We start from the raw sequence: 85,173 nt of genomic DNA, 5'->3' as shown, positions 1-85,173 counted from the left end.
GCGGCGGTGCGGGGGGGGGGGGGGGGGGGGGGGGGGGGGGGGGGGGGGGGGGGGGGGCCCCCCCCCCCCCCCCCCCAGCCCGCATGCCTCTGCGTTATTTGGGCTGTTTGGCCTTCGCGTATGCCTCACGGATCTCAGCCGGGATGCGGCCGCGCTCGTTGACCTGGTAGCCGTTCTCCTTCGCCCAGCTTCTGATTTCCGCGGTGTTCCCGCCACTGGCGGCGCTCTGGCGAACAGCCTTTCGTGTTTTCCCCGTCTTGCGTCCGACCTTCGTGAACGGCGCTACGGCCTCCAGGAGCCGGTCATAGCTATCCGGTCCCAAGTCCAGTTCATACGTCACACCGTCGAGAGACAGGACGTGAGTGGCGGCCTCGGAGGTCTCTTCGCCGGTGAGGTCATCGGTATAGATGGTGACAATTTTCTGAGCCATGGACGGATTGTAGGGCCATCCGAGTGCCACCGGGTACGAGGCGACATCTCTGGGTCCGCTGCCGGTCATGACTGCCGAATTCCCGCACCACTTTCCCCTGGCCGCCAGCCGACGTCAATTCCTTGCTGGTCCCCCCAAAAGGAGCCCTGCCATCTGTGGGCCAAGCGTAGAAACCGTGGCGATACGACACCGTTGCGCTCCGACACTAACCATCCGAGTCATTTCGAGGCGAGCCGAACGCCCCGGGGCCCGCCCCTCCGGCCTGCCGCCGCCCGGCGCCGGCCGACTTCCCGCTGGCCGCCGGCCTCCGCCGAGTGAATTGGTGGCCTTTCTCTGATATTGCCGCAGGCAACAGATGCCGCATTCCGATTGCGGTCGGCCCCCAGGGATTGGCCGGGCGGTCGTAACTCGTCGACTCCCCACCGTCAACCCCTACGATCAACCGTCAGCCGTGGAGAATCCAGTGGCCGCCGAGTGCCAACGGGCCGAGCACGAGACCGGCCCACGACATGACGCCGAAGATTTTCTTCTTGTTCTGCTCGACGGCGATGAGGTCCTGCTCGGACTTGGCGGTCATGAGGAACGGGCTGCCATCCGAGGGGGCCCCTATGCTCAGTTCGCCGCGCTCGTCGTCACGGGCCTCGCCGCGTACGTAGAACTGGTCGCCCGCCCGCAGGACCCACTCTTCCTGCTGGAAGCCGAGGGTCCGTTGGCTGCGCGTCAAACCGGGGAGGTCGAGGAATCCGAACGATTCGTTCTGACCGGGCTGGTAGACATCGAAGTGGTCGAGGGTTTTCGGCGCGTGGTCGACGATGCCCTTCCCGGGAACCACAACGGTCGACCCGGACCCGTCCTCGACGAGGAAGGGGGAGGGACTGATGAAATCGGAGACCACCTGGCTCTTGCGGGTGATCTTCATGTCGATCCCGGAGCCGCTCCGCGTCTCGTACCTGCGCGTGATCCGCGTACGGAACCAGACGCATTCCGTCCGGCCGAGCTGGGACGTCAGCGGACCGCTGGGGTGCGGACGGGCGGTCCCCGCCGCCTCGACGAGCTGGCGGAACGCGCCGGTGCCGACCGCGCCGAGCGCCGCCTGGTGCAGTTCACGCAGTTCGTGGGACGACACCGTTTCGGTGGTCACCATGGCGTGGACGCGCTTCCTCGCGCGCAGCACCTGGAAGACGCTCAGCACGCCCAGCCCCAGGAGGAAGAGCCCCAGGAATGCAAGCACGTGACGTGCACCTCTCTGTCGATGTCGGTCGATGACGTAGGTCAGCGGAACGTTTCGCGGATCCTGCGGAAGGTCTCGTAGAAGCTACTGAAGATCTGGCTGCCCGCCCTGACGAGACCGGCCACGGCGAACCAGGCGACCAGCAGCAGGCCCAGCACGAGGGCGATCCATTCCCACCAACTCATGACCGGCTCCTTACCTCGGGACGGGGGAGGGCCCGGGAGCCCGGCGCGAAGTCTATGTGCCGGTCCGGCGAGGGGAGGAGGGCGCCAGGGAGCGCGGCCGATCACGCCCGAGAGGCCGGCGCTCAGAAGCGCGCCCGCGCCGGCTTCCCGGCCGGTGCGTCGGGTGACGCCGCGGCCGACACGTTGGCCGCTCCGATCAGGCCGTTTCCGCGGAACCGCCCGGTTCGTCGTCCGGTGCCGTCTCGAAAGACTTCAGACCGCCCGCCAGCACACCGAGCGTCTCGTCCGCGAGGTCGCGCAGGAAGGCGGGGCACACCCACGCGTCCAGGGGCTCGTCCTCCTGGTCCGCCTCGTCTTCCTCGTACCACCCGTAGTACTCGGCGATCTCGGCCCGGCCGCCCGGGCTGCGCAGCGAGTAGCCGACCCGGTTCGTGTAGTCCGGATCGTCGGTATCAGGATGCTCGCCGGAGCCGTGGGTGCACGGGGCGTCGCCCAGCAGAGGGACGGCGGCTTCGATCCCCTTGATCATCGCGTCCGGTACCGAGCGGTCCGTGATCCTCTCCGACGCCGCGTACCAACAGGTCGCGTTCATGGTCACGAGGTAGCCGGCCAGCACTCCGCGCGTCGGCCGGGCGGGAAGGCGGGTGGCCTCGTCGATCAGTTCCTCGTGCGGATCGCCGTAGGGGTAGTCGTTCACGATGGCCGAGAGGTCGCTGATGCGGCTGTGGTGGTCCTCCGGCGCTCCCACGGGGATGCGACGGACGGTGAACGGGGCGATCACATCCGCGGTGAGACGAGCCCATCCCGCGACATTGCCCGGGCACAGCACCCGCTCGGTCTCGGTCTCACCGTCCCGTGTCAGGAGTTCGCCGGTGAGCAGCCCGGTGTCACCCGTCCAGATCTCGTCCGGACACCCACACACGGGCCTGCTCCCCGCCCGGGTCGGCGGCGAGCCTGCGCGCGCAGTCCAGGACGAGGGGGTCCGCTTCGTCCGCCGGGGAGGTGTCGTGGATGTGCTGCCAGGCATCGGCAAGTTGGTCAACGGTGAGGTCAGTGCTATCGATCACGACATACACGACGGAGTCGGTGCCTGTGCGGTTCCCGGCCGATCTTGCGTGAGGGCGGGGCCGGCCGGTCCCGTTCGCGATGGACCGTCAAGTGGCCGCTTCGGGGGCCGGATCGGTATCGGGCAGCGGGTGCGCGGTGTTCGGTGGCGGGTCCGTCGGTCCGGTCGCGTCCGTGTTCGCGTCCACAGTCGTTTCCGTGTTCGCGTCCGCAGTCGTGTCCGAGGCAGGTGTCCGCTCGTCCGCAGACGTGGCGTGCCGCTGAGCAGGTGGGGGGAAGCTGGGCTCGTTGCGGTAGGCGAGCCGGATCATCTCCGCCATGAAGGCCCGTACGCGCGGCGTCTCCGCGTCGGCGGCGGTCGCCACGATCACACTGCGGGTCACGGTCGGCCGGCAGGGGATGAAGCGCACGCCGGAGGAAGCGGAGCTACGGACCATGCGCGGTACCAACGTCACCGCGAGACCGGCCGCCACCAGATGGAGTTGGGTGGCGTAGTCGGATACGCAGTAGCGCACCTCTGCCTCCACCTCGTGCGCGCGCAGCAGTTGCAGTAGGGCTTCGTGGGCGTCGCTCCCCGCCGGACAGCTCGTCCAGAACTCGCCGTGGAGTTCCCTCAGTTCCACGAACTCCCGGTCGGCGAGCGGGTGTCCCTCGGGAACCGCCAACTGGGCGTCCTCGTGCATCAGACGGGTGGTCCGGATGCCCGGCGGCATGTGCGCCGGCCGATGAGCCCAGCTCTCCGTGACGACCGCGTCCAGTTGCCGCGCCTGCAGCATCGGGATCATGTCGACCGCCTCACCGTCGCGCAGGGAGGGTTCGAGACGCGGGTGGCGTTCGATCAGGCTGCTCAGCACGGGCGGGACCAACGCCCGTATGGCGCTCGCGACGCCACCGATGCGCAGCGGACCGGCGACGAGGCCGTGCAGATTGGCGAGGTCGCGCTCGGCGTCCGCGAGCGTGGACACCATGGACTGGGCGGGCCCCGCCAGGATGTGACCGGCGCTGGTCAGCCGGATGCCGCGTCCGTCGCGCTCGATGAGTTGGCACTGCACCTCCTTCTCGAGTTTGCGCAGGTGCTGGGACACCGCCGGGCCGGTGATATGCAGCGCGGCGGCCGCCTCCCCCACGGAACCGAACCGGGCGACGGCGGCGAAGACACGTAACCTCTCCCAAGTGATCATGTAAGGCAGGCTAACGCTTTTAGCTAATGAATCTTGAATAGTGTTACAGGGCTCACGCTGCGATCGTGGACGTTGTGGATGCGACCTCAACGCCCTCCGTAACGACCACTGATGACCCCGACCGGGCTCCGCGGCCCGCCATAACGGCTCCCGCGCTGCTCGTCATCAGCGGTGCCGCCTGCTTGTCGGCTTCGGCGATGTTTGTCAAGCTTGCCGACATCACCGCCGGGACCGCGGCTTTCCTTCGCTGCGCCCTTGCCCTGGCCGTACTTGTGCCACTGCTTGTTCATGAGGTACGGCGCAAAGGGCGCCTCGCGCGGCCACTTCAGGGTTATGCGGTGGTCGCGGGCGTATTTCTCGGCGTGGATTACGTCATGTGGACCATGAGCATCCTGGACATTGGTGCCGCGGTCGCCACGGTGCTCATCAACGTGCAAGTCATCGCATTCCCCCTGCTTGCCCGGATCATCGGCGGAACGGCGATTTCTCGTCGTTTCCTGTTCACCGCCCCCGTGATGTTGGCTGGAATCGCGCTGTCCAGCGGCGCACTGGAACATGGTGCGGCAGAGGGGAACACGGTGCGCGGTGCGTTCCTGGGGGTGGCCGCCGGTGTCGCCTATGCCGCGTATCTGTACCTCAACCGGGTGTCGGGCGAACGCAGTCCCACTCACGTGGTGACGCCGATCTGCATTTCCACCGGCGCCGCCGCGGTGACCGCCGGAGTGATCAGCCTGTTCGCCACCGGCATCACCCTGTCGATGTCGCCGGCGTCGTGGGGCTGGGTGATCGCCCTCGCCCTCCTCGGGCAGGTGGTGGCCTGGCTGCTGATCAGCACCGGGACACCCAGGCTCGCGCCGAACACCTCCGCCGCCCTGCTGCTGCTCCAGCCGGTCATGGCCATCGGCTTCGGGCTGCTCATCCTCAGGGAGACGCCCACCGCAGGCCAACTCATCGGCTGCGTGGTCGTGATCGCCGCGGTGTGGTTCTCCAACCGCAGGCCCGCCCGGGCAGCACCAGCGGCTCCGGAGGAAAGCACGCGATAAGCGCGAAAGCGGCTCTGACAGAAATATCCGCCGAAGTTCCGCCAACAGACGGGAAGCATGATGAGTGAAGTGACACTCGCGGTAGACGACTATCGCCTGATCGCCCCGATCACCCTCCCCGGTGACGGCCGGGCACCCGGCGAGGTCAAACCCCTCAGCGATTCGGAGGAGTACGACGCCTATTTCCGCATAGAGCATCAGGACGACATGCCGCCGGACACGTGGGTGAACACCGTGCTCTCCGTCGCGGAACAGGTCAGCGCCGACCTTCCGGCCACCAGCCTCGAAGAAGGCGACCAGGCGCAGATTCTCGACGGTATCGCCATCATCCTGCAGCACACGCTGTGGCAGATGGCGAGCTGAGAAGGTCTCAGATCTCCGACCCCACTGGCGAAAGGAGAGCACCACAGCAATGCCTATCTCGTCGGAACAGCAGACGGCGGTGCGCCGTTGGAAGCTCGGGCATCACGTCTTCCATCTGCACCTCACGGTGATGAACACCTATCTCCTGGCCCTGGAGAAAGCGATCGACGAAAGGGACTGGCGGTCCGCCCGCCCGCTGCTGGGCACATTGAGCAGACTGTACGGCGCCGCGACCTCCTGCATGCGCTACGCATCGGATTTCCCGGAGACGGCCTACGAAAGCCTTATCAGGCCGTCGATGGAGCCGCCGTGGCTCAATCCCGGATTCTCCGGCAAATTCAACAGCGACCACGAGCGGATGCTGGACCTCATGCGCTCGATACGCACGAGCCTGAAGCGGGCGATCCGCTCCGGGGGCGTACCGGAGGAGGTCGAGCGAGCGGCCACACAACTCTGGCGCGCCCAGTCCCACAACCGCGCCAGTCACAAGCTGATCTGCGAGAAGTTCGTCCCGGGCGGCCAGTCGCTGCTCCAGGACTACTTCAACGCCAATGCCTGACGGACACACACGGACACACACGAAGAGGAGATTGTCATGGCCATCACCGTAATCGAGACCTGGTGCCTGAACGACGAGGCCGCCGGCCAGGCGACCAAGGTCATGCAGCGCATGGACGACGCGCTCGGTGACAACGCCCACGCGCACGCCGGCTGGAACGGCCACGCCACCTTCCTCCAGGACGACGCCGACCCGCACCTCGTGACGTGGCAGTACTCCTGGCGCAGCAAGCAGGACCACCAGGACCTGCTCGCCACCGAAGAGAGCCTGGCGGAGCCGCTGTACCGCGAGTTCTGCACGCGTCCGCGGCACATCCGCTACGCCACCGAGCTGGAGGTCGAGGTCGAGCACGACCACTGATCCCTCACGTCGGCTCGCGTGCCACCTAAGGACACCTATGAGTGAGAACGTCGGGGACTGGAGCCCCGAAGAGCTGGAGAAGAACGGCCAACTCCTGCTGTCGCAACTGCGCGAACACTTCACGACGTTGCGTCAACAGCCCGTCACCACCCAGCGCTCCGCACAGGAGATCCGTGCGGTGCTCGACGAACCGCTGCCGGACGCCCCGCAGCCGTTCCCCGAGATCCTGAGCCAGACCTGGGACGATGTGCGTCCCCACCTCACCCTGTGGAACCACCCGCGGTTCCACGCCTACTTCAGCAACAGCTCCAGCGGACCGGCCATCCTGGCCGAGATGTTCACCGCCGCGCTGAACGTCAACGTGATGCTGTGGGATGCCGCACCGGCCGCCGCCGCCGTGGAACTGACCGTGCTGGACTGGCTCGCCGAGATGGTCGGCTACACCGCGGCGGAGGACTCGGTCCTGGTCGACGGCGCGTCCCTGGGCACGCTGTACGCCCTCGCCGCGGCCCGGGAACACCTCGCCGGCCTGGACATCCGGCAGCAGGGGCTCGCCGGCCGGGACGTCCCCCGGTTGCGGATCTACACCTCCGACCAGACCCACAGCTCCATCGACAAGGCGGCCATCACCCTCGGTATCGGTCTGGACAACGTGGTCCGCATCCCGGCCGACCCCGAGGGCCGGCTCGACCCGGGCGCTCTGAGGGAATGCCTGGAACGGGACGAACAGCTCGGCTACCGGCCGATGGCCGTGGTCGCGAACGTCGGCACGACCTCCGTGGGAGCGATCGACCCGGTCGAGGACCTCGCGGACGTATGCGCCGCGCACGGCACCTGGCTGCATGTCGACGCGGCCTACGGCGGCTTCTGGAGGCTGGCCCCCCAGGTCCGCCCGCACCTTCCCGATCTGTCCCGGGCGGACTCGCTGGTGGCCAACCCGCACAAGGTCCTGATGTGCCCGATGGAGGCCGGCGCACTGTTCTGCCGGCACCGCGATGCCCTCACCAACACCTTCCGCGTCGTACCGGAATACCTGCGCACCCGTCATGAGGACGGCAGCGTCGACTTCATGAACTACTCCCTGCAACTGGGCCGGCAGTTCCGCGCGCTCAAACTGTGGTGGCTGATCAAGTCCTTCGGAGTTTCGGGCCTCACCGACCGGCTCAGCGCCACCGTGGCCCTCGCCGAGGGCCTGCGGGAGCGGGCCCGCTCCGACCCGGACTGGGTGGTGGAGAACGACACCCCGCTGCCGTTGGTGTGCCTGCGCTACCAACCGCACGACCAGCGACTGGACCCCCGGGACGCCGATGACCTCAACCGGCGCATCCACCGGGCCGTCAACGACGCCGGGGGGTCCTTCGTCTCCCACACCGTGGTGCGCTCCGGGTACGCGCTCCGCATCTCCATCGGCAACATCCACACCACCGAAGCCGACATCCAAGCCCTGTGGGGAGAACTCACCTCGGCCGCCCAGCGCTGCACCGCCCCGCGTCCCAGCGAAAGGAGCCCCTTATGACCCCGTCCCTCACCGGAGCGGCCGCCCAAGTCCGGCAACAGGTCCCGGCCGAGCCCGAGACGTTCGCCGACCGGCTGGCGCGGCACCACGCCGTCGGGCGGTGGGGCGCCGCCAACGAGAACCAGTCCTGGACCCCCAACCCCCGCTCGGTGCCGGCCCTGTGGCGCTATGCCGACCTCCGCCCCCTCGCTGTCGAGGCCGCCGATTTCGTCAAGGGCGAGGACGCCGCGCTCCGGGTGATCACCCATCTCAACCCCGGCCACCCCGACTACGAGTCGGCCGTCGGTCACCTGTACTCGGGGCTCCAGACACTCAAACCGCACGAGACGATGACGGCCCACCGGCACGCGGCCTCCGCCATCCGTTTCGTGATCGAGGGCGCGGGCGGTTGGACGGCCGTCGACGGTGACCGCATGGCCGTCGGCCCCGGGGACGTGGTGATCACCCCCAGTCGGCTGTGGCACGAACACGGCAACGACGCCGACGACGGCCTCGTCATCTGGCAGGACTGCACCAACGACCCGCTGGTCAACACGCTCGGCGCGAACTTCTTCGAGCTGCATCCGCAGCGCAGTCATCTCGCGGCACAGCCCCGCACCGACACCCTCGCGCACTACGGCGGGCTGCTGCTGCCCGACACCCGCCGGCACAGCGCGGCCTCCCCGCTGTTCTCCTACCCTTGGGACAAGTGCTACGAAGCGCTGATCGCGGCGGCACGGGCCGGTCACCGCTCGGAATTCGACGGCACGATCATGGAATACACCAACCCCGTCACGGGCGGCCCGGTGACGCAGACCATCGGCGCGAAACTGCAACTGCTGGCGCCCGGTGAACACACCCGCAGCCACCGGCACACGGGATCGGTCGTCTACGTGGCCGCGCGCGGCAGCGGTTCGGTGACGATCGACGGCGTGGTCCACCCGTGGAGCGCCGGCGACACCTTCTGTGTGCCCTCCTGGTCATGGCACAGCCACGCCAATCCCGGCGCCGACGAGGCCGTGCTGTTCTCGTACAACGAGTTCCCCCTGCTGGACAAGCTCGGCCTCTACGCCGAAGAACCGGCCGGGCGATGAACAGCGGTCGCCGGTGGCGCACCCCGTGGCCGGTGGGCCCGCCGGCGACCGCACCCCACCCACCACGACAGGAAGGAGGCGGCCATGCCATCGGTCCTGCTGCTGTTGTCAGCCGCCACCGAGCTACCCCTCACCGACGGAAGTAGTTACACCACGGGATTCTGGCCCGAAGAGGTCGTCGAACCCGAAGCGGTCTTCACCGCCGCCGGCGTCACCACCGTCATCGCCACTCCCGAGGGCGCGCCGGCCGGCCCCGACCCCGCGGGGCTCACCCCGCAGGGAACCGGGTATTCGGCAGAGCGCTGCGCCGAACTGCACCAGGCCGTCGAGGCGCTCCGCCCGCGCTTCACCACTCCGGTCCCGCTGCGGACCATCGACGTGGAGACGTTCGACGCGGTGTTCATCCCCGGCGGCTACGGGCCGTTGGCGGACCTGTGGGCCGACCCCGACTGCGGCCGCGTACTGAGCGCTTTCCATCGCGCCGGAAAACCCATCGCCGCGGTCTGCCACGGCCCCGCGGCATTGCTCTCCTCATTGGACGCCACCGGCGACTGGCCTTTCAGCGGTTACGAGATGACGGCTTTCACCGATGAGGAAGAGACCGACCTCGGACTTGTGGACCTGATCCCCTGGACGACTCAGGGCCGGCTGGTCAAACGCGGCGCCCGCTTTTCGGCGGGCCCGCCATGGGGCGAACACCTCATCCGCGACCGCGCCCTGCTCACCGGCCAGAATCCCGCTTCCGCCATGCCGCTCGCCCGTGCACTGTGCGAAATACTCTGAGATGAAAGCCGCCTGACGCCCTGGGGCAGCGGCGGCCATGAACGCCGCTGCCCCACGGCAGGCGCCCTGCACGGCCGTACGGGGCGCACCGCCGCCCTGCGGTGAAGCATCGCGGATCAAACGCCCGGAATATTAATGAACAGGCTCCTTGCGCGGCGCATCTCCAGTCATTTACCGTGAGATGCGAGAAGGAAAATTCAAGCCGGGTCGGAAATTTCGATCCGCCCGCGCCGCCGATATTCTCCCAAAAAACCCGAGTTGAGGAATCTCCTCGGTTTTATGGCGGCAGCCCGTAACTCCCCCCCCGGAATCCCAAAGCCTACCGAGCCCCGCCCTGGCCAAGTGCGGGATTCCCAGGCAGTAAAGACGGAGGAAAGAATGACGACCGTATCTGTCGAAACGTCGACACGCCTCATGACCAAAGGATTTGAACGCTACGACTGCGAGGACTTCCTGGCGAGGGTGGGTGAACGGGACGCCGACGCGCTCTTCGGCCAGCTCCGGGACACCTTCACGGAACTGCCCCCCGACCCCTACGCCGAGAACGCCCACCGGTACCGCAGGTACGGACGCGCGGTCTACGTGCCGTGGGAGCAGTCGCTCACCTGGCTGCCCACCACCCACGACCCCGTACTCGGACCGGTCACGGAGTACTACCAGGGCGACCACAACCCCGAACACCCCGGGCGGCGCCGCCGCTTCCCGGCACTCACGCCCGAGACCCAGGCCAACGCCCTGCTCCGCCAGATCATCCTCTTCGACGCCCAGGAAGCCACCCAGCTCGACACCCTCCGCCAGGGACTCGTCCACGTCGGCGTGCACCTCCTCAAGCTCGCTGTGGACGGCTCCGACGAGGAGGCCGTGCCCTCGCCGAACGTCCTGCACCAGGACGGCGAACCGTTCACCTTCGCCCACCTGATCAGCCGCTACAACGTCACAGGCGGCGTCAACGTGATCGCACCGCCGCGCTGCGCCGGCCTGCGCCCCGACGAAGTCAGCCAAGAGCTGATCCAGGCGGAGTTCACCCTGGACGCGCCGCTGGACTCCTACGCGGTCTACGACCCCGAGGTCAGCCACTACGTCAGCCCGGTGCGCCGTGGCACCGAGGAACGCCGGGGCGAGCGCTCCGTCCTGCTCGTCGATTTCACCCCCTACGCGCCGCGCATCTAGCCGACAACCGCCCCCTTCCTCACCAAGGAGTGACATGACCAGCGAAAACCAGGCGCCACAGCGCTATCTGCTCGTGCCCATGCATCCGACACCCAACGGCCGCCTGCACATCGGGCACGCGGCCGGCGCCTACCTCCGGGCCGACGTGCTCGCGCGCCATCTGCGGCGCGAAGGCCACCAGGTGACGGTGATGAGCGGCAGCGACGCCTACGAGAACTGGATCCTCCTCGACGCGCTCGACGCCAACCGCACACCCCAGGAGACCTGCTGGCGCTTCCACACGCTCATCGGGGACGACCTGCGCAGCCTCGGGGTGGAACTGGACGCGTGGATCAGCCCGCTGGACGACGACCACACCCAGCCCTACCAGCAGATACACGAAGAGCTGCTGAAGCGGCTCGCCGACGCCGGCACCGCCAGGAAGGTGCCCGACCGCACCCCCCGGTCACGTGACAGCGGCCGCCACGTCATCGGCGTATGGCTGAAGGGCACCTGCCCCCAGTGCGAGACCCCCGGCGGGGGGAACGCCTGCGAGGCATGCGGCTACCACTACCAGCCGTCCGAGATCCTCGAACCGCACTCGCGGCTGGACGAAGGCCCTCTGGAGTGGGAGGACTTCGACAGTTGGTACCTCAGCCCACCCTCCGTCGAAGACGTCGTCGACGCCGTCCGAGCGGCAGACGTGGCCCCCGACTTCGCCGACATCGCGGTCACCTATCTGCGCCAGACCAAGGGCGCGGTGCGGCTCTCGCAGCCGGGCGACTGGGGAATCCCGAGCGAACTCGCGGGCCCCGAAGGGGTGTTGAGCAACCCGTACTTCGGCTTCAGCCTCTACTGCGGCGAGGTCTACCGCCGGCGGAACGGCACCGAGCACAACGCCTTCCACAAGGACTCCGGCGTGATCACCGTCGGACTGTTCGGCATCGACAACGCCGTCGGCGGAGTCGCCGCCAGCCACGCGATCGCCCACTCCCACGGCGAACTCAAGGCGTTCGACCACATGGTGACGAACTATTTCCTCGACTTCGAGGGCGAGAAGTGCTCGACCAGCCGCAAACACGGCATCTGGCTGCACGAACTCCTCTCCCGCACCTCGGCGACCGCTGACGAGCTGCGCTACCACCTCAGCCACGTGGATCTGACGTCCGGCAGCGACAACTTCGCCGTCACCGCGTTCGTCGACAGCGTCAACCGGGTGCGCGCCCAGTTCGCCACCGCCGAGGCCCAGGCACACGCCACGGACAGCGCCCTCTCGGGACAGGACGTCGAACAGATCGTGCGCGCCGTGAACGAGCAGGGAGAGAGCCTGCGGCCCGGGGCGGCGGTGTCCCTGCCCGCCGCCGTACGGGTCCTCGACGACTGGCTGGCGCAACCGGTCACCGGCGGCGCGGCCTGGCCGACCGGTCTCGCCCTCCTCGCCGAGCCGTTCATGCCGGCCCTCGCGCAACGTCTGTGGACGGCGCTCGGCAGGCCGGGCCGACCCCGCCTGGCAGACCTCGCCCGACAGCCCGGCCGCACCACCGTCCCCGCGCCCCCGGCGCCTGAGAAGACCTTCACCGCCGACGAGATAGCGCCCGTCTGCCACCTGAGGAGCGACCGTGTCTGAGCACCCCACCCGCCAAGCCGACCGCACCGGCCCCACCGACGACCTCGACGTCCTCGGCATCGGAATCGGCCCCTTCAACCTCAGTACCGCCGCACTGCTGCCCAAGGACGCACTCAAGGCGCGGTTCATCGACCGCAAGGAAGGCTTCGACTGGCATCCCGGCCTCCTCTTCCGGCACGCCACACTCCAATCGCCCTTCCTCAAGGACTGCGTGACCCTGGTCGACCCGACCAGCCCGTACTCGTTCCTGAACTACCTCTCCCGCAGCCGCAGGCTGAACCGCTTCGTCGTCGCCGACCACCCCAACGTCAAACGCCGCGAATTCAACGACTACTTCAAGTGGATCTGCGCCAACCTCGACACGCTCCGCTTCGGCACCGACGTGCGGTCCCTGACGTTCGACGGCGAGAGCTTCGTCGCCGGCACCAACCAGGGGACCTACCGCGCCAAGGACGTGATCCTCGGTGTCGGGCGCGCCCCCTTCGTACCCGAAAGCGCCCGCCCCCACCTGGGCAAAACCGTCTTCCACGGTAGCGAGTACCTGCTGCGCGACATCGACCCCACCGGCAAACGCGTCGCGGTGATCGGCGGCGGACAGACCGGCGCCGAGATCTTCGACGACCTCATCGGCGACAACTCCCGGCTGCCCTCCGAGGTCACCTGGGTCACGCGGCGCGGCAACTTCGCACCGTTCGACGAGTCCCCCTTCGCCAACGAGCTGTACGTACCCGGCTACACGCGCTACTTCCACTCCCGGTCCCGAGCCGAGCGGCAGCGCCTGCTCCCCCTGCAAAAACTCTCCAGCGACGCCATCCTGCAACCCCTGCTGGAGTCCATCTACCGGCGGCTGTACGAAACCGACTTCCTTCAGGACCGGCGGCTGGACTACCGGATGCTGGTGGACCGGCACTTCACCGGCATCTCCCCAGCCCCCTCCGGATGGGTGCTCACGATGGAGGGCCCCAACGGCATCGAGGCGGTCGAGGCCGACATCGTGATCCTGGCGACCGGCTTCTCCCACGGAACCCCTGCCGTCCTCGACCAGCTCGCCGACCGGCTCCTCCTCGACGAGGACGGAAAGGTCGTCGTCAACGAGGACTTCTCCCTGCGCTGGGACGGACCGCCGGACCACCGGATCTTCGCCCACAACCTCTCCGTGCACACCCACGGCTGGATCGACCCCAACTTCGCGGGAATGGCGTGGCGCAGCGGCGTCATCGTCAACAGCCTGACCGGCCGCTACCTCTACGACGTGGACGTCGACGGCACCACCGTGGACTGGGGAGGCAAGACGACCACCGCCTGGGAACTGCCCCAACCGCGACACACCGGGGCCGGTGTATGACCGCCGCCCTCCGGGCGTGCCCGCCGGCGGTGGCCGGCTGGCACGCCCACCCCGCCGGGCTCTGCGCCCTGACCTGGTCACACGATGGACAACGCCTCGCCACCGGAGGCAACGACGGCCTCATCAAGGTGTGGCGGCCGCACGCCGGCACCGCGGACCTGCTGCTGACCCTCCGCGGCCATGACGGAGCGGTGCGGTCCCTGTCCTGGACCCCCGACGACACCCTCCTGGCCTCCGGCGCGGAGGACGGGACCGTCCGGGTATGGGACACCGCCACCGGCGACCTGCGGGCCTCCCCGCAGCGCGACCGGCGGTGGGTCAACGCCGTCGCCTGGGCCCCGGACGGCAGACGGCTGGCAGCCGCCGGCGGGGACCGGCGCATCCTCGTCACCGACCGGTACGGACGTCAGACCGCCCCGCCTCTCCACAGCCCCTACGGAGTGTTCCTCAGCCTGGCCTGGTCGCCCGACGGCACCGCACTGGCCGGTACGTGCCGCGGCTCGGACCTGACCGTCTGGGAGACCACCGACTGGACCGCACGCGCGGTACCGGCGGGCCCGGGAAGCGTCTGGACGGTGTGCTGGTGGCGCGGTGGCCTGGCCACGGGCAACGCCGGCGGCCGGGTACGGCTGTGGGACGCGCGCACACTGCGCCCCCGCGGGCTGATCGACGGGCACGGCGGGGCCGTCGCACGGGTCACGGCGAGCAGCGACGGCGCGGTCATCGCCACGCTCTCCCACGACCAGAGCATCGCCGTATGGGATGCCCGCACCGGCCGACTGCTGTGGCGCCGGGAGGATGCCTACCCGGGATGGACCGGCTGCCTCGAAGTCTCCCCGGCGGCCGCCCTTCTGGCGGGCACCGACGACGACGGGCAGGAAGTCCGCATCTGGCCGCTCGCCCCCACAGCGGCCGCCCCGCGCGAGACACCGGCGGCCGACCACCTCCGTGACGCGCTACGCGACGCCCGGCGCGCCGGCGTCGGCCATCTGACCCTGACCGAAGCGACCCGGTATCTCCGCGCCGCCGCCCCCACCCGGCGAAAGCCGGAGGGCTGGGCCGAGGCGGCCCTCGTGCGAAGCGCCGACGCCGGTGAACTGACGCTCTTCGGGGAACGGGTGGCCGCCCTGGACATCACCTGGCTCCAGCAACTGGCCGACCGGTACATCGCCGACTCGGCCGCCGCGGGACACGGCCTGCCCCTGAGGCCCACCGTCGAGCGGCTCCTGCGCGACATGCCCGCCCGCACCGGGCATGGCCACCCACCGGCCGGGACCACCGCGAGCCTCGTCGGCTGCCTGCTGCTGCGAACCGGCCGGGCCCGGGTCGGCGACACCACACAACCCGGACGACTCTGCGTGCCGGAAGCCATGCCCCAGACACCGCGGGCCGCGCCGTCCGGACACCCTGCCGGACTCGCCGACGAACTGCGCTACGCCGGGTCGGCCGAGGAACTGCGCTACGCACAGGACGTGACCCACACTCCGGCGCAGGTACTGACCGACGTCCTGAACACCACACTCCTCCGGCAGTGGGCCGCCGCCCCCAACGGGCTCATAGCCCTGACCGACGACCAGCGGCCCGTCGCCGTCACGGCGACGCGCGGTCCGGATGAGGGCCTGACGGTGCGGGTGGCCGCCGAACACCAGGAGGACCGGGACCTGCTGGTCGCCCTGCTGATGCGCCGCATCGCGCGTGCCCGCCCCGGAACGGCCGCACCCGAACGCCGCACGTTCACCATGGCGCTGCCCGTCCCCGAGGGCGGCGGTCTGCGGGCATGGGACCCGGCTGCCGTCGACACCTGGGCGCTCACCCGGCAGGACCTACCGACGTGTTTCGAGGACCGGGTCGCCGTCGTCGACGAGCACATCGACGACGAACTGCTCCGGCAGGAACGCCTGCTGCTGAACGAGGGCTTCGCCGCACACGAACCGCCCGACGTCCACATCTGGCACGCACCGCAGGACGGGACCACGGCTGCGGAAGTGGCCACCGAACTGGCGACGCTGGGGCTGCGCGCCACCTACGGCGAGCAGGACACCGCCTCCCTGGTGGAGGCCACGCTGCGCGCCAGGACCGCCCTGCTGCTGATCACTCCCTCGCTGTCCGACTGGTCCGACTCTCCCCTCGCCGACGCCTACCCGCGGCTCACCGAGGGGACCAGGAAGGTGGGCCGCCGGATCCGCTGGCTTCCGGTCACCGTGGACGGCGCCCGGCTGCCGGCGGGCCTCCCCGACCATCTGCTCAGCTTCGACCGGTACCGGCACGGAGGGAAAGACCGCGCCACGCGCCGGAGGCACACACGCGCCCTCCTCGGCGGAATACTCGTAGACAGGACTCGCTCATGACCCTAGAGCAGACCCCGCAGGCCCCAGACAACCCGGAGAACCCGCAGGCCCCCACAGACGCCAAAAGCAAGGCCCCCACGGTCTGGTTCGCCCTCGCCGGAGCGCTGACCCTGTGGGCGTCCGCGTTCGTCGGCATCCGCTCCGCCCTGCACGACTTCACACCCGGCCCCATGGCCCTTCTCCGCTTCCTCATCGCCTCGTTGGGGCTGCTGGTCGTGTGGGGCGTGACCACCCGGGTACGCCGCGAACGGCTGCGGCTGCCCGCGGCACGGGACGTACCGCTGCTGCTGCTGTGCGCCCTGCTGCTGATCGTGGTCTACAACCTGGGCGTGAACTTCGGCGAACAGACCGTCAGCCCGGGCACGGCCAGCTTCCTGGTGGGCCAGGTCCCGGTGTTCAGCATCATGCTGGCCGCCGCGATCCTTCGGGAGCGGGTGGCGGTGGTCGGCTGGATCGGAGTCGGCGTGGGCGTCGCCGGCACCGTCGTCATGCTCTTCGCCGATCAGGCGGGCCTCCAGATCAACGTCGGCACCCTCTACGTCCTCGCCGCCGCCCTCGCCGAGAGCCTGTACTTCGTCCTGTCCAAGCCCCTGCTGAAGCGCTACGGGGCCATGGAACTCAACGTGTACGTCACCCTCCCCGGCACCCTGATGATGCTCCCGTTCGCCGCAGACCTCACCCACCAACTGGCCTCCGCCGCGCCCAGCAGCGTGCTGATGATGGTCTACCTGGGCATCTTCCCCGCCGCCGTGGCCTATCTCCTGTGGAACTACGCCCTGGCCAGGCTCGATGTCTCCGCCGCGACATCCGGGCTGTACGCCCTGCCTCTCATCACCATCGTCCTGTCGTTCGTCTTCCTCCGGGAACTCCCCAGCCTCATCGGCCTCATCGGTGGCGTCATCTCGCTCGCGGGAGCCGCCCTGGTCAACAGCCGCCGCGCCAGGGCGACTCGCTGACGAGTGACGCCACCGTCACCGGCTCTCCCTTCCCACAGCCGACGTCCGACCGGCCTTTCCTAGGTGCGCACGGCATCGAGGTTCACGCCGCCCCACTCCGGCCAGTCGCACCCACCCCAGCCAGTAGCACAACGTGCCGTTGTGCCTGCCAGTCGACCGGTTGTTTGACCCGCTGGTGTGCCACTCGCTTAGCTCTCACCCGTCAACGTGAGGTTGTTCGGCGAGAGCGCGAGAGCGCGAGAGCGAGAGGTGCCCTGAGCATGATGGCTAGGCGGTCTCTGGGGCGGCAGTTCGGGTGGCTCTGGGCGGCGTACGCGGTCAGCACGTTCGGCACGTCGCTCGCGTTCGACGCGTTCCCCTTGATCGCGATCCTCGTGCTGCACGCCGGGACGACCGAGGTGTCGGTCCTGGCGGCCGCGGGTCTGGCGGTCGGCGCGACGGTCGCCGTGCCGCTCGGGCCCTGGGTGGAGGCCCGCCGCAAGCAGTCGGTGATGGTCGCGATGGACCTGATCCGGTGCGCCGCGCTGCTGAGCGTCCCCGCCGCGTTCGCGCTCGGCTTGCTCGGCTTCGCCCAGCTCCTGGTCGTCTCGGTCATCGTCGGCGCGGCCGGTATCGCCTTCACGGCGGCCGGCGGCGCCTGTGTGAAGGCGCTCGTGCGGCCGGCGGACCTGCTCGTCGCGAACGGGCGGTTCGAGGCCACGACCTGGACCGCCACCGTGCTCGGCCCGCCGCTCGGCGGGGCCGCGATCGGGCTGTTCGGCCCGGTGATGACCCTGGTGGCCGACGCGGTCAGCTATCTGCTCTCGGCAGCGGGGATCCGCGCGATCGGAGGCGGGCAGCCGCGCCCCGTACGAACCCCGGCACCGCGGCTGCGAGCCGGCGACCTGCTCGACGGGTGGCGGTACATCCTGGCCCACCCGGCGCTGCGCCCGCTGTTCTTCAACACGGTCCTGGTCAGCGGCCTGATCATGGCGACCTCCCCGCTGCTCGCCGTCCTCATGCTCAGCCGCCTCGGATTCGCCCCCTGGCAATACGGCCTGGCCTTCGCCGTGCCCTGCGTCGGCGGCCTGATCGGTTCACGGCTGGCCCGCCGACTCGTCGCGCGGGTCGGGCAGCACAAGGTCATGCTCGTCGCGGGGACGTTACGCGCCTGCTGGCTGCTCGGATTGGCCTTCGTGGGCCCCGGTGCTTCCGGGCTCCTGCTCGTCATGGTCGTCGAGCTCGGGCTGATCACCTGCATGGGCGTGTTCAACCCGGTGTTCGCCACCTACCGGCTCGACCACACCCCGACGGACCGAGTCGCCCGCACCCTGACCGCGTGGTCGGTCACCAGCAAAGCCACCATCGCGGCCCTGACCGCCCTGTGGGGCCTGCTGGCCGGCATCACCAGCCCCCGCACCGCGGTCGCGACAGCCGGTCTCGTCCTCCTGACCACCCCACTCCTGCTCCCCAGACATGACCACACACCACGGCCCGACCGGGAACTGTCCCGTCCCAGCCCCAGATGACCTGGCGATTCCCGATGACGTCCCGTGGAGCTGACTGCGGCTGCTCCCCTCGCGGCGGCCCGATCCTGTTCGGAGCCAGACGAGAAGCGGGCGTCTCAGGCGCGCCCGGTGGCGAACGGTCCGTCGCTGCCGAAGGCCAGGGCGGCGAAGCGTTCGCCGATGCGGCGGTGTGTGGCGGCGTTCGGGTGGAGCTGGTCGGGCAGCGGCAGTTCGGCGAAGTCCGCCTCACCGTAGAGATCCCGGCCGTCGAGGTAGTGCAGGTGCGGGTCGTCGGCCGCCCGCTGCTTCACGAGGCGGGCCAGTTCGTCCCGGATGACGTTGAGGGTCAGCTTCCCGCCGGCCCGTTCCGCGGGATCGCCCGCGGCCCGGAACTGGAGCCTGCCTTCGCTGAGGCTGGTGAAATCCGGGGCGCTGGGGCCGGGCGTGTCCTCGTGGATGGGGCACAGGATGGACGAGACGACCAGGAGCGGAGTGGCGGGGTGGCCCTCCCGGAGGGTGTCGAGGAAGCCGTGCACCGCCGGAGCGAAGGCACGCAGGCGCATCAGATCGGTGTTGACGAGATTGATGCCGATCTTGACGCTGATCAGGTCCGCGGGGGTGTCGCGCAGGGCGCGGGCGGTGAACGGGTCGAGCAGGGCGCTGCCGCTCAGGCCCAGGTTGATCAGTTCCACACCGCCGAGGGAGGCGGCCAGCGCCGGCCAGGTCGTGCTGGGGCTCGCCGCGTCGGAGCCGTGGCTGATCGAACTGCCGTGGTGCAGCCACACCTTGCGGCCCGTGTCCGGTACGGGCTCTACGGGGGCGTCGGTGCGCAGGGCGACCAACTGCGTGATCTCGTTGTGGGGCAGCCAGATCTCGACGTCCTTGACGCGGTCGGGCAGACCGGCGAACCGGACGGTGCCGGTTGGGCCGGGCAGCGTCTCGGCGGTGCCGGTGGCCATGTCCACGCTCAGGACGTTGCCGCCGGTCACACCGGCCTGGCCGGCCAGGCGGCCGTCGACGAGCAGGTCATACACCCCGTCCGGACGGGGCGGAGCGCCCTGGTACGCCATCTTGGTGCGCAGTGCGTCCAGCTCGACGGCGGTGGCCCGGGTGCGGAACGCCAGCCGTACGCCCGAGGGCTGGGCCTCCGCCATCGCCAACTGCCCGTCGGCACACTGTGCGCGGGCCCGGGCGGGCAGCCGGTGCGGCAGCACCCCATGCTCGGTGTGCTCCAGTTCGAGGGCGCCGCGCAGGATGTCCGCGGTGAGGGGCGTAGTGGTCCAGTCCGTTGCCCCAGGCGTGGTGGAGGAGCCGGGGACGGGGTCGTGCTGCGAAGTCATGACCTCAGCGTGCCAACCCGATGCCCGATCCGCACGCGCTTTCCGGCCCGCCGCCGTCACTGTTGAGATCGTCGGCGTCCCAGCGGTTTCAGGTCCGGGGCCGGTCCCGGCAAGAGAGGGCGTCGATCGTCTCGGCGCGTGGTCGGTAGGCGGTCTCCCAGGTGGCGTCGGCGTTCTTGACGGCCGGCAGGGACGTCGCGAAGTCGTGGGTCCAGTTGTTGCTGGTCACGTAGTCCCGCAGGGCGTCGCGCAGCCGTAGGCAGTCCTTCCGGTGGCCCTTGGTCATCGCGATCCCGTACTGGTTGGCGGAGCCGAAGGTGAGGCGGGGGACGACCTTGAGATCCGGGTGCTCCTGGGTGAACCCGTAGAGGATCATCTGGTCGGTCGACACCGCGTCCGCCACCCCGTCCTCCAGATCCTTGATGCAACTGGAGGCGTCGGGCTGCTCGTACACGTCCATCCGGTCGTATGCCGGTCCTTGCAGCGCCGTGGCGGAGGTCGTACCGGGCCAGGTGCAGACGTGCTTGGCGGTGAGATCGCGGGTGGTGCGGATCCGGTTGTCGCGCCTGCGGACCATGATGCCCTGGTAGGTGGAGGCGTACGGCCCGGCGAAGTCCAGGAGTTTCATCCGCTCGCCGGTGATGGAGAAGGTCGCGGCGACCAGGTCCTTCTTCTTGTCGGTCAGCACCGCGGTGCGGTCCTCGGACCGGACGATCCCGAAGTCAGGTTCGGCGCCGACGGTTTTGAGGACCTGCTGGGTGACGGCGATGTCGAATCCGGAGAACTTGTACGTCCGGACGACGCCGGTGCCCGGCTGGTCGTTCTTCGCCCCGACCGAGACCTTGCCGTCGGCGAAGAGCGAGGGCGGCTCGGGGGTGCCGCACGCGGCCGCGGTGAGGGTGGTGAGGGCGAGCAGCGCGGCGGTCGGAAATGTGCGAGGGTGGTGCCGGCGGCGACCGCGCAACGAGCGGTGTGGGCCTCTCACCTGGCCTGATGTGGATGTCTCCGGTGTGAGCATGAGCGTCCCCGTTCGTGTAATTCGTCTCGTCCGTGTCGACCGTCTCGTCTTCTCTTCGGTCTTGTCCGTGCCGTCCATGTCGAGGTGTCGTGTCGACCGTCTCGTCTGTCGTGGACGCGTGCTACCGGCCGTGCCCCGCCGCGTCACTCGTCGTGCAGGATCGCGCTCGTCGCCCGGACGTTCATCCGGCAGCCCCGGGCGGTGTGCAGCTTGACGTGGATCTGTACGGTGCTCACCCGCGCGCCGAGTGCGAAGTCGACGGTGCCACCGGGAGGGATCTCGGTCGGCTGCGCCGCGACGCCCGCCGTGAGCAGGGAGAGCGTGGCACGGGTGTCGTGCAGGCAGGTCGGCGCGGCCGGGTCGTGGTCTTCGATGGCCAGCGTCAGGCGCAGGGTGTCGCGCGGTTCCCTCAGGGCGGAGGCGTCGAGGCCGAGGATGAGAACGCTGTGTGCTCCGTTGTCGAGCGGCTGTGTGCCCGACGGCCGGATCTGCCCGGTCACGTCGATCTCGCCGTGCGCGGTGACGTCCTGGAACGCCAGCCAGCCGCCGACGGTTGCCAGCACGGAGGCGAGCGAGAGAGCGCCGACGACCCGGACGTCGCGCGGGCTGCGGAGGAGGACGCGGGCGGCCGCGGTGGCGAGGGACAGCGCGGCCAGTGTGATCCACAGGGTGTACTGGCCGACCGGCCCCTCCGGCTGCCAACTGCCCGCTATCACCAGGGCGGTGCAGGCCAGCAACAGGGGGAGCCAGCGCGCGCTCGGGTGCATGACCCACTTGATGATCACGTTCTTGATGTCGTTGGCCGCGATCGAGTGATCGCCGTGTGTCGTCGGGCTGTTGTGGATGTCGCCGCCTTCGCCGGGGCGGCTCATGAGCCGTCCCGGGCGCGTCCGGCGCCGCCCATGTGGATGTCGCCATGGATCTCCACGGCGGCGATCGAGCCCTGCCCGGTCGCGGTGGGGGTGTTGTAGACGGTGTGTGTGCCCGCGGCCGAGGCGAGGCGGGTGACGTGATCGACCAGGTGGGGCGCGTCGCGCCGGTCTGTGGGGCCTTGGAGCCAGGAGGTCACCGCGGCGGAGAGCAACTGCCGTTCGTGGTCGTCGAGGCGGGCGAGGAGCCCGTCCAGGGCGTCGGCGCGGTGGGCGTCGAGGAGCGGCTCGGCGGAGCCGCCGCGGAGCTCCGCCCCCGTCCCGTCGCCCTCGGTGGCGTCCTGGCGCAGGAGGCGGCGGAAGAAACCCTCGCCGGCCGTCACGGTGTGCTCGGCGATGCGCTGCTGGGCGGCGGTGATCACGGATGTGCCGAGGCTGTTCGCCGCCAGGGCGAGATAGGGGGCTATTTCCGCGGACACGGTCGCCAGGTCGGACATCCGGCTCTCCCAGGGCTCGTCGGTCAGGGGTAAGTCCGCCGCAACAGCCTTACCGGAAAGGCGTGTTACCCATGTGAGCGGTGAACCACACCCACCTCATTGAGGGGTTTCGCGCCGGGTGCGGCGGGATGCGGGCGCTGGGGCGGCAGCGGCGAGGCGGCTCAGGGGAAGGGGCGTACTCGGGAAGAACGGGCGTGAGCCGGGGCCCTGTTCGTCGAGGTACACATTCAGGACCGACGGCCACCGCCGCTTGGCGCCCGCGAGCAGGACCGACGGCCACCGCCGCCTGGCGCCCGCGAGCAGGACCGACCGCCACCGGCGCTTGGCGCCCGCGAGCCGCCTCATCTGCGGAATCCAGCCAGGGAATCGCTTTTTGCCAAGCACCGGAAACTCGGCCACAGCGCCACCGGGCTCGGGCTATACAAGAGGGCTGGAGCGGACCTCGGCTGCCCTCGGGCACTGACGGTCATGGTCGGACGGGGGGTCTGGGCAATTGCTGACGATCAACGTGGCGGTACTGCTCGCGGTCATCGTCTTCCTGCGGCTGCGCCGCCGTACGCAGTCCAGAAGCCGGTTCGACGAGAAGCTGACCGTGGTCATCGTGCTGGCACTCGGGGTGCTGATCGCCCCGACGGCAGTAGGGCACGGGATCCTGGATTTCCTGACCCAGCTCGTGCACGGCTTCTCGCGAGCCGGCCAGTGAGCGCCGTCGCCGCGGAGGCCGCCTCGCACCCGGCGCATGGACTGCCGACAATTGGCCGCCGCGCGGCGCAAACGAGCTTCCACTGAGTGGCAACCGGCCGACAACCGCTCAACGTCCCGGGCTCACTCACGTCGGGCCCACGCCGCACCACACCACACTGCACATACCAAGCACCTCACCCGGGGGACGCATGGCCGCACCGGCACGACGACGCCGACCCACCCGTACCCGCCGCCCCACCACGAGCCCCCGACGCCGCCCCGCCACAAGGCCCCGGCGCCGCACTGCCCAGCGCCGCCGCACCCGTGAGGCCGCCACCAACCGCCTCGTCGCTGCGGCCATCGTCCTGGCAACCGTCGTCGCCGCGGTCCACGAATACCCCGTCTCCGCCGGCATCCTGGCCGCCCTCGCCCTGGTCGCGGCCGTTCTCCATCTCCTCGTCCGCACCGGTCGCATCCAACTGCCAACGCTACCCAGCACGGCCCGGGCGGACTTCACCCACAGCATCGCCGCCTACCAGCACATGACCGGCACCCAGTTCGAGCACGCCGTCGCCGACCTCGCCCGCCGCGACCCCTCCGTCCGCACCGCCACCGTCTCCGGCGGTGCCAACGATCGTGCCCTCGACGTCCTTCTCCAACTGACCGACGGCCGCCGCATCGCCATCCAGTGCAAGCGGTACGCGCCATCGAACCGCGTCGGAGCACCCGTCATCTACGCCGTCAACGGCACCTACCGCGCCTTCCACCGCTGCGACCAGGCCCTCATCGTCACGACCAGCACCTTCACCCCGGACGCACAACGCGCCAACGCCGATCTCGACCCCCCTCTGCGCCTCGTCGACGGCCGCGCTCTCGGCCGCTGGGTCACCGGAGGCCGCCCGCCCTGGCTTGCCTGACCCAAGCTTCGGCTGCGCGCCAGCCCCGCCCGGTCACTTGGCTGACGGCCCTCACCGCGCGAAGCGCGGGAGGGGCGCCCGGTGGACGCCACCTCCCACGCCGGTGCGCTGGCCAGTACCGGTGTCCGCCCGCTAGTACCGGTGCGCCCGCCGGTACTTGCAGACCTCTACTCGCAGGCCCTGCTGGCGTCGCCGTCCTTGCAGATCCGGACCCAGGGACCGTCCCAGTAGTTGTGCGGACCGATAGTGGCGGTTACGTCGATCGTGCCGGGGCCGCACTGCTTCTGCGCGGACTTCTTCCACACCTGGGGTCCCTTCGGCTTGCCGATGAACCCAACGCCGACCGAAATGGTGTAACAGCCCTTGCGGTCGGTGACCTTCAGCTTCCCCGTCGCGGTCACCTTGGTCCCGTCGTCGCTGGACACCTTCACCAGCGTGCCGGAGCCGCTCGCCCCGCTGACACTCTCGCTCCAGGTGTCACCGGCGGCGTTCGCCGGGCCGGTGCTCAGCAGAAGCACGGCGCCGGTGGTCGCGGCGGCGGTCATGAGCTTGCGCATTGACGTGACGTCCCTTCGTTGTGGGGGTTTGTACCGGGGGCAGGACGTTACGGAAGGGGCATATCGCGGCGATATCGATCGTTCAGGGCGGGCGGCCGGCCTTTCTCGGGGCCCGGATCTTCTCTCGACAGGCTTGGACTGGGAGCGGTCAGGTGGAGCCACCGAGTCCTTGGTTGCGGGCGGCGGCAGCGTGCTGTCGCGCGTGCTCGCCGTTGAGTGGGGACGTCAGTCGCACGCGATGAGTAGCTCGTTGATGGCTGTGCGGAGGGATTCATCCTGGGTGAAGCCTCGCCAACCGCCGTTGCTGCGAAGGCGCTGATCGCGGGTCGGTACGCCGCGCAGGAGAGAGGCGGCGGGCCGGGCGTCTCGGCCGATCTGGAGCAGGTAGCGCACGGCGGGGAGTGTGACCGGTAGGTAGGTGTCGTTGGCCAGTACCTGTACGGCACTCGTCAGGGCCGGGACCGTGCTCTGGGTGTCGCCGGTCGCAGCCCAGAAGGCGTGCGCTGCCTCGATACGGGTCCAGGGGTCGGTGTCGGCGGTCATCGTCCGGAGCCGGTCCGCGTAGTGGGCGGCGTGCGGACCGAGGTCGGCGAGCTTGCGCAGGAGAGGGCGCGGGATATGACCCTCGGTGGTGGCGCGTGCGAGTGCCTCCAGGGCTGGTCCCGGTTCGCCACCGAGTTTCCAGTAGGCCCAGGCTGCGAGTTCCGCGTGTGCCCCGCCGACGCTCGATCGGGCCAACAGCAGGTCTCGTGCCCCGTTCGCCGCCATTCCCATTCCTGCCAGGGCGGTTGCCGCAGCCGTCCAGTTCCGGTCGTCCTCCAGCAGGCCGAGCAACTGCGGCACCGCTGCCTTCGCGACGGGACCCCAGTCCGCGAGCACCTGGCAGAGCCGATTGAGCACGTTGCCGTCCATGGCGGTATCGAGCTGCTCGCGGATCGTCGGCAGGAGCACCTCGGCGTGGTCGGGAAGGTGTTCCAGGACCTCATGGAGCGCGGGGAGGACGGCATGGTGCCAGGTGGTGGCGGGGTAGCCGGCAGGATTCGACGCGAAGCCGGACCGCGTGGCGGCCATCGCCTCGATGAGCCTCGGCAGGCAGCGCGGATCGTTCATCCGGGCCAGCGCCCACAAGGCGGCCTCGGCGACGGTCTCCCCTTTACGTGTGCTCCGGGCGGCGGTGTCGTCGAGCAGCGCGGCGACCTCGTCGGCGTGAGCCGCGGCCGTCGGACCGAGGCACGCCAGCAGCTCGGCCGCCCGGAACCGGATCTCGGTGGTGGGATCATCCAGCCGTGCGACGAGGCGCGGAAGAAGAGCGTCGGTCGGTGAGCGCCACTCGGCCAGCAGCCCGCCCGCCTGGGCCAAGGCGCCGATCCGCTGTTCGGCGTGGATGGTCGTCCAGCAGGCCGAGCGTGAAGGAGGGAGACGGCCCGCTGAACAGCGCCGCCGTCCAGTGGTGGACACCCGGAACGCCGGTTTCCACCGAGCTGGTGTGGCGCCACAACTCGACGCTCGGGTCTCGGACCGCTTCCAGCAAGAGGCCCAGCCGTCGTGCCGGAAGGTCCGGGTCGGTCGGGGCGAGGGCGTGCACCGCCGCCAGGCGTATTTGCGCCTCCGGAGCGTCGAGGAGCCCGCGGAGGAGGTCGAGGACCTCGGCGGCATGTGCGCCGGCCGGCTCTCGTAGAGCCGCTTGGCCGAGTGCGAGGATCAGGTCAAGGCGGGTCGCCGGATCGTCCTCGGTCTGCCAGCAGCGCAACAGCGCAGGCAGAGTGAGGTCACCGGGACTGTCGCAGTCACGGAGCACGTCGGCCGCGGCCCGTCGGATCTCCGGCTCCGGATCGGTGAGCAGGACGAGCATCTCCGGTAGCGCCCGTTCCCATGCCGACTGCCAGCCGGGGTCCAAGAACTTCTCGGCTACCCGCCCGGCCTCGGCTGCCAGTCTCGATACAAGCTCCAGCAGCATGCGACGGCTCGACACGTTCGACACGTTCGGAACGTTCGGCGCCGCGACCAGACGCAGCAGAAAAGGCAGCGCAGCCGGGGCGGCGGAGCAGATCCAGCCACCCTGGTGAAAGAGATGGTTGAGGAGCTCGTACGCCGCGTTGTCCGCGTCTTCAGGATGCGGTCCCGCACATCGGCGCAGCAGACCGGGCACATCCTCGGCGGACCCGTAGTTGTGCTCCAGCGCCGCCCAGTCAATCGCTTCCAGCCCCACCCACATGGGCGCGACCTTACCGCTGCGGTCGACACGCGGGGGAAGAGAACGCCCGGCGCGACGAGCAGAGCAGTGGCACGTCGATCCTGTGGTTGGTTTCCAAGTGGAGACGAGTGCCGGCCCACCTCCAGTACCGGTCACCGGATACCGGAGCCGACGTCCCGAGAGGACGCCGGCCTCTGGCACCCGGTTCGCCGGTGCGCTGCTATTCCGCCTCGGCCAGCTTCGCGAACACCACCAGGTTGTCCGGGTAGTAGTGCTGCGACGTGTCGTACTGACCACCGCAGGTGATCAGACGCAGCCCCGCGTGGTCGATGTTCTTGTAGACCTCGATGGTGGGGAACTTGTTCTTCGCGTACTGCGCGACGCGGCTTACCGTGAACTTCGAGGACTTGCCGTCCGTCCGCGTGATCTCGATCGCGTCCCCGGCCTTCAGAGAGGACAGCCGGTGGAACACCGACGGCTTGCCGTTCCAAGTGACATGACCCGCGATGACGGCCGGGCCCTTTTCGCCGGGAGCCGGCCCCGGCGTGTACCAGCCCGCCTTGTCGGGGTCCACGGGCGTTTCCATCGTCCCGTCCTTCTTCTTCCCCAGGGCTTCAAGGGTTGAGGAGATGTTGAGCGACGGGACGGAGATCCGCTGCGGAGCCGCCTTTCGCGCACCCCCCGTCTCCTCCTCACCGCCCTTACCGCTCTCAGCCCCTGCTCCTGATCCTGGTCCTGCTTCCGTTCCCGTTCCCGTTCTTGTTCCGGAGCTGGCCTGGCCGCCCTGCGCGGGCTGCTGCCCGACGGGAGGTGACTGCGCTTCCGGTTTCTCGCCCCCGCACCCGCCGAGCAGCATCATCGCCGCAATCGCGGCGAACGATACGGCTCCGGCTTTCCCCCAGGCCCTCACGCGGCGCTCCGTCCGGTCGGCCCAGTGGAGGCGGAGGTCCTCCTCCGTCCCAGGACGAGCGCTCCGGCCACCGCCACGAGGGCGAGCCCGCCGGTGCCTACGAGCGCCCTGGGGATCTCGTTGCTCTCGGCCGTTCCGCCACCCGTCTCCACGCCGCCCACCGGAATGGATCCGACTGCCGCGCCCTCGACAAGACCGCAGACCGCAGGTGCGGTGGCTTCCTGGGGGAGTTTGGGATCGAGGTCGCTCTTGCCCACGCCGAAGTCGTACTTGTCGTTGCCGTTCGGGTCGATGCCGTGTTGGACGACGTGGAGATCCTGGACGTGGTCGGCCACCTCTTGCGACACGGTGATCGTGCGCTCGTAGGAGAGCTTGCCCTGCGCATTCGCCTTGGGCATACGGTCGATGGCCAGGCCGCTGTCGGCGGAGGTGTCGCCTTGGGTGGTGAGCGAAATATTGATCTCACCGTAGATGGGCACACCCTCGCTCGTGGACACGATTCCGTCTCCGTCCTTGTCAGCGCTGGCGTCCGGGCAGTGGAAGTCATGGCCGTCGGTGGAGCCGTGGATGTGCTGTGCGTGGGGCTGCCCCGGCACGAGTCCCTCCGACTCGATCTTCACGGTCAGTCGCGTGCCGTTGAGACTGAGCATCGCCGTACCCTTGCCCCCCGAGTCGTTGAGCTGGGCCAGGTTGATCTGGAATGCCTTCTCCCCGGCGACAGCCGGGGCGGCGAACGCACCCGAGAGAGCCAGGGCGACAGGCAGAGCGAGGAGGACGGCGAGGCGAGCGGTGCGCTGGGTGGTCACGGTCGTTCGTTCCCTTCCGGCGTCCCAGATCGGGAGCGCCGTGGTCTCGTCCGAAGGCCCGTACAACGAATTCTTCAACGGCCATGAGCTGGCGGCCTGTTGTTGCCCGGGCGCAAGTAGCCCGTAGTACGAAGCGCGCTGAGGTCGTGTTCAGCGCACCGGCCGATGACGCACCATGTCTAAAATTCGCGGATTCTCTTGACGGATGGGCTTCTCGTGTGCAGCGTGGAAAATCGCTTCCCCGGCGGCGCCGCAGCGTGGGGCAGTCCAGCCGTTTAGCGACGTGGGAACTGAGCCCCGGAGGCACAGTTGGCGCTTGAGGAGGCATACGGCCCGGCGTCGTACGGCGGTTGGCTCCTGCTTACCGTTGGCTCCCGCTTACTGTGGAGCCATGATCGACGCCGAGACCACCGAACTCGCCTGGGAGCTCATCGGCTGGGATGCCGACGAGAACGCCGCCCACGTCACCAGCCTCACCAGGGAAGAAATCCTGAGCGTGCGTGATCTGTTCCCTCGCGGCGATGATGAACTACTTGTGGCTGCCGTGTACGAGGTACCGGCCGAGCTCTACGACGCCATGCGGGCCGCCGTCGCACGTCTGGACTTCCGAGCTGGGCTGGACTACCAGGTCGGTGGATTGCGTATGTCTGACTGACGTGCCGAACAGGTCGGCGCCGCTCAATTAAGCGCCCCTCAATTCGGCGCCGATCAGCAGGCCGCCGATGAGTCGGCCGCTGAGGGTGGCGAGCCCGCTCACGACTCCGAGCACGCCGAACGCGCGGTACCGGTCCTTCTCTCCGACCAGCATGGTGGTAACTCCGAAGCTGGCATTCGGATCCGGTGGTGAACCCGGACTGGCGCTCCGTCGCGCGATGGGCCGCAACGGTACGGCCGTCTGACCCGCGTCGATGAAGGGAACGCCGGTGATGATCAACCCGCCCCCCGCAGGACGGAACGGCTCATCGCCGGGTCGCGTCAGCCCGACCCGTAGGGCAGACCCTCGGAATCGACCTGGAGTTGGACGCGCTGGATCTGGTAGGCGAGGGTGCGTCGCGCGGAGGCTGAGGCGGTGGTGGTGGCCTTGGACTGGGTGTCGAGACCACGACTGATCTTGTCGTACGCGTCCCGGTAACTGCCGGGCAGGTTCGCCTGGTGCAGTCTCAGGTCCTCTTCGACGAGGCGTCGCAGCTCGTCGACGTTCTGGGGTGTGAAGCGCTTCTTCCCTCGGCCGAAGGCGCTGACGTGGCGGGCGCAGCGGGCGGTGCCGTAGCGGGTCTCGGAGATCTCCTCGGCCAGGCCCCACAGACGCCCTTCGAGCCAGGGAGTGTCGTGCTGGTCAAGGGAGAGATCCATCGGAGGCGGCGGATCGTCTCTCTTGTACTTCGCCACCTGCTTGGACACGGCAGGCTGACTCATCTCGGTGAGCTGGGCGATTTTTTCCTGGGTCCAGCCGAGATGGGCGAACACTTTGATCATTTCGGCGCGCAGCTTCCGCATCTCCTCGCCTGCGCGGATGACCTCGTTCATGCCGGCGAGCAGCCGCTCGACCTGTTCCTCGGTCAGCGTTTCCGGATTCTGATGCTTGCGCTCTTCGCCTGCCACAACCCGGTTATACATCAGCGGGCTCGGCGGGCATAACCTAGTTGTATAACCCGGTTATGGATGGCAGGATCCGGCCATGCCCACCTTCTGCGCACCTGACGGAACCCAGCTCGCCTACCGCGTGATCGGAGACGGCCCACCGCTCGTCTGCATCCCTGGCGGGCCCACGGACTCCCGCTACCTCGGCGACCTCGGCGGCCTGTCAACGCACCGCCAATTGGTCGTCCTGGACCTTCGCGGCACCGGACGGTCCGCGATTCCCGAGGACGCCTCCTCCTACCGCTGCGACCGCCTGGTCGACGACGTCGAGGCGCTACGCGCACACCTCGGACTGCCTCAGATCGACTTGCTCGGCCACTCCGCCGGCGCGAACCTCGTGACCCAGTACGCGGCGCGATATCCGAAGAACGTCGGCAAGCTCGCCCTGATCGCCCCGGGTACCCGAGCCGTCGACGTCGCGATCACGGGGGAGACGCGACGTGAGGTCGCGCAGCTTCGGAAAGGCGAGTCGTGGTTTCCGGAGGCGTTCGCCGCCCTGGAGGCGATCACCCGGGGCACGGGCAGCGACTGGGAGGCCATCGCCCCTTTCTTCTACGGCCGGTGGGATGCTGCGGCGCAGAAGCATCATGCGGCCGGACGACCGAGCAACGAGGAGGCTGTTGCTCTCTTCGGGGCCGAGGGCTCCTTCACCCCGGAGGCCACTCGTGCGGCGCTCGCGGCTTTCCAGGCCCCTGTCCTGCTGCTCGCCGGAGAGTTCGACCTGAACAGCCCTCCTCAGGCGGCGGCGGAATTCGCGGGGCTGTTCCCCGACGCCGTACTCGTCATGCAGCGGGGAGCGGGCCACTACCCGTGGATCGACGATGCCGACCGGTTTGTGGCGACTACTGCGGCCTTCCTGGGATGAGGGCCTGTGCACCGCTCCCCACGTGGCTTGTTCTGGCCGGCGCGGCTTCCGTTGCCGCCGACCCGCCGACCCGCCGACCCTTCACCTTCGACTTCCTTGGTGACGGCCGTGATCTGGCCGCTTTGGGGCATGCCATGCCGAGGCTGATCGGTCGGTTCGCTGCGGTGCTATAGCTCTGGGCGATCTTGTTCCGGGCGTGGGTGTGGGAGTGGGTTTGGGAGTGGGAGTGGGAGTGGGAGTGGGCGAGCGTGGCTGACCTGAGGGACTTCTGGTTCACCGGGCCGGCCTTCGCGTTCGGCTGCGGTGATACGGGCCGGGCGACTCGCCGGCAACGGTGTGCCGGGGCATCCAACAGTTCACCTGATTCCGCTGCCCGCCGGTACGCTCTGTTTCCCAAGTAAAGGAACGCGGCGGGGAGTTGCCGGTGGTGGATGAGGAGGAGCGGGCCTCCGGGGAACCGTCCGGTTCGGCAGGCCCCGACCGTACGGCCATCCGTACGGCGTGGATGGGCGCCGGGGATTCCCCCGGCGGGCAGACGCCTCCACCGCGCGCGGAGCGGACCGCCGCGCCGACGCCGACGGACACGTCGTCGTCCCCCACCGCGCGGGCCGGGCGGTCGTCCGGAACGTTGGTACTGGGAACGCTCGGAGCCGGTGACAAGGACCTCGACGCACACTCACCGACCCACGCCACGACCGATGTGGACAACGACGCACCATCGAATCGGCGAACGCGGACGGAGTGCCACTGACCAGGGGCACCGTCGTCTGCGCCCGCACCGGCGAAGGTCGCATCGCACGGCTCACGGTCACCGCGACGCCCGGCAACGGCATCGCGACCGCCACGTTCGACGCGGCCATCTGGCAGCAGACGTGACTCCTCCGCACGGCGTACGGCAATGCTCCGCTCCGCGCGGCGTACGGCGATGCTCCGCCGCGATCGACGACGCCGACGCCCGCGACCCAGACACTTACGGTGATCCAGGGCCGGCCGGCCCGCGAGCCCCAGGTGGGCCCTCACCTGGCCCCGGCTCGGCTCGGCACCCGACGTGGGATCAATCGCGAACCAGTGAAGGAAATGTTCTTGCGGGGCTTCACCGAGCCAATGAGGGGTTCGCTTGACCAGGCGCCCGCTCGGTGGCTGAAGTCATGGGTTCGATGGTGTCTCAAGAGTGACTGCCTCGTTGGTCGAAGCATGACGAAAACGCGCACTCTGCTCACCTCCGCGGCGCTTGTCATCGGCGTCCTCGCCTTGACCGCTGCACCCGCCAACGCGGACGCCCCCGCCACCAACGACAAGCTCAACCAGCGCGGTCGGCTGACCAAAGTCACTGAGGCCCTCGATCCTGTGTTTGGTCTGATCGCTCCAGTGGGCAGCGTCCTGCCTTTGTAGGGCTCTGTGTAGGACTCCTGGCCCGGAGGGTCTGAAAACTGAGCGCCGTAGTTGGCTGGTTGGCCGACTACGGCGCTCAGTGCCTTAACCGCCGGGCCGGTTCCACCTGAGCTGAACCGTCGCGTGACCGCCTTACCGCCTGGTCGCGTGAGCTCGTACCTGCGACGTCAGTGGCCGTTGCGGAGATCGGCGTGCGACCGGATCGACCGGACTTCCGGCTCGGTATGCCGGGACCGCCGCCACCTGCTGCGCTCCAGGTGCATATTGTCTGTCAGCGTTCGGCCTGTCCGGTGGGTCGAGCGTTGTGCGCGTGGGGGAGTATTGCCTGTCGCCGGGGGTCTGCAGCCCCCCGGCAGCGTGGGCCGTTGGTCAGCTCAGCCGGGCGTCGGCGTAGAGGACCATCGCATCGCGCTGGTATACGGCCAGCCCGTCGGCGATCTTGTCGTAGTTCGCACGGATCTGCGGATCGTCGACGTAGGTCTGGCCCAGCCCCTTGTACGCGACCGCGTTCGGGGTCCAGAAGCGGCAGATGCCTTGGTAATGGGCGTCCATTTCGGCCTGCACCGCGGGATCGGCAACCGGTGTGCCGGCCACCATGAACTCCGCGATGCGGATCATCTGCGCCGTCACTTCGCGCTGCCACCGCTCCATGTCCTCGGAGCTCATCGTCTCAAGGGCCTGCTGGGACTGCTCCCATGCCTGAGGCCACCGCTCGCGCACCTCGGCCTCAGCGGGGGAGGGGTCGAATCCCTCGAACAGGTTCTCCGGCCTGTTGATCTTTGTCATGCCGTTGTTCTCCTTGTCTTCCTCCAGTTCGGCGATGGTGCGGCCGACCGTGCGGGCGAGAGTCTCCAGCCGGTCCCGTTCCGCCAGCAGCCGTTGGTGGTGCTCGCGGAGCACGGCCACCTGATCGGCCTGACTGTCCAGGACCGCACGGATCTCGCGGAGTCCCAGGTCCAGCTCCCGCATCAGCAGGATCTGCTGCAGCCGTAGCAGATCTGCCTCTTCGTAGTAGCGGTGCCCGTTGCTCCCGATCCAGGCCGGCGGCAGCAGGCCGATCTCGTCGTAATGCCGCAGTGTCCGGGACGTCACCCCGGACATCCGGGCCACCTCCGCGATCGACCAGGCCATTGCCCTGCCTCCCATCGCCGGGCCGGTCTCTCCGGCCACAGAGAAGACGGTAGGAGTTGACGCAACGGAAACCGCAAGCCGGATCGGTGTCCGGATCGACGTCCGGATCGGCGGGACCACTACTGCGGCGTTGTCCGATGGACCGAGCCGCAGGACCCACGGAACCCTCGCATTGCTTACGAGGAGAGATCACGGTGCCGTGGAAGCTGTGGGCTCGGCGGTCGGAGAGGGTGGGCACGGCTGGGAAGTCTTTGAGCGCGTTGATTGTTCGAAGCAGGACCGCGCCCCTGCACCTGGCCGGACTGCACGACGCCGACATTCGTATGGTCAGCGCGTTGATCCGAAGGGAACGGCTCAGGAGCAGGCCCGGACGGCGTTGTCCCAGGCGTGAGGACTGCGGTAGTGGTTGTTGTGTCCTGCGGCGAGCACGAAGCGGAGTTCAGCTAGGTGCGTCGTGTTCGTCGGGAGACTCAGTTGGTCAAGGAGGGGCAGCGCGGCAGCCGGTTCCAGGTCGCCGTAGACGTCGTGATAGCTGGCCAGCAGGCCCTTGAAGAGCGCTGAGTGCAGTGCGGGGAGCCGTACCGCGGTGCCGTACGTCGCTTCCTTCGCCGGCCAGGGCACCGGGCCCGAACACTCCAGAACGCGGCGGGCCCGGCGGATCAGGGCTTGTGATCCTTCGTTCAGCACTCGGTCGATGTCATGACCGAGGACCTCGGCGAAGGCCGTTGCGGCGGTACGCCGGTCCTCGAACCAGTCAACCCACAGCGAGTAGGTGAGAGCCTCGGCGTCCGCCTCCGCTTCCAGCCTCTGGCGATAGTCGTCCCAGAGCATGTCAGCCGGCAGGTGCCCCTCCGGGCTCTGTGCCGCACTCCGGATCTCGAACGTCACCCAGTAATCGTTGAGGAGGTCCAACAGTCCGAAGGCGAGCCGCACTTGGTTCACTGCGGCCAGGCACTCGTCAGCGAACACCTCACCAGCCCACGAATGCGCGACTTCGTTGGCCGTGAGCAGCTTGTGCGGCGCCTTGGCCTCGACCCATCCGTCGCCGACCTGCCTCACGCCGCGATCGGCCAGCCACCGCCGCGCCTCCTGCATGGGTTGCGTCTCCATCTGGGAAGTATGACGAGCCCGGCAAGGTACGAAAACAGGTCGTGGACGGGCGCGCTCCGGCTGAGGAGCGTGCTCGCCGGTCAGATCTGCTTGGGGGGAAGGGGAGTCGGGTAGGGGGTGATGGGAGTGGTGGTAGTGATGGAGGCGTCGATCTCCGTGAGTTGGGGGTGATCACTACACTCCAAGCGCATGACCTACATCTTCGACGTGTTCACCGGGGCGCGTGACGGCGCCACCCTCACCGGCAGCGTGCAGTACCGCGACCCCGATAACTACGGGTTTTCCCAGGGTCCCGAGTTCGGGCTGCAGCTCATCATGGATGCGTGGAAGCAAGGCGGTGACTTCGGCGCGGGCCCCGTATCGGCCGCGACGGAAGCCGAGTTCGAGGAGCTTTTCGAGCTCTATCTCGGCCGGAAGGTACGCGTCGACGAGGAGGGCTACCTGCTCGAAGACGACTCCAGGAGCGTGCGCATACCTCGCGTCAAGGCGGAGGAGTTCTACAAGGACACGCTGGGCGGCGGGCGCGGCTTCTCGGATGGCACGCACTACATCGATCTCGCACCTCAGTCTGCCGAGTTCGCACGCCGTACCGCGGAGATAATCGTGTCATTTGAGCTCAGCGAGGATGACTCTGATGAGCTCGACGAAGACGAGGGAGGGTCCGCCTACTTCACCCTCGAAGTGAGCGATCCCCGCTATCTCGAGCACTTCGCCAAAAACGTGTACTTCCAGACGGCCTTCACAGGCCACCTCCCCTGAAACAGAGCACGGTCTTCAGTGGGAGAGGTGTGGCAGCAGCGCCCTTCCGCCTCAAGCGTGGTGCCGCGGAACGGGATCGGGCCGTCGCCGCCCTGCGACGACCGACCGTGCGGCGGACCGGTTCAACTTCCTGCCGCGACAGCACAGTTCATCGCCGGCATCCGCATGCCCGACAGCAAGAACACCGCAGGCGGGTTGGCTCGGCCAGGGGCCTTTCGGCTCTCGGGTGGGCTGATGGCCGGCCCGCTGGGTGGTCGATGCCCCAGCGGGCCGGTCACCCAGCGGGCGGGTCACCCAGCGGGCGGGTCACCCAGCGGGCCGGTCACCCAGCGGGCCGGTCACCCATGGGGCCGGTCGCCAGCCGGGTTGGGCTTCGCACGGCTGGTCAGTCCGTGCCGAACTCCATCGCGGCGCGGTCCAGCATCTCGTCGTCACCGGAGACCTCGCCGCGCGAGGCGATGGCCTCGGCGCCGCCCTCCGGCATGGCGCCGATCAGCCCGGTCGCGGCCGCCTGGGCCGCACCGATGGCGGGAGTGGCGGAGGCGCCGATCAGGCCGAGGCCGGCGTACTGCTCCAGCTTGGCGCGTGAGTCGGCGATGTCGAGATTGCGCATGGTGAGCTGGCCGATGCGGTCCACCGGGCCGAACGCCGAGTCCTCGGTGCGCTCCATGGACAGCTTGTCCGGGTGGTAGCTGAACGCCGGGCCGGTGGTGTTGAGGATCGAGTAGTCCTCACCGCGCCGCAGCCGCAGCGTCGCCTCGCCGGTGACGGCCGCGCCGACCCAGCGCTGCAGGGACTCGCGCACCATCAGCGCCTGCGGGTCCAGCCAGCGGCCCTCGTACATCAGCCGGCCGAGGCGCCGTCCCTCGTTGTGGTACTGGGCGAGGGTGTCCTCGTTGTGGATCGCGTTGACCAGGCGCTCGTACGCCGCGTGCAGCAGGGCCATGCCGGGCGCCTCGTAGATGCCGCGGCTCTTGGCCTCGATGATCCGGTTCTCGATCTGGTCCGACATGCCCATGCCGTGGCGGCCGCCGATGGCGTTCGCCTCCATCACCAGGTCGACGGGGGAGGTGAACTCCTTGCCGTTGATCGTGACCGGGCGGCCCTGGTCGAAGCCGATCGTCACGTCTTCGGTGGCGATCTCGACCGCGGGGTGCCAGAACCGCACGCCCATGATCGGTTCGACGGTTTCGACGCCGGTGTCGAGGTGCTCCAGGGTCTTGGCCTCGTGGGTGGCGCCCCAGATGTTGGCGTCGGTGGAGTACGCCTTCTCCGTGCTGTCGCGGTAGGGCAGGTCGTGGGCGAGAAGCCACTCCGACATTTCCTTGCGGCCCCCGAGCTCGGTCACGAAGTCCGCGTCCAGCCAGGGCTTGTAGATCCGCAGGTGCGGGTTGGCGAGCAGGCCGTAGCGGTAGAACCGCTCGATGTCGTTGCCCTTGAAGGTCGAGCCGTCGCCCCAGATCTGTACGTTGTCCTCGAGCATCGCCCGGACCAAAAGGGTGCCCGTGACGGCGCGGCCGAGCGGCGTGGTGTTGAAGTAGGCACGCCCGCCCGAGCGGATGTGGAACGCCCCGCAGGTCAGCGCAGCCAGGCCCTCCTCGACCAGTGCCGCACGGCAGTCGATCAGGCGCGCGATCTCGGCACCGTAGGTCTTCGCACGGCCGGGCACCGAGGCGATGTCGGGCTCGTCGTACTGGCCGATGTCGGCGGTGTAGGTGCACGGGATGGCGCCCTTGTCGCGCATCCACGCGACCGCGACCGAGGTGTCGAGGCCGCCTGAGAAGGCGATGCCGACGCGCTCGCCGGCGGGAAGGGAGGTGAGGACCTTAGACATAGTAAGAGTATGCATAATCGCGCATGATCATGCAATGTTTCGTCCGTCTGCCGCACGGCATTCCGCTGATTCCCGCGACGGTGTGCACGGCCCGCGTCGTCTCCGTTTGGCCGGCCGTGGAGCGAGTGGGGCGGTAGGTCAGTACGCGGCCGTGAATCTGGCGCGGTGGTGCCTGGGCTGCTCGGCCTCGTCCAGTAGTGCCACCGCGAGGTCCTCCATGGAGATCGCCGAGTTGCCCTCGGCGTCAATCAGCAGTTCGTCGGTGCCCAGTCGGTACGTGCCGGTCCGTTCTCCTGGTTCCAGCATTGCGGCGGGGCTGAGGTACGCCCAGTCCACCCCGGTCTCGGCGCGGCAGGCTTCGAGCTGGTCGGAGCATGCCTGTGCGATGTCGCGCCAGGCAGCGGGGAAGTCCGGGTCGTCCATCACGGTGCCACCGCCGGTGCCTGGCACGGTCAAGGTGGCAGCGCCGCCGACGATCAACAACCGAACGCCGGTCCCGTTGAGTCCGTCCAACAGCGCCTTGGTGGTTCCGACCAATTCCCCCTCCCGGCCGGGTGCCGGACGGGTCGCGCTGATCACGACGTCTTGGTCGATGCTCAACTCGGCAACGTTCTCAACGTTCCCCGCGTCGCCGGTACGGGCGTCGGCGGCAGCGGGCAGCGCGGGGAAGCGGGCCGGATCGCGCACGACCGCGGTGACTTGGTGTCCGCGGGACAGGGCTTCGGTCACCACTCGGCTTCCCACGTTTCCGGCTGCTCCGAACACGGTTATGCGCATGGTTTCTGCTCCATTTCGTTGAGTTGCTTGAGTGGGTGCGTGGTTCAGTTGGTTGATGAGGCGCGCGAGGGCGCGCCAGGGTGACTGTGGGGTGCTTGGCCTGCGGAGGGCTCCGGTTTCCGAGGCTCCGATGGGCGTGCTGGCCGGCGTGCTCCGCCTCCGGTCTGGGCTGCGACGAGGGCGGCGAGGACGATCAGCCCGCCCAGAACCTGCGTCGTGGTGAGTTCCTGGCCGAGGGCGACCCAGCCCAGGGTTGTGGCGACCACGGGGCTCAGCAGGCCGAGGAAGGTGACGCTGGTGGGGGGCAGGGCCCGGATCCCCCGGAACCACAGGGCGTAGGCGAAGGCGGCGCCGATGACTGTGAGGTAGCCGTAGCCGGCCAGGTTCGCTCCGCTCAGCGTCGCGGGCGGCGGTCCTTCGACAAGGAGGGCGACCGGGAGCAGCAGTGCGCCGCCGGCGACGAGTTGCCAGCCGGTTGTCGCGAGCAGGGGTGCGGGCGAACGCCACCGTTTGCTGAGGACGACTCCGGTGGCCATGACGGCCGCGCTGCCGACTGCCGCCGCGACACCGAGACCGTCCAGTCTCGCGTCGGCCTGGAGGACGAGCAGACTGACGCCGGCCACCCCCGCGACGCCGGTGATCGTGGTGCGCAGGGACAGGCGCTCGCCGAGCAGGCCGGAGGCGAGGACGGCGACCAGGAGTGGTTGCAGTGCGCCGATGGTCGCGGCGACCCCGCCCGGCAGCCGGTAGGCGGCGACGAACAGCAGCGCGAAGAAGGCCCCGATGTTGAGGGCGCCGAGCACGAGTGCGCGCCACCACCAACTCCCTTGGGGGAGACGCCTGGTGAGCGCAACGAGCAGGAGGCCCGCCGGCAGCGCGCGTATCACCGCGGCGAGGAGCGGGCGGCCCGGTGGCAGTAATTCGGTGGTTACGAGGTAGGTGGTTCCCCAGATCATGGGCGCGAGCGCGGTGACGAGGATGACCCCGAGTCGATTGCTTAGCACTAAGGTAAAGTACCTTAACGCTAAGGGAATGGCTAGGCTGGGATCATGGCAGATCACGTTGACCGTGTGTTGGAGCAGTGGGCCGCGCGGCGCCCTGACCTGGATGCGTCCCCGATGGCGGTGATCGGGCGCCTGAAGAGGCTCTCCCGACTGGTCGAGGCCGAGCTGCGCCGTACGTTCGCCTCGCACGGGCTCGATGCGGCCTCGTTCGATGTTCTCGCCACCCTGCGTCGCAGTGATCCCCCGCACCGCCTCACCCCTACCGAGCTGATGCGGGCGGCGATGGTCACCTCGGGGGCCATCACCCAGCGCCTCGACCGTCTGGAGGCTCGCGGCCTGGTCACGCGTATCCCCAGTGAGTCGGACGGCCGCGGCGTCCAGGTCGCTCTCACCGACGACGGTCGCGCCCTCATCGACCAGGCACTGCCCGACCACGTCGACACCGAGAATCGACTGCTCGCCGCGCTCACCACAACCGAACGCGACACCTTGGCCGATGCGCTGCGGGCTCTGCTGGAGTCGCTCGGCGACAGCGTGGACCGACCCCGCTGATCGTTGTCGCCAAGCGTGGGTGAGGCAGATGGGGCCGGCCGCCCCGCTCGGGGCGAATCCGTGTGGGGGGTCGAGGCGACCGGGCCCGGTGCTCCGCAGGGTGGGGACTACGCGACCTTGACGGGGAGGGCGTCGTCCTCGTCGGACTCTTGTGGATTGTTCCAGTGGCCGACGAGGTCGGCGTAGAGGGGGGGAGGTGGCAAGCAGCTCGGGGTGTGTGCCCGCCAGGGGGCCGTTGTCGGCGAACAGCAGGACGCGGCGGGCGCGGCGGGCGGAGGTGATGCGGTGGGCTATCACGATCAGGGTTCCCTCGCGGGCGGCGAACGCCTGCTCGGCCCGGGCCTCGGCGGCGGGGTCCAGATGGCAGGTGGCCTCGTCCAGGACGACGATGCTCGCCGCGGACAGGTTGACCCTGGTCAGCGCGATCAACTGACGTTCGCCGCTGGCGAGTTGGGATGCACCTGGTCCGAGGGTGGTGTCGTACCCGCCGAGCCAGCCTCAGGTCCAGTTGCAGTCGTCGAGGGCGACGGGGTCGTCGCCGGTGAGCATCTGCAGGGCTTCGATGTCGAGTTCCCTCACGGATCACCTCCTCTCGGGTGCGGGTGTCGGGTCGCGGCGACTGGCGCAGGCCGGACTGGAGGCCGCGCGGCAGTGGGGCACCAACCGGGGCGTGGGCGTGGCGCTGCACGCGCTGGGGGTGGCCACCGGCGGCGCGGAAGGGCTGTCGTTGCTCGCCGACGCGGTCTCCCGGCTGGAGGAGTCGCCGGCCAGACTGGCACTGGCCCACGCGGTCCTCTCCCTCGGACTGCTGAGCCGGAACCAGAACGGGCCGGACGCCGCCGCGGAGCACTTGAGCCGGGCCGTGGACCTGGCACGCGACTGCTCCTCGCCCCCCTTGGCGGAATACGCGGGCCACGCCCTGGCCACCGGCCCGGAGCGGCACGGCACCAGCCACGGTCTGACCCGCCAGGAGCACAAGGTCGCCGTGCTGGCGGCCAGCGGCTCGACAAACCGCCAGATCGCGCAGGAGCTGTACGTGTCGGTCCGCTGCGTGGAGCTCCACCTCTCCGCCGTCTACCGGAAGATCGGCATCTCGGGACGCCGTGAACTCCCCCAGGCGATGACCGGCGCCGCCGCGGCCGCCGCACGGTGAACCGCCCGCGCGTGCCGGACTTCGGCAGCGCGGCAGGCGCCCGCACCACCTCCCGGGTGTCTCGGGGGCGGCCCCGCAGAACAGTGAAGGTGGGCAGCGGATCAGCGGCCCCGGCGGAGCGCCTGGAAGGCAGACGCTCGGCTGGGGTTTCCCAGCCGAGCGTTTTGCGTGGGCGGCCGTTGAGTTTTGTTGCCCCGATCCAAACCGCAGCGCCCAGGAAGCGTCTATGACCAGCGGAAACACCTCACAGGCAGCACGCCGCGCCACGTGAGATTCACTCGGCGACGCCGGGAGCCTTCCGGGCCGACGCCGTCCGGCCCGGCGTTGCCCAGTGGCTCAACGCGGCAATCCGGGTACGAAGAGTCACGATCGCTCCCTTCTCCCGCTGCGAGGAACTCATGACGACTGCCGAAGACCTGGACGAGCTGGACCGGCACCGCGAGCGCAACACCGGCAAGGCCGCCGACGAGGTGCGGTCCCGGATCGACGAGGCCGGGGTGGAGTACGTGTACTACCAGACGGTGACGCTCACGGGCCGGGTCATCGGCAAGGTGGTTCCCGCGCGGCATCTGACGCGCGCTGTCGAAGGCGGTGTGCAACTGCACCGCACCGGGCTGACGGACCTCCACACCGACCGGCACGGCACCCTGCTGGGGGGTGGGTGCGGGGCGGCCGAGTTCACGGCGATGCCCGACCTGGACACCTTCGCCGTACTGCCCTGGGACAACCGGACGGCCCGCTTCTTCTGCCGGCTGTACGAACCCGCGCACGCCGCCGAGGGCACCGCCGGCCGGCCCCTGGCCACCGATCCGCGTGGCAACCTCGCACGCGTGCACGCCGGTTTCACCGCCCGGACCGGCCTGGAGGTGCGCAGCGGCTGCGAACCCGAGCTGTCCTGGGAAGGGCCGGGTCTGGAGCCCCGCTTCCGGCCGCACACCAGCACCGCCTACCACGTCGATCACCTGGAGCGGTACCGGCCCGTCCACCAGAAGGTGATCGCCTACGGACAGGCCCTCGGCCTCGACATGATCGAGGGCGATTACGAGGACCCCGGCCAGCTCGAACTGAACTGGATGTTCGGCCCCGCGGACCGCACCGCCGACCGGCTCATCGTCCACCGGCAGATCTGCCGGCAGGTCGCCCGCGAACTCGGAGTCACCGTCAGCTTCATGCCCAAGCCCGCCGACAACAGGAAGGGCAACGGCTGCCACCACAACCTCAGCCTGTGGCGCGGCGAGGAGAACGTCCTTGCCGATCCCGGCACACGGCGGTTGCACCTCACCGACATCGGTCGGCACGCCCTCGGCGGCATCCTCGCCCACACGCCCGCCATGACGGCCGTCATGGGACCGACCGTCAACTCCTACAAGCGGTACTGGCACGCCGGACAGTTCGCGCCGACCCACGCCAACTGGGGCATGGACAACAAGTCCTGCGGCGTCCGGCTCCCGGCCAACGGACGCCTGGAGTACAAACTGCCGGACGCCATGGTCAACCCCTACCTCTCGCACGCAGTCCTCATCGCCGCCATCGAGGACGGCATCAAGAACCGGACGGACCCCGGACCGGCCCAGGTGGGAGCGGGCACCACCGCGACCGGCGGCACGGGCGCCGCACTGCCGCTGACCCTGGGCGAGGCGGTGGAGCGGTTCGCCGCCGACCCGGTCGTCACCGGCGCGCTCGGCCCGGAACTCACCGAGCTGTACCAGTCCCTCAAAGCCGACGAATGGGCCCGCTTCTGCGGTGCCGTCACCGACTGGGAACGCACCATGTACGGCCAGGAGGGCTGCTAGGCACGGTCTCCGCACAAGGCCGGTGCGGACTGGTCTCCGAACAAGGCCCGTGCGGGCGAGTACGAAGCCTTGGCCCTCTCGGCCTCCGGGCTACCGCTGGTCGGGGAAGTGGCTCAGCAGGAACAGGGCGAGCCCCGTGACCAACTGCATGCGGATCCGCGCCTCCCTGGCGTTGGAGGGGCCGGGGTGGGAACCGCCGGGGTGGAGGATGTCCCAGACTCCCGCCATCAGGCGACCGCCGTCCCGTGCGGGCAGGGGCCTGCCGGGTTCGAGGGGCGGTTGCGGTGCGTTCTTCGCCTCCACCACCCAGAGTTTCCTCATCGCTCCGCCGGCCTGGCTGGCTCGTCCCGTGTCCTCGTAGTCCGTGTGCTCGACGGCCAGGCTGACGAGCAGGCTCTCCAGCGCACTGCGCAACTCCGCGTTCGCCGACGTGTGAACCTGGTCGGCCAGGTGCTGGACGGCCTTCGCGTAGTGGTCGGAAGCCACTGTGTAGCCCCGACCGAGAAGCTCCTCCTGGAGAACGGTGATCTCTTCGTGGAGAGGCGCCGGGCTGGGGTCGTAGGGCAAGATCTTGCCGAAACAGCCGGACCCGTCGCCTTCCAGCACCAGAAGTTCATAGCCGTCACTGCGAAGACTCTCCTTGAGGCCGCGCCAGAGCTCCTGTTCCCACTCCTCGGATTCGGAGCGAGCATCGACGGTGTACCGCACGAGCCCTTCCGTGAAGGCGAGAAGCGCTCCGTGAGCTTCTGCCCGGCCTCGCTTCGACTGCCTCCGCGCTGCGAACAGAGCCTTCGTCAGCACGTCATGCCGGGCCAGAGAAGGGGCGGGCGGCTCCACGCAGACTTCGGAGTCCAGCAGCAGGTCCTGGAGATTCCGCTTGGGTACTTCGCGAGCGATCTGGATCAGCCGACTGATGGTCTTCCCCGACAGGGTGTTCATGCCCTCCAGTTTCGGGGTTGGCGGAGCGCCTCGCATGGGATTCTTCCGTCGTCCTCGGGGAGGTTGGGCCGCGTCATTCCGAAATCACCGCTGCACGCGCAGCGACGCGGCGAACACGCAGAAGTGGCGACGGTCGTTCGGACATCAACGGGCCGATGTGTCGGACGAGTTGGTGGTCGGAGAGGCCGTCGCCCCGCCGGGGGCGGTGTGGCCCTGGGGGGTTCGGCTGGCCGAGGGGGACGGTGAGGGGGTTGTGGTGGGGAGGTGCGTCGGGTGGCCTGTCCGCTCGGTTGGTCCTGGTGTGGGGGTGGCCGGCGTGGTGCGCCGCGGGGGTCGGATCGGGTCGGTGCCCGGTGGCCGGGTGTTGGAGGGGGTGCCGCGGCGGGTGGGGTCCGGGGAGGAGGGGCGGGGGGAGGGGCCGGTGGGGCGGAGCGGCGGCGAGGGGCGCACGGGGTCCGGGGAGGAGGCGGGGGAGGGCTGTTGCGGCGGGGTCGCGGGGGTGAGCGCCACGTAGCCGACCGCGGCGGCGGTGGCCGCGGCGGCGGCTGCGAGAGGCATGCCGAAGCGGCGCAGCCAGGGCTTGGGAGACGGCCGGTGACGGCGGCCCGGATGCGGGCCGGGGGGCCGTGCGGGCCGTAGGTCCCGGATGTCGATCAGTTCGGCGCGCGCCGCGAAGGCCCGGCGCAGCCGCTCCTCCACAGGACGCGCGGGGAGGTCGTCACCGGGCGTTCCGTCGCCGCTGTCGCTGCCGTTCATGAGCGCGCCTCCAAGATCTTTTCCAGTGCGTCCAGCGCGCGGCTGGCCAGCGACTTCACCGCGCCGCGGCTGATGCCGAGGGTCGACGCGATCTGGGCCTCGGTGAGGCTGCCCCAGTAGCGCAGTACGAGCACCTCGCGGCGGCGGGCGGTCAGCCCGTTCAGTGCGGCGAAGACCTCGCGGTGCTCCTCGTCCAGCACGATCCGCTCCTCGGCGGACGGCGCGTCCGCCTCGTGCGGCGGCGTGTAGGCGCGGGCGGTGCGCCGGCGCCGCAGTACCGAGCGGGCGGCGTTGACGACGGCGGTGCGCAGGTAGGCCAGCGCGTTGTCGACCTCGTCGAGCCGCTCGCCGTGACGCTTGTAGAGGGCGGCGAACGCGTCCTGGACGACGTCCTCGGCGGTGGCGCGGTCGTCGACGAGCAGGACGGCCAGGCGCACCATGTTCAACCGGTGCGCGTGGTAGAGCTCGCTGATCGTCGGCGGCGGGTCGGCGGGCCCGTCGGGTCCGGGCAACCGCGCTCCGAGGGCCGCCGGTTGGTCGTCGGCGAGGGGGTGCGCGTACGCCGAGTGCGGGGTTTCCCGGCGCGTCGTGGCCGGGCGGACGCCGCGCCGCAGCCACTGCCACAGGCCGTGCCGCGGCCCCGGTACGGCGAACCGTACCGGGGCGCTGTGCTGGAGGGTGGAGAGCTCCATCGGTTCCTCGGGGCGGGCGGGCCGGGCGCCTCAGGCGCGCCGGCGGCGGGCCGCGTGGACGGCGCCGCCACCCGCGGCGACGAGCAGGGCCGCGCCGCCGCTCAGCGCGAGGGTGGTCGTGGCGGAGGCGCCGGTGCGGGCGAGTTCGTCGCGGCCCTCGGCGGGGGAGGCGCTCGGCCGCGGGCGCTCGGCGCGCTTGTCGGCCGGCCGGGGGCTGTCGCCGCGCTCGGCGCCGGGGGTCGGCACGGGGCCGGTGGGGGAGGCGCTCGGTGTCGGGTGGGTGCCGGGAGCGGTGGGGGAGGTGGGCCGGGGCGAGGGCGCCGCGGTCGGGCCGCCGTCGGACGGCCGCGGGGGCTCGCTCGGCCGGGGGGCCGCGGTGGTCGGGGACGGAGTGGCGGCACCGGCCACGGGGCGCTCCGGCTTCGGTGACGGCGTGTCGGCCTGTGCGGCGGAGGCCGAGGACAGGGCGGTGAGGGCGAGCGCCGCCAGCAGGCCGGTGGTGGCCGCGCCACGCAGCAGGGTGCGGGCTAGGGGGCGGGTGGCGTCGGAGGCGGCGGACGGCTCGTGGGGTGGGGGGTGTGCGAGAGGTTCACGGTGGGCTGCTCCACGGTCGACGGGCGGCGCCTGTTGGCGCCCTCACCCGTCACGACGTGCGGCGGGGGGCGAGGTTGCCGACCGGTGGAGAAAACTTTCGACGCGCCGGGGGACGCCCGTCCATCGTCCAACGCCCGCGCTCCGCGCCGTTGCGCTGCCCGTGCTCCGCGCCGTTGCGCTGCCCGTGCTCCGCACCGTCGCGCTGCCCGTGCTCCGCGCCGTCGCGCTGCTCGCGCTCCGCACCGTCCGGGGGCGGGCCGCCCACCCCCGCATCATCCGGGGCCCCTGGCGACGCCGACGGTCTCAGCCGACGCTCTGGAGCAGCTTCTCGACGGCCTTGACCCGGTCGTTGAGCTCCGTCAGCCGCGCGCTCATCGCTTCCTGGCCGGCGTTGACCTGCTCGGCGAGCTTGCGGTACTCCGCTAGCGCCGCGGCGTCCGCGCGGTGACGCTGGAGCTTGAAGTACGAGGCCACGATCGTGGTGACCGAGGCGCAGAACATCAAGAGGATGGCTATCGGAATGATCGTGCTGCCGCTCATGTACGCGTCCCCTTAAGGTCGTTCGGTCCCTCCGCGGCCGGCGGCTCCACCGCGCCGTTCGCGTCCTGGCTGTCCGCCGGCTGTTGCGCCCGCGCCGCCCCGGACCGGTCCTCCTGGAGGGCGGCGAGGACGGTGGCCACGTTCAGCGTCAGCTCGAACGGGGCCAGTTCGAAGTACTTCAGTGCCTTGCCGTCCTCGGACAGCTCCAGCCGGCCCACGACGAGCCCGGCCTTCTCCAGACGGTCCAGGTGCATGTAGAGCAGCGGCCGGGACATCTCCAGCCGACGGGCCAACTCGCTGACGTACAGCCGCCCGTCGGCGAGCTCGGCGATCACCCGCAGGCGCTGCGCGTGACCCACGGCGGCGAGCAGGGCCAGCAGCTCCTCGCTGTTCATGCCCACCTTCTCGCCGTTCCGCACGCCTGTCAGCCTCACCGTCCTGCACGCCTGTCAGCGGAGACTTTCGCATGGCGGGACGGGCTGTCAAGCCAGGTCGGCGGCCCTTGGAGCCCCTCACACCCAAGGCGGCTGCCGGCGATGTCAGTTGACGACTCGTTACGACACCTGTAATTCTCCACTGACACGTGCACCAGTGGGGGGCGCGGCGTGCTGTCGAAGGAGAGCTGGGTCCGTGACGTACGACGGGGAAAAGCGGCCGGTCACCGTGAAGGTGGCGGCCTGGAGCGCGCTGCATCCGTGGCGCGCGCTGGCCGGATGGCTGGCGTTCGTGGTGCTGTGCCTGGGGGTGGGCCTCGCGATGGGAACCCACCAGGCCACCGGGGAGGATCACCGCGTAGGGGAGGCGGGCCGCGCCGAAACCCTGGCGGCCCAGGGGGATGTGGACCAGGAACCGGTCGAACAGGTACTGATCTCCGCCCGGTCAGGTCCGCTGAACCGCGCCGCCGCCGACGCGGCCGCCCGGGACATCACCGCACGGATGCGGCGGCTGCCCCAGGTGGCGCGGGTCGCGCCGCCGGTCCGCTCGGACGACGGCGGCACACTGCGCGTCGAGGTGACCATGAGGGGCACGGAGGCCGACGCCGACGACCGCGTCGCGCCGCTCGTCGCCCAGACGGAAGCGGTGCGGCGCGAGCACCGCGCCCTGCGGGTGGAGGAGACCGGCAGCCCGTCGATCAGCGCCGGCGTCGATACCCAGCGCGACGAGGACCTGGCGCTCTCCGAAGCGATCACCGTGCCGATGACGCTGCTCACCTTGCTGGCCGTCTTCGGTTCGGCCTTGATGGTGGCCGTCCCGCTGCTGCTGGCGCTCAGCTCGATCGCCGCCGCCGTGGGACTGTCGATGATCGTCTCGCACGTGCTGCCGGACGCCGGGGTCGGTAGCAGCATCATCATGCTCATCGGCATGGCGGTCGGCGTGGACTACACGCTCTTCTACCTCAAACGCGAGCGCGAGGAACGCGCCCGCTCGGACGGCAGGTTGAGCCCCCAGGCCCTGGTGGAGCTGGCGGCGGCGACGTCCGGCCGGGCCATCGTGGTCTCCGGTTTCGCTGTCGTCGTCTCCACCGCCACCCTCTACCTGGCCACCGACGTCGTCTTCTCGTCGCTGGCGACCAGCACCATCATCGTCGTCGTGGCCGCCGTCCTCAGCTCGATGACGGCGCTGCCCGCCCTGCTGGTCAAGATCGGCCAACGCGCCGAGCGGCGGGCGGCCCGCCGCGACGCCCGGACCGGCGGACGCGAGGGCCGCCGGCCCCTGCTCCGCGCGCGGCACGGGGCGGAGGGCCGGGCGGCCGGCGGTGGGCGCGTCTGGGGCCTGCTGCTGCGGCCCGCGAGCGAGCGGCCGGTGCTCACCCTGTGCGTGTCGGTGCTCGCGATGCTGGCGCTCGCCGCGCCCGCGCTCGGCATGGAGCTGCGGGTCCTCAACAAGGACAGCCACTCCCGGCAGATCCCCGCGCTGCGGAGTTACGACCGGCTCACCGCCGCCTTCCCGGAACTGCGCACCCGCCACCGGGTCGTGGTCCGCTCCGACGCCGGACGGTCCGGTCAGGTGAGCCGGGCGCTCGTGCGGTTGCGGGAGCGGGCGCAGGCCGATCCGCTGTTCGCCAAGGAGTCGGAGCCGGTGCGTACGTCGAAGGACCGGCGGACCAGCGTCATGGAGCTGTCGGTGCCCTACCGGCTCAGCTCGCCCGAGGCCGTCGCCTCACTCGACCACCTGCGCACGGATCATCTCCCGGCCACGGTCGGCAAGATCACCGGAGTGGAGTACGCGGTCACCGGCGACGTCCCGCATGACACGGACTACCTCGCGCACCAGGACGAGAAGCTGCCGCTGGTCGTCGGAATGCTGTTGCTGCTGACGTTCCTGCTGACGGCCCTGGCCTTCCGTTCCGTGGTCCTCGGTCTGCTCGGGGTCGTGCTCAACCTGCTGTCCGCGGCGGCCGCGTTCGGTCTGGTCGTCGTCTTCTTCCAACACGGCCTGGCCTCCGCCGTGTTCGGCTTCGACGCCTCGGCGACCAGCGCGATCGGCTCCCGGGTCCCGCTCTTCCTCTTCGTCATCCTCTTCGGCCTGTCGATGGACTACCAGGTGTTCGTCGTCAGCCGCATCAGAGAGGCGGCGCTGGGCGGCGCAGCGACCCGGCAGGCCGTCCTGCACGGCATCGGGTCCTCGGCCAAGGTCGTGACCAGCGCGGCGGTGGTGATGGTGACGGTGTTCGCCGCCTTCATGTTCCTGCACCTCGCCGAGATGAAGCAGATCGGCTTCAGCCTCGCGGTGGCCGTCCTCCTGGACGCCTTCGTCATCCGCGTCATGATCCTGCCCTCGGCGCTGGTCCTTCTGGGGAAGGCGAGTTGGTGGCCTTCGTCGGCGATGCGCCGGGCCCAGGAGCGCGGCGGCCGGAGTGAGCGGGGCGGATCGGAGGACGCTCGCGCCACCCGCGAGGAGCTGCGCGCGGGTCTCCGTGGAGGCGGTCGGTAACCGTCTCGGTGGGCTCGACAACCACGAATCGCGCGCGCTCACCGGCAGGCGGCCGGGGCCCGCAACTCATCGAGCCGATCCTCGAAGACCTGGGTACCGTCCCGCGACCGATGACGTATCCGCCGGCACCCGCGCGGACCTGGCACTGGTCCGGGGCGGTTGCCGGGGAAACGCCACCGAGATCACCGACGAAGTGCTCGGTCAGAAGGCGGAGTTGGCGAACCAGTGCGACAACAGCTCCTGGTCGCCCGCGTACTCGACGGTCCCGGTGTCGAGGTGCGGGCGGCCGTAGACGAGCAACAGGAGGTCGGCTGCGGTCGCCTGGACGGTCGCGTTCGCGGTGACGTCTGCCGCGGCGCCGGTTTGGTCGATCCCGAAGCCGTCGGGGCGCAGGCCGACGAGCCAGTCGGCGTTCCCATCGGTGGTGCGGAAGCGGATCGTCTCGCCGGTCCCGCGCAGGTTGGCCACCTTGGGTGCGAAAAAGGTGGCGAAGGGCAGGTTGACAAGGAACTCGTCGATCCCGTCGACGGCGAGCGCGCGGTCGATCGCGGGCGTGCGTCCGAGGGCCAGTTCGGCGTCGGCCCGGTGCACCAAGGTCTCGAAGAGCATCCTGCGCGCCCAGAAGCGGGCGTGCTGGTCGGCGCCCCACGCCCACATCGACAGGTCCGGGTCGGTGGCCGCGAACGCGTCGGCGGCCACGGCCGCGCTCTCGTCCAGCCAGTTGGGATAGGCGTCCGTGGTCGTCGGGAGTCGAAGGTCCACCTCGCGGCTGCGCGGGGGGCTTTGGACGCGTGCGTGCAGCAGGGTCGAGAACCAGCGCTGCACGCTGCCGGTGTGCTTGACCAGGTCGGCCAGCGTCCAGTTGGGGCAGGTGGGTACGGGGGTGGCCAGGTCGGCCCCTTGGAGCGCGGCGGTGAACTTGGTGGTCTCGTCCGCCACGGCCGCGCGGTGGTCGAGGGGGTGCTGCCGTGTGGTCATGGTGTCGTTCCTTCGGGCGGGTCGGCCGGTGGGCGGTCTGACCTCGGCGCGCACAGCCTCGGCCGCGCGGGGCAGCTCACCATCCAGGGAGATTTACGTCATACATCATTGAGACCCTCAAGTAATCAGGATGAGGTGAAGGTAATCCTCAATGGTTGAGGGAGTCAAGTAATCGTGCCTAGGGTGGAGCCATGACTCGCCCGAAGCCGCCCGCATCGCTCTCGGCCTCTCCGTCGTCGGTTTCCCCCTCCTCGGCTCCGTCGCCGACGGCTCCCGCGCCCACGCCCGTGCAACTGATGGACCAGCTCGCGCAGGCCGCGGCCCTCTACTACCGGAACTTCGCGGCCGTGGCGGCGGAACGTGATCTCACGCTGATGCAGGGCAAGATGCTCGGCCTGCTCCGGAGGCCGATGCCGATGCGGACCCTTGCCGACCTGCTGGCCTGTGACGCCTCGAACGTCACCGGCATCGTCGACCGCTTGGGGGCGCGTGGTCTGGTGCGCCGCGAGGCCGACCCTTCTGACCGGCGGGTCAAGATGGTGGTCCTGACCGAGGAGGGCGAGGAGACCGTTCGACGGATCCGCGCCGAGCTGATGTCCAACCTCACGGGGCTGGAAAGTCTGGGGGAGGAGGACCGGCGGGCCTTCCAGCGCCTGCTGAGTCACGTCCTTCCCGCCACCGGCTCCTCCGCCTGACGGCCGCCCTCTCCGCCTGGCAGTCACCGTGTCCACCTGATCCGCCCTCTCCGCCTGAGGGCCGCCAAGGCCGAGCCGACAACCGCCCGCTCGTGATCGGGATCACAGGGTCGCCGACCGGCCGGGCGGAATGCCGTGACCACCGGGGCGGTTGACCCCACACGCATTCCATGCACGTTGCACATACCGTCTGGTACCTACGAGGAGCACCCCCGTGACCGTCACCGCGTCCGCCGCCTCCCGCGCGGCCGAGATCCTTTCCCGGCCCGTCACGCTGAACGGCCTGACCGTCCCGAACCGCATCGTGATGGCGCCGATGACGCGCATGTTCTCCCCGGGCGGCGTCCCCGGTGAGGACGTGCGGTCGTACTACGCCCGGCGCGCCGCCGCGGGTGTGGGCCTGATCGTCACCGAGGGGACCTACGTCGGCCACGAGTCGGCCGGGCAGAGTGACCGGGTGCCGCAGTTCCACGGTGAGGAGCAGTTGGCGGGGTGGGCGAAGGTCGCCGAGGACGTGCACGCGGCGGGCGGCACGATCGTGCCGCAGCTCTGGCACATCGGCATGGTGCGCAAGCAGGGCGACCCGCCCTACGCCGACGCCCCCGCCGTCGGCCCCTCCGGCATACGCGTCGACGGCACCGAGGGCGCCGGCAAGGCGATGACCCGGCAGGACCTGGACGATGTCATCGGCGCCTTCGCCGAGGCCGCCGAGGCCGCCGAGCGCATCGGCTTCGACGGCGTCGAGCTGCACGGCGCCCACGGCTACCTCCTCGACCAGTTCCTGTGGGCGGGGACGAACCGCCGTGCCGACGCCTACGGTGGCGACCCCGTGGCCCGTACGAAGTTCGCGGCCGAGATCGTGGCCGCGGTCCGTGAGACCGTTTCGTCCGAATTCCCGGTCATCTTCCGCTACTCGCAGTGGAAGCAGGAGGCTTACGACGCGAGGCTGGCCGAGACCCCGGAGGAGCTGGAGGCGATCCTCACGCCGCTCGCCGCGGCCGGCGTCGACGCCTTCCACGCCTCCACCCGCCGCTACTGGCTCCCGGAGTTCGAGGGCTCGGACCTGAACCTGGCGGGCTGGACCAAGAAGCTCACCGGCAGGCCCACCATCACCGTCGGCTCGGTCGGCCTCGACGGAGACTTCATCCGGGCGTTCGCGGGCGAGGGCGCCCCGGTCCAGGGCATCGACAACCTCCTCGACCGCCTGGAGCGCGACGAGTTCGACCTCGTCGCCGTCGGCCGCGCCCTGCTCCAGGACCCGGAGTGGGCGGCGAAGGTCCTGGGGGACCGGTTGGCGGAGCTGAAGCCGTACGACGCGGCGGCGCTGAAGACGCTGAGCTGAGCGGTAACGACCTCCGTACGTGGTGGGGGCGGCGTGTCGCAGCCGTGGAGGCGCCGCCCGGGACCACCTCGCGCGTCACGGTAATCACGTTGTCGATCTGGCGTGGCTCCGTCAGGATCTAGCCATGGAACAGCCCGCTGAAATCCTCCGCTCGGACCTGGTCGAGCTGCGCCGTTGGCGTGGGCGCGACATCGAGGTCCTGGACCGGTTGATCACCGAGTCACGTGAGCACCTGCTGCCCTGGATGCCCTTCGCGTCCAGCCATGACCGGAAGCAGGGCGAAGGGTTTCTGGCGCTGTGCGAGGAGGAGTGGGCCTCGGGGCAGGCGTACTACTACGCGATCACCTCGGGTGGTGTGGTGATCGGGAGCTGCAGCCTGATGCGGCGGATCGGTCCGGGCGGGCTGGACATCGGGTATTGGCTCCACCACGCGTGGACGGGGAAGGGGTTGGCCACCATGGCTGCCGCTGCCCTGGTGGACGCGGGGCGCCGGATGCCTGACATCGATCGCATCGAGATCCATCACGACGAGGCGAACCCCGCGAGCGGCGCCGTGGCCCGGCGCCTGGGTTTCACCGAAGTCGAGCGCGTGCGGGTGCCGGAAGGGCCCGAGGCGCCGCGCGAGACGGGGATTCGCGTGATCTGGCGCCTGCGGACCCGTCCCACCGAGGGGCGCCGCGGTGAGCGGTCTTCGTGAGCGGTCTCTGCGGCGTCCCCCCGGGTGGCAGTTCGGATCGGTGCCATAGCGGAGAAACTCACTGCTTCGGTCAATAAGCGGACATCGATGACTGTTTTCGGTCGGAGTCCGTCACATGACGCTCTGTGCGCGATCGTCCGGTCTTGAGCGCGGTCATCGCGGGATCGCCCTCTTGGCGGGCGGCGCGACAGGAGTCGGTCATCCGGTTGTTGCCGGAATCTGGTGGAGAATTTCCTGTCTTGGTGTGTAAACGGTGAAGAAAAGCGACCGAAAGTGCGCATCTGGTTTTGACCGTTGATCGTCGGTTCGGTCATGGTCGGCCGTATGCCCGCCACCCTTCCTTCCGCGGCCGGCGGTCCGCTGCGCATGCGCGACTTCCGTCTCCTCCTCGCCGGTGCCGCCGCCGGCCAGCTCGGATCCCAGGTCACCCTGGTCGCCCTGCCGCTCGTCGCGGTACTCGAACTGCGCGCCCCCGCCTTCCAGGTGGGGCTGCTCACCGCCGCCGAAACGGCCGCGTTCCTGCTGGTCGGATTGCCCGCCGGGGCGTGGGTCGACCGCATGCGCAAACTGCCGCTGATGATCCGGGCCGATGTGGTGCGGGCCGTCGCCATGGCGAGCGTCCCGTCGGCCGCCCTGGCCGGTGTGCTGACGATGCTGCAGCTATACGTCGTCGCCCTGGTCACCGGTGTGGCGACCGTCTTCTTCGACGTCGCCCACCAGAGCTTCCTACCGCGACTGCTGCCCACGGAGCAACTGGTGTCCGGCAACGGGGCGTTGGAGACGATCCGCTCCTCGGCCCAGGTGGCGGGCCCCGGACTCGGCGGTGGACTCGTCCAACTGCTGGGCGCCTCCCTGGCCGTCGTCGCCGACGCGGCCGGCTATGTCCTGTCCGCGTTGTTCCTCTGGGGCATCAAGCAGCCCGAGAGCCGTCCACCCCGGGTCGCGGGTTCCTCCCTCCGCCAGGACATCGGCGAGGGCCTGCGGTTCGTGTTCGGGCACCGCCTGCTGCGCGTGATCGCGCTGACGACCGGCCTGGCGAACTTCTTCACCGCGACACTGATGGCCACTCAGGCCGTCTTCCTCGTCCGGGTGCTCGGGCTGGCCCCGGGAGTGGTCGGCCTCGTCCTGGCCGCCTCAGCCCTGGGCGGGCTCGCCGGCGCACTGTGCGCGGGCCGGCTCGCCGCCCGCCTCGGCCAGGCCCGCGTCATCTGGCTGTCCGCGCTGACCACCGGCCCGTTCGCGCTGCTGTGGCCGCTGTCCGGGCGCGGCGCCGGCGCGGCACTGTTCGCCCTCGGCTCCGCAGTCGTCTTCTTCGGCGCCGTCGTCTACAACGTCGCCCAGGTGAGCTTCCGCCAGGCCCTGTGCCCGCACCGGCTGCTCGGCCGGATGAACGCCACACTGCGGTTCCTGATGTGGGGCACCCTGCCGCTCGGCGCCCTCGCCGGCGGCGCGCTGGCCGACGCCTTCGGGGCCCGGGCCGCCCTGGCGTGGTGCGCGGCCGGATTCCTCGCCGTGCCGCTGCCGTTGCTGCTCTCCCCGCTGCGCCGGATGCGGGACCTGCCCGCCACCGGACCCGACGAGGACGCCGCCGCGGCCGACGCCGCGACCCCGCCCGCCGCCGCGTCCGTCGGCTGACGACCGCCGCGCTCCCGGCCGTCCCGCCCGGCCTCCCGCCCAAGCCGCCTTCCGTACGGCCTGTCCCACCCACGCCGCCTTCCGCACGGCCCGTCCCGCCCATGCCACCCTCCGCGGTGCGCGTCAGCCACGACAAAGAGGATCACGTGCTCAGCATCACGAGCCAGTACCTGGCCCGCTACCGGCGACTCGACACCGGCGACCCGCTCCTGTTACCCGTCACCGGCGCCCAGCGTCGCTTCGCGCTGGTCCGCGCCATGGACCCCGCGGGGCGGCCGGATCTCGTGCCGATGTTCTACGCCTTCCCGCGCGGCACGGTGGATCCCGTACGCCTCGCCGCCGCCGCGAACCGGATGGCCGCACTGCACCCCGTGCTCCGGGCCCGCCCCACCGTGGTGCGCGGCACGCCCGCGCTGCGCCTGGAGCAACCGCGGGTGCCCGTGCGGCGGCTGGACCGCGGGCCCGGCGAGGACGCGGCCACCGTGCTGCGCCGCGCCCTGTCCCGCTGGGCGCCGCAGGGGCCGCCGCTGCGGCTGTTCCTGGTGCCGGACGGTCCGGAGGACACGGAGGAGATCCTCGCCGTCGTACTGGACCACACCGCGTGCGACGGACAGTCACTGGCCCGGATCGTCGGGGAACTCGGCTCCGGCTACGCCGACGGACCCCGGACGGACGGCCCCTCTCCCGCCGACATCGCAGCCGAGCTGGCCGCCTACCGCGACGCCGTGCTGCGCCAGCTCGACGCCGAGGAACGCGCCGGCTCACCCGAGGCGATGGCCTACTGGGGCGAACGCCTGCGCGCGGTGCGCGAACGGGCCCCCGTGCCACGGCCGGAGATGCTGCGCGCCGACATGCCGCCCAGCGGCTCGGCCGTGCTGCGGATACCCGCGCCCCGCGACGGCGTGCCCTTCCCCGAGCTGCTGGGCGCCTGCCGTGCGGCGGCAGCGGCACTGTACGGAGCGGGCCCCGTCGTGCCGCTCGGCTACCCGTGGGGTGGCCGGCCGCCCGGCGCCGCGCCGGTGCTCGGCTGCTTCCTCAACACCGTGGTCTTCCCGACCGCGACAGGCGACGAGCCGACCGCGTCCGCGACGGCCGACGCCTGGTGGGACGACCTGGACCATGCCGCCACCCCCTTCGACACCGTGGTGCACGCCGCACGGGCGGCCGGCTCCGGCTGGACCGGCCGGCTCGACGGCATGCTGACCGTCGACGACACCCGGCGGCACCCCCCGCTCCAACTGGGCGGAGTGCCCGGCCGGGAGATCCACATCGACGGCAGAGCCGTGCGCGGCCCGTTCGCGGTCTCCGTCACCCAGGGCCCCGAACTGCTGCTGCGCATGGTGTGGGACCGCGCGGTCCTCCCCGACCACACCGCCGAGAGAGCCTTCACCGCGCTCACCGACGTCCTGCGGACCCCGGCGCGGACAGCCGCCTGACCGGCCCCGCACCCCACGACTCCACCGACCGGACCCGCCGCGCGATCCGCGGCCGGTCCGCGCACCCCACCGACCGGGCCCGACCATGCCCGGCCGGAGAACACCCGACCCGACGACCTCAGGGATCGCCCATGCTTCCGCTCTCCTCCTCGCAGGAGATCGTCTGGCTGCACGAACAGGTGCAACCGGGCAGCCGCGCCTACAACTTCACCGCCGCCCTCGACCTGTGGGGCACGCTCGACGCCGACGCGCTGAGCCGGGGACTGGCCGCCGCGCTCGCCCGGCACGCCGGTCTGCGGCTGGAACTCGTCGCCGTCGCCGGGGCGATGCCCGGACAGCGGGTCGCCGACGCCTGCGCACCACGCCTGCGCACCGTGGACCTGAGCGGGGCGACGGACCCGGAGGCCGCGTTCCAGGAGCTGCTGCGCACGGAGGCGGAGACCCCGCTCGACACCTACGAGGCGCCGCTGCTGCGCTGGACGCTGGTCCGGCTGGCGGACGACCGGCACCGGCTCGTCCACGTCGAACACCACCTGATCCACGACGGCCACTCGTTCGCGATTCTCCTGCGCGACGTCTTCACCGTCTACCGCGGCCACGTCCTGGGCGAGCCGGTGGAGCTGCCCGCCGCACCCTCGTACGCCGACCACGTCCGTGCCCGGTCGCGGGCCGAGGCGACGGCGCAGCGGCGGGACGGGCTGGAGTTCTGGGCCGGTGAACTGCGCGAGCTGTCCTACGACATGCCGCTGCCCGGCCTGACCCGGCCCGGCACCCGGCGCCGCCACCACGGTGGCCAGCTTCGCCAGTCCATCGGCGCGGATCTGGCCGAACGCCTCCGCGACCACGCCCGAACGCGCGGCCTCACCCCCTTCGCGACGCTTCTGGGCCTCTTCGCCGAACTGCTGCGCCGGCACAGCGGCCGCTCGCAGATGGTGATCGGCACCGCGGTCGGCAACCGCCCGCGCGGCTTCGAAGAGGCCGTGGGCATGTTCGTCAACACCATCCCGCTCCCGCTCCGCCTGGACCCGGCCGCCCCCGCCGAGGAGTCCATGGACGAGGTGACCGACACCCTCTTCCGTGCGCTGCCGCACCAGGAGGTGCCGATCCAGGAGCTGACCCGCGCGCTCGGCCTGCACACCTCGGGCGCGGACAACCCCCTCTTCAGCGTCATGTTCAGCGCCCACGACGCCGAACTGCCCGACATCGACGTCCCCGGCCTGGACATCACCCTCTTCGAGGGCTTCAACACCGGCACCACCCGCTTCGACCTGGACGTCGTACTGCTGCCCGACGACCGGCGCGGCGTCGGCCCCCGGTACGGCGCGGCCGGCATGACGCTGGTCTGGGACTACGACGCCGACATGTTCGACGAGGACGTCGCCAAGCTGCTCGCCGGGCGGTTCCTCGACCTGCTGCGCGCGTATCTCGACAGCCCCGGTACCACCCTCGCGGACCTCGCGCTCCCGCCCGTACCGCCCGTCGTCGCGCCCGCCGCGCCCCCGGTGCCGGACCGCGACCCGCTCGACCCCGCCGGTGCCCACGACCCGTCCCTGCCCGCGCTGCTCGTCGGCGCCCGCCGGATCACCTACGGCGAGCTGGACGACCGGGTCGCCTCGCTCGCGCGCCGGATGCGGGCGGCGGGCGTGAGGGCCGGGCAGCCGGTGGCGGCCGTGCTGCCCCGTGGCGCCGACTCCGTGGTCACGCTGCTGGCCTGCCTGCGGACCGGCGCGGTGTACTGCCCGCTCTCGCCGTCCGACCCGGCGGCCCGACTGGAGCTGCTGTTGGGCCGGCTGGCCCCGGCGCTGGTCCTCACCTCGCCGGACGCCCCCGTCAGCGTGCCCGACGGCCTCCCGACGGCCGCGGTCGACGCCCCGGTGCTGCCGCCGGCGCGCGCGGCCGGAACCGTGCCCGATGCCGCGTACCTCATCCACACGTCCGGCTCGACGGGCATCCCCAAGCCCGTCGCCGTCGGCCGCGGCGCGCTGGAGAACCATCTCACCGGTGCGGCCGCCCGGTTCGGGCTGGCCCAGGGGGACCGGGTGCTGCTGTTCGCCCAGCCGTCGTTCGACGTGGCCCTCGAAGAGGTGCTGCCGTCGCTCCACGCCGGGGCGTGCCTCGTCACCCCCGAGCGCGAGGTACCGACCGGCACCGAGCTCGCCGAACTCCTCGCCGCCGCGCGGGTCACCGTCGCCAATCTGCCCACCAGCTACTTCCTCGCCACCCGCCAGGAGCTGAGCGCGGCGCTCCGCGACGGCCGGTGGGCGCCGCGGCTGCTGGTCCTCGGCGGCGAGCGGCTCCCGGCGGACGTGGTGCGCGCCTTCCTCGCCGGCACCGACACCACCGTGCTCAACGTCTACGGCGTCACCGAAGCCGCCATCAGCTCCACCGTCCACGAGATCACCCGGGACGGCCTCGCCGACGCGGCGGAGATCCCGCTGGGCACCGAGCTGCCCGGCGAACGCGTCCACGTCCTGGACGCCCACCACCGGCCGCTCCCGGACGGCGCCGCAGGCGAACTGGCCATCTCCGGCGCCGGGTTGGCCGAAGGCTATGTGGGCAACCCGGAGGCCACCGCCGCCCGGTTCGTCCGCATCGAGGCTCTCGGCGGCGAGCGGGTCTACCTCACCGGTGACCGCGGCTACCGGGGCCGCGACGGGCTGCTGTACTTCCTGGGCCGTCTGGACCACCAGATCAAGCTGCGGGGCTACCGCATCGAGCTGGAAGAGGTGGAGGCGGCCGCCTCGGCCGCGCTCGGCGGCCGGTCCTGCGCCGTCGTACTGGACCGGGACGCCCCGGGCGGTCCCCGGCTGGTCGGCTTCCTGGAGAGCGCGGACGAGAGCGAGCCGTGGGACGAACAGGCGCTGCACGCGGAGTTGAGCCGCCGGCTGCCGAGCGCCCTCGTGCCCGGACGCTGGGCCCGCCTCGACGCCATGCCGCGCCTGGCCGGCGGCAAACCCGACCGCACCGCGCTCACCCGCGCCGCCGCCGCACTGGAGCCGGCCGCCACCGAGCGGCCCGCCGGCGAAGCGCCGCCGCTGCCCGACGATCCGATGGCGGCGATGCTCGCCGACGGCTGGCGCGAAGTCCTCGGCCACAGCGGCTTCGACATATCCACCGACTTCTTCCGGGCCGGCGGCCATTCGCTGCTCGCCGCGCAGCTTGCCGCCTGGCTGGAGCCGCGGCTGGGGCAGCGCCCGCCGCTGCGCCTGTTCTTCCAGAACCCGGTGCTGGCCGACCAGGCCGCCGCCCTGGCGTCCGTCGGCACCCCCGCCACCGCTCCCGCCGCTTCGACCACCGTGACGGAGTCCCGATGAACCAGCCGATGACCGCACCGACTGCGCCGGGGACCACCGCCGACGGCGCCGGACGAGGCACCCCCCGCCCCGGCGCGCCGAGCGTCGCCCACGGCGCCGCCCCCGCGACCGGTGGCGAGACCGGCGTGCTGGCCCGCTTCGAGGACTGGGCCCGGCGACATCCGCAGGCTCCCGCGGTGGTCGACGGGCTCCACACCTGGACCTACCGCCAGATCGACACCGCCGCGGCCGAGGCCGCCCGCGCCCTGCGCGACCGGGTGCGGCCCGGGGACCTGGTCGGCGTCCTCCTGGACCGGTCAGCCGCGCTCGTGGTGACCGCCGTCGCACTCGCCCGGCTCGGCGCCGTCTACCTTCCGCTGGGCCCCCGCCCCGGCGAACGCCGCACCGACGCCGTCACCGAGGACCTGAACGTCGTCTGCCTGATCGGCGATCCCACCGTCCTGCCGCCCCGCTACCGGACCGCCGACCGGCGCGACCTGGCGCTGCCCGCCGAGGGAGCCAACGCCGCCGCCACCGTCGTCGCGGCGTTCGCCCCGCCCGTCGAGGGCGCACGCTCCGCGCCCGACGGGGCGTTCTACGCCGTGCTGACGTCGGGCTCCACCGGCCGCCCCAAAGCGGTGGCCGTCGACGAGGCCGCCCTCGGCAGGCTCCTGCACTGGTACCGCACCACGACCGCTCTCGCCCCCGGAGACCGGCAGTCCCTGCTGATCGGCGTCGCGTTCGACCCGCACCTGCTGGAGTTGTGGGCCGGGCTGACGTCCGGGGCGGCGCTCGTGCCCGCGCCCGACGAACTCCGCTGGGACGCCGTGCTCCTCGCCGACTGGTGGCGCGAGGCCGGGGTGTCGGTGGCCGTCGCGGCCACCCCGATGGCCGAGCCGCTGCTGGACCGCCCCTGGCCCCAGGACCTGAAGCTGCGTCATCTGACGGTCGGCGGCGACCGGATGCGCCGCCGTCCCGGTGCGGACGTGACCGCCACCGTGCACAACGCCTACGGACCGGCCGAGGCGACCGTGGCCACCACCGCCTTCACCATGAACGCCACCGACAGCGCGGCGGACGCCGACGCCGTGCCTCCGATCGGCCGGCCCCTGCCGGGAGTGACCGTGGTCGTCGCCGACGCCGGCGGCCGCCCCGTCGAGCGCGGCACGGACGGCGAACTTCTCATCGGCGGCAGCAATCTGGCGCTGGGCTATCTGGACCCCGAACTGACCGCGCGCCGCTTCACCACCGTGCCCGAAGACCTCGGGCTGCCCGGAGTGGCACGTCTGTACCGCACCGGCGACCGGGTGCGGATGTCCGCCGACGGCTCGCTGGAATTCCTCGGCCGACTCGACGACCAGGTCAAGATCAGCGGCGTACGGATCGAACCGGCCGAGGTGGAGGCCGCGTTCGAGAAGGACCCGGCGGTCCTGAGCGCCGTCGTCGCCGCGCCCCGGTCCGCCGACGGACGCGCCCGCCTGGTGGCGTACGTACGGGCGGCCGACGGTGCCTCACCCACGGCGGACGCGCTGCTGGACGGCGTACGCGCCTGGCTGCCCGCCCAGGCCGTGCCCTCCGACGTGCGGATCGTGGGCTCCTTCCCCTTGGACGCCAACGGCAAGGTGGACCGTGTCGAGCTGGCCCGCCGCGCGGCCGAGCCCGTCGGCACCACCGCCCCGGCCGGTGCCGGGCCCGCCGGCGCCACCCCCACCGAACAGTTGGTCCTGAACAGCGTCCGCGACCTGCTGGACCGCCCGGCCACCGTCCTGACGGACAACTTCCTCGCGGCCGGCGGCACCTCGCTCCTCGCCGCCCGGCTGCTGACCGTCATCGAGCGGGAGAGCGGCATACGGCTGCGCGCCACCGCCCTGCTCCGCCAGCCGGACCTGCGCGCCGTGGCCCGGCTCATCGACCAGGGGCACGCCGCCCGGCACGCGGCAGGGGCCTGAGATGGCCCGTCGCGCCCTTGCCGTTCCCAGCCCTCCCGACGCCCGGAAGGAACACCCCGTGCCCACCGACAGCACCCCGCCAGCCCCGCACGCTCCGTCCGGCGGTCCCGCGACGGGCGGTCTGCCGGCCCTCGTGGCGGCGCACGCCGCCCGGGCCCCGCACGCCCTGGCCGTCGTGGACGGCGACACCACGCTCACCTACGCGCAGCTCGTCTCCTCGGCCCGCGCGCTCGCCGCCCCGCTGCGCGAGCACGGCGTCCACCCGGGCGACTCCGTCGCACTGCTGATGCCCCGCTGCGCCCGCACCGTCGTCGCCCAGCTCGCGCTGTGGTGGGCGGGCGCCGTGTGCGTACCGCTCGATCCGGCGCATCCGCGCTCGCGTTCCGAGGCCCTGACCGCCGAGGCGGGCGCGACGCTGACCGTCGGCGACCGCAAACTCCTCGAATCCGCGGCACTCCCCGGCGCCACCCTGGTCCTGCCCGACGACTTCGTCGGGGACGGCGACGGCGGCCCCACGGTCGAACCCGGCCCGGACGCCGCGGCGTTCATCATGTTCACCTCGGGATCCACCGGCCGCCCCAAGGGGGTCGCCGTGCCGCACCACGCGATCGCCGAGCTGGTCACCGACCCGGCGTACCTCACCGTCGGCCCCCGCGACCGGGTGCTGTTCCACTCGCCGATGACCTTCGACGCCTCGACCTTCGAGGTCTGGGCCGCGCTGGCCAACGGCGCCGCGGTGGTGGTGTGCACCACCGAACGGCCGTCCTTCGAGGACCTGGCCCGCGACATCGAACGCCACGGCGTCACCCTCGCGTTCTTCACCACCGCCCTCTTCCACCAACTGGCCGCCCGCCGCTCGCGGATCTTCTCGGTGCTGCGCACCGTCATCGTGGGCGGCGAGGCACTGTCCGCCCACCACGCCCGCGAGGTGCTCCGCGCCTTCCCCTGGCTGGAACTCGTCAACGGCTACGGGCCGACCGAGGCGACGACCTTCACCACCGCCCACCGCGTCACCGACGCCGACTGCGACGGCCAGGTGCCCATCGGCCGGCCGGTCGCCGGCGCGACCGTCCACCTCCTGGACGACGCCGGGCGGCCCGTCCCCGACGGCGAGCGCGGCGAACTGTGGATCGGCGGCAGCCGCCTGGCGCACGGCTACACCGGCCGGCCCCAGCTCACCGCCGAAGCGTTCGTCCACCACCCCGAGCGGGGTCGCCTGTACCGCACCGGCGACATCGTCTCGCGGCGCCCGGACGGCAGCCTCGACTTCCACGGGCGCACGGACGACCAGGTCAAGATCCGCGGCTTCCGGATCGAACCGGCGGAGATCGAACACGCCCTGCGCGAGCAGCCCGAGGTGGCGGACGCCGCCGTCACCGTGCACCGCCGCACCCCCGACGACGCGCGGCTCGCCGCCTTCGTCGTGGCCACCGCCGGGCCCGTGCCCCGACCCGCCACCCTGCGCGAACGGCTCGCCGCCGTGCTGCCGGCCGCCCTGCTGCCCGACCACGTGCAGATCGTCGACGCGCTGCCGCTCACCCCCTCGGGAAAGGTCGACCGCCGCGCGCTGACCGGCCTCGTCACCGAGGACGGGCCCGGCACCCCGGCCGGGCCGCTCGGCCCCCTCCAGCAGGCCGTGGCCGAGATCTGGAGCCGGTCCCTCGGCTGTGAGGTGACCCGCCCGGACGACGACTTCCTCGCCCTGGGCGGACACTCCCTGCTCGCGCTCGCCGTCACCGACGACCTCCGCGAGGACCTCGGCGTCGAGCTGACGCTCGCCGACTTCTTCGCCGCCCCCACCGTGGCGGGACACGCCGCACTGGTCGAGCGCGCGCTGCTCGCCACCCACAGCGACCTGCGCCCCGGCGCCCGGGAGGACACCGATGGCCACTGACACCCCGACCGCCGCCGCGCTCCAGGAGGAACTGCTGCGCCGGGCCCGCGCCCGCGCCGCACGCCCCGACCCCGCGCCCGCCCCCGAAGCCGTCCACCACGGGCCCGCACCGCTCACCCACGCCCAGCGCCGCATGTGGCTGATGGACCGGCTCGGCCAGGACAGCGCCTCCTACAGCATCCCCTTCGCCACCCGCCTGCGCGGCCCGCTCGACCCGCACGCCCTGGGCGCCGCGCTGACCTCCCTGGTCCGTCGCCACGAGATCCTGCGCACCCGCTACGGCCAACAGGACTCCGAGCCGTACCAGGAAGTGCTTCCGGCCCCGCCGGAGATCGCCGTCCGCGTCGTGGACACCGACGCCGCCGACTCCCACGCGCTGCTGGTCGCCGAGGCCCGCCGCCCGTTCGACCTCGCCGAGGGCACCGTGCCGCGCGCCCTCGTCCTGCGGCACGGACCGGACGACCACACCGTCCTGTTGACGTTCCATCACATCTCGCTCGACGGCGCGTCGTTGGAGACCGTCGCGGGGGAGCTGGCCGAGCTCTACACGGCCGCCGCCCAGGGCACCCCCGCCGAGCGGCCGGCACCTCCCCAGTACGCGGACTTCGCCCGGCGCGAGCGGACGGCCGCCGACCGCCTCGACCAGGGCCTGCGCCACTGGGAGGAGCGCCTCGAAGGTGTCACACCGCTGCGCCTGCCCCGCCCCGCGAACCCGCCCGCCGACACCGCCACCCGGCCGGCCGCCACCCACACCGTGCCGCTCGACCCCCGGATCCCGGCGGCCCTGCGCGACCTGGGCCGGGAACACCGGGCCACGCTGTTCACCGTGACCCTCGCCGCGGCCTTCGCCGCACTGCACCGCTTCACCGGCCAGGACGACCTGGTGATCGGGGTCGCGGGCACCCACCGCCAGGGCCCGGAAACGCGCGGCCTGGTAGGGCTGTGCGTCAACACCCTCCCGATCCGCGTGAACACCGCCGGAGACCCCGCGTTCAGCACGCTCGTGGAACGCGTCCGGGAGGCGCTGCTCGACGCCCAGCAGCGCCGCGACGTGCCCTTCGACCTCATCCTGGAGCGGCTCGGCGCCGCCGCCCGCGACACCGACGGCACGGCCCTGATCCGGGTGACCGCGGACGTCCTCGGCCAGCCCACGACCCTGCGCCTGCCCGGAACACGGAGCCAGTACGTCGAGGTCAGCCCCGGCGAGGCCAAGTTCGACCTCTCCTTCGCCCTGGTGCACACCGACGCTCCCGCCGCCCTCGTGCAGGTGGGCCGGACCGCACTGGACGAGAAGGCGGCGGCCGGCCTCGGGGCGCACTGGGCCGCCCTGCTCACCGCGGTGGCGGACGAGCCGGGCCGCCGGCTCTCCCGGCTGCCCGCCGCGGCACCGGAGCGCCCGGACGAGCCCGTCGGGCACCCGGCCGAAGCCCTGTTGCGGTCCCACCCCGACGTGGCCGACGCCGCGGTGGTCGAACCGGCCGGCGGCCCGCCGCTGGCCTACGCGGTCCTGCGGGAGATCGGCGGCCCCTCGCCCGCCGAGCTCCGGGCCCGTCTTCGCGCCGCGCTCCCACCGGAGCGGGTGCCCGCCGCAGTGACCCTGCTGGACGCCCTGCCGCGTACGGCGGACGGCGCGCCCGACCTCGCCCGGCTCCCCGGACTGCCGTCCGCTCCCGCGCCGCACGGTCCGCGCGCCGATGCCGTGACCGAAGCCTTCACCGACCTGCTGGGCCACGCGCCCCGGCCGGACGACGACTTCTTCCTCCTCGGCGGCCACTCGCTGATCGCCGTCCAGCTCGCCGAACGGCTGCGCCAGGCGCTGAAACTGCCGCTGACCGGCCTGGACATCATGCAGTCCCGCACCCCGCGCGCCGTCACCGCCCTGCTGGACACGCGCGAGGCGGAGCGCGCCGCAGCGCCCACGCCCGCCCCCTCCCGCCCACGGCGCACACGTGAGGGGACCGTCCTGGTCACCGGCGGCACCGGCGGGGTCGGCGCGTTCGTGCTGCGCGAACTGGCCGCCCAGGGACGCCCGGTACTGGCCCTGGCCCGCCCCGAATCCGCGCACCTGGTCGCCGCGACCGGCGTGGACGTCGTCGAGGGCGACCTCACCGACCTCGACGGGCTGCGTACGGCCGTCGGCAGTGCCGATGCCGTCATCCACGCGGCCTGCACCTTCACCCGTCCCGAGGTCGACGTGGCGGCGATGGCGGCCATGGTCGGCGCCTGGTCGCGCGGCCCGTTCGTCTTCGTCAGCAGCGTGGACGCCTACGGCCGCCCCGCCGACGCGTGGGTGGCGGAGGAGTCCGCCTCGCGGCAGCCGTTGAGCGGGTACGGACAGGCCAAGCTCGACTGCGAAGGGCTGCTGCTGCGGGCCGCCGGATCGCAGGGCCGAGGCGGCGCCAGCGCCGTACGGTCGCCCCTGGTCTGGGGGCCCCACCAGCGGCTGCGGGACCAGTTGCGCTGGGGCGCGACCGGACTGCTCTACCAGGCGGCGCGCGCGGGCCGGCCGATAGACCTCCCGCGGCCCGGTACCCACGGGCACGCCTGGTACGGGGCGGCCTGGGTGCACGCAGCGGCCCTGGCCCGCGCCGTGGTCTCCTGCCTGGACGCCCCCGTACACGGCGTGGCCAACGCCCTCAGCGGCCATGTCGCGTGGCGCGATCTGGCGGAGGAGCTGACCGCACTGCTCGGCGGCGACAGCGAGATCCGCGAGACGGACGAGGTCCACCCGGACCTCGACCACCGCTGGCACTACCACGCCGACCGCCTGGCCCCGCCCCTGCGCGCCCGGCCCGGCGAGGACTGGCGCGCCGTACTGGCCGCGATGGCGGATCCGTCAGAGAAGTGAGCCGCCCGGCCTGAGGCGGGGGCGTTGGCGGGCCCGGGGGCAGCCTCCCGCACGGTGCCGGGGGGATCGAGGGGATCGACACCCTAGGCTGCCACCCGGCACCGGCCCCCACCTCAGGAGCGCATACCGTGTTCGAACCCGCACCGCAGAATCCGTACCCCGACGGCCACCGACCGGACGAGGCGCCCGCCCCGCACGCACTGCTCTCGCCCGTGATCGGCCTGCTGGGTACCTGGCACGGCCGGGGCCAGGGCGGCTACCCCACGCTCGCCGCGGACTTCGCGTACGCGCAGGAGGTCACCTTCAGCCACGACGGCCGTCCCTTCCTCCGCTACGAGGCCCGCGCCTGGCTGCTCGACGCCGACGACGCACCGCTGCGTCCGTCGGCCCGGGAGAGCGGCTGGTGGCGGCTCCAGCCCGACGGCCGGGTGGAGGCGCTGATCACCCAGCCCACCGGCATCGCGGAGATCGCGGTCGGCCGCGCGACCGACAACACGGTCGACCTCGCCACCCACGAGGTGGCCCGCACCCCCACGGCGAAGGAAGTCGACGCCACCCGCCGCCGCTACGTCCTGACCGACGACGACACGCTCACGTTCGTCCACGACCTCGCGGCGGTCGGTCAGCCGTTGCAACACCACCTCTCGGCACAACTGCGCCGCAAGGGGTAGGCCGCGCCGCCCGCCGCGCCGCCCGCCAGGTGCGGCCGGTCGGCCGCCGCACTCAGGGCTGCGGGATCCGCGGACCCGCCGGCGCCGGTCCCAGGGTCGTCGTGCCCCTGGCCGCGCGGTGCCCGAGTCCGGTGCGGTACACGTCCAGCGCCGCCTCGGTGCGGCCGCCCCGGCGCAGCAGGTCGCCCAGCAGGCGGCACAGGTCGGCGAGGTCGCCGCTGGCTCCGCTGCGCTCCAGCAGGGCCAGGGCCTGTACGTAGTGCTCCTCGGCCGCCTCCGGCTCACCCCTCTCCTCGGCGATCAGCCCGAGCAGCCGGTGCGCGCCACCCGCGTGCACCGCGCCGTGCCGGTCGCCCAGTTCCAGGAGGGCCGAGAGCAGGTCGGCCGCCTCGTCGTGCCGTCCCAGTCGCCGTAGGACATCGGCCAGCTCCACCTCGACCTGTGCGGTGTAGAGCGCGGCGCGCTTGGCGGCGAGCATGTCGCGGGCGGTGCGCAACTCCCGTTCCGCCAAGTCGAGTTCGCCGCTCTGTGCCTGGACGTAGCCGCGCATCCAGTGACAGTGCGCGAGATCGGTGCGCAGCCTGAGCTGCCGGTAGATCGCCTGTGCCTTGGCGAGCGAGGCGTCGGCGTCGGCCGTGCGTCCTTCGGCGAGGAACGTGCGGGCCACCTGCCGGTGCATGCCCGCCACCAGAGCCGGGTCGTTGACCTGTGGCGCCAGGGCCAGGGCGAGTTCGGCGGCGTGCGCGGCGCGGGCGTGGGCGCCCATGTCGATGTACGGGCCGATGGCGGCGGCGTACAGCAGTACCAGAGCCTCGGGGTCGGCCAGGCCGCTCGCGCCGAGCTCGTCGATGGTGGACTCAAGGAGATAGCAGGCGTAGCGCAGCTCTCCGGCGAGGAGGTGTGCGAGGGCGCGGCCCCGGATCGCGCGGACGCGGCGGGGGAGGGGTTCACCGGCCAGGAGCCGCTCGGCGGCCTCGAAGTGCCGTCGCGCGTTGGGCAGTTCACCCGTCTCCAGCGCGCAGTCGCCGAGCCCGAGCAGCGCCTCGGCCTGCTCGGGGGCGAGCTGGAGGTGTTCCGCGTCGGTGAGCAGCCGGCGGTAGTGGACGGCTGCCTCGTCGGCGGCGCCCGTTGCGAGTTCCCGCTGGGCGTCGGTCAGGCCGAGTCGCAGCTCGGTGGCCAGATGGGCCGGACGTCCGGTGGCCAGTTCCTCGTACGACGTGCCGAGCTGCTCCGCGAGGAAGCGCAGTGCCGTCTCGGAGGGCCGGAGCTTGCCGGACTCAAGCGTCGAGATGTACGCCGGGGTGTACGAGGGCTCGGCCAACTGCCGTTGCGTCAGGCCGCGTTGGGTACGCAGTCGCTGCACCCGGCGGCCGATCTCGGCCGGTTCGTCCATGGTGACCCCCTGGTTTCTCGAACTCCCCAGTATTCATGGGCAGTAGGCCATTGCGCACGTTCGGAGCCTCCCCTAGTTTAAGTAACTCATTCACCACACTTACTCGCCCACTTAACTTCCGTATCAGGGGGAGGACTTCATGGGTTCCGTCAGACGCAGAGCCGTGGCGGCGACCGTCACGACCGCCGCCCTCACCGCCGTACTGGCCGTCGCACCCGGCAGCGCGGCCGTCGAACCGGCGCCGCCCGGTGGGACCGCGGCCGAGACCCGGGCGCAGATCGAGGTCGAGATACCGGGACCGGAGCACGGCACAGCCGCCGGCGCCGGCCACACCCACGTACCGCCCGGCGGCCGGGCCCAGCGGCAGGCCCGGCTCTCCGGGGCCGAGAGAGCCGCCGACGGCGAGGTCACGAAGCTGATAGACAACGGCTCCACCGCCGACCGGCTGGATGTCGTCGTCATAGGCGACGGCTACACGGCCGCCGAGCTGGCTCGGTTCCGCACCGACGCCAAGCAGAAGTGGGCCGAGGTGGCGGCCGTGGAGCCGTACACGACCTACCAGAACCTCTTCAACGTCTGGACGGTCGACGCCGTCTCGAACCAGTCCGGTGTCTCGGGCGACCCGGACCCGGCCACCGTGCGGGACACCGCCCTCGGCTCGTACTTCTGGTGCGACGACATCGAGCGACTGCTGTGCGTCGACCAGAACAAGGTCGACCGGTACGTGGCGAAGGCGCCGGAGGCCGACCTGGTGATCGTCCTCGCCAACAGCGAGAAGTACGGCGGCGCGGGCTACAACGAGCCCAGCGCGACCCTCGGTTACGAGGGCATCGCCACCGCGTCGGCGGCCAACGAGAAGTCCGGCCAGGTCGCCATCCACGAGACCGGCCACTCCTTGGGCAAGCTCGCCGACGAGTACTTCTACCCCGACGATCCGGACCACGAGACGTACGAAGGCCCCGAGCCGGCCGATTCCAACATCTCCACACTGGCGGCCGACGACATGGCCGGACGGCACGCCAAGTGGTACCGCTGGCTCGGCGAGGAGTCACCCGACGGCGGCACGGTCGGCGCGTACGAGGGCGGCGGCTACTACGTCACAGGGCTGAACCGGCCCACCGACAACTCCCTGATGCGCTCCCTCGGAAAGCCCTTCAACCTGCCCGGTGTCGAGGCGATGATCGCCGGGTTCCACCGCCACGCCCGGGCCATCACCGCTCTCACCCCCAGCAGCAGGACTCTCCGGCACGGAGACACCGCGAAGGTCGCCGTGCCTCGGCTGACGGCCCCGGACGGGCGTCAGCTCAGGGTCCGTTGGTATCTGGACGGCAGGGAGGTGAAGTCGTTCGCGGGCCGCACCGCGGTGCGCGTGTCGGACCTGGGCCTGCGGCCGCGCGACACACGCACGCACAGGCTGTCGGTCACCGCCGAGGACCGCACTCCGGCGGTGCGCGACCCGAAGATCGCCAAGAAGCTGAAAGCCACCACCGGCTGGAAGATCCGGCCGGGCGGCACCAAGCCCGGCGGCCGCGTGAGCTGAGCGGCGGCGCGCACGTGGGGTACGTCCGGCGGCGGCCCGGTGGCCCCTTCGGCGCCGGTCCGGTTCGCCCGAACGTGTCGGTCATGGCATGATCACGCAGCTCCCGTTCTGCGGGGGTTCATCGCAACCGTCCCGTTGTCGTGAGGCGCCGTTCACGGAGGCGACTTCGTCGCGGTGTACCCCACCCCACGTTTCCAAGGGTCCACTTTGCGCAACATCACCAGGCAGGCACTCATACCTGCCCTGACCACCCTCTCCCTGCTGGCCGCGGGCTGTTCGTCGGCCGGTGCCGGCGGCGCCGCCGAGTCCACCGACGCCGGCGGGCCCGGCGGTGCCGCGGCCGCCGCCACCCCGGCCGCCGAAGGGGACGCCGCCGACAAACCCGTCGGCAGCACCACCGCCGACGGACCGCGGCTGTCCGTCGCCGCGGCCCCCGCATCGTCCGGTCCGACCGGCTGGACCGCCGTGGCCCGCCCGTCCGGTGACGGGCACCCGGCGCGGAAGTCCTCGCTGAGAGTCGCCTCGTACGACCGGCACAGCGGACGCGCGGTCATCGCCGGCCCGGCGGACTCCCCGAAACAGCCTCCGGCCACTCCCGCGCCCACCGCCCCCCGGAAGAACGCGGCCGTGGCCGTCGGCGACGTCATCGCGAGCGCGCCCGCCCACGGTGCCCCCAGCGGCGTACTGGCCAAGGTCACCAAGGTGCTGGGCGCGACACGGCAGGGAACCGAGGTCAACACCGCCCCGGCCACACTCGACGCGCTGCTCGGCAAAGGCGAGGCCGACGGGAAGGTAGCCGTCGACCCGGCGGACGTCACGGTCGAGCCGCTGGTCAAGGGCGTGAAGGTCTCCTGGGCCAAGAACGGAGAACGCCGCTTCGGACCCCACGGCGCCACGCTGCCCCTGGGCAGCCTGCGCCTCGACGTCGGAGCGTCGGTCGCCACCGCCGAGCACGTCCCGGCGAACGCCACCGCCTCGATCGCCGGATTCCTCCAGTTGGCCCCCGAGGTGGAGTTCGCCTACGACGGCAGGCGGACACCCGCCACGCCCGCCGCCGGTCCCGGCACCCGCACGGCTCCTGGCGGCGCGTTCATCGGACTGTCCGGTGCCTGGTCCTCGCAGTGGCGGTTCAAGGGCCAGGCCGCCGCCTCAATCGGGAAGGACAAGCCGCTGCGGGTGCCGTTCGCCAAACTGCACGCCGCCCCGGTCATCCAGGTCGGCCCGGTACCGGTCGTCGTCAACCTCGACCTCACCTGCTACCTGGCCGTGGAGGCCGACGGCCGGATCGGCGTCGACGTCAAGCAGGACCTCAAGGGCGACTTCCGGGTCGGCGGCAGCTACACGCGGGCCAACGGCTGGAAGTCCGTCAGCGAGTCCGGCCTGACGTCCACTCCGGCGCGAGCCACCGTGACGGCGGCGGGCCGGGTGAAGGCCGCCTTCGGCACCGAGGCGAGCGTCGGCCTGTACGGCATGGCCGGAGTGAACGCCGACATCGCTCCCTACCTGCGCGGTGAGGCCGCCGCCGAGGCCGCCGGTTCCTCCGACGGGAAGGGCTCCGCCACGGCCGACTGGAAGGTCTTCGGCGGACTGGACCTGACCGGCTCGCTCCAGACCCAGCTCACCGTCTTCGGTACCCCGCTCTTCCAGAAGCGCATTCCCCTGGGCGCCCTCCACCGGGAGTGGAAACTCGCCGCCGGCCACCTCTCGCCCTCCACCCGGCAGCCGCACGCCGACTGACCCCCGAAAACGACGCTCCTCACCACCCAGCCGCCCGGCACAACAAGAGCCCCGGCCCCAGCCATTGCCTGGGCCGGGGCTCGCGGCTTTTGTAATCTGGCGTGAAGTGCACCGCCGCGCTGCGTGTATTCATCAGGTGGGCCGGGTGAGCACGAGGGGGACGAAAGATGCGACGCTTCTCGCGAGCCACGCTCGGCCTCGTCCTGGTGGCCGCCTTCCTGTTGCCGGTGGCCACCAACCTCGCCACCAACGCCGTTCCCGACCGGATCGGCCCCTACCTGTGGCTCTCCTGGCCCGCCGCGCTGCTGCTGGCACTCGTCGTGGCGCTGTTCGAGGCACGCCGGAGCTCGCCGGCGGCCGGGCCGCCCAGCGGGGACGGTGGAAGTGATGACGACGAGGCCCGCGAGCGCCGGACGTTGGAGCAACTCGCCGCGACGGTACGGCGGCAGTGGGAGGAGGAGTCCGGCATCCGCATGCTCCACCGGCCGCAGCCGCTGAACGTGCGCTGGTCGGCAACGCCCCGCCCGGTCGCCGCCCGGCCCGGCGCGGTACTCGGCCGCACTGTGGGCGGGCGCCCGGTGCGGCTCAGGCTGCACGGCCACCTCAACGACGTCGTGACCCGCTACGTCGCTCTGCCCAGACGGCAGTTGGTGGTGCTCGGCGAGCCCGGGGCGGGCAAGACCGTACTGGCCATGGTGCTGACGCTCGGACTGCTGGAGCGCCGCGGCGAGCACGGCGGGCCGGTGCCGGTCCTGCTGTCGCTGTCGTCGTGGGAGCCGCACGGCGAGCATCTCTCCGCGTGGATCGCCCGCCGGCTCGACGAGGACTATCCCGCACTCGCCAACCCGGACGCCTTCGGGCCCGACGCGGCCACCCGGCTGGCCACCGGCGGGCACATCCTGCCCGTGCTGGACGGTTTGGACGAGATGCCCGCACACCTGCGCCCGGCGGCACTCGGTGAAATCGACCGGGCAGCCGCCGGCAGACCCTTCGTCGTCACCTGCCGCAGCACCGAGTACGAGGCGGCCGTCACCTCCAGCGGTCAGGTGCTCGCCACCGCGGCCGTCGTCGAACTCGAACCTGTCGACGTAGGGGAGACGATCACCTTCCTGACCAGCGGTACCGTCACCGACGACATCCGCTGGACCCCCGTCTTCGCCCATCTGCGCGAGCACCCCGCCGCGCCACTGGCCCAAGCCCTGTCCTCCCCCTTGATGGCGTCCCTGGCCCGCACCGCCTACCTGGCACCCGCCACGAACCCCGCCGAACTGCTCGGCAGCCCCCGGTTCCTGGAGCGTGAGGCGATCGAGCACCACCTGGTGGACGCGTTCGTGCCCGCCGTCTACGCCCCGCGTACAGCGGCGCCCGGCCGGCAAGGGCGAGCGGGCGCGGCGCCCGGCTACGCCCCCGAGCAGTCCCTGCGCTGGCTGACCTTCCTGGCCACACACCTGCACCGCCAGGGCACCCGCGACCTGGCCTGGTGGCGGCTCCACCGCGCACTGTCCCTCGGCGGGCGGCTGGCCGCCGCGCTGATACTGGAACTGGTCAGCGGACTGGCGGGAGGACTCGCCGCGGGGCTCTCGGTCGGGCTGGCGGCCGGGGTGACCGCCGGCGCGGCAGCCGCGGTCACCGCCAGTCTGCTGGTGCAGCCCCCCACGTACCCCAAGCAGGTCAACACCCGCCTGCGCGGACGGGGTCGACGCCTCGGCCGCACGCTCGGATCCGGCCTGACCGTCGGACTGGCCACCGGCGTCGGCGCCGGCGTCGGTGCCGGTCTGCTGGCCGATCTCGCGGGCGGACGCGTCGTCGGCCTGCTGGCCGGACTCGTGGCCGGTATCGGCCTGGGCCTGTCCTTCGGCGTCATGGAGTGGCTGAACAGCCCCGTCGACGCCTTGAGCTCGGCCAGCCCGGACTCGCTGCTGCGCCAGGACCGCGCGGTCCTGGCCATCCGCATCGCCGTGGAAACCCTCGGCTCGGGGCTGGTCGCCGGTGCCGTGATCGCTCTGGTCATCGAACGCGAACTGGGCGTACTGGTGGGTCTGACCGTAGGGATCGGCACGGGACTCAGCATCGCAACGGCCGGCCGGCTGGTGGGGCGATTCCAAACCGGACTGCCGGCCAGCACCTGGAGCTGGTTCCTCCTCACCCGCACCTGGTTCGCGCTGCGCGGCGACCTGCCCTGGCGCCTGATGGCGTTCCTCCGCGACGCCCACCGCCGCGGCGTGCTCCGCCAAAACGGTCCCGTGTACCAGTTCCGGCACGCGCGTCTGCAAGATCGCCTGGGCGCGACCGAAGAAGGAACACCCACGTCCGGACCGCCCACAGGGCGAAATCGGCGGTCTGGAACCTGATCACCCGGCTGGGCGTCGTATCAGTCACGTCGTGCTCATGAGCGTGGGTGAGGGCGGATCCGGGGCAGAGGGTGGGACGTGGACGCGGGAGGCCGGTCAGCACGGGCACGCGGGCGGGTCCTCGCCTCGCTCGCCGTGCTGACCGCCGCCCTGCTGGCCTTCCCTTCCGCCGTACCCAACACCGTGGGCCGCTTCGGCAGCCTGCTGGAGACGTTTCTGCCCTGGCTGGGCCTGGTCGTTCCGCTGTTCCTCGCCCTGGCCCTGCGGCGCCGCTCGGTCACCGCGCTGGTGGCCGTGCTGCTGCCCGCGGGCGTGTGGGGGAGCCTCTTCGGCGGGCCGCTTCTGGCCGAGGATCGCGGCGCACACGACATCATGGCGCTCCAGCACAATGTCGGTGACGAGAACACCGACCCCGTGGGCACCGCGGCTGCCCTGACCGAGGCCGCACCGGATGTCATCGCTCTGGAGGAGCTGACGTCCTCCGCGTTGCCGGTCTACGAGAAGGCCCTGGCCTCGGACTACCCCCACCACGCGGTCGAAGGAACGGTCGGACTCTGGTCGAAGTATCCGCTGTCGGACGTGCGGCCGTTGGACATCAAGCCGCGGGGAATTCGGGGGAGTTGGAGCCGTGGGCTGCGGTCCGGAGTCCGTACGCCCTGGGGCGATATCGCGGTGTACGTCGCCCACCTGCCCTCGGTCCGCGTCCGAGGGAACGGCTTCTGTTCCGGTTGGCGGGACGAGAGCGCCGGACTGCTGGGTGCGGCCCTCGCCGCCGAGAAACTGGACAAGGCCATTCTGCTGGGGGACCTCAACAGCACGGTGGACGACCGTGGGCTGGCCCCGGTCACCTCGCGGATGGACTCGACGGGGCAAGCCTTCCCCTTCAGCTGGCCCGCGACCTTCCCCGTGTCCCGGATCGACCACATCATGACCCGCTCGGCGACCGTCACCGGCGTCCGAACACTGCCCGCCACCGGCAGCGACCACCTGCCGATCGCCGCCGACATCGAATTCGAGCCCTGATCGCCGACGGACGGGGCGAGGACAAGCAACGCCGAGCGGCTGCCGAGGTTGGCGAGGTGCGTGTCGAGGGGGACCGTTCGCCTCCAGCGCACTTGGCGGCGTTGGGATCGCGGCTTCTCGCGGGCGCGCGGAAAGTGCCTTCCTCCTGGACCGACAGAAGCCTGGGCCAAGCCCTGTCGTCCAGGTCGGAAGGCACTTTCGCGTTGGTCGCCGGCAGGGTCAGTGCTTGTGGCCGATGCCGGGTACCGGGGTGCTGGAAGAGGCGGGCGGGCTCCAGTTCGGTGCCTTCGCGCCCGCCGGTGCCGTGCGGTACTCGAAGTTCTCGAACGTCATCAGGTAGTCCTTCTTCTCGGGCCGGTAGCTGACGCACGACGTGCGGGGGTAGTGGCCGCTGATTTCCACCGCGGGCGCCCATTTCAGGGCCAGGCACTCGCGCTGCGGCTTGCTGCCCCGGAGCCAGTCCGTGGAGTAGACGGTTTCCCAGAAGGTGATGTGGGAGTCGTACGTCCCGTAGACGAACGCCTGCGTGAACGGGCCGCCGTTGATCGGGGGAGCGTTCAGGTTGGCGATGTGGTTGCCCATGCGGCCGGCCGCCCCCGGCATTCCGAAGCCCTCCGGGCGATAGGGGTCCGGGACCGGCTTCAGCGCCTTCTCATTGTCCTCGCAGTTGACGAAGACGGCACCGCAGGGGCCGGTGCGGATGGCGTTGCGGGCCGCGTAGTCCTGGATGAAGAAGTGCAGGTCGAAGTGCGGCTTGTCGAAGACGTGCAGCGGACCGTGCCCGATCGTCTGCCAGTTGAACATCATCCACTTGAAGGGCAGCCCTTTGACCTGTGGGAACCACAGGACGCGCTCATGACCGCCGCCGCATTCCGTGTTGGGGTCCACCGTGCCGTCGCCGCTCTTGTCGAAGCAGGTGTTGCCGTCGTGCGCCGGGGTCATGGGCAGCGAGTTCGCCGCCGCTTCACTGACCCTGACGCCGATCATCTTCGGCGACCCATCGGATTTGAGGGAATAGACCGTCTCGACATGGCCCTGGCCGAGGGAGGACCTGTTCTCGACGATGATGTCGTTGCCCGCTTCGGTGGCGGACGTTGTACGTCCCTCCGCCGCCGACGCCTTGTGCGCCGATATGTTGCCCACGGCCTGCAGTGATGCTCCCGTCGCCGCCAGCAGCAGAGCCGCTACGAGCAACAGTGCCCTTTTGGGTTTTCTGCCTCTTGCCCCGCCCATGATTCTCCCCGTTCTGTGTGTGCGGTTACACGAAAAGCGGCCGTCGGCGTCAGTCCGGTGCTTCCGGCCGCTTCCCGTTCGTGCGGTGGTGCTTACTTGGCGGGGCTCTCCCAGTGGAACGGCACGAACGGCGCGTCGAGTTCGACGGCCGTCATACGGTTCGCGAAGGTGGACATCGTGTACGTACCGACGCCCAGCACGACCTCAAGGGCGTTCTGCTGGGTGTAGCCCGCGGCGAAGAAGGCGTCGAAGTCCTCCTTGCCGGCCTGGCCGTACTTGGTCAGCACGGCCAGGGTGAACTGCCGGATGGCCTCAAGGCGCGCATCCGCGAGCGGCGCCTTGTCGCGCAGCGCGGACACCAGCTCCTCCGGGGCCTTCTGGCGGGTGAGCATGGCCGAGTGCATGGCGACGCAGTAGTGACACTCGACGTAGGTCGCCACGGTCAGCACGACCGTCTCGCGCTCCAGCGTCTCCAGCGACGTCTGGTCGAAGGTTCCCACGGCCTTCATGAAGGTGCCGAGCAGCTCGGGAGACTCCGCCATCGCCGCCACCGGGGCCGGTACGAATCCGAAGTTCTTCTGGGCACCCTCGACCATCGGGCGGGAGCCTGCCGGAGCGGTATCGGCGGTGTGGAGGGTGAACGGGGAGTCGGTCATGGTGATTCTCCTTCGCGTTTCCGCTGAGTCTCAGCGGAGCTTGAGTAAGGGGTGTTCGGTGTAGGGATGTGTGGTGTGCAGGTGTTTGCCGGCAGGAATGAGAGGCCGTTCAAGGCGTCGTGTCGGGTCCGGTGATCACCTCCTCTCCCTCGAGACCGGTCCGTCGGCCCCATCGGCCCCGTCGATCGGGTTCGTCGCCCGGTCGACCGCGCCGTTTTCGCCGAGGTCGTCGAGTGCCGTGCGCAACGCGCCCGCCAGCTCGGACAGATGCGGCTGCGCCATCGCGCTGTAGTGGTCGCCCGGCACCTCGACGACCTCGCAGCCACCGGGGAGCAGAGCCGCCCAGGCCGCCGCGGTCTCGGCCGTGGCGCCGCCGTCCTTGGCGCGGTAGAGCCGGACCCGCCCGGCGAACGGCGGGTAGGCCGACGGCGTGTGGGCGATCAGCGCACGGGAGTTGCGCGAGAAGCGCTCGACGATCCGCTCCAGCGTGGCGAGATCGATGTCATGCGGCAGTACGCCCTCGCGGCGGGCCCGGTCGTGCAGCGCCGCGATGGAGGACGTGCCGTCCGCCGCCCGGAACAGCTCCGGATCCGGGTGCCAGTCCGCCCCCGCCAGGCCGGCGAGGTCACGGGCGAACCACGCCAGGAGCGCCGCGCCGTCCACCTCCTCGGGTGCCGCTCCGCCCGGCGCCGCCTCACCCGGCGGCTCCAGCAGATCGACCAGCGCGAGCAGTTCGACGTTCCGCCCGGCCTCGGTCAGCAGCCGCGCGATCTCCAGCGCGAGGACACCACCCATCGACCAGCCACCGATCCGGTACGGGCCGTCCGGGAACCGTGCGGTGATCGCCTCGGCGTAGTGCGCGGCCATCTCCGGCACGGTCGTCGGCCGCTCGTCGAGGTCCGGCTCCTGGATGCCGTAGAACGGCTGCTCCGGGCCGAGCAGGGCGGCGAGTTCGGAGTAGCACAGCACATCGCCGCCGACCGGATGGACGAACACCAGCGGGGTGGCCGTGCCCTCCGTGCGGATCGGCACCAGCGCGGTGCGCCGGTCGCCCGTCGCGTCGCCGGACTCCCGCAGGGTCTCGGCCAGCAGCTCGATGGTCGGGCGGGCGAACAGGGTCGACAGCGGCAGCGCACGGCCCGTACGGCTCTGGATCCGGCTCATCAGCCGGACGGCGAGCAGCGAGTTGCCGCCGAGGTCGAAGAAGCTCGCGGTGACACCGACGGGCCGCTCCTCGAAGAACTCGCCCCAGATCTCGGCGAGTTGCTCCTCCGCCGCGTCCCGTGGCAGGACGACTCCCGCTTCCGGCCGCGCCGCGGCGTCGGGGGCGGGCAGCGCCGACCGGTCGACCTTGCCGTTGGAGCTCAGCGGCAACGAGCCGAGGATCACGATCCGGTGGGGCAGGAGATAGCCGGGCAGTTCGCCCCGCAGCGCCTCCTCCAACAGGGCCGCGGCGGCGGCATCGTCGGAAGCGGCGTGATCGGCACCGGGCTCGTCCTCCAGCACCACATAGGCGACGAGCTGCTTGGCCGCGTGCCGTTCGCCCACGGCCGCCGCGACCGCCACACGCACCTCGGGCCTGCGCAGCAGCGCGGCCTCCACCTCGCCCAGCTCGATGCGGTAGCCGTTGACCTTGACCTGGAAGTCCTCGCGGCCGAGGAACTCGATGGTCCCGTCCGGGAGATAACGCCCCAGGTCACCGGTGCGGTAGAGCCGTTCGCCGGTCATCGGATGACGCAGGAAGCTCGCCCGGGTCTTCGTCTCGTCCCCGAGATAGCCGCGGGCGAGACCGGCGCCCGCGATGTAGAGCGCTCCCGGCACCCAGACGGGGCAGGGCTGCATCGCGTCGTTGAGCACATGGAAGCGCTGGTTGCGCATCGGCTTGCCGTACGGGATGGACGTCCACGACGGATCGACGTCCCCGATCGGGTGGTGGATCGACCAGATCGACGCTTCCGTGGCCCCGCCCAGGCTCCAGATCTCGGCGTCGGGCACCAGCGCCCGGATACGGTCCGGGAGCGTCACCGGTATCCAGTCGCCACTCATCATGACGACGCGCAGCGGCAGGAGTTCACCGAGCCCGGCCGCCAGGGCGTGTTCGGTGAACATCTCCATCAGCGTGGGCACGCTGTTCCACACCGTCACGCCGTGCTCGGCGACGAGTTCCGCCCAGCGGGCCGGCTCGCGGTGGGCCCCGGCCTCGGGCAGCACGAGCGCGCCGCCGACGGCCAGCAGCCCGAAGACGTCGTACACCGACAGGTCGAAGTTGAGCGCCGAGAGGGCGAGGACCCGGTCGTCGGCGGTGATGCCGTAGCTGTCGTTGACGTCACGGATCGTGTTGTGGGCGGCGCCGTGTTCGATCACCACGCCCTTGGGCTGCCCCGTCGACCCCGAGGTGAAGATGACATACGCCAGATCCCCCGGTCCCACGGCGGGCGTGGGCAGCGGCTCCCCGGCCTCGTCCCCGTCCGCGGCCTCGGCGTCCGGACCGTCCACGCTCAGCCGGACGGTCTCCGTCGGCCAGTCGGTGGCGGTCTCGACCCACGACTGGGTCACGACCACGGAGATCTCGGCGATGTCCAGGAGCTGCCGCAGCCGTTCCGCCGGCACCGCCGCGTCGATCGGGACGTACGCCGCCCCCGCCTTGAGCACCCCGAGGACCGCCACCGGCTGCTCCCAGCCCTTGTCCATGACGACGCCGACCAGGTCCCCGGGCCGCACCCCGCGGGCGCGCAGCCACCGGTCGACGACGTTCGACCGCCGGTCCAGCTCGCCATAACTGAGCACCCGCTCCGACGTGATGACGGCCGGGGCGTCCGGGGCGCTCGCGGCGCGGGCGACGAACGGCTCGTGCAGCAGCCCCTCGGGGAGCGGGCCGGCCGTGGCGTTGGCCGCCTCCCGCACCGCCAGATCGGCGGCCGGCGCCAGCGCGGCGGCCGGCCGCTGCCACGCCGCCTCGTCGGTGCACAGCTCGCGCAGCACCTCGACGTACGCCGCGAACATCGCGTCGATCATCCCGTCGGGGAAGATCTCCTCGATGACGTCCCAGTTGACGACCAGCGCGCCCGCGTCCTCGACGACCTGGTGATCCAGCCACACCTGGGGCGTACGGATGGAGCTGGTGACCTCCTCGCCCGACTCCCCGAGCCCGACCAGGTGCTGGGCCAGCCCGGAGGCGGCCGCGTCCTGGCCCGAGGCGAAGTTGACCATGCTCGCGAAGACCACCGGCATCGTGGCCATGGCCGCCGTGCCCCGCGAGCGGTTGATCTGCCGCAGCACCTCGACACCGGAGACATGACTGTGTTCCAGGTCGGTCCAGAGCTGCTTCTGGACGCGCTCGGCGCGCACCGCGAACGCCTCGCCCGCCGCGCCGCCCACCTCCAGCAGCGTGGTGGCGCTGAAGTTGCCGACGACCTTGCCGACGTCGGGGTGCAGCGGCAGCCGGTTGAAGAACAGCACATTGAGCGTGAAGTGGCTCGACTTGCTCCAGGACGCCAGGGTCTGGGAGTAGGCCGTGCACAGCGCGGCCGACGGAGTGACGCCCGCGGCCGCCGCACGCCGCTTGAACCGTGACCACTCCTCGGCGCCGAGCCGCACGGAACGGCGCACGAACTCGGGACGGGCGAGGGTGGCCGGATTCTTGGCCAGCGGCAGCTCCGGAGCCGGGGGCAGCGTGGCGATCCGGCCCTGCCAGTAGTCCAGCGACGCCTGGTGCAGCGCCGTTCCCTCGATCGACCGGGCCGTCAGGACGTAGTCCCGGTAGCTGACGGTCGGTTCGGGCAGCGCCTCGATCCCCTCGCGGTACACCGTCGCCCACTCCTCGAACAGCAGCGAGGTGCTCCAGGCGTCGATGATCAGGGCGTCGAGTCCGATGTGCAGGCGGGTGCGGCGCTCATCGACATGCGTCACCCGGATGTCGAAGAGCGGCCAGACCGTCGTGTCGAAAACCTGCTCCTTCATCTCCTGATGGATCTCGAGGAGACGCCGCTCCCGCTCGGCCACCGGGCACTCCCGCAGGTCCACGGTGCGCAGCTCGTAGTCCGGCACCTCCTTGAGCACCCGCTGGGAGCCGTCCGGGCTGACGACCGCCCGGAGCATGTCGTGACGGGCGATCAGGGCCCGCAGCGCGGTGGCGAGCCGGTCCACATCGACCTCGACATCGACTTCGAGGAAGAAGTACGTGGAGATCGCGCCGAGTTCGAAGGCGCTGGTCCGTCCGACCAGATACGCCTGCTGGAGGTCGGTGAGCGGGAAGGGCTCGTAGCGGCCCGCCTCATCGCCGACGAGCACCGGAAGCGAGGTCCCGGAGCCGCACGTGGCCCCGTTCCCCTCCTCGGCCGCCCCGTCATCGGGCCCCGAGACCGGCTCGCCGCGCTGGGCGAGCACCTCGTCGCCCAGCTCCGTCAGGCTGCGTCCCTCGAGGAACGCCACCAGCGGCAGGGCGATGCCGAGCTCCTTGGACAGCGCGTCCTTGACCTCCAGGGCCATGAGCGAGTCCAGCCCCAGATTCGGCAGCGGCTCGTGGAGGTCGAGGCCGGCGGGGTCGGCACCCAGCGCCCCGGCCACGATCCGGGTCAGCACGGCCCGTACGGATTCGGGAGCGGCGGACGCTGCCGGCCGCGCCGCCCGTACGGCCGTGGGCGCGGCCTTCGGACGGGCCGTGGGCGCGGATCCGCCCGACGGCCGGACAGGCGCCGGGAGCAGCCGCGACCGCTCCGCCCGCTTGAGGTACACGCCCTCCGCCTCGGCCACCGGGCGCCCGTCCTCGGCCAGCAGCCGTACGGTCGCGGCCAGGGCGGACGCGGGGTCGGAGGACGGCAGGAGCGTCGCGTGGCACAGCAGCGGCCGGGTCCGGTCGTAGTCGTGCAGCACAAACCGGTCCAGGCCCACCAGCATGAACACCGCGTCGGGCGGCGTCTGTTCGGGCAGACAGGAGAAGAGGGTCTGGAACATCGCGTCGGCGAGCCCGGGGTGCAGCAGATAAGGCTCGCACTCCCCGGGACGCGGGGCCCGCATACGAGCCAGCGCCTCGCCCGGATCGTGCCGGACGTGCTCCACCCACTGGGCGGACGTGCCCAGATAGACCCGGCGCTGCCACATCCGGTGGTAGAACTCCTCGCCGGTCGTCTCATGGCCGAGCCGTGCCCCGATCGCGGCGGTGTCCACCGGGCCGGGCGGCGAGGCCACGCCGGGGAAGGCGGTGCCGCGGGCGTGCTGCAGCCAATGGGTGCCGGTCTCGTCCCGGTGCTCGGCGTGGTAGCCGAAGGAGTGCCGCCCCTCGCCGCGCGGCTCCACGAGCAACTGCGCGTTCCTGGTCTCGCCCTGGTCGAGGACCAGGCTCTGCAGGACCAGACAGTCCTCGACCGTCACCGGGCCGGGGCCCTCCAGGTCCTGTACGGCCGCGAAGACGGCCTCCAGGTAGACACCGATGTTGACGACGGGCAGACCGTCGACGACGCAGTCGCCCAGGCAGCGGTGCTCCGCGGAGCTCAGCCGGGACTCGTACTGGATCACATCGAGCGGGGACGGCACCCGGCGGCCGAGGATCGTCGCCGGCGCACCGCTCTGCGCCGATCGGGGCGCGGGCAGGACCGGCGCGGGGCTCGGTTCGAACCAGTGGCGGGTGCGCTGGAAGGGGTAGCCGGGCACGGTGGTGCGCCGACGGCCGCGCCCGCGGTCGTAGGCGTCCCAGTCCACGTCCACCCCCGCGGCGAAGAGCCCGCCGAGGCTGTCGGCCAGCACCTGACCGTCGCCGTGCCGGGGCCGCAGCGACGGCAGGAACACGGTCTCCTCGTCCTGCGGCGCGAACCGCTTCGCCATCCCCACCAGGGTCGGGCTCGGACCCACCTCCACAAACGTGCGGTGGCCGCGCTCGTACAGCGTCCGCATGCCCGAGAGGAAGTCCACGGGCTGCCGGATGTGGGCGCGCAGATAGGCCGCGTCGTAGACGCCCTCGCCGAGCAGGACCGCCCCCTTGAGGTTGGAGATCAGGGGAATCGTCGCGGGACCGTACGTGAGCGTGGCGGCCCTGGACTCGAAGGCGTCGAGCACGGGGTCCATGAGGGGGGAGTGGAAGGCGCGTCCCGTGGTCATCTCCTTGGTGCGGATGCCCTGGCCGGCCAGGGTCTCGCACAGCTTGCGCACCGTGTCCGCCGCGCCCGAGACGACGACGCTGTCCGGGCCGTTCACGGCCGCGATCGACGCCTCGTTCTCGTACGGCGCCATGAGCTGCCGCACCCGCTCCTCGTCGGCGAAGACCGCCGCCATGGCACCGGACTCGCTCAGCTCGTGCATCAACTGCCCGCGACAGGCGGCCAGCCGCAGCCCGTCCTCGGGGCTCAGCACGCCCGCGACGGTGGCCGCGACCAGCTCGCCGACGCTGTGCCCGAGGACCGCCGCCGGGGTGACGCCCCACGAGCGCCACAGCTCCGCGAGCGCGAACTCGACGGCGAACAGCGCCGGTTGGGTGTAGCGGGTCTCGTGGATCAGCTCGGCGTCCTCGGGGCGCGGGTCGAGCAGCGACCGCAGCGGGCGGCCGAGCAGGGGCCGCAGCACCTCGTCGCACCGGTCCAGGGCGGCCCGGAAGACCGGCTCGGTCTCGCTCAACTCGCGTGCCATGCCCGGGTATTGAGCGCCCTGACCGGTGAAGAGGAACACCGGCTGGTGGTGGCTGCCGGCCGGTACGTACCCCCGGTGCACCGAGGCGGTGGCGGCGGAGTCGGCGGCGGCGCCCGCCAGTCGCTCGCGCAGCTCAGCGGCCGACGTGCCGCTGACCGTCAGGCGGTACGGCAGGCGCGCCCGGCCGGTGTTGGCCGTGAAGCACACGTCGGCGAGGGTGCTCCCGGCGGGATCGTCCGCGGACCCCGACGGCTCCGACGGATCGGACGGATCGGACTCGGACGGCTCGGCCAATTCGGTCAGGTGGTCGCGGTAGCGCTCCGCGAGAGCCGCGAGCGCCTCCGGGGTCTTCGCCGAGAGCGCCAGCACCCGGGCCGTACGGTCCGGCCCGGCCGCCTCGTCGAAGGGGGCGGCCGCGGGGGCCTCCTCCAGTACGACATGCGCGTTCGTGCCGCTCGCCCCGAAGGAGCTGACCGACCCCGCGCGCGGACCGTCCTGCCCGGCGGGCCACGGCGTCACGCTCGTGGGAATCCGCAGGCCCAGCTCCGCCAGCGGAATCTCGGGGTTGACCTCGCTCAGGTGCAGATGCGGCGGGATCTCCTTGTGGTGCAGGGACAGCGCGACCTTGATGAGCCCCGCGATGCCGGCGGCCGGTTCGAGGTGCCCGACATTGGTCTTCACCGACCCGACCAGCACCGGCTGCCCGCCCGCCCGGTCGCCGAGCGCGGAGTGCAGGGCCCGCATCTCGATGGGGTCGCCCAGCGGGGTCCCGGTCCCGTGCGCCTCGACATAGCCGATCCGGTCGGCCGGCACGCGGGACGCGGCCAACGCCCGCCGGATGACGTCCTTCTGGGCGCTCGCGTTGGGCACCGTGACACCGCTGCTGCGGCCGTCCTGGTTCACCGCCGAACCCCGGATCACCGCCCAGACGCGGTCGCCGGAGGCCACCGCGTCCGACAGCCGCTTGAGGACGACCATCCCGCAGCCCTCACCGCGCACATAGCCGTCGGCGGCGGCGTCGAACGTCTTGCAGCGGCCGTCGGGTGCCAGCATCCGGGCCTTGGACAGCACCACGAACCACTCGGGCGAGAGCAGGACGTTCACCCCGCCCGCCAGCGCCATCGACGATTCGCCCGAACGCAGGCTCTGACAGGCCAGGTGGACCCCGACCAGGGAGGACGAGCAGGCGGTGTCGACCGACAGACTGGGGCCGCGCAGCCCGAGCCAGTAGGACAGGCGGCCCGCCGCGAACGTCGAGGCGTTGCTGGTCAGCGTGTACGCCTCCAGCTTGGCCGGATCCACCTGCTGCATCTGCAACTGGCCGTAGTCGTTGTTGGTGACCCCGAGGAACACCCCGGTGGCGCTGCCCGCGAGGCCGTCGGGCCGCTGACCGGCGTGCTCCAGCGCCTCCCAGCCGGTCTCCAGCAGCAGGCGCTGCTGCGGATCGAGGGTGGCCGCCTCGCGCGGGGCGATCCCGAAGAAGGAGGCGTCGAAGCGGTCCACGTCCGCGAGCAGGCCCGCCCGCCGGGTGTAGGTCTTCCCGGGGGCGTCGGGGGCCGGGTCGTAGAAGCGACCGGTGTCCCAACGGGAGTCGGGGACCTCGGATATGCCGTCCCCGCCGCCGCGCAGGAACTCCCAGAACGCCTCCGGGCCGTCGGCGCCCCCCGGCATCCGGCAGGCCATGCCGACGATGGCGATGGGCTCGCTCTTCGCCTGTGCGTCGGCTTCGACCTTGGCGCGGAGCCGGCGGATCTCCTGGATGCTCTGGACGAGCAGGGCGTTGCGGTCGGTGCCGCCGGGACCGCTGTCCGCCGTCCCGCCGGCCGCCGCGTCCGGTGAAATGATCGTGGTCATCGCGTACTCCCCGCTGCGCGCACCTCGTCGGCGAGCACCGCCAGCAGCTCGTCCTCGGAGAGCCCCTCGACCGGCGCCGCGTCGTCCTGCCGTGACTCGTGTCGAGCCTGTTCCCCGACCGGCCGATGCTCCGTGACGGGCTGATGTTCCGCGACCGGCCCATGCTCCGCGACGGGCTCGGCGAGCCCCGCGAGATGGTCGGCCAGACCGCTGACGGTGGGGTGTTCGAACATGAGCGTGGCGGGCAGTTTGCGCCCCAGCCCCGCCTCGATCCGCCGCCGTACCTGGGTGGCGAGCAGGGAGTCCATCCCCATCTGGAAGAAGCCGTTGCCGGGATCGACACGGCCGCGGTCGATACGCAGCACCTCGCT

The 85,173-nt window shown here is 71.1% G+C and carries 74 protein-coding genes (1 of these 74 only partly in view); 38 read left to right on the top strand and 36 right to left on the bottom strand.

Annotated features, from left to right (window positions below):
* Positions 1 to 94 precede the first annotated feature (94 nt).
* From ACZ45Z_RS09025 to ACZ45Z_RS09000, 6 genes are all read right to left on the bottom strand, one after another.
* Positions 95 to 430 carry a histone-like nucleoid-structuring protein Lsr2 gene (locus ACZ45Z_RS09025; protein WP_468358432.1) on the bottom strand — a complete coding sequence of 112 codons (336 nt, stop codon included), beginning with the start codon at positions 428 to 430 and terminating at the stop codon, positions 95 to 97.
* Positions 431 to 875: 445 nt separating this feature from the next.
* Positions 876 to 1,661, bottom strand: coding sequence for a GIDE domain-containing protein (locus tag ACZ45Z_RS09020; protein WP_468358429.1), 786 nt, complete (start codon positions 1,659 to 1,661; stop codon positions 876 to 878).
* A gap of 41 nt (positions 1,662 to 1,702) precedes the next feature.
* Positions 1,703 to 1,846, bottom strand: a complete 144-nt coding sequence (locus ACZ45Z_RS09015; protein WP_468358426.1) for a hypothetical protein — start codon at positions 1,844 to 1,846, stop codon at positions 1,703 to 1,705.
* 196 nt (positions 1,847 to 2,042) lie between these two features.
* Complete coding sequence (locus ACZ45Z_RS09010) at positions 2,043 to 2,768, bottom strand: hypothetical protein (protein WP_468358423.1); 726 nt, start codon at positions 2,766 to 2,768, stop codon at positions 2,043 to 2,045.
* Positions 2,734 to 2,913 carry a hypothetical protein gene (locus tag ACZ45Z_RS09005; RefSeq protein ID WP_468358420.1) on the bottom strand — a complete coding sequence of 60 codons (180 nt, stop codon included), beginning with the start codon at positions 2,911 to 2,913 and terminating at the stop codon, positions 2,734 to 2,736. The genes ACZ45Z_RS09010 and ACZ45Z_RS09005 overlap by 35 nt, the downstream gene beginning before the upstream one ends.
* 87 nt (positions 2,914 to 3,000) lie before the next feature.
* Positions 3,001 to 4,092: a LysR family transcriptional regulator gene (locus ACZ45Z_RS09000; protein ID WP_468358417.1), complete on the bottom strand. Its 1,092-nt coding sequence runs from the start codon at positions 4,090 to 4,092 to the stop codon at positions 3,001 to 3,003.
* Between the two features lie 65 nt (positions 4,093 to 4,157).
* On the opposite strand from ACZ45Z_RS09000, the gene ACZ45Z_RS08995 reads away from it, so the two are divergent.
* The 13 genes from ACZ45Z_RS08995 to ACZ45Z_RS08935 all read left to right on the top strand — a co-directional run bounded on the left by ACZ45Z_RS08995 (position 4,158) and on the right by ACZ45Z_RS08935 (position 18,722).
* On the top strand, positions 4,158 to 5,135 hold the full coding sequence (locus ACZ45Z_RS08995) for a DMT family transporter (RefSeq protein WP_468358414.1): 978 nt from the start codon (positions 4,158 to 4,160) through the stop codon (positions 5,133 to 5,135).
* Between the two features lie 69 nt (positions 5,136 to 5,204).
* Positions 5,205 to 5,498, top strand: a complete 294-nt coding sequence (locus ACZ45Z_RS08990) for a hypothetical protein (RefSeq protein WP_468358412.1) — start codon at positions 5,205 to 5,207, stop codon at positions 5,496 to 5,498.
* Positions 5,499 to 5,547: 49 nt separating this feature from the next.
* Entirely contained in the window at positions 5,548 to 6,057 is a 510-nt protein-coding gene (locus tag ACZ45Z_RS08985; protein WP_468358409.1) for a hypothetical protein, read from the top strand.
* Between the two features lie 36 nt (positions 6,058 to 6,093).
* The gene (locus ACZ45Z_RS08980) at positions 6,094 to 6,417 is read left to right on the top strand and encodes a hypothetical protein (RefSeq protein WP_468358406.1); all 324 of its coding nucleotides are present in this window, start codon (positions 6,094 to 6,096) and stop codon (positions 6,415 to 6,417) included.
* A 37-nt stretch (positions 6,418 to 6,454) separates the two neighbouring features.
* Positions 6,455 to 7,933 (top strand): pyridoxal phosphate-dependent decarboxylase family protein, encoded by a 1,479-nt coding sequence (locus tag ACZ45Z_RS08975; protein ID WP_468358403.1) that lies wholly within the window; start codon positions 6,455 to 6,457, stop codon positions 7,931 to 7,933.
* Positions 7,930 to 9,006: a cupin domain-containing protein gene (locus ACZ45Z_RS08970; RefSeq protein WP_468358401.1), complete on the top strand. Its 1,077-nt coding sequence runs from the start codon at positions 7,930 to 7,932 to the stop codon at positions 9,004 to 9,006. The genes ACZ45Z_RS08975 and ACZ45Z_RS08970 overlap by 4 nt, the downstream gene beginning before the upstream one ends.
* 84 nt (positions 9,007 to 9,090) lie before the next feature.
* Positions 9,091 to 9,789 carry a type 1 glutamine amidotransferase domain-containing protein gene (locus tag ACZ45Z_RS08965; RefSeq protein WP_468358398.1) on the top strand — a complete coding sequence of 233 codons (699 nt, stop codon included), beginning with the start codon at positions 9,091 to 9,093 and terminating at the stop codon, positions 9,787 to 9,789.
* 414 nt (positions 9,790 to 10,203) lie between these two features.
* A complete protein-coding gene (locus tag ACZ45Z_RS08960; protein WP_468358395.1) occupies positions 10,204 to 10,959 on the top strand; it encodes a 2OG-Fe dioxygenase family protein in 756 nt (251 codons plus the stop codon).
* Positions 10,960 to 10,993: 34 nt separating this feature from the next.
* Positions 10,994 to 12,565, top strand: a complete 1,572-nt coding sequence (locus tag ACZ45Z_RS08955; protein ID WP_468358392.1) for a class I tRNA ligase family protein — start codon at positions 10,994 to 10,996, stop codon at positions 12,563 to 12,565.
* Positions 12,558 to 13,910 (top strand): lysine N(6)-hydroxylase/L-ornithine N(5)-oxygenase family protein, encoded by a 1,353-nt coding sequence (locus tag ACZ45Z_RS08950; protein WP_468358389.1) that lies wholly within the window; start codon positions 12,558 to 12,560, stop codon positions 13,908 to 13,910. Before ACZ45Z_RS08955 ends, ACZ45Z_RS08950 begins: the two co-directional genes overlap by 8 nt.
* Positions 13,907 to 16,258, top strand: coding sequence for a WD40 repeat domain-containing protein (locus ACZ45Z_RS08945; RefSeq protein ID WP_468358386.1), 2,352 nt, complete (start codon positions 13,907 to 13,909; stop codon positions 16,256 to 16,258). Before ACZ45Z_RS08950 ends, ACZ45Z_RS08945 begins: the two co-directional genes overlap by 4 nt.
* Positions 16,255 to 17,214, top strand: coding sequence for a DMT family transporter (locus tag ACZ45Z_RS08940; protein WP_468358383.1), 960 nt, complete (start codon positions 16,255 to 16,257; stop codon positions 17,212 to 17,214). The genes ACZ45Z_RS08945 and ACZ45Z_RS08940 overlap by 4 nt, the downstream gene beginning before the upstream one ends.
* A 260-nt stretch (positions 17,215 to 17,474) precedes the next feature.
* Positions 17,475 to 18,722: an MFS transporter gene (locus ACZ45Z_RS08935; RefSeq protein ID WP_468358380.1), complete on the top strand. Its 1,248-nt coding sequence runs from the start codon at positions 17,475 to 17,477 to the stop codon at positions 18,720 to 18,722.
* A gap of 95 nt (positions 18,723 to 18,817) precedes the next feature.
* Here ACZ45Z_RS08935 and ACZ45Z_RS08930 read toward each other — a convergent pair whose 3' ends face one another.
* The 4 genes from ACZ45Z_RS08930 to ACZ45Z_RS08915 all read right to left on the bottom strand — a co-directional run bounded on the left by ACZ45Z_RS08930 (position 18,818) and on the right by ACZ45Z_RS08915 (position 22,425).
* Complete coding sequence (locus ACZ45Z_RS08930; RefSeq protein ID WP_468358377.1) at positions 18,818 to 20,041, bottom strand: GDSL-type esterase/lipase family protein; 1,224 nt, start codon at positions 20,039 to 20,041, stop codon at positions 18,818 to 18,820.
* 88 nt (positions 20,042 to 20,129) lie between these two features.
* Positions 20,130 to 21,026, bottom strand: coding sequence for a transporter substrate-binding domain-containing protein (locus ACZ45Z_RS08925; RefSeq protein WP_468358374.1), 897 nt, complete (start codon positions 21,024 to 21,026; stop codon positions 20,130 to 20,132).
* Positions 21,027 to 21,202: 176 nt separating this feature from the next.
* Positions 21,203 to 21,931: a hypothetical protein gene (locus tag ACZ45Z_RS08920; protein ID WP_468358371.1), complete on the bottom strand. Its 729-nt coding sequence runs from the start codon at positions 21,929 to 21,931 to the stop codon at positions 21,203 to 21,205.
* Entirely contained in the window at positions 21,928 to 22,425 is a 498-nt protein-coding gene (locus ACZ45Z_RS08915) for a hypothetical protein (RefSeq protein WP_468358369.1), read from the bottom strand. Before ACZ45Z_RS08915 ends, ACZ45Z_RS08920 begins: the two co-directional genes overlap by 4 nt.
* A 493-nt stretch (positions 22,426 to 22,918) precedes the next feature.
* Between ACZ45Z_RS08915 and ACZ45Z_RS08910 the strand changes: the two genes are divergently transcribed.
* Both ACZ45Z_RS08910 and ACZ45Z_RS08905 read left to right on the top strand, forming a co-directional pair.
* On the top strand, positions 22,919 to 23,128 hold the full coding sequence (locus tag ACZ45Z_RS08910) for a hypothetical protein (protein ID WP_468358367.1): 210 nt from the start codon (positions 22,919 to 22,921) through the stop codon (positions 23,126 to 23,128).
* Between the two features lie 190 nt (positions 23,129 to 23,318).
* The gene (locus tag ACZ45Z_RS08905) at positions 23,319 to 24,026 is read left to right on the top strand and encodes a restriction endonuclease (protein ID WP_468358364.1); all 708 of its coding nucleotides are present in this window, start codon (positions 23,319 to 23,321) and stop codon (positions 24,024 to 24,026) included.
* Between the two features lie 167 nt (positions 24,027 to 24,193).
* Here the strand turns inward: ACZ45Z_RS08905 and ACZ45Z_RS08900 are convergent, their stop codons facing one another.
* The 5 genes from ACZ45Z_RS08900 to ACZ45Z_RS08880 form a co-directional block, all read right to left on the bottom strand.
* Positions 24,194 to 24,583, bottom strand: a complete 390-nt coding sequence (locus ACZ45Z_RS08900) for a hypothetical protein (RefSeq protein WP_468358361.1) — start codon at positions 24,581 to 24,583, stop codon at positions 24,194 to 24,196.
* Positions 24,584 to 24,808: 225 nt separating this feature from the next.
* Positions 24,809 to 25,942, bottom strand: a complete 1,134-nt coding sequence (locus ACZ45Z_RS08895; RefSeq protein WP_468358359.1) for a hypothetical protein — start codon at positions 25,940 to 25,942, stop codon at positions 24,809 to 24,811.
* Complete coding sequence (locus ACZ45Z_RS08890; protein WP_468358356.1) at positions 25,860 to 26,798, bottom strand: HEAT repeat domain-containing protein; 939 nt, start codon at positions 26,796 to 26,798, stop codon at positions 25,860 to 25,862. The genes ACZ45Z_RS08895 and ACZ45Z_RS08890 overlap by 83 nt, the downstream gene beginning before the upstream one ends.
* Before the next feature lie 199 nt (positions 26,799 to 26,997).
* Positions 26,998 to 27,633 carry a class F sortase gene (locus tag ACZ45Z_RS08885; RefSeq protein ID WP_468358753.1) on the bottom strand — a complete coding sequence of 212 codons (636 nt, stop codon included), beginning with the start codon at positions 27,631 to 27,633 and terminating at the stop codon, positions 26,998 to 27,000.
* Positions 27,634 to 27,683: 50 nt separating this feature from the next.
* On the bottom strand, positions 27,684 to 28,493 hold the full coding sequence (locus tag ACZ45Z_RS08880) for a hypothetical protein (RefSeq protein ID WP_468358353.1): 810 nt from the start codon (positions 28,491 to 28,493) through the stop codon (positions 27,684 to 27,686).
* Positions 28,494 to 28,884: 391 nt separating this feature from the next.
* Here ACZ45Z_RS08880 and ACZ45Z_RS08875 point away from each other — a divergent pair, with 391 nt between their 5' ends.
* A complete protein-coding gene (locus tag ACZ45Z_RS08875; RefSeq protein WP_468358350.1) occupies positions 28,885 to 29,148 on the top strand; it encodes a hypothetical protein in 264 nt (87 codons plus the stop codon).
* A 27-nt stretch (positions 29,149 to 29,175) separates the two neighbouring features.
* On the opposite strand, the gene ACZ45Z_RS08870 is transcribed toward ACZ45Z_RS08875, so the two are convergent.
* On the bottom strand, positions 29,176 to 29,301 hold the full coding sequence (locus ACZ45Z_RS08870; RefSeq protein WP_468358347.1) for a hypothetical protein: 126 nt from the start codon (positions 29,299 to 29,301) through the stop codon (positions 29,176 to 29,178).
* Positions 29,302 to 29,468: 167 nt separating this feature from the next.
* On the bottom strand, positions 29,469 to 30,095 hold the full coding sequence (locus ACZ45Z_RS08865) for a sigma-70 family RNA polymerase sigma factor (RefSeq protein WP_468358344.1): 627 nt from the start codon (positions 30,093 to 30,095) through the stop codon (positions 29,469 to 29,471).
* Between the two features lie 76 nt (positions 30,096 to 30,171).
* Here ACZ45Z_RS08865 and ACZ45Z_RS08860 point away from each other — a divergent pair, with 76 nt between their 5' ends.
* The 3 genes from ACZ45Z_RS08860 to ACZ45Z_RS08850 all read left to right on the top strand — a co-directional run bounded on the left by ACZ45Z_RS08860 (position 30,172) and on the right by ACZ45Z_RS08850 (position 32,391).
* Positions 30,172 to 30,999 (top strand): alpha/beta fold hydrolase, encoded by an 828-nt coding sequence (locus tag ACZ45Z_RS08860; RefSeq protein ID WP_468358341.1) that lies wholly within the window; start codon positions 30,172 to 30,174, stop codon positions 30,997 to 30,999.
* Positions 31,000 to 31,740: 741 nt separating this feature from the next.
* Positions 31,741 to 31,875 carry a hypothetical protein gene (locus ACZ45Z_RS08855; protein WP_468358338.1) on the top strand — a complete coding sequence of 45 codons (135 nt, stop codon included), beginning with the start codon at positions 31,741 to 31,743 and terminating at the stop codon, positions 31,873 to 31,875.
* Between the two features lie 318 nt (positions 31,876 to 32,193).
* Positions 32,194 to 32,391, top strand: a complete 198-nt coding sequence (locus tag ACZ45Z_RS08850; protein ID WP_468358335.1) for a hypothetical protein — start codon at positions 32,194 to 32,196, stop codon at positions 32,389 to 32,391.
* A gap of 369 nt (positions 32,392 to 32,760) precedes the next feature.
* Here the strand turns inward: ACZ45Z_RS08850 and ACZ45Z_RS08845 are convergent, their stop codons facing one another.
* A complete protein-coding gene (locus ACZ45Z_RS08845; RefSeq protein ID WP_468358332.1) occupies positions 32,761 to 33,522 on the bottom strand; it encodes a MerR family transcriptional regulator in 762 nt (253 codons plus the stop codon).
* Between the two features lie 354 nt (positions 33,523 to 33,876).
* Positions 33,877 to 34,632: a hypothetical protein gene (locus ACZ45Z_RS08840; RefSeq protein ID WP_468358329.1), complete on the bottom strand. Its 756-nt coding sequence runs from the start codon at positions 34,630 to 34,632 to the stop codon at positions 33,877 to 33,879.
* Positions 34,633 to 34,821: 189 nt separating this feature from the next.
* On the opposite strand from ACZ45Z_RS08840, the gene ACZ45Z_RS08835 reads away from it, so the two are divergent.
* On the top strand, positions 34,822 to 35,391 hold the full coding sequence (locus tag ACZ45Z_RS08835; RefSeq protein WP_468358326.1) for a hypothetical protein: 570 nt from the start codon (positions 34,822 to 34,824) through the stop codon (positions 35,389 to 35,391).
* A gap of 385 nt (positions 35,392 to 35,776) precedes the next feature.
* On the opposite strand, the gene argG is transcribed toward ACZ45Z_RS08835, so the two are convergent.
* The 3 genes from argG to ACZ45Z_RS08820 form a co-directional block, all read right to left on the bottom strand.
* Positions 35,777 to 37,225 carry an argininosuccinate synthase gene (gene argG / locus ACZ45Z_RS08830; RefSeq protein ID WP_468358323.1) on the bottom strand — a complete coding sequence of 483 codons (1,449 nt, stop codon included), beginning with the start codon at positions 37,223 to 37,225 and terminating at the stop codon, positions 35,777 to 35,779.
* 138 nt (positions 37,226 to 37,363) lie between these two features.
* On the bottom strand, positions 37,364 to 38,002 hold the full coding sequence (locus ACZ45Z_RS08825) for an NAD(P)-dependent oxidoreductase (protein ID WP_468358320.1): 639 nt from the start codon (positions 38,000 to 38,002) through the stop codon (positions 37,364 to 37,366).
* A 44-nt stretch (positions 38,003 to 38,046) separates the two neighbouring features.
* Positions 38,047 to 39,006 carry an EamA family transporter gene (locus ACZ45Z_RS08820; RefSeq protein ID WP_468358317.1) on the bottom strand — a complete coding sequence of 320 codons (960 nt, stop codon included), beginning with the start codon at positions 39,004 to 39,006 and terminating at the stop codon, positions 38,047 to 38,049.
* A gap of 45 nt (positions 39,007 to 39,051) precedes the next feature.
* On the opposite strand from ACZ45Z_RS08820, the gene ACZ45Z_RS08815 reads away from it, so the two are divergent.
* Positions 39,052 to 39,558 carry a MarR family winged helix-turn-helix transcriptional regulator gene (locus tag ACZ45Z_RS08815; RefSeq protein WP_468358314.1) on the top strand — a complete coding sequence of 169 codons (507 nt, stop codon included), beginning with the start codon at positions 39,052 to 39,054 and terminating at the stop codon, positions 39,556 to 39,558.
* Between the two features lie 498 nt (positions 39,559 to 40,056).
* Here ACZ45Z_RS08815 and ACZ45Z_RS08810 read toward each other — a convergent pair whose 3' ends face one another.
* Positions 40,057 to 40,137 carry an ALQxL family class IV lanthipeptide gene (locus tag ACZ45Z_RS08810; RefSeq protein ID WP_468358750.1) on the bottom strand — a complete coding sequence of 27 codons (81 nt, stop codon included), beginning with the start codon at positions 40,135 to 40,137 and terminating at the stop codon, positions 40,057 to 40,059.
* Here ACZ45Z_RS08810 and ACZ45Z_RS08805 point away from each other — a divergent pair.
* Together ACZ45Z_RS08805 and ACZ45Z_RS08800 are read left to right on the top strand one after the other, a co-directional pair.
* Positions 40,121 to 40,711: a helix-turn-helix transcriptional regulator gene (locus ACZ45Z_RS08805; RefSeq protein ID WP_468358311.1), complete on the top strand. Its 591-nt coding sequence runs from the start codon at positions 40,121 to 40,123 to the stop codon at positions 40,709 to 40,711. The genes ACZ45Z_RS08810 and ACZ45Z_RS08805 overlap by 17 nt on opposite strands.
* Before the next feature lie 398 nt (positions 40,712 to 41,109).
* Positions 41,110 to 42,504, top strand: coding sequence for a glutamine synthetase family protein (locus ACZ45Z_RS08800; RefSeq protein WP_468358308.1), 1,395 nt, complete (start codon positions 41,110 to 41,112; stop codon positions 42,502 to 42,504).
* Positions 42,505 to 42,594: 90 nt separating this feature from the next.
* Here the strand turns inward: ACZ45Z_RS08800 and ACZ45Z_RS08795 are convergent, their stop codons facing one another.
* The 7 genes from ACZ45Z_RS08795 to ACZ45Z_RS08765 form a co-directional block, all read right to left on the bottom strand.
* A complete protein-coding gene (locus tag ACZ45Z_RS08795) occupies positions 42,595 to 43,443 on the bottom strand; it encodes a hypothetical protein (protein WP_468358305.1) in 849 nt (282 codons plus the stop codon).
* A 144-nt stretch (positions 43,444 to 43,587) separates the two neighbouring features.
* Entirely contained in the window at positions 43,588 to 44,199 is a 612-nt protein-coding gene (locus tag ACZ45Z_RS08790) for a hypothetical protein (RefSeq protein WP_468358302.1), read from the bottom strand.
* The gene (locus tag ACZ45Z_RS08785) at positions 44,196 to 44,891 is read right to left on the bottom strand and encodes an RNA polymerase sigma factor (RefSeq protein ID WP_468358299.1); all 696 of its coding nucleotides are present in this window, start codon (positions 44,889 to 44,891) and stop codon (positions 44,196 to 44,198) included. Before ACZ45Z_RS08785 ends, ACZ45Z_RS08790 begins: the two co-directional genes overlap by 4 nt.
* A gap of 30 nt (positions 44,892 to 44,921) precedes the next feature.
* A complete protein-coding gene (locus ACZ45Z_RS08780; protein ID WP_468358296.1) occupies positions 44,922 to 45,299 on the bottom strand; it encodes an LPXTG cell wall anchor domain-containing protein in 378 nt (125 codons plus the stop codon).
* Between the two features lie 235 nt (positions 45,300 to 45,534).
* Positions 45,535 to 45,750 (bottom strand): hypothetical protein, encoded by a 216-nt coding sequence (locus tag ACZ45Z_RS08775; protein WP_468358293.1) that lies wholly within the window; start codon positions 45,748 to 45,750, stop codon positions 45,535 to 45,537.
* A 38-nt stretch (positions 45,751 to 45,788) separates the two neighbouring features.
* Positions 45,789 to 46,025 carry a hypothetical protein gene (locus ACZ45Z_RS08770; RefSeq protein WP_468358290.1) on the bottom strand — a complete coding sequence of 79 codons (237 nt, stop codon included), beginning with the start codon at positions 46,023 to 46,025 and terminating at the stop codon, positions 45,789 to 45,791.
* Positions 46,022 to 46,420 (bottom strand): ArsR/SmtB family transcription factor, encoded by a 399-nt coding sequence (locus tag ACZ45Z_RS08765; protein WP_468358747.1) that lies wholly within the window; start codon positions 46,418 to 46,420, stop codon positions 46,022 to 46,024. The genes ACZ45Z_RS08770 and ACZ45Z_RS08765 overlap by 4 nt, the downstream gene beginning before the upstream one ends.
* 235 nt (positions 46,421 to 46,655) lie before the next feature.
* Between ACZ45Z_RS08765 and ACZ45Z_RS08760 the strand changes: the two genes are divergently transcribed.
* Complete coding sequence (locus tag ACZ45Z_RS08760; protein WP_468358287.1) at positions 46,656 to 48,959, top strand: MMPL family transporter; 2,304 nt, start codon at positions 46,656 to 46,658, stop codon at positions 48,957 to 48,959.
* Between the two features lie 201 nt (positions 48,960 to 49,160).
* Here ACZ45Z_RS08760 and ACZ45Z_RS08755 read toward each other — a convergent pair whose 3' ends face one another.
* On the bottom strand, positions 49,161 to 49,937 hold the full coding sequence (locus ACZ45Z_RS08755) for a maleylpyruvate isomerase family mycothiol-dependent enzyme (protein WP_468358284.1): 777 nt from the start codon (positions 49,935 to 49,937) through the stop codon (positions 49,161 to 49,163).
* 296 nt (positions 49,938 to 50,233) lie between these two features.
* Between ACZ45Z_RS08755 and ACZ45Z_RS08750 the strand changes: the two genes are divergently transcribed.
* From ACZ45Z_RS08750 to ACZ45Z_RS08705, 10 genes are all read left to right on the top strand, one after another.
* Positions 50,234 to 50,632 (top strand): MarR family winged helix-turn-helix transcriptional regulator, encoded by a 399-nt coding sequence (locus ACZ45Z_RS08750; protein WP_468358281.1) that lies wholly within the window; start codon positions 50,234 to 50,236, stop codon positions 50,630 to 50,632.
* 214 nt (positions 50,633 to 50,846) lie between these two features.
* Positions 50,847 to 51,974 carry an NADH:flavin oxidoreductase gene (locus ACZ45Z_RS08745; protein WP_468358278.1) on the top strand — a complete coding sequence of 376 codons (1,128 nt, stop codon included), beginning with the start codon at positions 50,847 to 50,849 and terminating at the stop codon, positions 51,972 to 51,974.
* Positions 51,975 to 52,098: 124 nt separating this feature from the next.
* Positions 52,099 to 52,671: a GNAT family N-acetyltransferase gene (locus ACZ45Z_RS08740; protein ID WP_468358275.1), complete on the top strand. Its 573-nt coding sequence runs from the start codon at positions 52,099 to 52,101 to the stop codon at positions 52,669 to 52,671.
* A 324-nt stretch (positions 52,672 to 52,995) separates the two neighbouring features.
* Positions 52,996 to 54,306, top strand: a complete 1,311-nt coding sequence (locus ACZ45Z_RS08735) for an MFS transporter (protein ID WP_468358272.1) — start codon at positions 52,996 to 52,998, stop codon at positions 54,304 to 54,306.
* Between the two features lie 146 nt (positions 54,307 to 54,452).
* A complete protein-coding gene (locus tag ACZ45Z_RS08730; RefSeq protein WP_468358269.1) occupies positions 54,453 to 55,742 on the top strand; it encodes a condensation domain-containing protein in 1,290 nt (429 codons plus the stop codon).
* A gap of 131 nt (positions 55,743 to 55,873) precedes the next feature.
* Positions 55,874 to 59,056 carry a non-ribosomal peptide synthetase gene (locus ACZ45Z_RS08725; RefSeq protein ID WP_468358266.1) on the top strand — a complete coding sequence of 1,061 codons (3,183 nt, stop codon included), beginning with the start codon at positions 55,874 to 55,876 and terminating at the stop codon, positions 59,054 to 59,056.
* Positions 59,057 to 59,064: 8 nt separating this feature from the next.
* On the top strand, positions 59,065 to 60,984 hold the full coding sequence (locus tag ACZ45Z_RS08720) for a non-ribosomal peptide synthetase (protein WP_468358263.1): 1,920 nt from the start codon (positions 59,065 to 59,067) through the stop codon (positions 60,982 to 60,984).
* Positions 60,985 to 61,042: 58 nt separating this feature from the next.
* On the top strand, positions 61,043 to 62,878 hold the full coding sequence (locus tag ACZ45Z_RS08715) for a non-ribosomal peptide synthetase (RefSeq protein ID WP_468358260.1): 1,836 nt from the start codon (positions 61,043 to 61,045) through the stop codon (positions 62,876 to 62,878).
* A complete protein-coding gene (locus tag ACZ45Z_RS08710; RefSeq protein ID WP_468358257.1) occupies positions 62,868 to 65,726 on the top strand; it encodes a condensation domain-containing protein in 2,859 nt (952 codons plus the stop codon). The genes ACZ45Z_RS08715 and ACZ45Z_RS08710 overlap by 11 nt, the downstream gene beginning before the upstream one ends.
* A 128-nt stretch (positions 65,727 to 65,854) precedes the next feature.
* Positions 65,855 to 66,397, top strand: a complete 543-nt coding sequence (locus ACZ45Z_RS08705; protein WP_468358254.1) for a heme-binding beta-barrel domain-containing protein — start codon at positions 65,855 to 65,857, stop codon at positions 66,395 to 66,397.
* Between the two features lie 52 nt (positions 66,398 to 66,449).
* On the opposite strand, the gene ACZ45Z_RS08700 is transcribed toward ACZ45Z_RS08705, so the two are convergent.
* Positions 66,450 to 67,790 carry a helix-turn-helix domain-containing protein gene (locus tag ACZ45Z_RS08700; RefSeq protein ID WP_468358252.1) on the bottom strand — a complete coding sequence of 447 codons (1,341 nt, stop codon included), beginning with the start codon at positions 67,788 to 67,790 and terminating at the stop codon, positions 66,450 to 66,452.
* Between the two features lie 139 nt (positions 67,791 to 67,929).
* Here ACZ45Z_RS08700 and ACZ45Z_RS08695 point away from each other — a divergent pair, with 139 nt between their 5' ends.
* The 4 genes from ACZ45Z_RS08695 (at position 67,930) to ACZ45Z_RS08680 (ending at position 74,441) form a co-directional block, all read left to right on the top strand.
* On the top strand, positions 67,930 to 69,330 hold the full coding sequence (locus ACZ45Z_RS08695) for a M64 family metallopeptidase (RefSeq protein ID WP_468358249.1): 1,401 nt from the start codon (positions 67,930 to 67,932) through the stop codon (positions 69,328 to 69,330).
* Positions 69,331 to 69,537: 207 nt separating this feature from the next.
* Entirely contained in the window at positions 69,538 to 71,067 is a 1,530-nt protein-coding gene (locus tag ACZ45Z_RS08690; RefSeq protein WP_468358246.1) for a hypothetical protein, read from the top strand.
* Positions 71,068 to 71,234: 167 nt separating this feature from the next.
* Positions 71,235 to 73,418, top strand: a complete 2,184-nt coding sequence (locus tag ACZ45Z_RS08685) for an NACHT domain-containing protein (protein ID WP_468358243.1) — start codon at positions 71,235 to 71,237, stop codon at positions 73,416 to 73,418.
* Positions 73,419 to 73,496: 78 nt separating this feature from the next.
* Positions 73,497 to 74,441 carry an endonuclease/exonuclease/phosphatase family protein gene (locus ACZ45Z_RS08680; protein WP_468358240.1) on the top strand — a complete coding sequence of 315 codons (945 nt, stop codon included), beginning with the start codon at positions 73,497 to 73,499 and terminating at the stop codon, positions 74,439 to 74,441.
* Between the two features lie 219 nt (positions 74,442 to 74,660).
* Here the strand turns inward: ACZ45Z_RS08680 and ACZ45Z_RS08675 are convergent, their stop codons facing one another.
* The 4 genes from ACZ45Z_RS08675 to ACZ45Z_RS08660 all read right to left on the bottom strand — a co-directional run.
* Positions 74,661 to 75,584 (bottom strand): hypothetical protein, encoded by a 924-nt coding sequence (locus ACZ45Z_RS08675; RefSeq protein ID WP_468358237.1) that lies wholly within the window; start codon positions 75,582 to 75,584, stop codon positions 74,661 to 74,663.
* Positions 75,585 to 75,766: 182 nt separating this feature from the next.
* Complete coding sequence (locus ACZ45Z_RS08670) at positions 75,767 to 76,330, bottom strand: carboxymuconolactone decarboxylase family protein (RefSeq protein ID WP_468358234.1); 564 nt, start codon at positions 76,328 to 76,330, stop codon at positions 75,767 to 75,769.
* A 135-nt stretch (positions 76,331 to 76,465) separates the two neighbouring features.
* Positions 76,466 to 84,802, bottom strand: coding sequence for a hybrid non-ribosomal peptide synthetase/type I polyketide synthase (locus ACZ45Z_RS08665; RefSeq protein ID WP_468358231.1), 8,337 nt, complete (start codon positions 84,800 to 84,802; stop codon positions 76,466 to 76,468).
* Positions 84,799 to 85,173, bottom strand: the 3' end of a protein-coding gene (locus ACZ45Z_RS08660) for a type I polyketide synthase (RefSeq protein WP_468358228.1). It continues 2,901 nt past the right edge of the window; 375 of the gene's 3,276 nt are visible here — the last part of the coding sequence; its start codon lies beyond the right edge, outside the window — the gene reads right to left on this strand; it ends in the stop codon at positions 84,799 to 84,801. Before ACZ45Z_RS08660 ends, ACZ45Z_RS08665 begins: the two co-directional genes overlap by 4 nt.

The sequence above is a fragment of the Streptomyces sp. NPDC031210 genome (genome assembly GCF_055570395.1).
The sequence above is the reverse complement of the archived record's forward strand: the minus strand, read 5'-3'. Positions and strand labels throughout refer to the sequence as shown.

What these genes read in the sequence shown, in the direction of transcription:
- ACZ45Z_RS09025 (WP_468358432.1), bottom strand. Translation starts at nt 430, where the DNA reads ATGGCTCAGAAAATTGTCACCATCTATACCGATGACCTCACCGGCGAA.
- ACZ45Z_RS09015 (WP_468358426.1), bottom strand. Translation starts at nt 1,846, where the DNA reads ATGAGTTGGTGGGAATGGATCGCCCTCGTGCTGGGCCTGCTGCTGGTC.
- ACZ45Z_RS09000 (WP_468358417.1), bottom strand. Translation starts at nt 4,092, where the DNA reads ATGATCACTTGGGAGAGGTTACGTGTCTTCGCCGCCGTCGCCCGGTTC.
- ACZ45Z_RS08985 (WP_468358409.1), top strand. Translation starts at nt 5,548, where the DNA reads ATGCCTATCTCGTCGGAACAGCAGACGGCGGTGCGCCGTTGGAAGCTC.
- ACZ45Z_RS08980 (WP_468358406.1), top strand. Translation starts at nt 6,094, where the DNA reads ATGGCCATCACCGTAATCGAGACCTGGTGCCTGAACGACGAGGCCGCC.
- ACZ45Z_RS08975 (WP_468358403.1), top strand. Translation starts at nt 6,455, where the DNA reads ATGAGTGAGAACGTCGGGGACTGGAGCCCCGAAGAGCTGGAGAAGAAC.
- ACZ45Z_RS08970 (WP_468358401.1), top strand. Translation starts at nt 7,930, where the DNA reads ATGACCCCGTCCCTCACCGGAGCGGCCGCCCAAGTCCGGCAACAGGTC.
- ACZ45Z_RS08965 (WP_468358398.1), top strand. Translation starts at nt 9,091, where the DNA reads ATGCCATCGGTCCTGCTGCTGTTGTCAGCCGCCACCGAGCTACCCCTC.
- ACZ45Z_RS08960 (WP_468358395.1), top strand. Translation starts at nt 10,204, where the DNA reads ATGACCAAAGGATTTGAACGCTACGACTGCGAGGACTTCCTGGCGAGG.
- ACZ45Z_RS08955 (WP_468358392.1), top strand. Translation starts at nt 10,994, where the DNA reads ATGACCAGCGAAAACCAGGCGCCACAGCGCTATCTGCTCGTGCCCATG.
- ACZ45Z_RS08945 (WP_468358386.1), top strand. Translation starts at nt 13,907, where the DNA reads ATGACCGCCGCCCTCCGGGCGTGCCCGCCGGCGGTGGCCGGCTGGCAC.
- ACZ45Z_RS08940 (WP_468358383.1), top strand. Translation starts at nt 16,255, where the DNA reads ATGACCCTAGAGCAGACCCCGCAGGCCCCAGACAACCCGGAGAACCCG.
- ACZ45Z_RS08935 (WP_468358380.1), top strand. Translation starts at nt 17,475, where the DNA reads ATGATGGCTAGGCGGTCTCTGGGGCGGCAGTTCGGGTGGCTCTGGGCG.
- ACZ45Z_RS08930 (WP_468358377.1), bottom strand. Translation starts at nt 20,041, where the DNA reads ATGACTTCGCAGCACGACCCCGTCCCCGGCTCCTCCACCACGCCTGGG.
- ACZ45Z_RS08920 (WP_468358371.1), bottom strand. Translation starts at nt 21,931, where the DNA reads ATGAGCCGCCCCGGCGAAGGCGGCGACATCCACAACAGCCCGACGACA.
- ACZ45Z_RS08915 (WP_468358369.1), bottom strand. Translation starts at nt 22,425, where the DNA reads ATGTCCGACCTGGCGACCGTGTCCGCGGAAATAGCCCCCTATCTCGCC.
- ACZ45Z_RS08905 (WP_468358364.1), top strand. Translation starts at nt 23,319, where the DNA reads ATGGCCGCACCGGCACGACGACGCCGACCCACCCGTACCCGCCGCCCC.
- ACZ45Z_RS08900 (WP_468358361.1), bottom strand. Translation starts at nt 24,583, where the DNA reads ATGCGCAAGCTCATGACCGCCGCCGCGACCACCGGCGCCGTGCTTCTG.
- ACZ45Z_RS08890 (WP_468358356.1), bottom strand. Translation starts at nt 26,798, where the DNA reads ATGTGGGTGGGGCTGGAAGCGATTGACTGGGCGGCGCTGGAGCACAAC.
- ACZ45Z_RS08885 (WP_468358753.1), bottom strand. Translation starts at nt 27,633, where the DNA reads ATGCTGCTCGGCGGGTGCGGGGGCGAGAAACCGGAAGCGCAGTCACCT.
- ACZ45Z_RS08875 (WP_468358350.1), top strand. Translation starts at nt 28,885, where the DNA reads ATGATCGACGCCGAGACCACCGAACTCGCCTGGGAGCTCATCGGCTGG.
- ACZ45Z_RS08870 (WP_468358347.1), bottom strand. Translation starts at nt 29,301, where the DNA reads ATGCTGGTCGGAGAGAAGGACCGGTACCGCGCGTTCGGCGTGCTCGGA.
- ACZ45Z_RS08860 (WP_468358341.1), top strand. Translation starts at nt 30,172, where the DNA reads ATGCCCACCTTCTGCGCACCTGACGGAACCCAGCTCGCCTACCGCGTG.
- ACZ45Z_RS08850 (WP_468358335.1), top strand. Translation starts at nt 32,194, where the DNA reads ATGACGAAAACGCGCACTCTGCTCACCTCCGCGGCGCTTGTCATCGGC.
- ACZ45Z_RS08845 (WP_468358332.1), bottom strand. Translation starts at nt 33,522, where the DNA reads ATGGCCTGGTCGATCGCGGAGGTGGCCCGGATGTCCGGGGTGACGTCC.
- ACZ45Z_RS08840 (WP_468358329.1), bottom strand. Translation starts at nt 34,632, where the DNA reads ATGGAGACGCAACCCATGCAGGAGGCGCGGCGGTGGCTGGCCGATCGC.
- ACZ45Z_RS08835 (WP_468358326.1), top strand. Translation starts at nt 34,822, where the DNA reads ATGACCTACATCTTCGACGTGTTCACCGGGGCGCGTGACGGCGCCACC.
- argG (WP_468358323.1), bottom strand. Translation starts at nt 37,225, where the DNA reads ATGTCTAAGGTCCTCACCTCCCTTCCCGCCGGCGAGCGCGTCGGCATC.
- ACZ45Z_RS08825 (WP_468358320.1), bottom strand. Translation starts at nt 38,002, where the DNA reads ATGCGCATAACCGTGTTCGGAGCAGCCGGAAACGTGGGAAGCCGAGTG.
- ACZ45Z_RS08815 (WP_468358314.1), top strand. Translation starts at nt 39,052, where the DNA reads ATGGCAGATCACGTTGACCGTGTGTTGGAGCAGTGGGCCGCGCGGCGC.
- ACZ45Z_RS08805 (WP_468358311.1), top strand. Translation starts at nt 40,121, where the DNA reads ATGTCGAGTTCCCTCACGGATCACCTCCTCTCGGGTGCGGGTGTCGGG.
- ACZ45Z_RS08800 (WP_468358308.1), top strand. Translation starts at nt 41,110, where the DNA reads ATGACGACTGCCGAAGACCTGGACGAGCTGGACCGGCACCGCGAGCGC.
- ACZ45Z_RS08795 (WP_468358305.1), bottom strand. Translation starts at nt 43,443, where the DNA reads ATGAACACCCTGTCGGGGAAGACCATCAGTCGGCTGATCCAGATCGCT.
- ACZ45Z_RS08790 (WP_468358302.1), bottom strand. Translation starts at nt 44,199, where the DNA reads ATGAACGGCAGCGACAGCGGCGACGGAACGCCCGGTGACGACCTCCCC.
- ACZ45Z_RS08785 (WP_468358299.1), bottom strand. Translation starts at nt 44,891, where the DNA reads ATGGAGCTCTCCACCCTCCAGCACAGCGCCCCGGTACGGTTCGCCGTA.
- ACZ45Z_RS08770 (WP_468358290.1), bottom strand. Translation starts at nt 46,025, where the DNA reads ATGAGCGGCAGCACGATCATTCCGATAGCCATCCTCTTGATGTTCTGC.
- ACZ45Z_RS08765 (WP_468358747.1), bottom strand. Translation starts at nt 46,420, where the DNA reads ATGAACAGCGAGGAGCTGCTGGCCCTGCTCGCCGCCGTGGGTCACGCG.
- ACZ45Z_RS08755 (WP_468358284.1), bottom strand. Translation starts at nt 49,937, where the DNA reads ATGACCACACGGCAGCACCCCCTCGACCACCGCGCGGCCGTGGCGGAC.
- ACZ45Z_RS08750 (WP_468358281.1), top strand. Translation starts at nt 50,234, where the DNA reads ATGGACCAGCTCGCGCAGGCCGCGGCCCTCTACTACCGGAACTTCGCG.
- ACZ45Z_RS08740 (WP_468358275.1), top strand. Translation starts at nt 52,099, where the DNA reads ATGGAACAGCCCGCTGAAATCCTCCGCTCGGACCTGGTCGAGCTGCGC.
- ACZ45Z_RS08735 (WP_468358272.1), top strand. Translation starts at nt 52,996, where the DNA reads ATGCCCGCCACCCTTCCTTCCGCGGCCGGCGGTCCGCTGCGCATGCGC.
- ACZ45Z_RS08725 (WP_468358266.1), top strand. Translation starts at nt 55,874, where the DNA reads ATGCTTCCGCTCTCCTCCTCGCAGGAGATCGTCTGGCTGCACGAACAG.
- ACZ45Z_RS08720 (WP_468358263.1), top strand. Translation starts at nt 59,065, where the DNA reads ATGACCGCACCGACTGCGCCGGGGACCACCGCCGACGGCGCCGGACGA.
- ACZ45Z_RS08710 (WP_468358257.1), top strand. Translation starts at nt 62,868, where the DNA reads ATGGCCACTGACACCCCGACCGCCGCCGCGCTCCAGGAGGAACTGCTG.
- ACZ45Z_RS08700 (WP_468358252.1), bottom strand. Translation starts at nt 67,790, where the DNA reads ATGGACGAACCGGCCGAGATCGGCCGCCGGGTGCAGCGACTGCGTACC.
- ACZ45Z_RS08695 (WP_468358249.1), top strand. Translation starts at nt 67,930, where the DNA reads ATGGGTTCCGTCAGACGCAGAGCCGTGGCGGCGACCGTCACGACCGCC.
- ACZ45Z_RS08685 (WP_468358243.1), top strand. Translation starts at nt 71,235, where the DNA reads ATGCGACGCTTCTCGCGAGCCACGCTCGGCCTCGTCCTGGTGGCCGCC.
- ACZ45Z_RS08670 (WP_468358234.1), bottom strand. Translation starts at nt 76,330, where the DNA reads ATGACCGACTCCCCGTTCACCCTCCACACCGCCGATACCGCTCCGGCA.
- ACZ45Z_RS08665 (WP_468358231.1), bottom strand. Translation starts at nt 84,802, where the DNA reads ATGACCACGATCATTTCACCGGACGCGGCGGCCGGCGGGACGGCGGAC.